We start from the raw sequence: 86,967 nt of genomic DNA, 5'->3' as shown, positions 1-86,967 counted from the left end.
TCCCGGTGTCCATGGGCATGGCGGCCGGCGGACATACGACCCCCAATGGCACGTATTACGTGCTCGAGAAGTTCCCCACCATCGTCATGGACTCCTCGACGTACGGCGTGCCTGTCAACTCGGCCAACGGCTACAAGCTGAATGTGCAACTCGCCGTCCGAATCGACAACAGCGGCAATTTCGTGCACAGCGCGCCATGGTCGGTCAGCGACCAGGGCAAGCGGAACGTCAGCCACGGCTGCATCAACATCAGCCCGGACAATGCCAAGTGGTTCTACGACAACTTCGGCAGCGGAGATCCCGTCGTGATCAAGAATTCGAAGGGCATCTACAACCAGCCTGACGGTGCGTCGGACTGGCAGATGTTTTGACGGTCTAGGCGCGAACACCCGAAACCCCCCGCCGAGGCGGGGGTTTCGTGTCTCAAGGTGCCGGAGCTAGTTCCAGATCCGCACCCGCTGCTGTGGTTGCAGGTACAGCCCGTCGGACTCGCTGACATCGAACGCCTCGTAGAACGCGTCCATGTTGCGGATCACGCCGTTGCACCGGAACTCCGGCGGTGAGTGCGGATCGGTGGCAAGCCTCCGAAGTGCTTCGGCATCACGCGATTTGGTGCGCCACACCTGAGCCCAGCCGAAGAACACCCGCTGCTCACCGGTCAGCCCGTCGAGCTCCGGCGCCGGCCGTCCGCCCAGTGACAGCTGATAGGCCAACAGGGCGATCGACAGGCCGCCGAGATCACCGATGTTCTCGCCGACCGTGAACGCGCCGTTGACGTGATGGCCGTTCTCGAGGGCGCGCGGCACGTAGGTGTCGTACTGTTCGATCAATGCCTTTGTCCGGGTGCCGAATTCGGCCCGGTCCTGGTCGGTCCACCAATCGACCAGATTCCCGTCACCGTCGTACTTGGCGCCCTGATCGTCGAACCCGTGCCCGATCTCGTGGCCGATCACCGCGCCGATACCGCCGTAGTTCGCGGCGTCGTCGGCCTCGGCGTCGAAGAACGGCGGCTGCAGAATCGCTGCCGGAAAGACGATCTCGTTCATCCCGGGGTTGTAGTAGGCGTTGACGGTCTGCGGTGTCATGAACCATTCGTCCCGGTCCACTGGGCCGCCGAGCTTGGCCAGCTCGCGGTCGGAGCTAACCGCTTGGCCGCGCACGTAGTTGCCGTACAGGTCGTCGCGTTCGACCACCAGCGCCGAATAGTCCCGCCACGTCTTCGGGTACCCGATCTTCGGCGTGAACTTGTCGAGCTTGGCCAGCGCCCGGTCCCGGGTCTCCGGCGTCATCCAGTCCAGCTTGTTGATGCTGACGCGGTAGGCCTCACGCAGGTTGGCCACCAACTCGTCCATCCGCGCCTTGGCCTGCGGCGGGAAGTGCCGCTCGACGTACAGCTTGCCGACCGCGTCGCCCATCAGGCCTTCGACCAGCGAGACGGCGCGCTTCCACCGGTCGCGGATCGCCTCGGTGCCCGACAGCAGGCGGCCGTAGAAGGCGAAATCCTCGGCCACCAGATCGTCGGTGAGCATGGCCGCGCGGGCATGGATCAGCCGCCAGCGGGCCCAATCCTTCCAGGCGGCCAGGTCCTCGCCCGACCACAGAGCTGCGAATGCGGTGAGGTAGTCGGGCTGGCGCACAACGACTTCAGCGGCAGCCTCCGGCGTCGTGCCCAACGCCGTCACCCAGCCCGCCCACGCGAAGCCCGGGGCCTCGGTGGGCAACTCGGCGAACGTGCGCAGGTTGTAGGTCAGGTCGGCGTCGCGACGCTTGACCACATCCCAATGCGCGCCGGCCAGCTTGGTCTCCAGCGCGACGATGCGCGCGGCGGTGCCGGCGTGATCGTCAGCCGTTCCGCCGTACACCAGCGCGAACATCGCCGCGATGTGCTTGGGGTAGGCCGCCAGGATCTCCGCGTGCTGTTCCTCGCGGTAGTAGGACTCGTCGGGCAGGCCGATCCCCGACTGGCTCAGGTGCACCAGGTAGCGGGTGGAGTTCTTGGAGTCGGTGTCGACATAGATGCCGGTTCCGCCGCCCATGCCGGTGCGCTGTAGTGCGCCGATGACCGCGGCCAGCGCGTCCGGCCTGTCCGCGGAGTCGATGGTGGCCAGCTCGTCCAGCAGCGGTGCCACGCCGCGCGCGGCCACCGTCTGCTCATCCATGAAGCTGGCGTACAGGTCGCCGATCCGCTGCTGGTCGGTGCCCTTGGCCGCGTCGGATGCCGCCGCCTCGGTGATCAGGTCACGAACCTGCTCCTCGGCCCGGTCGTACAGCGACCGGAACGCGCCGTCGGTGGCGCGGTCGGCAGGCATCTCGTAGTCGGTCAACCAGCGGCCGTTCACGTGGCCGAACAGGTCGTCCTGGGGGCGGGCGTCGGAGTCGACGTAGGAGAGGTCGATGCCTGATCTGCTTCCCGCTGCGTCGCGAATCGCTTCTACCGTCACCCCCACATCCTTCCAGAAGTGTCCAGGTAGCCTCTCGGCCATGCCCGACGACGAGCCGACGCCCGACCACGAGGTCGACGGGGGCCGCGTCTTCACCGGCTTCGGCATCGGCTCTGCGGCCCTGGGCGCCGTCGCCGTCGTGGCCATCGCGCTGGCCGCGCTGATCGTCGCCCAGCATCGCAGTGAGGCCGACGAATTGCGCTACCGCACCAGGGTCATGCAGGCCGCTGCGGACTGGACCAGCGTGTTGATCAACATGAACAAGGACACCGTCGAGGCCGATATGACCAAGCTGCACGACGGCACGGTCGGCCAGTTGAACGCCGAGTTCGATTCGTCCGTCCAGCCGTACCGCCAGCTGGTTCAGACGCTGCAGGCGCGCACCACCGGCCAGATCGATTCGGTGGCGGTCGAGTCCATTCACCACGACCAGCCACGCCCGAACGGCGCCCCGCCACCGAAGCCGCAACCCGAGCTGTCGGCCTTCGCGAAACGGACCGACACGGTGATGGTGGTGGCGACCTCGGTCAGCGAGAACGCCGGCGGCGACGAACCGAAGACGGTGCGCTGGACGCTGCGGCTGGACGTCTCGGATGTGGACGGCAAGCTGATGGTCTCGCGGCTCGAGCCGATCCGATGAGAAACCTTTGGCGCATATTGGCTTTCGACCTCCTGGCACCCGTCGCCACGGTGGCCGCGCTGGTGTACATCGGCATCGCGCTGGCATGGCCGCTGTGGTGGGTGTCGGTCTGCTCGGTGCTGTGTCTGCTGATCCTGCAGGGCGTGGTCGTCGACTTCGCGCTGGCACGCCGCGATTCGGTGACGGTCGGCACCGACGACGACGGTCCCGGCCTGCGCCTGGCGGTCGCCGCGGTGGCGACGGCGGCCCTGGCGGCCGCGGTGGTCATCGGCTACACCCAGTGGACGGTGCCCGACCGCACCCTGAGCGACGACAGCGCCGAGGTGGTGGGCATCGCGAGCAGCATCTCGGAGGCCTCCGCGACGTTCACGCCGCAGAATCCGACCGCGTCGGTCGACCGCGCTGCGGCCATGATGTCACCGACCAGCGCTGACGCACTCAAGAGCCAATTCACGTCGGTCGCAAAGGAACTGACCGCGAAGAACGTGTCCGCCCAGGCCAGCACGGTCTCTGCGGGCGTCGAGGCGATCGGTCCCGTCGCCGCCAGCGTCGCGGTGATCATGCGCGCCACGCAGAATGTGCCGGGCAAGCCGCCCGACACCGCGGTGCTGGCGCTACGCATCCAGCTGTCCAAGGAGGGCGGACGCTGGCTGGTGGACGACGTGTCACCGATCCAATCGCGCTAGGCGAACAGCCGGGCGTGGTCCACCTTCAGGCAGCGGTCCATCACCACCTCCAGCCCGGCGGCCCGGCCGCGGGTGGCCACCTGCTCGTCGGCCAGGCCGAGCTGGAGCCAGAGGACCTTGGCGCCGACCGCGATGGTGTCGGCGAGCACCGACGGCAGCTGGTCGCGGCGCCGGAACACGTCGACGAGATCGGGGACCACCGGCAGATCCGCCAGACTCGGGTACACCGGTGTGCCGTCGACCTCGTCGATCGTCGGGTTCACCAGATACAGCGCGTAGCCGCTGGCCGCCGCCAGATAGCTCCACACTTGGTGGCTGGCGCGCGCCGGACTCGCCGACGCACCGACGATCGCGACGGTGCGTGTCTCGCGCAGGATCCGTTCCAGGTCTGGATTTGTCTCGGCACTCATGGAGCAAGAATGGCATCGGTGAGCGCTTCGGGGTGGCTCAGCGCGACCAGGTGCCCGCCGGGGATCACCTCCACCTCCACGCCCAGCCGCTCCCGCACCACCCGGCGCTGGAATTCCAGTGGGAACGCGCGGTCGTCGCTACCGACCACCACCCGGGTGGCCACGTCGGGCCAGCCCGCCATCGGCCACGGCTGTTCGAAGGGGGTGTCAGACTGCTGCGGTTCCGGTAGGCTGAGCGCCTCGTCGCGCACCTCTTGCGGCACATCGTGAAAGAAGTCCTCGACCATGTCGAAGTCGGTGCGGTTCAAGCCGATTCGCTCGAAGTAGGCGATCCTGGCCGACCTTTGGCCGGTGGCATCCCACCATTGGCCCGGCGTCTCGTCCGCGGTGGGCACCATCGGGTTGACCAACACGATCTGCGCGGCATCCACCCGCGTCGCGACCATCGGCGCGGTGAACGCGCCCATCGATTGGCCGACCACGATCACGGGTCCGGTCACGCCCGCCACCGCATCACAGACCGTATCGGCGTAGGTGGTCAGATCGGCGGAATCGTCGGCAGCGGGTAGATCGACCGCGACGGCCCCGACGCCCCGCGCGAGCAGCAGAGGCGTGACCCGGTGCCAGTACCAGGCGCTGCCGCCGGCCCCGGGGATCAACACATAAGTCGTCGGCAAGGAAATCGGCTTCGCTTCGCAGGCGTCAGTGGCCAGGCCGTTGCGCCCGCATCTTGGCGAAGCGATCGGATAGTCGGCGCATGCGAATCATCAGCGAGGCCGACGGACTCGCCGCGCCGTCGAGATAGGCCGCGAAGTCCTCGGCGGGAACCCCGATGCGCGATGCGAACTCCTGTTCGCCCAGCCCCGATCGGTCCATCAAGACCTGGATGTGGCGGGCCACTTCCGCGCACTCGTTGGCTTCCAGATGCTCGCGGGTTCGGGTCAGCACCTCCGAGAGCGCCTTGGACACGCCGTAGGGTCGCGCCGTTTCCAACACCTCCTCGACCTGGCGGGCCGTCCGGCCGTACGGGTCGCGCTTGATCGCGACCACGATGCGCTGCCAGACCGTCAGATCGTCGGTCTCCAGGGCCGCGCGGATCGCCGAGGTCGGCCAGAACTCCACCGGCCGATCGTCGGGCGACGGCCGGTGCGCCGCCGACCCGCCGTTGTGTCCGGCGACGGCGTCTCGGCGCGCGTCCCGAATCTCCGGGGCCAACGTCACCTCGCCTCCTCCAGCATTGCGACCGCGACCGAGAGACAACGCTCTCGAACCTTGGCCCAATCCGCCTCCGCCTCCGGGCCCGACATCCTGGTGTCGTGCTCGTCAGACGGTTGCGGATCGGCCAGACGACGGACCAATTGCGTGGCCACCCACTGTTTCCTCGAGTGCTGTCCACAGTAGTACCGGTCCATACCGGCCAGCACTACGGCCGCGGTTTGAGTTTCCATCGACGCGACCAATTCGGCAAACTCCGCGTAATCCCTGGTGCTGTTTCGGCACATGATCAGGTAGCTCTTCAGCCGAAGCGTCTCGGCTCCCGTCGGAATCTGAAGCCGGTCACCGGTGGGCAGCTGGACGTTGGTGGTCTCCATCGGACTGCGCCGCTCGACCGGCACCCGGTCGGCATCCGCCTCGGTTTCCAGGGCGTCCAGCGCCACCGAGAGCCGGCCGCGCCACATGGTCACCGGATGCACCGGACGCACGATGCGGTGCGTCTTGCCGTTGGCGGCGCCGTTGCCGTTGCCGTTGCCGTTGCCGTTGCCGTTGCCGGGGGCGTTTGCGTGGCCGTTGACCCGCGTCGGACGCCGCCGCTGCAGCGCGTCATCGGCGTCGCGGCCGCCCCCGACGAGGGCGAGCGCCTTCGCGGGTGGTCCGCACCCGCTGAAGGCCAGCGGATCGGCAACCGTGATCGCCTGCGGTGCAAGCGTTTTCAGTTTCGCGGCGGATTTGACCACCATGCGGATGTCGGAGCCGGGTGCGGCGTACTCCGAGATGTCGTCGGGGATGATCACCAGGTCGCCGATATCGGCCTTGGGCAGCGGCTTCTCGAAGTCCACCGAGGGCAGGATGCGCTCCAGCCAGCGGGGCAGCCACCAGTTCCATTCGTCGAACATCGCCATCAGCGCGGGCACCAGCACCAGTCGCACCACCGTCGCGTCGACGGCGATCGCCACCGCGCACGCCACACCCAACTGGGCGACCAGCGGCATGCCCGCGAACGCGAACCCGATGAAAACGGCGATCATGATGAGCGCCGCGCTGGTGATCGTACGGGCGCTGGTGCTGACGCCGTACGCCACGGCGTCGCGGGTGTTGTTGGTCTGCAGGAAGCGTTCCCGGATGCGTGTCAGCAGGAAGATCTCGTAATCCATCGACAGCCCGAACGTCATCGCCAGCACCAGTGGCGGAATGGTGCTGTCCAGCGACGAGATGGGTTCGAAACCAAGGTCCTTCAGCCAGCCCCACTGGAAGACGACGACCAGGCTGCCGTAGGCGGCCGCCACCGAGAGCACCGTCATCAAGACGCCCTTGAGCGCCAGGAACACCGACCGGATCGAGATCAGGAGCATCACGAACGCGATCAGCGCGACGAAGCCGAACACCAGCGGCTGCGTCGCGGCGACCCGATCGTCGAAGTCCTTGATCAGCGCCGTCGGACCGCCGACGTCGATACGTGCGTCGTTCACGCCGGGTGCGCGCGGCAGTTGCTCCCGTAACCAGTCGACGGTGTCGCGGGCGCCGGCATCCTCGGGATCGACCTTCAGCACCGCCGACAGCAAGGCGCTGCGATAGTCGTCGCCGAACACCGTCGGTGACACCGTCACCACGTCGGGCGCCTGCGCCATCTTCTGGCGTACCGCGTCCAGGATCGGCTCCTTGGCGGGCGCCTGTGCGGCGCCGCCGCCTTCGGGGAAGGTCACCAAGACCCGCACCGGTCCGAGCGCCCCCGGACCGAGTGCCTCGGCGGCCGCATTCACCCCGCCGCGGATCTCGTGGGTGGGATCGAATTGGCGCAGCATGCTGTTGCCGAGCACCATCGAGAACGCCGGGGCGGCAAGCGCGAGCAGCAGTACCGAGGCGCCCAATGCCGACGCCCACGGCCTGCGCATCACCCACCCGGTCCAGCGGCTCCAGAACCGCGACTGTGTGGTCTCGGCCCGGCGCGACCAGTGCAGATACGACGATCGCTTGGCCGCCGCCTTCCCGAACGTCGCCAACACCGCCGGCGTCAGCGTCGTCGAGGTCAGCACGGCGACGGCGACCGCGAGGATCGCGCCGGTGGCCATCGACTGCAGCACCGGCGTGTTGATCAGATAGATGCCGGTCACCGATGCGATCACGGTCAGACCCGACAGGACCACCGCCAGCCCGGAAGTGGCCATCGCCGCATCGGCGGCCTGCTGCGGATCTCGGCCCGCCCGCAGTTCCTCCCGGAACCGCATGAGAATAAAAAGTGAGTAGTCGATGGCCAGCGCGATACCGAACATCGACACCGTCGATGTGACGAACACCGACATCGTGGTGTACATCGACAGCAGATAGACCAGTCCCATCGTCACCACGACGGTGCAGATGCCCAGCACCAGCGGCATGGCGGCGGCCGCGAGTGAGCCGAAGACCGCGAGCAGGACGATCAGGACGATCGGCAGGTTCCATTGTTCGGCCTGGGCGATGTCGTGCTTGGTGGCCAGCGTCGCCGCGGCGCCCAACGCGCCCTGCCCGATGACGTAGAGCCGAACCTTGCCGTTCGCCGTCTCGCCGGGCTGATCGCCGTTGATGCCGACCTTTTCCCGCAGTTGCTTGGCGATGTCGACCACACCGGTGTTGTTGAAGCCCGGTTGCAGGGTCAACACAAAGGGGCGGTCGGGTTGGGGCGGCGGCTGTTGCGGATTGGGCAGCACCTTGAGGCTGGCCACTTCGGCGGCGATGCGCTCGAGTTGCGACACCGCGGAGTTCATATCCTCGAACGAGGCATCCGCCCGCGGGGCCGCGACGAGCGCCAACGGCGACGCGCCCTGGTCGGGGAAATGCTGCTCGACCTGGCGCTGGACATACAGCGACTGGGAGCCCTCGACCTCGAAGCCACCACCGGTGAGGTGGTTGGACTGGTTCATTGCGAGGTAGATCGCGGGCACCAGAATGAGCAGCCAAGTTGCGAAAACCGCCCAGCGGTATCTGCGCAGGTTGCTGCTCAAGCGCATCATGAACTGCTGGATAGCGAACTCCCCGCTTTCTCCCCGGGCGCCTGGCGTTTCGTAGCGTGAGCATACAGTGGCTCCCGGTGGGGCGATGACGGCCGAGATAACATGCCAGCAACGCTTTAGCCGGCTCTAATCCGTCCCTCGTAATTGCCTCTCAGGGCCTCGCGAACCTGTGAGTACCTGGGTTTCACCTGGGCATTCGTTCGCTGGATTGGCACGTCTGGTGGCGGTGATGGCAATATGGCCGGTGGCCGTTTCGGCCGGCTCTGTGGTCGGGGGACCCAGTACAGCCGATCTCAGTGGTGTGTGCGCGGCAGACGGTCGTTCGCAACCGTAAGGAGTTGTCCGTGAGTTTCACCGTGACGTTCAGGGGACCGACCACCACATCGCTGCGGCGCGGTCTGTGCGCGATGCTCGTCGCCTCTGCGGTGGCTGGGGCGGGTGTCGCCGCGCTCATGGGTCCGTCGGCGACGGCCGCGATGGATCCGTGCGCCGCCAGCGAGGTCGCCAGGACCGTGGGTTCGGTGGCCAACTCGACGGGGAACTACCTCGACACGCACCCGGAGACGAACCAGGCGCTGACCACCATCTCGCAGCAGCAGGCCGGCCCGCAGTCGCTGGGTGCGCTGAAGACCTATTTCGACGCCAACCCACAGGCGGGTAAGGACCTGCAGGCGCTGCAGCAGCCGCTGGTGAACCTGTCCGGCCGGTGCAAGCTGCCGATCACCATTCCCCAGCTGCTCGGGCTGATGCAAGCCGCGCAGCAGCAGGGCGGTGGACTGCCGTCGACTTTGCCAGGAATGCAGCAGACCGCACAGACGCTCGGCACCCCGGGGGCTGCGGTGCCCGCGCCGTCGGCGCCCGCCGCGAGTGTTAGCCAGGGCATGGGCCCGCTTCCCGGCCCCGCCGGGCTGCCCGCCCGGTAGCAATCACCGGCCCGAGCAGCACCGACCTGGCGCCCCTGAGCTGCACATTCAGACTTTCTTACGATTCGTTAAGCGCAAGGCAAGAAAGTCAGTAACGATTCTGCTTAGCTTTTCAGAGTTGGTCCAAGTCGGTAACCACCACTGGTTACGGTCTCTCCACTTCGTATGAAGGAGCTTGTCCATGTTGCTCTCGGCCCGTACCGCGCGGCGTGCGGTAGCTGGTGCAGTCGGCGCCGGCGCCCTTGCCGGTGCGATGTTGTTTGGCGCACTGCCCTCGGCGATGGCCGACGACCCGGCGAACAATCCGCCGAACTGCTCCGCGGCCGACTTGGCCGGCGTGGCCTCTGGTGTCTCCGCTTCGACGTCCGCGTACCTGTTCACGCATCCCGACGTCAACTGGTTCTTCACCAGCCTGGAGGGCCTGCCCCGCGACCAGGTCCGGACCCAGGTGCAGGACTACCTGGCAGACAATCCCATGGTGAAGGCCGAGCTGACCGGAATCCGTCAGCCGCTGCTGGACCTGAAGAACCGCTGCGGTTCGGCGCCCGCTCCCTCCATTCCGTAGGTCGCGTGCCGGTTGCGCAACCGCCCGCGCAGGACACCGCGGGCCGGATGGTGCTGATGGTCGATGACGACCCGGACGTCAGAACCTCAGTTGCCCGCGGATTGCGGCATTCGGGTTTCGACGTTCGGGTCGCGGCAACCGGGAAGGAAGCGCTGCGACTGCTGTCCAACGAGACCCACGATGCGTTGGTTCTCGACGTGCAGATGCCGGAACTGGACGGTGTCGCGGTGGTGACGGCCTTGCGCGCGCTGGGCAATGACATTCCCATCTGCGTGCTGTCGGCCCGGGACACGGTCAATGACCGCATCGCCGGACTCGAGGCCGGTGCCGACGACTACCTGACGAAGCCGTTCGATCTGGGTGAGCTGGTGGCGCGGTTGCACGCGCTGCTGCGTCGGTCGAGCCATTCCGATCAGCAATCCGACACCATGACGGTCGGGCCGTTGACGATCGACACCGCGCGACGGCTGGTGTTCGTCGACGGCGAGCGAGTCGAGCTGACCAAGCGTGAATTCGATCTGCTGACCGTGCTGGCCGAGAATGCCGGCGTGGTGCTTTCGCGGCAGCGACTGCTCGAACTGGTCTGGGGTTACGACTTCGACGTCGACACCAACGTCGCCGACGTGTTCATCTCTTACTTGCGGCGCAAGCTCGAACGCGACGGCCTGCCGCGGGTCATTCACACGGTTCGCGGGATCGGGTACGTGCTGCGGGACGAGACGTAAGTGCGGGTTCCGCGGTTTCTGCGGTCCGCGTCGCTGCGTACCCGGGTGGCCGTCGCCGCGGCGGCCTCGGCGGCTGCCGTCGTCGCGGCGTTCACCATCCTCACGTCCGTGGTATTAGCCAATAACGATGCCGTGCAATTGGATCGGCGACTCGATTCCATCGTGGACGCGAGCATCAATCCCGAACAGCTTCAGGATCCGCATCGCGGCGTGCTGACCACGGGCCGGTCGCGGGCCACCGGACAGGTGGTGTTCCAGAGGGGATTCCAGCTTCCGGCGCTGCAGCCCGGCACCACGAACGTCGAAGTCAACGGTGTCGAGTACCGCGTCCGCACCACCACCGTCGACCACCAGGGCGGCCTGCTGATGTCGATCGGCATCCGGGCGGACAGTATCTTGTTGAACCGAGCCAGGATTCCGCTGTACACCGTGGTCGGGGTGGTGACCGTGTTGATCGCCGGCGGGCTGGGCTGGATGCTGGCGGGGCCCGCGATACGCCCGCTGCGCAGGCTGACCGAACACACCAAACGCCTGGGCAAGGACTCCGGACGGATGCCCGAAGTCCGCGGTGTCCGCGAGGCCGAGGACCTGTCGGAGGCGATGAAGGCAATGCTCGACCGGATCGCCGCAGCACAGCAAGCCACCACGAATTCGCTTCAAGCGGCGCAGGATTTCGCTGCCAATGCCGCCCACGAACTGCGCACACCCCTGACCGCGATGCGTGCAGATCTCGATACCCTGCGAATTCACAACCTGCCTCCCGAGGAGCTTGCCGAGGTGGTGCAGGACCTCTCGCGTGCACAACGACGTGTCGAGGCGATCATCACGGCGCTCGGTCAGCTCGCGTCGGGTCAGTTGGCCCAGGCCGAGGATCGCGAACTGATCGACGTCACCGACATGCTCGACCGGGTGGCGCGGGAGAACATGCGCGTCGGCGTGGACGTGGAGATCGTGGTGGAGGCCGACGACGACTTCGGCGCCGTCTGGGGCTGGCCCAGCGGATTGCGGCTGGCAGTGGACAACCTGGTGCGCAATGCCGTCACGCACGGGCGGGCCACCCTGATTGTGTTGGCGGCGAAACGCACTGCGCAGCTGGTGACGATCATCGTCGATGACAACGGACGCGGGCTGCCCGTCGACGAGCGTGAAACGGTGCTCGGGCGATTCTCGCGGGGCAGCACGGCGGAGCCGGGAGGATCCGGGTTGGGCCTGGCGCTGGTCGCCCAGCAGGCGGCATTGCACGGCGGAACCATCGAGTTGTCCGACGGCCCGCTGGGCGGACTGCGGGCCACGTTGACGGTGTCTGTGACGGCCGGGGCGGCCGAGTCGGCAGGGGACGGTGCGAATCCGGACTGATCGGGCGTCAGCGCCGCGCCGTGAGCGCCGCCACTGCGCCGCGCCACCCGAGTAGCAGCAGGGCGGTCACCAGGGATGCCACCACGATGAAGCTCACCGCGACACCCTGAGACGAGGCCTTGCGCAACAACATTCCGATCACCACCGTGCACAACCACACCGCGACACCGGTCGGTGCCACCGCGACGGGACGCCGCCAGCCGCGCGACAGCAGCCAGCCGACCCCGGCGCCGGCCAGGAACGGCCAGGCGGTCTCGGCGAGACCCGACAGGGTGATGCCCTCGGCGTGGCTGCGCCGTCCGATCATGCAGAACACCACGACGCAGACGACGTCGGCGGCAAGCGCGGTCAGCGCAGCCCGGGTCGGCTCAACGTTAGCGGTCGGCATAGGTCATCACATCGAGTACCAGTGGGCTGACGTCGGATTCGTCGCGGGCACCGAAGCCCGGCTGCAGCAGTGCGGGCTGACCCGCGAGCAACGGATCGAGTGCAGCCAACGACGCCACGCGGGAGTCGAGTTCGAACGAGGAGAAGACGAAGGGCAGCCCGTCGGAGCGCAGCGGGTCAGGTGTGCTCATGACATGGAAATGCAGGTGGGGCGCATCCGAGTTGCCGGTGTTACCGAGCGATGCGAAAACCTGTCCCGCCGTGAGCTTATCGCCCGGTTTGGCCTTGATCGTCCCCGTTTTGAGGTGGGCATAGAGCGCGTAGTTGCCGTCGCCGAGATCCTGCACGATGTGGTTGCCGGCGTATTGGTCGAGTGGCAGCCTGGTCGGGCTCTGTCCAGGGACCTGCTCGGGTAGGCCGTCGAGCACCGAGACCACGGGTCCGTCGGCCACCGCGTGGATGTCGGCGCCGAAGTACGGGTAGCTTTCCGGCTTGGCCCGGTCGCCGGTGAACAGCCGCCCGTCGGGTCCCAGCTGGACGTAGTCGATGGCGAATCGCTCCGCGGCCCACAGCTGCCCGTTGAGCGGGTTGAGTGCCATTCGGTGCGCGGTCATATCGCAACAGCTGTTCCCGTCAAGCCAATTCGGCCCCTCGAGTGGCGGCGAGATCACCACCGGCCTGCGGGTCTGCACGGTTACCGGCGCGACATGCTCGGTCATCCTGGCGGGGAACAGCGGTTCCATCGGTTGCGCCACCGAGATGCCGACCGCATGTGTCAGCTGCGCCGGAATGGACACATCCTTGTCGAGTGCGACATCGAGCCACACCACCGCGGATTGGGATGGCCCGATTTTCGTTGTGGGATCGGGGGTTCCGACGATGCGCGTCCAGTAACCCACCTGGTCACCGGTGAGGTGCAGCAACGACACGTCGCGATCCAGCACCGTCACGGAGGTCACGGTCACGTCCTGCGTGAGCATGTTCGTCAGCTGGAGTTCGTAGGCGAGGTGCATCTTCCCGTCGGTCGCGGACACCGGGACGGGAGCGGCGACGACGCTGGCGACCAGCGGAGTCGCCACCGTCGGCTCCGGACTCCGGAGCGGTCCGGCCGCCGGAGAAGAAGTGGACGTCGATGTGGTGGACGACGGTTGGCTCGAGTTGGTGGCCGAGGGCTGCTCCGACGTCGGTGAACAGGCGACCAACAGCACGACGGCACCGAAAGCCGCAGCTGTCGGCCGTATTCGGAACAGCATGTGGCTCCTCTCGCGCTAATGATCCGGCTTGTCCGGTTCGGGTTCGTGCGGCGCGTCGGGGTCTGGGCTGAACTGCGGCGACTGCGCTTCGACGTCGTCGTCGATGGTGGCGTCCGGGTCGATGTCCTTCTCGGTGCGGAATACGAAGAAGAACACCACCCACCCGATGGCGGCGATGAAGATCCAGCTGACGAGTCGGTAGATCAGCATCGCGGAGATCGCCGATGCCAGCGACATACCGCTGGACACCAGACCGGGCACCAGCACCGCCTCGACCACCAACAGGCCGCCGGGCATGAGCGGGATCGATCCGACCGCACGTGCCGCTGCGTAGGCGACCGTCACACCGGCGAGTGAAGGGTGGCCACCGGTGGCGTAGCAGGCGGCGAGCAGACAGCCGACGTCGGCGATCCAGTTGAGAAGCGACCAGCCGAACGCCTCGCCGAGGTCGCGGCGCCCCAACTGGACCGACTCCAGCTGCGTCAGCATTTCGCGCCACTTGGCCAGCCCGGTGTCGGCGGGTTTGCCGCGCAGCGAGTTGAACCACGACAGGACGCGCACCCCGATGCCGTCGATCAGGTCGGGCCGCGACGCCACGGCCTGAGCGAGCAGCACCAGCGCGATGAACCCGCCGAGGGAGAAGATCAGCGACAGCGGGTTCTTGCTCGCGCCGAGCATGAATGCGCCGGTCAGGCCGAGCACGGCCAGGCCGATCACCTGCAGGGCGCCCGACATCACCAGCTGCCATGACGCCACGACTGGCGATGCGCCCCAGATGCGCTGCTGCCGGTAGATGAACGTGGCCGACAGGACCGGGCCGCCGGGCAGCGTCGTCGACAGCGAGTTCCCGGCATAGAACGCGGCCTCGGACCGCCACTGCTTGACCCGTACGCCCGCCGAGCGCAGCAGCGTGCGCTGGATCTGCGCGAAGCTGTGCATGGACGCCGTCGCGGCCACCACCGCCGCCAGCACCCACCACCAATTGGCCGAGTACAGGCTCTTCCACGCCTTGGCCAATTGGTCCCAGACGAGCGCAAGCTCCAAAGTCAGCACCGTGAGTGCGACGGCGATGATCGCCCAGCGCAGCCACCAGTACTTGCCCCGGGAGGGCCGCTCCTGGCCGCGAGTACTCCTCGCAGGCGCGTCTTGGGACACGCCCTACAGGGTAAGGCGTGCAGATGAGGAATCCCGAGATCCACAGAGCAGACGCGACCGGCCGTTACGCTACCGGAATGCCAGCGGCCAGCTCTGTAGACGACCAGGCCGTAACCCCCCTCGTCCGCAACGCTGCGGCCTGGGCATGGCGACTGCTGATCATCGGGGCGGCCATCGTCGCGTTGCTGTGGGTGGTCAAGAAGATCGAGCTTCTCGTGGTGCCGGTCGCACTGGCCACGATGCTGGCCGCGTTGCTGATGCCCGTGGTCGACTTCCTCGACCGCCGCGGCGCACCGCGCGGTGGTGCGGTGGCCCTGGTTCTGCTCGGTGGTATCGCCGTGGTCGGCGGGATCCTCACGTTTGTGGTCAGCCAGTTCATCGAGGGCGCTCCGGCGCTGGTCGAGCAGGTGAGCACCAGCATGAAGGGCGTCGGCGACTGGCTGACACAAGGCCCCCTGCACATCAATCAGCAGCAGATCGACTCGGCCCGCAAGTCGGCGGTCGAGGCTTTGCAGAACAATCAGGAGAAGCTGACCACCGGGGCGCTGTCGACGGCGGGCACGGTCACCGAGATCGTCACCGGCGCGCTGCTGGTGTTGTTCACGCTGATCTTCGTGCTGCACGGCGGACGCAACATCTTCGCGTTCGTCACCCAGATCTTTCCCGAGACGAACCGGGAGCGGGTGCGCGACGCCGGACGGGCCGGGTTCCACTCGCTGATCGGCTACGTCCGCGCGACGGCTCTGGTTGCGCTCGTCGATGCCGTCGGTATCGGCACCGGCCTGGCGATCATGGGCATACCGCTGGCGTTGCCGCTGGCATCGCTGGTGTTCCTCGGTGCGTTCGTCCCGCTCGTCGGTGCGGTCGTCGCCGGCTTTCTGGCGGTGATCGTCGCGCTGATCGCCAAGGGTTTGATCTTTGCGCTGATCACACTCGGCCTCATCATCGCCGTGCAACAGCTCGAGGGCCACGTCCTGCAGCCGCTGGTGATGGGCCGCGCGGTGTCGATCCATCCGCTGGCCGTCGTCCTCGCGATCGCCGGCGGTGGCGTGCTCGCCGGGATCGTCGGGGCGCTGCTGGCCGTGCCGACGGTGGCCGTCATCAACAGCGCCATTCGGGTGTTGGTGGCCAAGGACCCCGCGGCCGAGCAGGCCGCACAGGAGTCGCAGGACGGCCCCATCGTCAGCGCCGAAGCGGACGAGATAGAAGACGCCGCGCCAGCCGACGACTAACGGCGCGTCTCGCGGGCTTCTCCGCAGCGGCGCCACACGGCGCGGGGTGCATCGACCCGGCCCGTCCGGCATCGATCATCGACACCAATCGTCGGCCGACCGGTGGCGTCAGGGCGTGGTTGGGCTCCCTCGAGGACGACGAAATCTGTGTCATCGGCCATCGATGCACTGGCCCGCGCGACCCATCTCAAGATGGCCGACGTCAACCTACTCGCCGATCGATATCGCGGGCGACGCGGACTCAGAGAGCGGTGCACAATGAATTCGCCGTTCTCATCGCCGAACTCGAGCTGAGGTGGGAGAAGCTGAAGGCGAACATCATCGCGACAGTCCCGACCAGTTCAACAATGACGTCCGGCGATACGAAGAAGTGACGGACCCCGGCTGGATCGATATCCGCGTCACAGCGCGGGACGCCGAAGGTGACATCGTCCGCCGAGTCGGAGCCGCCCGTGAACGACGAACACCGCGCCGAATGTAACCCCAGGGCGGGATATTGGGCGTTTTCGCGCCGTGGCGTTACAGTCGCCGGCGCGAACCGCTAGAGCCGGCCCTCGCGGCGCAGCAGATCCGCCGCGCTGACGCCGCTACCGCCTCGGCGTTTGGGTTCGTCGTCCTCGCGGGTGTTGAGCTTCTCGGTCGCCGCATCGGCGTCCGGCTCACGCTGCGTCGGGATGGCCGTGGTCGCGTCGGCATTCGGCTGCGGCCGCGGACGCGGCGTCGGGATCGCTGTCGTCGGCTCACTGCCGGGCTGCGCCGCCGGATTCTGTTGCCGCGCACGTTGTTCGGGCATCGCACGGGTGGGCTCGGTCGACGGCCGCGGGGGCTGTACGGCCGGACCGTTCGCCGGCGCGGAGCCGCGCAGTTCGCCCAGCCACGACTCGATCTCGCGTTCCTCCCGCGCCGGCGGGGCAGCCGGCTGAGCGGGCGCGGGGGAGCTGCGATGCACGGCGCTGGTCGCATTGTTCACCACATTGCGAACTGCGTTCTTGGCCACGGACATTCGCGTGGTCTGCGGTTCATCGGCGGGAACCACCGGAACGGCGCGAGCGTTGGTCGGCATCCGCGTGGTTCCCGCACCGGATGGTGCGTTCATCCGGGCCGGACTCGCGATCCGGGTGGTCGCACCCGGCCGCGAGGGCGCTTCGGCGGCCGGATGGGTCGGGTCGTGCGGTGGCCGCGGACGCGGTGCCGGGCCGCCGGCCCCGACGAGTGCCTCGGGGTCGTCTCGGGGATCGCGCACCGCCGGCCGCTTCCGCTCGTCGGGCAACTCGGTTTCGCCGAGGCCGAGGCGTTCCTGGAGTCGCTTCATCCAGCGCGGCGCCCACCAGCAATCGTCGCCGAGCAGCTTCATCACCGCGGGTACCAGGAACATCCGGACCACGGTGGCATCCAGCAGCAGCGCGATCAGCAGACCGAACGCCAGGTACTTCATCATCACCAGGTCGGAGAACACGAACGCACCCGCGACGACGGCTAGTACCAGAGCCGCACCGGTGATCAGCCGGCCCGTCGTCGCCGTCCCGATCCGGATGGCCTCGGCGGTGGACATGCCGCGCTCCCGCGCCTCCACCATGCGGGACACAAGGAACACCTCGTAGTCGGTCGACAGACCCCAGATCACCGCGATGATCAACCCGATCATGGGTGCCATCAGCGGCTGTGGCGTGTAGTTCATCAGCCCGGAACCGTGCCCGTCGACGAACATCCATGTGAGCACGCCCATGGTCGAGCCCAGGGTCAGCGCGCTCATCACTGCGGCCTTGATCGGCAACACGACCGAACCGAACGCCAGGAACATCAGGACCGTCGTCGTGGTGATCAACAGGACCACCATCAACGGCAGCTTGGCGAACAAGCTGTGGATACTGTCCTGTTCCAGCGCGGGGGTGCCGCCCACCGACACCGTGACGCCCCGCGGCGGGGACAGCGCCCGCAACTCGTCGATCTTCTTCGACGCGTCGTTGCGGTTGACCAGGCCGTTCTGGATCACCCGGATCGTCGGATCCTTCGACGCGCCGTCGAGGTACGGCCGTTCCTGCCACATCTTGGACGGATCGTTGTCGGGATCGATGAAGCCGGAAACGCCCATCGCCTTGTTGCGCACGTCTGCGATCTGTTGCGCGGTGATCGGCTGCCCGTTGTCACTTTCCATCACGATGGTCAGCGGTTCGGTGCGGAAGCCAGGGAAGATCTTGTCGAACTCCTCCTGCGCCAAGCGCACAGAGTTGTCCGGTGGAAGGTATTTCTCGCTGATCCCGCCGAGAGCCAACTGCCCCAGCGGAATGATCAGCAGGATCATCACGATGACGATGGGAGCGGCGAAGGCTGCGGGCCGTTTCATCACCCGGTTGACGAGCTTGCCCCAGAAGCCCTTCTCGACTTCTGCGCGGGTCTTCGTCTTCTGCGTCTTGTCGGCCAGCCACGTCAGATACACCCGCATCGGCTTCCAGTTACGGAAGAACGGCACCCGCAAGAGTGTGCGTACGCCAAGGGCGTCCACGTTGGGCCCGAGAATGGCCAGCGCCGCGGCCAGCACCGTGATCGACAGGATCGCCGCGAGCATCACCGACGCGATGATCGCGTAGGTGATGGACTTCAGGAACCCCTGCGGGAACAGCAGCAGCGGCACCGACGACGCCACCAGGATCACCGCGGAGAACATGATGGTGCGGCCCGAGGTCATCACCGTCCGGCGGACCGCCGCCTCGGTGTCGTAGCCTTCGGCGATCTCCTCCCGGAACCGGCTGACCATGAACAGCCCGTAGTCCACCGCGATGCCCAGGCCCATCAGCGTCACCACCGGCTGGGCGAAGAAGTGCACGGGCATGAATTCGGCGAGGAGTCGCATGATGCCCAGCGCGCCTGCAATGGTCAGCCCGCCGATGATCCCCGGCAGAGCGGCCGCGACCACACCGCCGAACACGAAGAACAACACCACGCACACCAGCGGGATGGCCGCTACTTCGGCGCGCTTCTGGTCGTCGCCGATGGTGCCGGTCAACTCGGCCGCCAGCGGCTGAAGGCCGGCCAGCCTGACATCGACGCCGTCGTCCTTGACCTTCAGCAGATCGTCTTTGACCTTCTTGTAGTTCGTCAGGATCGCGTCATCGTTGTCGCCCTTGAGCTGGATCGACATGAACGCGTGCTTCTTGTCCCCGTCGGACATGTTCTTCAGCACGTCGGGGCTCTTGAAGTAGCCGATCGAACGCAGGATCTCGTCGGGGTGGTCCTTCTCGACCTGGGCGAGGTTGTCGAGGATCTTCTTCTTGAACTGCGGATCGTCCACGGTCTTGCCGCTGGGGGCCGCATAGATCCCGATGATGTGGCCCGACGTGTCGCGGCCGTATGCCTTGTCGGCGGTGACCGAGGCGTGCACCGACTGGCTGCCGTCGTCGTAGAAGCCACTCTGAGTGACGTGCTGGCCGAGGGTGATGCCGAACACGCCGCCGCCAAGGCACAGTGCGACCATTACCCCGATCACTATGTATCGGTACCGGTACACCGTTCGACCCCACCAGGCGAACACGTGAGCTCCTTACTAAATCCTTGACATCCTCGACTACCTGGACTACCTGGACTACCTGGGCATGTGGAGTTATTGGATGCGCGCGGTCAGTAGCGATGACAGCGGCCGGAATGGCTGCAGCCAAGCCCCCTGCTCGGGCAGCGAATCTAGGCCGATTCGCGGTAACGGCTCCCGGAAGACACCAGGAATGTCTTCCAGGTCGACGAACTCCAAGGTATCCGACGCTAACGCCCAACTGGCATGTTCGCGAAATCCCAGCACCTGTACCGGCACGCCGTCGCGGGCGATCTCCTCCAGGGGAAGCTTGAACGCTTGCCCGTCGGCGGAGGCCACCAGCACGCTGGCCAAACCCTCGCTCCGTCGCAGCGCGATGTGATCGAGCATGTCGCTGTCGACGTCGCTGTCTTCGTCGATCTTCGGTTTGGCGAAGACCGCGAAACCCACGTTACGCAACGCTTCCACCCAGGGGCGAACGACATCGGCGCTACCTGGGGCGATATTGGTGAAGACGGTGGCTTCGGGCTCCAATACGACGTCGGGACGCTCCCCGGACAGTTCGGCGGTGCGGTTCAGCAGCCAGCGGCCCAGTGCGTCGAAGCGCGGCCGGTGAGCGGCGGTGGGCCTGCCGCCGATGATGGAGCCGAGGCCCATGTCGAGGTTGGGCGCATCCCACACCAGCAGCACCTTGGCGGTGGCGTCGGTGGGGAGTGTCGGTGGCGGCGTCACATCTAACTGGTGGATGTCTTCGGTCAGGCTCATGGTCGTTTCTCCCAGAGCAATTCGGTGACGGCGCTGCCCGCGCGATGGGCTTTTCCCTCATATTTCGTGACCGGCCGCTCGACCGACATCGGCAGACCTGCGGTGGCGTCGGCAACGCGGCGCAGCCGATCCTCGGCATCGCCGACCTCGGCGATGTGCTCGGCATAACCCGCGTGGTCGGTTGCGGCATGCAACACCCCGCCCGGTCGCAGCCGGTCGGCGATCAGGGCGACAGTGGCCGGCTGCAGGAACCTGCGCTTGTGGTGGCGCGACTTCGGCCAGGGGTCGGGGAAGAACACCCGGACGCCGGTCAGCGAGTCCGTCCCGAACATGTGCTCGAGCACGTCGACTCCGTCGCCCCGGACGAGCCGGATGTTGGTGACATTTTCACGGTCGATGGCGCTGAGGAGCTGGGCCAGGCCTCGGCGGTAGACCTCTACCGCGACCACGTCGAGGTGCGGCTCCGCCTGCGCCATCGCAAGCGTGGACGTGCCGGTTCCACAGCCGATCTCCAGCACCACCGGCGCCGACCGGCCGAACCATCTCTCGGTGTCCAGCTGGGGCGCGGGTCCATCGGCGTCGCGGGCGTACATGCCCAGCTCGGGCCAACGCCTGTCCCATGTCGCATGCTGGGCGCCGGACAGTGCCGACCGTCGAGTGCGGAAGCTGGTGACCCGGGGGTGCAGATGCGACGCGGGAGCTTCGGGCCCCGGAGCCGGACGGCTGGCGACGACGGGCCTGGGCGCGTGCATCCGTCCATGGTCGCTCATGGAGGGTCCAGTACCCGCATCGTGGTACAGATTGATACCCAACAGTTGCCTTCGGCTGGTACAGGGTCGAACAGCCTGGTCGACCGAAACAAGCGTTCGCGCCGGGTCTGTGGGGATGCCACCATTTTCAGTGGGGACGGGCCGATTCGGCCGGAGTTAGCGGAAGGCCTCCACATTTTCGTCGATGCATTGAAGCGATTCGCTGAGCAGAGCGGTAACCCGCGGCTGACGCCGATCGTCGCCGGTATCGCGCAGCCGGTGCGAATTGCTGTACGGGGTCGCGACGGCGTCGGCCGCGCGACGGTGGCCGCTGCTCTGGCGGCTGCGGGCGTGCCGGTGACGACCGACGTTTCGGCCGCCGATGTCGAGGTGGTGGTGATCGCCGAGGCCCTCAAGCCCGAGGACGTGACGTCCGCCCCCGCCGATCGGCCGGTGGTGATGGTGCTCAACAAGGCCGATCTAGTGGGGCTCGGCGCCGACGGCCCGCTCGCGCGGGCCAACCAGCGTGCCGCGGCCTGCCGTGCGCTGACCGGGCGGCCGACGGTGGCGATGATCGCTCCGCTCGCCGTGGCGGTTGTTGACGAAGACCTGATGGCCGCGCTCAAGGTGCTGGTCGCCGAACCTGCCGACCTCACGTCGACCGACGCCTTCGTGCAGACGGAACACCGGCTGCCTTCCGCGCGCCGCCGGCGGCTGCTCGAGACGCTGGACCGGTTCGGCATCGCCCACGCCGTGCTCGCGATCGGGGACGGGGCCGACGCCACCGCAATGCGGGCGCTCCTGCAGCGGCTCAGCCAGGTCGACCGCGTCGTCGCACAGGTCCATGCCGCCGGCGCCCCGGTGCGTTATCGCCGGCTTCGCGTTGCCATCGCCGAACTACATCGGCTGGCAGTGCAATCCGCGGATGAGTCTCTTATGGAGTTCTTGTCGACCGACCGAACCGTGCTCGACGTGATGTCGGCGGCGGTCGACGTGGTCGAGGCGGCCGGGCTGACGGTGGACCGTGATGACGATGCTGCCGCGCACCTGCGCCGTGCCGTGCGGTGGCAGCACTACAGTCGTGGGCCGGTCGACACGCTGCATCGCAGCTGCGGCGCCGACATCTGCAGGGGATCACTGCGACTACTCGGGCAGGCGTGGTGAGCGATCCGGTCGCGGCCGTCGACGCGACGGTCGCGGCCATCGTCTCCGATATCGTCCCGCCGGCTACCCAGAGCCGTGACGCCGTGCTGGTCACCGGACCGTGGCTGGCCGGCAGCTCCAGCCTGGTCGCCGCACTGCGCAATGAGATGCCCGAACGTGTGTTCGTGGAGGCCGGCGAGTTGGCCCCTGACGAGGCGCCCACGGCGGCGGTGTTCGTGGTCTCGGCGATCGCCCCCATAACCGAATCTGATTGTGCGCTAGTTGATTTCGCTGCGAGGTGTACCGATCACGTGGTCGGTGTGGTCTCCAAGATCGATACCCACCGGAACTGGCGAGAGGTACTGGCGGACGACCGTGCCCTGCTCGCCGCCCACGCGCCGCGCTACGAACACGTGCCGTGGGTGGGCGCCGCGGCCGCGCCCGACCTGGGCGATCCGATACTCGACGACCTCGTCGGCCTGCTGCGTCGGTGGCTCTCCGACACCGATTCGGCTCGCCGGAACCGGCTGCGGGCCTGGGAATTTCGATTACAGACAATGATCGACCGGTATGAGGGTGAGGCCGCCGGGGCGGACCGCCTGGCCCGGGTGACGGCGCTGCGTACGAATCGAGAGGGTGTCCTGCGTGAACGCCGGCTGGACAAGTTGCAGCGCACCATCGCGTTGCGCAGCCAGATCCAGCAGGCGCGGGTGCAATTGACCTATTTCGCCCGCAACCGGTGCACTTCGGTCCGCGCGGAACTGGCCGAGGACGCCTCGAACATGACGCGCAGACGGCTCGGCGAATTCGAGCCGTACGTGCGGGCCCGGATCGGCGACGTGGTCGACGAGGTCGACGAGGGCATGACCACACAGCTCGGCGACGTGGCGACGGAACTGCAGCTGACCGCGCTGCCGCCGCTTCCGCCGCCACCGCCGCCCGACGTGTCGTCACCGCCGGTGGAATCGCGACGGCTGGAAATTCAGCTGATGATGCTTCTCGGCGCCGGCTTCGGCCTTGGTGTCGCGCTCGCGGTGACACGTTTGTTCGCCGGACTGGCGCCCGGGCTGACCATTGCCGGGCTGGTGGCCGGCGGTGCGGTGGGTCTGCTCCTGACGGTGTGGGTGGTGGGTATCCGGGGACTGCTGCACGATCGCGCGGTGCTCGACCGCTGGGTCAGCGATGCCACCGCGTCTCTGCGGTCCACGGTCGAGGAGTGGGTCGCCACCCGGTTGCTCGCCACCGAGACCGCCTTCACCTCAGAGCTGGCCGAGCGAGAGGAACGCGAGAGTGCCGCCGCGACCGATCGCGTCGCCGAGATCGACGCCGAACTGCGGGAGCACGCCGCGGCGACGGCCCGGGCGGTCGCGCTGCGCGACCGCGGGCTGCCGCCGCTGCAACAGGCGCTGGACGTCGTCCGGGCCGAGTTGTCCGGACCCCCGTCAGCCGGCGGGACGGGATCGACCAATTGACAGGTGGAGCAGCGGCGACTCCTGAATCGATAAACCACGGAAAAGTCTGTTCTGAATCGTTCCTGTGAGTCATCGGACATAGTCCCGATTCCCCGTGGGTATGTCACCCACGTTAACCTCTGTACAGGGACGACCGTGGCGCAGCTTCATGTCGGCTGTCGTGATGGGGGCCTGCGTCCTGGCAGAAAACCTACGCAGGAGACACAGATGACCGCAGCGACGATTCCGGGTCTGGACACCGCACCGACCAAGCATAAGGGGCTGCTTGCCTGGGTCCAGGAGGTCGCCGAGCTGACGCAACCGGACCGGGTGGTGTTCGCCGACGGCTCCGAGGAAGAGGCTGCGCGGCTCACCGAGGAACTGGTCGCCGCAGGCACGTTCAAGACGCTGAACGACGAGAAGAAGTCGAACTCGTACCTCGCGCTGTCCGACCCGTCGGATGTGGCCCGGGTGGAGTCGCGGACCTTCATCTGTACCGAGCGGGAAATCGACGCGGGGCCCACCAACAACTGGATGGACCCGGCCGACATGCGCGGTCTCATGACCGACCTGTACCGGGGGAGCATGCGTGGCCGCACCATGTTCGTGGTGCCGTTCTGCATGGGACCGTTGGACGCCGAGGACCCCAAGCTCGGAGTGGAGATCACCGACTCCGAGTACGTCGTCATCTCGATGCGCACCATGACGCGGATGGGACAGGCCGCACTGGACAAGATGGGCACCGACGGCTTCTTCGTCAAGGCGCTGCACTCGCTGGGCGCGCCGCTGGAGCAAGGCCAGGACGACGTGCCATGGCCGTGCAACGACACCAAGTACATCAGCCACTTTCCCGAGACCCGCGAGATCTGGAGCTACGGCTCGGGTTACGGCGGCAACGCGCTGCTGGGCAAGAAGTGCTATTCCCTGCGGATCGCGTCGGCGATGGCCCACGACGAGGGCTGGCTCGCCGAGCACATGCTGATCGTCAAGCTGATCTCCCCGGAGAACAAGGCGTACTTCATCGCCGCGGCGTTCCCGTCGGCGTGCGGCAAGACCAATCTGGCGATGCTGCAACCCACGATCCCCGGCTGGCGTGCCGAGACGGTCGGTGACGACATCGCGTGGATGCGGTTCGGCAAGGACGGTCGCCTGTACGCGACGAACCCGGAGTTCGGCTTCTTCGGAGTCGCGCCCGGCACCAACTGGAGTTCGAACCCCAACGCCATGAAGACGATCGAAGAGGGCAACACCGTCTTCACCAACGTCGCGCTGACCGATGACGACGACGTGTGGTGGGAGGGCCTGGAGGGCGACCCGCAGCACCTGATCGACTGGAAGGGCCGCGACTGGACGCCCGAGTCCGACGAGAAGGCCGCCCACCCCAACTCGCGCTACTGCACCCCGATTTCGCAGTGCCCGACGCTGGCGCCCGAGTGGGACGACCCGCAGGGCGTGCCGATCTCGGCGATCTTGTTCGGCGGCCGCCGCAAGACGACGGTGCCGCTGATCACCGAGGCGCGTGACTGGCAGCACGGCGTGTTCATCGGCGCCACCCTCGGTTCGGAGCAGACGGCAGCCGCGGAGGGCAAGGTCGGCACGGTCCGTCGCGACCCGATGGCGATGCTGCCGTTCCTCGGCTACAACGTGGGCGACTACTTCCAGCACTGGATCAACATCGGTAAGAACGCCGACGAGTCCAAGATGCCGAAGGTGTTCTTCGTCAACTGGTTCCGCCGCGGCGGCGACGGTCGTTTCCTGTGGCCGGGCTTCGGCGAGAACAGCCGCGTACTCAAGTGGGCGATCGAGCGCATCGAGCACAAGGCCGACGGCAAGACCACGCCGATCGGTATCGTGCCGACCGCAGCCGACCTGGATCTCGAGGGCCTGGACGTAGATTCTGCGGACGTGGACGAGGCGCTCGCGGTCAACGCCGACGAGTGGCGCAAGGAACTGCCGCTGATCGAGGAGTGGTTCGAGTTCGTGGGTGAGAAGCTGCCGACGGGCATCAAGGACGAGTTCGACGCCCTGAAGCACCGCCTGGCCGAGGCGGACTAGCCTCAGCCGACTATCCGCGAGCGTGGGCTTTCACGCACGCTCGTGACTACATCAGCGCACGGGCCAAGTCGATCCGCTCGAGTGCGTATTTCGCCATCTCGGCGTTGGACATGGCTTCACCTGTGCGGCCGAGTGATTCGTACACCTCGTCGCCGAGTACTTCGCGCAGGTGGCTGATGGTGATGTCCATCTCGGGAATCGAGGTCCGGGTGAGAAGCGTCGTCGAATACCCGCTGATGATGGCGGCGGGTTCGTGGTGTCCGAGCCGGTCGAAGACGTTGGCGAGGATGCCAACGGGACGCGCAGGTGAAGGAAGCTGCCCGCGTCGCTGAACTGGCGGATGGCCAGGGCCAGGTAGTCGGACGCATCCGTCGGCTCGCCGTATCGGTCAGGTCGCTGTCGCTGCCGGTCGCAAGCTGCGCCAGGGTGCCTGGAAAGTGCGACGCGATCAGTCGATTCCGCTGTCTTGAGCGACCGTCATACCTTGGCGATGTGCGTCGTAGGCGGCGACACCGTCGACGTAACGGTAAGCAAGGCCCCGCGCGAGAAGTGCATACGCGAGCAGGGCGGGATTGGCAGCGGCCTCGGCAACAGTTTGCAAGCTTTCCAACATCGCGACGGCCTCTGTCGGTGGCGCCGGTGATCGCTAATCCCATGACCAGGAATGCCTGGGCAAGGCCATGATTGGCCGGTTCTCGTCCGAGGATGTTGCGGCACAACTTAACCCACTCATCGGGCTCTCCCGACGCGGCATAGGTACCGCTGAATGCGACTCCGAACTCGTATGGCACCTTGTCGAAATGTTTGCTTTCGATGGCCGGCCCGCCGGCTTTGGCATAGCCGACGGAGTCGTCGACCCTTCCGCGCGCATAGCACATCGCCGCCACCACGTAGATCTGCGGCAGACGCCGGTGGTCGACAGCCCGCGCGGCATCGATGAGTTCCTCGGCCCAACCCACGGGTTCGTACTGTTCATTCCAGATGCCGAGAAACCCTGCGTAGCAGACGATGTCGGAGGCGGTGTCGAGGTCGTCGCGGTCTGCGGCCCGCCGGAATGCACCGCGCAGATTCGCGAACTCGACAGCCAACCATTCGTAGGCTTGCCGTTGGCGGGGCCCGTCCCACAGCGCCATGACATCGGGACTCCGACCGGCGAAGTATCGGGCGTGTGCGCTGCGCGCCTGATCGCTCCCACCGGTCTGGACAAGTTGCTCCCCGGCGAACTGACGGATGGTCTCCAGCATCGAGAACCTGGTTCGTCCAGATGACGAGTCGGCCACCAGAAGCGACTTGCGTACGAGCGAATCGAGCAGATCCAAGGTGGCGAACTCGTCGTCAAGACCGGCCACCGCATGCGCACCTGGGAGGTCAAAGCCGCGCGAATACGGAACACCTTGCCAGCAAGTACTTTTCGGCATCATCAAGCAAGTCATATGACCACTGCACCGCGTGGCGCAGCGTCTGGTGACGTTCCGGTCCGCGTCGCGCGCCGACGAGCAGCCGGAACCGGCCGTGCAAACGATCCCGCACCTCGATGACGGCCATCGACAGAAGTCGTGATGCGGCCAGCTCTATGGCCTGGGGTATCCCGTCGAGCCGGCGGCAGATCTCCACCACCGCGTCGTTGTCTTCGATCAATGAGATGCCAGGCACGACAGCCTGAGCACGCTCCGATCACCGGAGATGCCATCGTAGGTCGGCCGGCGTGGCCGACCTGCGGTTTATGCGCTCTTGACGCTCGTCAAGTTGTGGTGCGGGGCGATCCGCCGGTGAACGGGGCGAGCATCATCGAGGATCAGCTCGGCCGCGCGCGCCGCCATTGCCATGGTCGGCCCATTGGGATTGCCCGACACCATCGTCGGCACGATCGAGCAGTCCATCACCCGCAGGCCGTCGATGCCGCGGACGCGCAGTCGGTCGTCGACGATGTCGTCGTCGTCCGGCCCCATAGCGCAGGTGCCCATCGCATGGAAACCCGTCGCGTGATAGCCCGTCGAGGCGTTGTCCAGCGCCGCATCGATCAGTTCGTCGTCGGTCTGGGCATCGAGTCCCGGCAGCATTTCGTGACCGATGCGTTCGGCGATCGGCGACTGGAGAAACAACCTGCGCATCGTGCGCAGGACGTCGGCACCCGTCCGTCGGTCGTATTCGCTGGTCAAAAAGTTCGGGTCCACCACGAGCGGGGCATCGGGGTCCGGCGAGGTGATCCATACGCTGCCCTCTGACGTTGCCCGCAGGACCTCGCCCATAGCGCATATTCCAGGAAGCCGCTCGACCGCGGATCCTCCGCGCTTGACCGCTTTCAACGTGATCGGAGCGACCAGCATCTGCCCGTCCACCCGGTCCAGATGGGGCTGCGTCTTGAAGATGGCGAGGACTTCGCCTCCGCCCGGCCGTGCCAGCGGACCGTCGCCGTTTGCCAGGTACTTCATCGCCGTGCGTGCTTTGGCCGTCAGCGTGGACAGGCTGCGGTTGTGCCCGAGGTCGTCCATGAGCCGGTACGTGTTGACCATGCACCGGTGCTCGCGCATCCGACGCCCAACGTTGTCGCGCTCGAGATAAATCGGAACGCCGGCGCCGGCGAGGACCTCCCGCGGTCCAATCCCCGACAGCTGCAAGAGCTTTGGTGATGCGAGAGCACCCAGCGAGACGATGACCTCACGCCGCGCACGCACCTCGTGATCGCCGACGCCGCTGCGCAGCACCACGCCGGTGGCTCGGCCGTGCTCCAGGACCAGCCGTAGGGCGACAGTCCTGGAGAGGACGTGCAGATTCGGTCGGCGCCGAATCGGATTGAGAAACGCCGTGGCGGCGCTGACTCGCCGGCCGTCGCGAATGGTGGCCATCGAGAAGCCGATCCGTTCTTCATCGGATTCGTTGATGTCCTGCATGGGGCGCAGTCCCAGTCGGGTTCCCGCGGTGATCAGTTCTGAGCACAGCACGTCGGGGTCGCTCGCGGTGGTGACGCTCAGTTCGCCGCCGTTGCCACGCGTCGGCGACGCGCCGAACTGGTTGTCTTCGATGGACTTGAAGACGGGCAGCATGTCGTCCCATCCCCAGCCGGTGTTGCCCCGCCGTTCGAGGTCGTCGTAATCGGCGCGGCCGCCGCGGTTGTACACGAGGCCGTTGATGGCGCTGGAACCGCCGATCACCTTGCCGCGTGGCCAGATTTCGGTCGTGCCGTTCGGGCCGAATGGCCGCGTCCGGTAGTGCCACGCGTAACGCTCGCTCGCCAGAAGGCGCCCGCTGATCTTGGGCACGTGCAGATACGGGTTCCGCGCCGCGCCACCCGCCTCGACGAGCAGCACCTCGTTGGCAGGGTTCGCCGACAGGCGATTCGCCAGCACACACCCCGCCGATCCGGCCCCGAGGATGATGTAGTCGAACCTCATCATCACGCCTCCAGACTTTGCTGACTATTAACCAGCAATATAACAATGGCGACAGATGATTACCATTGGTAGCTGAAAATCGCCCTCATAACGAATTATCGCAATGAGTGCCAAATTAGCCAGTGGGCTATCGATCGGGGGATGCCCGACCCAATTGACACCTGTCAAATCGCGGCGCCGTAAAGTCGGCCCATGCAGACACGTGCACACGCCGTGGCCGTTCCCGACAAGCCGGCCGTGATCATGCACCCGGCCGGGACGGTGGTGACATTCGGCGAGCTCGAGAAGCGCGCCAACCGGCTGGCTCACTTCTTCCGGAACGCAGGTCTCGTCGAGGGCGACTCGGTCGCCATCTTGATGGAGAACAACGAGCACTTCCACACCGTGATGTGGGCGGCGCGACGCAGCGGTCTGTATTACGTCCCGATCAACACGCACCTGACGTCGGCCGAAGCGGCCTACATCATCGACAACAGCAGTGCCAAGGCGGTCATCGGCTCTGCGGCGACGCGCAAGACGCTCGGGGGTCTGGCCGCAGAGTTGCGCAACGGCGTGCCCGAACTGCTCATCGTCACCGACGACACCATGGACGGATGGCATCGCTACCCCGAATGCGTTGCCGATCAACCGGATACACCCATTGCTGACGAGATCGAGGGCGACCTGCTGCAGTACTCATCAGGGACAACTGGGCGTCCGAAAGGAATCAAGAGGGAGCTTCCGCACCTGCCGCCGGCGGAGGCGCCGGGCATGATGTCGGGGCTCGTCGGGGTCTGGATGGACCCCGAGGCGGTCTACCTCAGCCCGGCTCCGCTGTATCACACAGCGCCCTCGGTGTGGTCGATGACGATTCAGGGCGCGGGCATCACGACGGTCGTGATGGACAAGTTCGACGCCGAGGGCTGCCTCGATGCGATTGCGCGCAACAAGGTGACGCACGGCCAGTTCGTGCCTGCCATGTTCACGCGGATGCTCAAGCTTCCCGAGGAGGTCCGCAATTCCTACGACCTCTCGAGCCTGAAACGGGTCATGCACGCCGCGGCGGCGTGCCCTGTCGAGATCAAACAGCAGATGATCGACTGGTGGGGTCCGATCGTCGACGAGTACTACGCCTCGTCCGAGGCCATCGGCTCGACACTGATCACCGCGGAGGACTGGCTGGCGCATCCGGGTTCGGTCGGCAAGTCGATGATGAGCGCCCTGCACATTCTCGATGAGGACGGTAACGAGTTGCCGCCGGGCCAGGCCGGTGACATCTACTTCGAGGGCGGCCACGACTTCGAGTACCTCAACGACCCGGAGAAGACGGCGAAGTCACGCGACAAGCACGGCTGGAAGACCGTGGGCGACATCGGCTATCTCGACGAGGAGGGCTATCTGTACCTCACCGACCGGCGCCACCACATGATCATTTCCGGCGGGGTGAACGTCTACCCCCAGGAAGCAGAGAACATGCTGGTCACCCATCCCAGGGTGATGGACGCCGCGGTCTTCGGAATCCCGGACGACGAGATGGGCCAAAGCGTGAAGGGAGTCGTGCAGACCGTCGATCCCGCCCACGCCACCGAGGGTTTCGCCGAGGAACTACTGGACTGGCTGCGGGGGAGACTGGCGCACTACAAATGCCCGCGGTCGATCTCGTTCGAGGCGCAACTGCCGCGGACGGAAACCGGCAAGCTGTACAAACAGGAGCTGATGAAGAAGTACTCGTGATCGTGCTCGCGGGCGGTGTGGTCATCGCCGTCGGATCGCCGTCCGACGAGGCCACTGTGACCCTGCCGACCAGGATTGCGAGGATCGCCGCGTCGTCACCGTGGATTCGGTACCCGAAGCCGTCGCCGATCTCACCGATCGATGCGCACGCCATCCGCTGGCCGCCGCGGTCTGCGACGACGTGCTGCGCGCATTCGATCCCGCGGCTGCGGCGTTCGCCGGGGTGATCACCGAGTCTCTCGCGTATTTCCACCTGCAGTCCGGACCGGAATTCGCGCGCTGGCTCGCGGAGCGGGGACCGGCCAGTGTGCCCGAAGTCTGCGACCCGGTGCAGGCCGACCGCGACGGCGACCGTCTGAACGTCCGATTCAACCGGCCGCAGCGCCACAACGCTTTCTCCACAGACGCCCGCGCCGCACTGCTCGAGGCGCTGGAGGTGGCGCCTCGACTCTTCTGTCACCGAGGTCGTGCTGTCGGGCAACGGCCCGTCGTTCTGCAGTGGCGGGGACCTCGCCGAGTGCGGCACGTTCACCGATCCGGCCGCCGCGCATCTGGCCCGCACCAGACACCGCCCCGCCCTGGTGCTCGACGAACTGACCGGCCGGCTGGGCCGGGCCTGTCGGGCCGAGGTGCACGGCCGCGTGCTGGGCAGTGGGCTGGAGATGGCCGCCTACTGCGGATGGCTGCGCGCACGGCCCGACGCCGTGCTGGGTCTGCCCGAACTGAGCCTCGGCTTGATCCCCGGCGCCGGCGGCACCGTGAGCGTGACGCGGCGCATCGGTCGCTGGCGGACGGCGTATCTGGTGCTGTCCGGCCGGACCATCGACCCCGCGACGGCACTGTGGTGGGGCCTGATCGACGAGGTCGCCCCCGCCTGAGGCCCATCAGTGGCACGCTTGACCGCATGGGGTTGCCGAGCATGCGACCCACCGGCTGGTTTCAGGTGGCCTGGAGCGCCGACCTCGATGTCGGCGACGTCAAGGCGCTGCGCTACTTCGGCGCGGACCTGGTGATGTTCCGCGATCTCGACGGTGTGGTGCGCATCCTCGATGCGCACTGCCAGCACTTCGGCGCGGACATGTCGTACGGCGGTTGCGTCGTCGAAGGCGGGATCCAGTGCCCGTTCCACGGCTGGGTCTGGGGCGGCGACGACGGCCGCAATGTCCGCAATCCTTACGAGTCACATCCCGACGGAGACCTCAGGGTGCGGGCGTGGGCCGTCACCGAACTCAACGAATGCATCTATGTGTGGCACGACGCCGAAGACCGCCCACCCGGGTGGTTGGTCCCCGATGCCTGGCGGGAAATCAGCGGCGCCACCGATGTCTATTACTTCCGCCCCGTGGGCCCCGAGGAGAAGCAGTACTTCGCCGGGGTGACGGTGCATCCGCAGGTGGTCGTCGAAAGCTCGGTCGATCCCCAGCATTACCGCTTCGTCCATCGCGTCCCCGTCAGCCCAACGGTGCTGGCCGCCGTTGCCGGTAACTCCAGCTGGCACGCCACCATGCGCTTCGGCGCAGGCGAGCCCGTTGAAGTCTGTTGGTACGGAATCGGTTTGAGTCTTACCTGCGAGGACAACGGCGACGGAATGCAGATCGTGTCGGTCTGCCCCACACCGGTCGACGAGACCACAACCGATATCTTCGCCACCTATTGGGTCTCGGAAGACCTGGACTACGAGGACCGACTCGCCGCGGCGAAACAGAGTCTGCCCGCCGATATCGCCATCTGGTCGCACCAGCGGTACCTGGATCAGCCGGGTCTCGCGCCGTCGGAGTCCGACGATTTCGTCCGGTTGCGCGACTGGGCCAGGCGCTTCTACCCGCAGGTCGATCGTCACAGGGTCACCCTTTAGCCGGTTGTGCTTTCATGGCCGTGTGACCCAGGGCGCCGGACCGTCGACCGATCTCGAACACGCCACGGCCGAGTTCGTCGCGGTGCGGGGCCGGCTGTTCGGAATCGCCTACCGCATGCTCGGCAGTCGCTCAGAGGCCGAAGACATCGTCCAGGACACCTGGGTCCGATGGCAGACGTGTGATCGAAGCGCCGTGGTTGACCCACCCGCCTTCCTGGCGACCACGACCACGAGGTTGTGCATCAACGAATTGCAGTCCGCACGGGCGCGCCGCGAAACCTACATCGGCCCCTGGCTTCCCGAGCCCGTGGACACCGGCGCTGACCCGCTTTTGGGCGCCGAACGTGGCGAAGCGATGGAATTCGCCACCCTGATGCTGCTCGAGAAGCTCTCGCCGACCGAACGGGCCGCCTACGTCCTGCGTGAGGCGTTCGATTATCCGTACTGGCAGATCGCCGAGATTCTTCAGATGAAAGAGGACAATGCGCGGCAACTGGTCAGCCGCGCCCGGAAACACATCGGGGCGACACGCCGCCGAGCCGTCGACCCGGCCGAGCAGAAACGGTTGTTGGAGGCATTCGTTTCGGCGGCGCAGGCGGGTGACCTGTCCACCCTCGAGAAACTGTTGGCACAAGACGTGGTCAGCTACACCGATGGCAACGGGATGCGGGGCGCCTCCCGCATCCCCGTGCACGGCCGCTCGGTCGTGGCGAAGTTCGTCAAGGCATTCGCCCCCCATTTCTGGGTGGGTGCCACACTCACCTGGATTCAGGCCAACGGGCAACCTGCCGTGCTCATCTCGCGCGATGCCGAGGTGTATGCCTTCCTCACCGCCACCGTGGCCGATCACGAGATCGATCAGGTGATGTGGACCTTGAGTCCGGACAAGTTGCGTGCCATGTCGACGCCCTGAGTGGCGAACACCACGTCACAAAGACGCGTCCGGCGGTGTCTTGACTGATGAACGATCGTGAAAGGTTCATCATGGAAATCGAAATCAACGGCCACCCCGTGCATGCTTCGAGCCTGCGTCGAACGATGCGGTTGCTCGTGTTGGTTCTCGTTACGGGTGCGATCGCGGTGGCGATCGCCATCGACGCTCTGCTGGCGACAGCGCAGGCCGCCCCGGCGCGGCAAGCCGAGAGAGCAGCGCCGGCGGGTCCAGGATCGCTGGGTCTCTGCTTCATCTCGCCGGACCGGTCAGGCCTGGCGATCAAGGAGCTCACGGCCGCGGTGCGCGGTGCTGTCGATTGCGTCTAGTGTCTTGTCGTTGATTCGGTTGCGGTGGTTGGCGATGCGAGCAATTCAACGCCGATGTCCGAGCCTGGATCGACATCCGGGACGACGACAACTTATGACCCTATATCTCTGGACCAGGACCGCCGACCGAATTCCTCGCTCGCGACAACCTTGCCATCGTCTACCGCGGATGGCCCCGCGGCTGGTGATGACCGGCTTCGGTGATTGAAGCTAGACGGTATGGGTGACCCTCGGCGTTGAGTTGGGGATTGCGGGCCGGGGCCCCACTCACCCATGTTCGTGGGCTACCGAGTAGGGAGCGCCTGCTCGGTCTATCCGACAGTGGTGGGAGGCCCCGGTGTTCAGTGAGCGTAGGAGACCGGTGGGTGGGTTTCCTGGCGCGGCGCAAGCGGTCCACCGTGGCCAACGTTGCGATCGCTCGTGAACTGGCCGGCTGGTGCTGGTCGCTGGCGGTCATGGAGGACTGACCGTCACCTGATCTGCTTCCTCCCCCAGTTCGGTGGTCGCAACGCGTGGATCGACCCGCGACACAACTATGAGCAGACCCGCTCGGGTCGACGCTCGACACTAGACACGCGGATGCGATCCAGCCGAAACCCGTCCTGCCGTAGGCAAACACGCGTATATCAGTCTGACCGCGCGTTGCCAACGACACGCTCACCACACAGGCTCGCCGAGGAAGCAACGAGGCGCCGTCGGGATAGCTCCCCGACGGCGCCTCCCCATGCCCCCTTGACATGGTTCTCTACATATCAGTTGGGTGTGGGTGGTGGTTGGGGTTGGAAGGGTTGATACCACCACCAGTGGGCGCGTTCGCCGGTGGGTCCCGGATACGGTGGGACCGCGGGTGGGGGCTGGGTCGGGGGGCGGGCCAGCGACCCCGGGCTCAGGGTGCGGCCGGTGTTGTCGGTGACGCACAACTGGGCTGGGGGTCCGGTGATGGTGATATCGCCGCGGTGGTGCAGCCGGTGATGGTAGGGGCACAGCAGCGGCACCAGGTTGTCCAGCTCGGTGGGTCCGCCGTCTTCCCAATGCCACAGGTGATGCGCATGCAAACCCCGGGTGGCCGCACACCCGGGCACCGCGCAGCTGCGGTCGCGGTACTCCAGGGCGCGGCGCAGCCGGCGGCTGATCACCCGAGACGCCCGCCCGGCCCCGATCGGCGCCCCGGCGCGTTGGAACCACACCTCGCAGGTGGCATCACAGGTCAGGTAACGCCGGTCAGCAGCCGACAGCAGCGGACCCAGATGCAGCTGCGCCACCCGGTCGTGCACATCCACATGCACCACCACGGTGGTGTGCTGCCCGTGGGGGCGGGCCGCCGCCTCGGCGTCCCAGCCGGCATCGACCAGCCGCAGAAACGCCGCGCCGGTGGACGGGAGCGGCGGCCGCCGCCCGGACGCGTCGCCGCCGGCGGCGTGATCGCGTTTGCATTCGGCGACCAGCGCCTCACGATGAGACCCCAGGGCCGCGTCGAACTTCGCCGCCTCCAGATGCGGCAACGTGATCCGGTAATAGCAGAACTGCTCATCGGAGGTGGAGCTGATCGAAACCCGCGGCTCCGACTCCGGCTCCGGCTCGGGCTCGGGCTGCGGCTCGGGCTGCGGGTCGGGGTCGGGTTCGGGTGGGGGTTCGAGCTTGACCGCGGTGCGCAACTGCGACACCGAGGCGACACGGGCGAACTCCGCATAATGCTCATCAGAGCCATCGGCGGCGCCGCCGGCGATCACCCCGACCTGATCCAGCGACAGCCGACCCTCCCGCATCCCCTGCGCGCAGCGCGGAAACACCGGCAACCGGTGCGCGATGGCGGCGATCGTGGCGGCGTTGCCCGACGAGGCGCCCAGCTTCCAGGCCACCAACGCCGCGATCGACCGCGCCCCGGTCGACCCGCACAACCCGTCGTGGTCCAACTCCGCGACGATCTGCACAATGCGCCCATCAATGGCATTGCGCTGCCCCGCCAACTCCGACAACTCCCCGAACAACACCTCAACACGCTCGCCAGCCCGCACCACCGGCACCTCAAGCGAAGCGGTCGAAGACATAACCCCATCATCGCACCCAGGTCCGACAAATTCGGGCCACCCGAACCCGGCCGGGATCAGATGCCAACAGGCCCAACCTGATCGGCTATTAACCGCTGCGCCACAGCGTGATCAGTGCCATCAGCCAACTCTGCCATGGCCGGCCCGTGCGTCATCGGTCAACGCAATATTGGCGGCGCACAACACCCCGGCGAGCCTGGAACCCACCTGAAACGACAACCCACGACCCTACATCTGGACCAGGACCGCCGACCAAATACTCGAATCAATCGGCAACTACTGCACCCGACGACTCAGGACACTAGCCAGAACGACGCAACGTGACACGGTAGGTGTACTGCTCGGGCAGGAAGTGGCTGACCGCCAACTCCACCGGCCGACCGCTCGTGTCGGAATACAGCCGGTCCACGCGCAGCATCGGATGGCCGGGCGCGCATCCCACGGCGGCGGCGACCGCCGTGTCCGCCGCCGCGACCGTGATCGATTGCGCGGCTTCGGCAATCGGGTCGATGAGGCGTGGTTCGAGCAGCCCGATGACCGTGTGGGTGCCCTTGGCGCCATCGGCCAGTTCGGCCATCGGCAGCGCCGCCTGGGCGACCGCTGGAGGAAGGTGCACTGTCGTCATCACGAAGGGCACCCCGTCGTGGCAGCGCCGGAACACCACCGAATACACGATGTCGTCGGCGAGCCGTAGCCGGCTCGCGACGTCGACGTCCACCCGTCGACGCAGACCCGACGACACCTCCATGGTGGTGTCGTCGGACAGGCTCATCAGATCCTCGATGGATCCGAGCTGCCGCAGGTATCTCGGTTCGCTGGCGTAGGTGCCGCGACCAGGCACGCGGTAGACCACACCCTCGGCAACCAGATCCTGAAAGGCCCGCCGCACCGTCTGTCGCGACAGGCCATGTCGCGCAACGAGTTCCGACTCTGTGGGCAGCCGGCTGCCGTCTCTGTATCGGCCCGCCGTGATCTCTTCGCGCAACCGTTCTCGAAGTGTCCGGTACGCCGGCTCCGTCTTCATGTCAGATTCCGCCCCGCGCGACGAGTTGTCCAGCGATCACGTTGCGCTGGATCTCGTTGGTGCCCTCGCCGACGATCATCAGAGGCGCGTCCCGGAAGTAGCGTTCCACGTCGAATTCGGTGGAATACCCGTAGCCACCGTGTATCCGGACGGCATTGAGTGCTATCTCCATGGCCACCTCCGACGCGAACAGCTTGGCCATGCCGGCCTCCATATCGCAGCGCTCGCCGCTGTCGTACCGCTCGGCGGCGTACAGGGTGAGCTGGCGGGCCGCGGTCAGCTTCGTGGCCATGTCGGCGAGATAGTGGCCGACGGCCTGATGCTTCCAGATCGGCTGACCGAAGCTCTCCCTGTCCTGGGCGTAACGCAGCGAATCCTCGAGCGCCGCGGCACCGACCCCCAGGGCCCGGGAGGCAACCTGAATCCGGCCCGTCTCAAGCCCTTTCATCATCTGGGCGAAACCCTTGCCGGGCTCACCGCCCAAGATCGCCGAGGAGGGCACCCGACAGTCGTCGAACGTCAGCTCGCAAGACTCGACGCCCTTGTAACCCAGCTTGGCCAGGTCCTGGGACACGGTCAGTCCTTTCGTGTGTTCGACGAGGAGCACCGAGATTCCTTTGTGTGCAGGCTGAGCCGACGGATCGGTTTTGCAGAGCAGCGCGATCAGCCCGGACCGGCGGGCATTGCTGATCCACGTCTTGGACCCGTTGATCACCAGATCGTCACCGGACGGCAGCGCGGTCGTCTTCATGTTCTGAAGGTCCGAACCACCACCCGGTTCGGTCAGCGCCATGGTGGCGCGCACCTCGCCGGTCGCCAGTGCGGGCAGATACCGGCGCTTCTGTTCCTCGGTGCCGAAGAGGGTCAGCAGCTTGGCCACCACGGTGTGGCCGCCCATCGCACCGGCCAGGCTCATCCAACCGCGGGAGAGTTCCTGCGTGACGAAGACGTAGCACGGCATCGACACCGGCGAGCCACCGTAAGACTCGGGGATCGCCAGGCCATAGACGCCGATCCGCTTCATCTGCTCGATCCAGTCCTCCGGATAGGAGTTGGCGTGCTCGACCTCGCACACGGTGGGCTTGACGTCGCGCTCGACGAACGCCCGAACCGTCTCGACCAGCAGGGCTTCTTCTTCGCTCAACTTCATCGCGTGGGGTACCTCGATCGCCAGAAATGTACGGCCATATCGACAACATTGACACGCCGTTGGTCACACTGCCAACATAGGCAGCTGTGACTTTGTCCGGCCATATTCTCGGTGGACCCTATTTCGACGACCTGGAGGTGGGCCAGGTGTTCGACTGGGCCCCCGCGATGACGCTGACGGCCGGCGCGGCCGCCGCGCACCAATCCATCATCGGCGACCGACTGCGACTCGCCCTGGACACCGAGTTGGCCGTGGCCGTGACGGGCGCGCCGGGTCCGCTCGCACACCCCGCGCTGGTGTGCGATGTCGCCATCGGGCAGTCGACGCTGGCCACCCAGCGGGTAAAGGCCAACCTGTTCTACCGGGGCCTGACCTTCCACCGCTTCCCGGTCATCGGCGACACGATCTTCACCCGCACCGAGGTGGTGGGGCTCAAGCAGAATTCGGTCAAACCCGGCCGCGCCCCGACCGGGTTGGCGGCGCTTCGGATGACCACCGTCGACGACCTCGGCCGGCTGGTGCTCGACTTCTATCGGTGCGCGATGCTGCCCCTGCGCCACGACACCGGGGAGACCGGTCGCCGCGACGATCTGTCCGCGGTGGGCGCCGAAGCCCCGCACGCGCCCGATCCGACCGCCGAATGGAGCGCCGAGGCGTACCGGGCCAAAGTACCCGGTGCGCACTTCGACTCGGGGGTTGCGGGCACCGTCCTGCACAGCACCGCCGACGTCGTGAGCAGCGCGCCAGAGCTGGCCCGGCTCACGCTGAACATCGCTGCTACCCACCATGATTCACGAGTCGGAGGCCAACGCCTGGTCTACGGGGGGCATACCATCGGGCTGGCACTGGCCCAGGCCACCAGGCTGCTGCCCAACCTCGTCACCGTGCTGGGCTGGCAGTCGTGCAACCACACCGGACCGGTGCACGAGGGCGACACCCTCTACAGCGAACTGCATGTCGACGGCGCGGTGCCGCTGCCCGAGGACCGCGGCGGAGTGCTCAAACTGCGGTCTCTGGTTCATGCGGTTTCAGACGGTGGCGAGCCGGATCGGCAGGTGCTCGATTGGCGGTTCACCGCCCTGCAGTTCTGAGCACAATGATGGGGTGACGTCGCTGGCCATTCCCGCTGCGGTGCGCTCCAGCGCCCAGCGGGCGTCAGGGTGGCCGCCGACCAGATCCTGACCGGCCGCGCAACGATGCTCGGGCTGTCGCCGCGCGGCCGGGTCTCCGCCGGCCAGGCGAGCCGGCTGATGCGCTGCTGCGCGCCGGCGTTTCGGTCGCGCTGTCCACCGACATGCCCTTCGGTGAGAGCGATCCATGGGCGGCGATGCGTGCGGCGGTCAGCCGGACCACCACCGGCGGCGTCGTGCTGAACGCCGGCGAATGTGTCTCGGCGCGCGACGCTTTGACGATGTTCTTCGGCGCACCGGATCGGCCCGTGCGAATCAGGAGCGTCGCGCCCGGCCAGCCGGGTGAGCTGTGCGTACTGTCGGCACCGCCGGAACAGGTGCTGGCGGAGCTGGACTCGGACATGGTCGCGGCCACAGTCGTCGCCGGCGAGGTGGTCTTCCGGCGGGAGTGATTCTTTCTGTGTGAGCCCGTTGACGGAAACAACCCGCACCACCTAGAGTCTGATTTGCAGACACTATTTCTACATTACGGAAGATGGTCATTCACCAGCAGAACAGGGAGAAAGCAGTGCGTATCCGACACCTTGGAATCGTGGTCCAGGACCTCGAGCGGACCGCCGAGTTCTACGAGAACGTGCTGGGCTTCAAGCGTCTGGGAGACGCCCGAACGCCTGGCCACTACCCCGGCAAGGCACTCGACCTCAGCGATGGCGAGGTGAATTACTCGCTCCTGCAGCCCAATCCGGACATCCAGCGGTCAGACTGGACGTACGGAGCGATGGGCCCCAACCACATCGGTGTGACGATCGAGGACACTGGATCCGTCGTCACGGCGCTGAAGGACCGGGGAATCGAGGTATACGGTGCGGAAGCCGCCGACCCACCACGGTTCTTCAAGTTCCGCGATCCGGACGGTGTCGAGGTCGATGTCGCCACGCCAGAGCGTGGCTGGAAGTTCTGACAGAAGCGAGCCCCGGCCCAGATCCATCTGGGCCGGCGCTCGACTGACCCAGTGACCCGCCTAGCGGAGCGTTCACTCCCGCCGCTGTGGCTCGTCGGCACCGTCACCAGCATCTTCCTGTTGCAGGTGGCGGTCACGCTGGCGCGCCCGGTGTCCACCTACCGGCTGCTGGCCCTCGGCGCCGACGGCACCACCCTCGGTCTGACAGCCGCGTGCTTCGCCGTGCCGCCGATGCTGCTGGCAGTCGGCTTCGGCCGCTGGACCGAGCGGCACCACCCCGCCATCCTGATGGTGCTCGGCTTCATCATCGCCGCCGTCGGTGCCTTCGCGCTCGTGTTCGTCGAGGCGATCCCGGTCTTCGCCCTCGCCACCACGGCGCTCGGCATCGGGCACATGTCGGCGACCATCGGAGGCCAGAGCATCATGGCCCAGGCGCAGAGTTCACTCGCGCGCATCAGCAGGTTCGGCACGCTCACCACGATTTCGGCACTGGGCCAGATCGTCGGGCCCGTCCTCGGCGGCTTGATCATCGGCCACACCGACAGCCCCAGCCTCGGCTCGACGTCGTCTGGTCTTCTCGTCGCGGCCTGGGTGTTCGTCGGTGGTCTGCCCGCCGCCGTGCTGGCGATGCGCACGACGATCCAGAAGTCGACGGTGCGGACCGGTCGTGCGGAGCGGGTGTGGAGTCTGTTGCGCCTGCGCGGGATGCCCGCCGCCCTGATGACGAGCTTCTCCGCGAAGGGCGGCAACGACCTTCTCCTCGTCTATGTGCCGCTGCTCGGCGCCTCCGTCGGGCTGACGTCCTCCCAGGTGGGCATCCTGCTGGGTATCAGCTCCGGCGGAGCGCTGCTGGCCCGCGCGGCAACCCCGTTGTTCGTCCGCCGGATCCCGAGCGTGAACCTGACCGTGGTCGCCACGGTCGTCGCGGCGATGTGCCTTCTGATCGTGGCGCTGAGCCACAACCTGACGCCGATGATGCTGGCGATGTCGGTGCTCGGCTTCGCCCTCGGCCTGACGCAGACGACGACCATGGACTGGGTCGTCGATCTGGTGGGCGACACCAGCCGCGGCTCCGCGCTCGGGTTGCGGGTGGCGACCAACCGCGTCGGGCAGACCTTCATCCTCGCCGCGGCCGGCGCCGCATCGCAGTGGTTCGGGGTCGAGACGGCCTTCGCACTGCTGGCGGCCGTCATGCTCACGACGGCGGGCGCCGGCGCACTCAGCGCCAGGCGCAAACCTCAATCGGACGGCGCTTGAGCGGTCACCTGTGATTCGGGGGTCTTGGCGACGGTCTGGATCATCAAGTCCGCGATGTGGGGGATCCGTTGCGAGCTGAGGCGACTCGTCGGTGCCGCAACCGCGATCGCCGCCGGGCGTCCGACGAAATCCCGGAATGCGACAGCGACGGAGCCGACGTCGTCCTCCGTCTCGCCTGCGTTGAGGGCGTATCCGCGCGCCCGCGCCTTCGACACCTCTTTGAGCAGCTTGGCCTGGGTGGTGATGGAGCGCTCCGTACGGGCGGCGAACGGCTCGGCGGATGCCGGGTAGAGTTCGGCCACCTGCTGGTCGGTCATCAGCGACAGCAGCGCCTTGCCCAGCGACGTGCAGTGCGCGGGCACCAATGTGCCCGTGCGGGCGACCACCCGCAGCGCGCGTTCGGATTCCACGGCGTCGACATACCGCACCTGGTTGCCCTCGAGGACACCGAGGTGAACGGTCTCACCGAGCTCGGCGGACAACTCCTCCATCATCGGCCGGGCCTGCTCCCGGACGTTCAGCGAACCGACGACGGCCAGCCCCACCTCGACCAGTGCCGGGCCGGCGATGTACGCGCGGGTGACCGGTTCCTGCTGGACGAAGCCGTGGTGGGCCAGCATCGCGAGTAGTCGGTGGGCCGTCGAGTGCGCGACACCGAGGTACTTGCAGGCGTCGGTGAGCCGGACCCGCGGCTGCTCCCGAAACAGCAGCAGCAACAACAACGCGTTGTTGACCGACGCAATCGGATAGGCCGGGCCAGTTTCGCTCTCCGGTCGCATCTTCTGCATAGAAGAATGGTACCGGCCCTTTTTCGCCTAGGCTTTGCTACTGCGAGACCGGTATCGAGGCGGTGAAAGTGACGCTTGACACATCGGGACTGTCCTCATAGGTTTTCTCACAGCAGAAGAACTTTCCATCTTGAAGACATCGCCCTGAAAGGGACCGCATGGATCAAGACACGGACCGGCGCCTCGTCGCGGACGTCGCCGCTGAACCCCCGGCTCCGCGCAGCCCCGCGGTGGCCGATCAGGAACCCGCCCAGGAGCCCGTCGTGGCCGAAGACGACACACTCGGCCAGGATCCCGACACAGCCGTCGACGAGAAGGCCGCCGTTGAGAAGGACGCCGTTGAGAAGGACGATGCCCACGACGTGCGGGTGACCCGTCGCGTCCACGTCGTGCTCGGCATCGTGATCGCCGCGGTCAGCGCATGGCTGCTCTATATGAGCAGAACCGACCTGGCATTCCGCGGCGCCAACAACGAGCCGGGGCCCGGTTACCTACCAGTGCTGCTGACCATCTGCCTGATCGGGCTCGGTCTGGCGCTGTCGGCCGTGTGGTTGTGGGGACCGCGCGCCCGCCGGGGAGATGCGCCCACCCTCTCGCTGTCGCCCAGTGGCATGGGCCGCGCACTGCTGGTGTGGTTCGCGCTCGTGGTCTGTGCATTCTTGATCGAGCCGCTCGGCTTCCTGGTGGCGGGCGAGGTCCTGGTCCTGCTCGTGATCATCGTGGTCGAGCGGATCCGATCCATTCCCCTGATCATCACGCTGCTGTTGCTTCCGCCTGCCATGTACTTCCTGTTCGACACCCTGCTCGAGGTTCAACTTCCAGGAGGAACCCTGTGGTACTGAACGACTTTCGTGAATCCGGCGGTGCGGGAGCCCGCCGGTGAACGCGGTTGACGGCCTGCTGCACGGGTTGCAAGCCGCGATCACGCCGACGAACCTGCTCTGGCTCCTGGTCGGCTGCCTGCTCGGCACGCTCGTCGGCATCCTTCCCGGCCTCGGGCCGCCGGCGACGATCGCGATCCTGCTACCGCTGGCCACCGGGTTCGAGCCGGCGACCGGCCTGATCATGATGGCCGGTATCTATTACGGCGCCAAGTACGGCGGTTCGACCACCTCGATCCTGTTGAACATTCCCGGCGAGTCCTCGTCGGTCGTCACGTGTATCGACGGTTATGAGATGGCCAAGCAGGGCCGCGCCGGCAAGGCCCTCGGGATCGCCGCGATCGGTTCATTCGTGGCGGGCACGATCGGCGTGATCGGCCTGACCTTCCTCGCCCCGGTCGCGGCCGATGTCGCGGTCAACTTCGGTCCGCCGGAGTACTCGGCGTTGATGGTGTTCGCACTGCTGCTGGTGATCATGCTGGCGGGCGACTCGATGCTCAAGGGCTTCATCTCGATGTTCATCGGGCTGTTCCTGTCGACGATCGGGACGGATCTGTTCTCCGGTGAACAGCGTTTCACCGGCGGTCAGATCGAGCTGGCGGGCGGCATCGAGTTCATTGCCTTGAGCGTCGGCATCTTCGCCGTCGGCGAGGTACTGGTGAACATCGAGGACAAGACCGAGAAGAAGCTCTTCAAGGTCCCCAGCAAGATGCGGGAACTGCTGCCGTCCCGGCAAGACATCAGGAAGTCGACCCCGGCCATGTTGCAGGGGGGCATCGTCGGTTTCCTGATCGGGATCCTGCCCGGGGCGGGCTCCACGGTCGCCTCGTTCGTCTCGTACATCATCGCCAAGAAGACGTCCAAGACACCCGAGGAGTTCGGCCACGGCTCGATCGAAGGCGTCGCGGCCCCGGAGGCGGCGAACAACTCGGAGACCGGTGGCGCGATGGTGCCGCTGCTGACCATGGGTATTCCCGGATCAGGCACGGGCGCAGTGCTTCTCGGCGCGTTGGTGCTCTACGGGCTCAACCCGGGCCCGTTGCTCTTCCACGAACACGCCGACGTGGTGTGGCCGATTATCGCCAGCATGTACCTGGGCAACATCGCCCTGCTGGTGATGAACCTGCCCATGGTGCCGTTCTTCGCCAAGCTGCTGAACACGCCCTACAAGGTGCTGTACCCGGCGATCCTGCTGATCTCGGTGGTCGGCGTCTACAGCGTGAACTTCTCGATCTTCGACGTCGGTCTGCTGGTCGTGTTCGGGCTTCTCGGGTACGTCATGCGCAAGCTCGACATCCCGCCGGCCCCGCTGGTGCTGGCCTTCGTGCTCGGCCCGATCGCGGAGAACTCGATCCGGCAATCGCTGCTGCTCTCCGACAACAGCCCGATCATCTATCTCCAGCGGCCCATCTCGGCGGCGCTCATCGGGGTCGCGGTCCTGCTCCTGCTGCTGCTGACGTTCGGGCGGCGGACGCGCAAGGTGCGCGAGCAGGTAATCGAGATCGACGTATGACACCCGTGACTTCAACGATTTTCGGCAGGAAGGAAGCGGAGATGATCCGTATCAGGAAACTCGTCACCATCGTGGTCTCGGCGGTGGCACTCGTCGCGCTCGCGGCATGCGGGAGTGGAGGAGGGGGCGGCGGCAGCAAGAACGGCCCCGTCGAGGTTGTCACGCACAACGCCGTCGGCGGCGGAAGTGACGTGTTCACCCGCCAGATGATCAAGGTGATGTACGAGAACAAGATCATCGACACCAACTGGCCGGTCCGTAACGTGCCCGCCGGTGATTCGATCGGTGCGATGTCGTACATGATCGACAAGAAGGGCAACGCGGGCTTGATCGCTCAGGTGACACCCACCTGGCTGGCGACCCCGATGACCGTTTCCAATGCCAAGGTCAGCCTCGCGGACCTGACACCGATCACACTGGTCGCGACCGAGCCCCAGGTGATCGTCACGAACGCGAAGTCTCCGTTCAACTCGTTCGCCGACTTCGTCAACGCCGCCAAGGCCGCGCCCGACACCCTGGTCCAGGCCGGTGGCTCCAGCACCGCCAACGACGCGCTGACCCGGTTGGTATTGCAGGACACCCTGGGCGCCAAGTGGAAGTTCCTGTCGTTCGAGGACACCGGCTCCCGCATCACCGCGCTGCTGCGCAACGACGCGAACATCATGCTGGGCAGCGCGTCCGACGTCGCCGAACAGGTCAAGGCGGGCCAGCTCAAGGTCATCGCGGTGGTCGGCGACCAGAAGCTGGACACCTTCCCCGACGTCACCACCACCACAGCACAGGGCATCGATTCGTCGAAGGTGCCCGTCCAGTTCCGCGCCGTGATGGGTGCCCCGGACATGCCCGCGGACGCCGTGCAGCGCTACCAGGACGACCTGTCGAAGATGATCGAGACCGAAGACTGGAAGACCCTCGCCAAGGAAAACGGCCTGGTCACCCAGAACCTTCAGGATGACAAGCTGACGGCGTATCTGAAGGAACAGACCGACATCGTGGGCGGCCTGCTGGCAGGACTAGGCCTGAGGAAGGATCAGTGATCGGAACCGAAGCGACATCGGTCCTGGCGACGTTCGTCACTGAGCAGGAGTGCGAGCAGATCCCCGAACCCGTCATGCACGCGGCGCGCCGTGCGCTCGTCGACCACATCGGGGTCACGGTGGCCGGCTCGGCCGATGACGCCACCCGCCGGGCCCGCGCCGCGATCGCTGCCAGCGGAAGCGGCGGCAGTGCAACGGTTGTCGGGTCGCGAATGCGGGTCGCCGCACCGTTCGCCGCGTTTCTCAACGCGTTCGCATCACACGTGCTCGACCTCGATGACGTGTACAACCCGCCCGGCACCACGGTGCACGGCAGCTGCTCGGTGTGGCCCGCCATCCTGGCCGTCGCCGACAACCGGCCCGTCAGCGGCCGCGATGCGCTGGCCAGCTTCGCGCTGGGATTCGAGGTGGAGACCCGGGTGGCGCACGCCGCCGGCCAGACGCACTACGACGCCGGCTGGCACGTCACCGGTACCTCGGGGCATGTCGGGGCGGCCGCCGCGGCCGCCCGCACGATGGGCCTGGACCGCGAGCAGGTCGAACACGCGATGGCCGCAGGCGCCACCCAGGCGGCCGGGCTGCGAATCATGGCGGGCAGTGACCTCAAGAGCATGCATCCCGGCAAGGCCGCGATGGACGGCGTGCTGGCGGCCACCCTCGTCGAGCACCGGTTGACCGCCAGCCCGCGCGTGCTCGAAGGCGACTTCGGCTACCTCGCGGTGATGAGCACCGACCCCGCACCGGACCGGATCAGTACGGGCCTCGGCGAGACGTGGAATCTCACGTCCAACGGACACAAGCTCTATCCCAGTGGCTCGTTGACTCATCCGATGGTCGACGGCGTCATCGCCCTGGTCGCCGGCGAGGACGTCGCCGCCGGCGAGGTCACCGTGATCGACGTCCGGGTGTCGCCGCCCGCGGCGCGCTTCACCGACCTGCCCCGGCCCGGCACGCCTATGCAGGCCAAATTCAGCCTGCGGCACTGTGCGGCCGCGGCCGTGGTGTTCCGGCGGCTGGGCACCGAGGAGCTGTCCCGGGAGGTGCTGGGCCGGCCCGACGTCGTCGACCTGCGCGACCGGGTCAAAGTCGTCACCGACCCGGCGCTCGGAAAGCAGGACGCCGACGTCGAGATCACCTTGGCATCGGGGCGGACACTGTCCACCCAGGTGCGGGGAAACCGCGGTACGCCTGCCGCTCCCCTCGACGACGACGAGCTCGGCGCGAAGTTCCGTGAGCTGGTCGGTCCGGTGCTCGGCGCGGAGCGCACTGAGCGGCTGTTGGCAGCCTGCTGGCAGGTCGACGAGCTCGCCGACGTCTCGGTGCTACTCGGCCAGACCGTCCCGGACTGATGCCCGACGTCGCGCTGGTCACCGGGGCTGGAAGCGGCCTCGGGGCGATCGTCGCCCAACATCTTGCAGCCCAGGGTCTTACGATCGCTGTCAACACTCGCGCTCACACCGAGAAGGCGGACGCGGTGGCGGCGGCGATCCGGCTGGCCGGAGGCAAGGCCTTCGCCGTCACGGCCGACGTCACCGATCCGTCGGCCGTGCGGCGCATGTTCGACAGCGTCGCCGTGAAGGGCACGCTGCGTGTCCTGATCAACAACGCCTCCTACCGTCCCCGGCAACCATTCCAGACCATCACCGAGCAGGACTGGCACCAGGTTCATGCGGTCACGCTCGACGGCGCGTTCCGCTGCATTCGCTGCGCGCTGCCCACGCTCATCCCGGGTGGACGCATCGTCAACATCCTCGGTCGCAATGCGCTGGCGGGGGACCCTGAGCGCGTTCACCTTTCGGCGGCCAAGCACGGTCTGGTCGGCCTGACCCTGGCACTCGCGGCGGCCCTGCGCGCCGACGGAGTGGCCGTCAACGCGGTATCGCCCGGTGTCGACACTGAGGGCGAAGACCTGGACCGGTGCCGAAGCGCGATCGCCGCAGAGGTCTCGCGCCTGGCATTCGCCGACGCCGCCGAGTGCACCGGTACGGTGGTGCGAATCGACTGCGACGGCGCCGTCGTCAGCACTGCGCCTACGGCGTGGTGAGCGCCAGCATCGCGTCGACGTCGCCGGTATCCCGTAGCGCGAAAACGGTTTCGGCCAGCCTGGCGGCGCGGGCACTCCCCAGCACCGGATCGGCGAGCCCGTGGAACTTCTCGGTGAGCTCGTCATCGGTCAGCCTGTTGCCGGGCGTGCCGCGCGCATGATCAACCCAGGTTTGCACCGTCTCGCCGGAATCGGTGACCGCCTCGGCGCCGGCCTGCGTGTGCGAAACGGCGGCGTCGGCGACCACCTCGATGCGCGCCATCAGGTCCCGGACGTCGGTGCGCGCGACGGCGGAGTCGGAGAACTCGGCCTCGCCCGCCCTGCCGTCGACCAGCGCGATGGAACATGCGAACGTCACCGAGAATTTTCCTTCCAAACCTGTTCGGGGGTCAGTCTTTCCGGTCAGCTCGCGCACCAGCGGGTGCACGCGCAGCGTGATCTTCTCGATCCGTTCCGGCGTCAGCCCCCGGCGGACGGCCAGGTCGCGGACGGCGTCGATGGCGGGGTGGATCACCACGCCGCACGCGTAGGGTTTGACGCCGTTGTCGAAGATCTGCCACCGCTCGCCGAGGCCGTCGACGAGGTCGGCGGGGGTGCTGGCCGACGACATCACCGCGAACATGCCGCGCCGGCCCTGCAGCGGATCGGGCGCTCCGGTGAATCCGCCTGCGGCGAGCAGGCCCGCCCAGACACCGGCCGCCGCCGCGTGTCCGGCATGGAAGGGCTTGGTCATGGTGCCGAACTGCTCGCGGTGGCCGGCCGCCTGGGTCGCGGCGATGCTCAGACAGTGGGTGGCCGCGATCCCGCTCAGGCCGAGCAGCCGGACGGCAACAGTCGCCGACGCGAGCGCCCCGGTGGTGCCGGTCATGTGCCAGCCCGCGTCGTAGTGCTCTGGGTACAGCGCATTGCTCACCCGCGCCGACAACTCGTAACCCAGCGCGTGCGCCGCGAGCAGGTCGACACCCCCGGCGTCGCGCCACTCCGCCAGCGCTGTGCCCGCCGCGTAAAGGGGCGTGGTCGGATGGAGGATCGTCGGTACGTGGGTGTCGTCGAAATCCAGTGCATGGCAGGAGATCCCGTTGACCAACGCGGCGTCGGTGACCCGCAGCCGATCCGCGGTGCCGAGCGCCCTGGCCTGCGGATCGCCGCCGAGCAGAAGACACTGCTCCCTGGCGATCCGCGACGCGGGCTCCCCGGCACCCGCGACGGCGAGACCGAGATGGTCGAGCAGGCATCGGGTGCTCTCGTGCATGACCTCGTCGGGGATTTTGCCGGGCGCGGTCTGACACACGAAATCGAGCAGCGTGCGCGTCTCGGCGGAGGTCCGGTCGTCGTAGCTTTCCGCGGCGTCTCCCATGTAGTCTGTATAACAGAATTTCTTTCCGTATCACAGACTGGAGTCTGGCGGTGAGTGATCGATCATCGGTGAGCTCCGGTCTGGCCACCTTCGCCTCCGGCCTGACGGCCGATGATCTCCCTGACGACGTGGTCCATCAGGCGGTCCGTTGCCTCGTGGACTGGCTCGGCTGCGCCATCGCGGGATCCGCCACACCCGAGTGCGCAGCGGTCCGCGCGGGCATCGACGCGCTCGACCCGGGTGGTTCCCGCGCGGCGACGATCGTGGGCAGTCCGCAGCGCTGCTCGGTGGGTTACGCCGCGCTGGCGAACGGAATCGCCGCGCATGTGCTGGACTTCGACGACACGTTCAATCCGGACCGGACGACCATCCATGGCAGCGCACCCCTGTGGCCCGCCATCGTCGCCACCGGCGAGTTGATTCCGGTGTCGGGACTCCAGGCCGTGGCCGCCTTCGTCGCGGGTTTCGAAGTGCAGACGCGGGTGGCGATCGCCGCCGGGGCGGGACACTACGACGCCGGCTGGCATGTGACCGGCACGGTGGGACACATCGGCGCGGCGGCGGCCACCGCACGGTTGCTGGGCCTGTCGCCGGCGCAAACACTGGCGGCGCTCGGTACCGGTGCCACTCAGGCCGCGGGCATGAAGGTGGTCTACGGGTCGATGGGCAAGTCCCTGCACCCTGGGAAGGCGGCAATGGATGGGGTGCTCTCGGGTTTCCTTGCGCGCCACGGGTTCACTTCGAGCAGCCAGGCTATCGAGGGCCACCGCGGATTCCTGCACCTGTTCTCGCCGGATCCTGCCCCGGAGCGGGCACTCGAGGGCATCGGTGAGCTCTGGTGCCTGCCGCGCAATGGATTCAAGCCCTACGCGTGCGGCTCCCTGACGCATCCGCCGGCGCAGGCTCTCATCGAGATGCGCACCGAGCACAACCTCACCGCAGCCGACGTCGTTGCGGTCGACGCCTACGTCCACGATTACGTGAAGACGACGACGGGTCTGCGGGAACCCCGCACCGGACTGGAGGGCAAGTTCAGCATTTATCATGTGCTCTCGGTCGCACTGGCCGACGGCGCCGCCTTACTCGACCAGTTCACCGACGAGCGAGTGGCCGACCCGGAGCTGGGCCGGCTCCGACAGAAGGTGCATGTCCACGTCGACCCCGAGCAGACCAAGGACTCCGCCCGGGTGGTGCTGTCGCTGAGCGACGGCCGGACGCTCGAGCGCTACGTCGCCCACAACCTCGGCACCCCCGACAACCCGATGAGCGACGGGCAGCTCGAAGACAAGTTCTTCGCGTTGGCCGCGCCCGTGCTGGGCGAGGCCGTTGCGCAACGGCTCGTCGGGACGTGCTGGCGAATGCTCGACCTCGACGACATCAGCAGCCTGGCGGCGATGGCCGCGACGCCCAGCTAAGTACTGCGGAATATACTCAGCTTCGGTAGGTTGTGGTGATGGAGCACTTCACGTTCGGCAGCAACAACGGCCTGCGCGTCTCGGCGCTCGCACTCGGGACAGGAAGCCTCGGTTCCCGTTGGGGTTATGGCGCCGAGCCCGACGACATACCGCGGATCTTCGAGACGTTCGCCGAGGCGGGCGGCACGTTCATCGACACCGCGGCGAGCTATCAGGTCGGCGAGGCCGAGGAGAACCTCGGCGGCCTACTCGACGGCCGGCGCGATCAATTCACCGTGGCGACCAAGTTCGCGATCGGCGGACCCGAAGGAACCGGGGTGCTGCAGACCGGCAACGGCCGCCGCGCGATGTTCCGTTCGGTGGAGGCCAGCCTGCGCCGACTCGGCACCGACTACATCGACCTGCTGTGGGTGCACTTCCCCGACTTCGTCACCCCGTTGGACGAGATCGTCCGCGGACTCGACGATCTCGCCAGGTCCGGCAAGATCCTCTACGCGGGACTGTCCAACTTCCCGGCGTGGATGTCGGCGCGGGCGGCGACCCTGGCCGAGGTGCGCGGGCTGATCCCGATCTCGGGTGTACAGCTCGAGTACAGCCTCGTCGAACGCAGCGCCGACCGGGAGAACCTCCCGATGGCCGAGGCGATGGGTCTCGGCGCAGCGCTGTGGTCGCCGCTCGGCGGCGGGCTGTTGTCCGGAAAGTACCGGTCGGGCACCGCCGGCAGGCTGACCGACTGGAACCGGTTGGTGCACATCGAGGACGAGCAGGCCAAGACCGCAACGGTCGACGCGGTGATCGAGACCGCCGACGCACTCGGGGTACCTGCCGCGCAGGTCGCGGTGGCGTGGCTGCTCGAGCGGGGCAGGCGGTCATCCACCGGTGTGGTGCCGATCGTCGGCCCCCGGACCGCGGCGCAGACAGAGTCCTATCTCGCGGCGCTCGATGTCCGCCTCGATGACCGGCAGTACCGCCACCTCGACGAGGTCAGCCGCATCGACTTCGGGCAGCCGCACGCCGCGTTGGCTGCCCAGCCAACCGCCACTCTGGGCGGCGACGCGTCCGGATTCAGTCCGCCGCGGATTCCGGTGGCATAGCTCAGGCCGCCGCGGGTGCCAGTGCCTGCCGCAGCATCGCGCACTGGCTCTCGAAGAACTGTTGCGACACTTTGGCTTTCGGGACGATCCCGTCGAAACCGTGGAAGGCGCCCTCGACGACCTCGACCTCACACGTAACGCCGGCCGCGGTGAGCCGCTTCGCATAAGCCAGGTTCTCGTCGTGGAACAGGTCCAGCGTGCCCACTCCCATCCACGCGGGCGGCAACCCGGCGAGGTCAGCCCGTCGCGCCGGCACCGCCACGTCGCGGTCGGCGTCGCCCAGATAGGCCGACCAGCCGAACTTGTTGCTCGACTGGTTCCACAGTCGATGGCCCGGATTGTCCAGATCTTTCCGCTGGACCGTGCGGTCGTCGAGCATCGGGTAAACCAGTAACTGTGCGGCCGGTTCGATTTCGCCGCGGTCGCGGGTCCACAGCGCCAGGGCCGCCGCCAGGCAACCACCGGCGCTGGCACCGCCGATCGCCAGCCGGGTTGCGTCGACCGAGGGCAGTCGGGCCAGCCACTGCAGCACCTCGTAGCAGTCCTCGATCTGCGCGGGATAGTGATTTTCGGGCGCCATGCGGTACTCCACCGAGGCCACGGTGGCGCCGAGTGCCCGGGCGTAGCGGCGGCACAGCACGTCGTCCTGTGCAGCCTTCCCGATCACGAATCCGCCACCGTGGATCCAGACCATTCCGGGGGACCGATCCGAGGTACCGGTAGGACGGAACAGCCGAACCCCGACTCCCGATGCCAGCGTGAGCACCTCGACGTCCCTGGGCGTTCGCCGCCACAGCAGGCGCTCGGAGGCGCGAATGATCGGCACCGTCACCGGCGTGATGATCTGCTTGGGAATGCGCCCGGCGGCGCGCCGCAGATCGGGATGAAAATCCGGGGTTCTGGGCACCTGCCCAGTATTACGTCAGGTGCGTCTCGAAGGCCACCCGGTCCCCGCGGTAGAGGGCCCGGACCATCTCGATGGGCCGGCCGGCCGTGTCGACCGACGTCCGCCTCAGCAGCAGCATCGGCATCGCGGTCGTCGACTCCAACAGCGAGGCCTCGCGCGGCGACGGAAGCACGGTCTCGATACGTTCGACGGCCGAGCCGAACTCCACGCCCGTCGCGCGGACCGCTGCGTACAGCGAGGTCGCCGGGTCGAAGCTTTCGGTGAACGTGCCGAATCTGCTCTTGGGCAGGTGGGTGCTCTCCAGCCCGATCCGCTGACCATCGGCGAGGAGCACCCGCTCCAGGTGGATGACGGTGTCGCCGGTCGGAATCGACAGCGCCTCGGCCATCTCTGGCGTCGCCGGGATTTCCCCCCACGTCACCGGTATGCGTCCGGGCACGCGGCCGCGCTCGGCGGCGCCCTCGGTGTAGGACCGTAGCGACAGCGGCTGAACCAGTTTGGGCCGGGACACCACGGTGCCGCGTCCGCGCCGCTCGATGCGGCCCTCGACCAGCAGTTCGTGCAGCGCCTGCCGGACCGTCTCCCGGGACACGCCGAACCGGACGGCGAGTTCACGCTCGGGCGGCACCGGGTCGCCCTCGTCGAGGTCGGCGAGAATGTCGTCGACGGCCGTGCGAACCAGGTACGGCTTCGGTAGCCGCTCCTGCGCGCTCAACGCGAAATCCGTTGCGTGAGTACGTGTTCCGCAATACCCAAAACCTCGGAGATCGATGCGGCCGCACCGCCCGGTATCTTCGCGGCGTCGTCGTACCGGCGCAGCCGGATCGCGTCCGGCCACCAGGGATGGTCGACGAACTCCGAGTCGATCGCGGCGCCGCCCTGACGGTCGAGAGAGTGCACCGAGACCTCCGACAGCGTGCCGGCGTAGGCGGGATCGGTCGCCACCAGATAGCGCTTGGCCGCCACGTGCGCGCCCGCCAGCCAGCCGACCCGGTCGCCGAACCGTGGGACGAGCCAGTCCCGGGCGACGCGCTCATGCTCCGGTATCGAGACCGCGCCCAGCAACGGGCTGTGCGCGGCGTCGTGCAACGCGGCCGCCAGCACCAGTTCGTCGTCGGCCCCGTCGGTCAGCGCCTGGGCGGCAGCTTGGAGCGCATGGTCGAGTTCGTCGACGGCGTCTTCGTCCCAGACGCCGCGCAGCGAGTACAGCAGATTCTTCACGTCGTCGATCGCGAACACGCTGCGTACGATACCGCAATTGGTCTATACCAATTCTTAACCTGTTGTTCCGCAGCGCAACACCCGCTGGCAGCAGGGTTGTTGCGGGAAGTGGGAAAGGTCTACGAGATGCGTGTGACGATCGTCGGGGGCGGGGTTCTCGGCACCATGCACGCCCTGGAGGCGGTCCGCCGGGGTCATGACGTCGTACAGCTCGAACGCGAGGTCGAGGCGCGGGGGGCTACCGTCCGCAATTTCGGCCTGGTCTGGGTGTCGGGGCGCGCCCGCGGCGAACTGGCCGCCTCGCTGCGCTCCAGGGAGCTGTGGGAGGCACTCGGCACCGACATCCCGGCGGTGGGCTTTCGGGCCACCGGATCACTGACCCTTCTGCGCACCCCCCGCGAGGTGGCGGTGGCCGAAGAGGTGGTGGCGCGCGCCGACGCGCAGGGTCGTGGTTTCGCCCTGCTGGAAGCCGACCGCGCGCGGGCGCTGAACCCGGCACTGCGCGGCAAGTACCTGGGCGCGTTGCACTGTTCGTGGGACGCCGCCGTCGAATCACGGCAGGCGCTGCCGGCGATCCGTGAGCACCTGGCGCTGACCGGCAGGTACACGTTCCTGCCGGGTGTCGAGGCGAGGTCCGTCGCCGGCCTGCGGGTGACGGACGACCGGGGCGACGTTCATGACAGTGACCTGGTCGTGGTCTGTGTAGGCGCCGCACACAGCGGACTCGTTCGAGAGCTCGCGGCAGATCTGCCCGTGCGGCGAGTGCGACTGCAGATGATGCAGACCGCCCCGCTGGGTGAGGCATTGACGACGGCGATCGCCGACGGCGACAGCTTCCGCTACTACCCGGGATTCGCCGGACACGCCTTGAATGACCTGCGGCGCCACGAGCCACAGGATCCGGTGGCCGATGAGCACCGCATGCAGCTGCTCTGCGTACAGCGACTGCACGGGGGGCTGACGATCGGGGACACCCACGAATACCGCGAGCCGTTCCCGTTCGACGTCACCGAAGAGCCGTACGTTTACCTCGCCGAAACGGTCGAGCAGTTCCTCGGCCGCGCTCTGCCCCCGATCGTGCGGCGCTGGGCGGGCGTCTACAGCCAGTGCATCGACCCGGATGCGCTTGTGTGCCGAACATCGCCGGACGACGGCGTGTGGGTGGTCACCGGGCCGGGCGGGCGCGGCATGACCCTGGGACCCGTGATCGCCGAACAGTCGGCCGATCTGATGGGCCTGTAACCGACGGCGAGAGGAAATCTATGCAAAGTCGCACAATTCAGCTGGCGGTCATCGACATGGCCGGCACCACCGTGTCCGACGACGGACTCGTCGTCACCGCATTCGAGGCGGCCGCGACTGCCGCGGGCGTGCCGGAATCGGGTGAACAGCGCGACCGCGCCAGGCGGTATGTGCTCGAGACCATGGGACAGTCGAAGATCAGTGTGTTCCGGGCGCTCTTCGATGCCGAGGAGACGGCTCAGGCGGCGAACGCGGCCTTCGAGACCGCTTACGAGGCGCTGGTCGACGAGGGCCGGGCAAAGCCGATCGACGGTGCGGCACAGGCGATCACCCGCCTACGTGAAGCGGGAATCAGGGTGGCGCTGTCCACCGGGTTCAGCGGGGCCACCCAAGAGAAGTTGCTCGCCGCGCTGGGCTGGCAGTCGCTGGCGGATCTGGTCGTCGCCCCGGGCGGTGGCGTCCGGGGCCGGCCCTACCCCGACCTCATCCTCTCCGCCCTGATGCGCCTCGACATCGACGGCGTCGGCAATGTCGCCGTGCTCGGTGACACCAGCAGCGACGTGGAGAGCGCGCTGCGGGCCGGTGCGGCGGTGGCCGCCGGCGTGCTCACCGGCGCTCACGACGAGCAGCAGCTGCGCGCCGCCGGCGCCACGCATGTGGTCGCCACCGTAACGGAGTTCGCCGAGCTCATCCTGCACATCGCCAACTAGAGAAGGAAACATGCAGTTACGCAACACTCTCCGCGTCGCCGGCATCACTGTGATCGCTGCGGCCGCCGCCATGACGGCCGCCTGCGGCGGCACCGGGTCGTCCGGATCGGGTGGTGAGACGGTCACCGTCTACAGCGCCGACGGGCTCGCCAACTGGTACAAGAACCAGTTCGACAGGTTCACCAAGGACACCGGCATCGCTGTCAACGTCGTCGAGGCAGGCTCGGGTGAAGTGGTCTCGCGACTGGAAAAGGAGCAGTCCAACCCGCAGGCGGACCTCCTCGTGACGCTGCCCCCGTTCATCCAAAAGTCCGACACGTCGGGCCTTTTGGTGGCCAGTGGCGTCGACACCACCGGAATCGCCGCCGATCAGGTCTCGGCCAACTACGTGCCGATCGTCAACAATGCACTCAGCTTCATCGCCAGCCCGGGTGCCAAACCGCACCCCAAGACGTGGGACGACTTGCTGGCACCGCAGTACAAGGGCAAGGTGCAGTACTCCACGCCCGGTCAGGCCGGCGACGGCACCGCCGTGCTGGTTCTGCTGCAGCACCTGCGCGGCAAGCAGGGCGCGCTGGACTACCTCAGCAAGCTGCAGGCCAACAACGTTGGCCCGTCGTCGTCCACCGGAAAGCTGCAGCCCAAGGTCAACAACGGCGAACTGCTGGTCGCCAACGGGGACGTGCAGATGAACCTGGACTCGCTCAAGTCCGACGGCTCGAAGTTCGACATCTTCATCCCGGCTGAGCCGGACGGCAAGCGGACCACGATTTCCCTGCCGTATGTCGCGGGGGTGGCCAAGGGCGCGCCACACGAGGAATCCGCCAAGAAGCTGCTCACATTCCTGTTGTCGGACGACGTGCAGAAGACCGTCGAGCCCGATGCGCTCGGCATCCCGGTGCGTGACCAGATCCGCACCGCCGCTGCGGAATCCCCGGCGGCGAACACTCCGGCCGCCGTGCTCGACGGCGTCGAGGTGTGGGCGCCGGACTGGAACACCGTGCTCTCGGAGTTGGATGCCGACGTGGCGGCATACCAGAAGGCCACCGGGGGCTGACGACGTGACCGAAATCCGGCTGGGCCAGAAGCAGTCCGGCGCAAGGAAAGTCGCGCAGCAGGCGCAAAGCCCCACCCCGGCCATCACCTTTGACCGCGTCGGCGTGTCCTACGGGCGCGGTCAACGGGCGACCAGGGCGCTGGTCGACTTCAGTCTTCGGGTGGCGACGGGTGAGACGGTGGCGCTGCTCGGGCCGAGCGGATCGGGCAAATCGACCGCGCTCAACGCGCTCGCGGGGTTTGTCAGACCGACGACGGGCCGGGTCCGGCTGGCGGGCCGTGACGTCACGGAACTGCCGCCGGCCAAGCGGGGCATCGGGGTGGTGTTGCAGTCCTATGCGTTGTTCCCGCACATGCGGGTGGCCGACAACGTGGCGTTCGGCCTCAAGTCACATCGCGTCTCTCGGCGTGAGATCGGGTCACGGGTGGCCGAGGCGCTGGACATGGTGGGCATGGTCTCCCATGGAAAGCGTTTGCCCCGTGAGCTTTCGGGCGGTCAGCAGCAGCGGGTGGCGATCGCGCGCGCTCTGGCGATCCGGCCGAAGGTGTTGCTGCTCGACGAACCGTTGGCCGCGTTGGACGCGCAGCTGCGCCAGTCGACGCTCGCCGAGTTGCAGCGGCTGAAGGAGTCGCTGCCCGATACGGCGATGCTCTACGTCACCCACGATCAGGCGGAGGCGCTCGCGCTGGCCGACCGGATCGTCGTGATGAAGGACGCGCGACTGATGGACGTCGACACCGCCGACAACCTCTGGAAGCGCCCGCCGACCAGCTTCACCGCCGCCTTCCTCGGCGGGGCGAACCTGATCCCGTGCACGGTGGGCCGGGTGATCGGCACCTCGGCACTGGTGACGATCGCACACAAGACCGTCAGTGCGGAAGCCCCGCAGCCGTCGGTCGGCAAGATCGACTGGGCCCCGGAACCCAAAGCGCTGCTGTGCATTCGGCCGCATGCCATGCGCATCGTCTCGCTGGGCGAGCGGGATGCGCTGCGGGCCACCGTCAAGTCGGCGGTCTGGCGAGGTGCCACCACACGTCTGGTGGTATCGGTGACCGGGCTGCCCGATCAGCTCATCGACATCGATGTCCCCGGCAATACGCAGATCGCCATCGGCACCGAGGTCGGGATCCGGCTTCCCGAACCGGCCGGAGTGCTCGTCCAGGCATCGGCGTGACCGCGCTACTCGACGCGCCGGTCCCAGCGGCTGACGTGCCGCAGCGGACATCGCCGATACGGTCGCGTGCCGCGCTCTGGACCATCCCGCCGCTGCTCGTCGTGCTCGTGGCTGTCGTGTATCCGCTCGTCCGAGTTTTCTTGGAATCGGCGAAAGGCAATGGCACTCAGCAGGGTTGGGCTACCTGGGTCGGCGTCCTGGCGTCGGGGATGTTCCGCGATGCGTTGTGGCGCACCGTGGCGATCGCGGCGACCTCGACGGCCGGCTGCCTGGTGCTCGGCACGTTCCTGGCGATCGTGCTGGCCTTCGTACCGTTTCCTGCCTCGCGGCTGGTCGGACGTCTGATCGACACCATCCTGGCGCTGCCGTCGTTCCTGATCACGTTGGCGTTCACGTTCCTGTACGGCACCGCCGGCGCGGTGAACGCCGCGATCGCCGGACTGACCGGCGGTGCCTCGGCCGCCCTGAACTTCCTCTACACCCCGGCCGGGGTCATCCTCGCGGAGATCACCTTCTTCACGCCGTTTGTGGTGCGGCAGCTGCTGGCCTCGTTCGCCGTCCTCCCGCGCGCTCAGCTCGACGTGGCCGCCAGCCTCGGCGCGTCACCCGTGCGGGTGCTGCGGTCGGTGATCATGCCCGAGGCCTGGCCGGCGCTGATGGCCGGCGGCAGCCTGGTACTTCTGTTGACCCTCAACGAATTCGGGATCGTGTTGTTCACCGGCGCAAAGGGCGTGATCACCCTACCGGTGCTGATCTACACCCGCGGCATCGTGACGTTCGACCTGCCCGGCGCCGCGGTGATCGCCACCGTCCAGGTCGCGCTGTCGCTGGTGCTCTACGGGCTGTACCGCGTGATCTTCGCGCGGATGATGAGCGGTCGCGAAAGGGGGCAGGCCGATGTTGTTGTGGAGCCGGCGAAGTAGGGTCGCCGTTCTTGCCATGTTCGCCCTCGTGGTGCTGGTGGTGTTCGCGGCGCCGCTGGCGACGGTGGCCCTCGCGGGTTTCGCGGGGTCTTGGAACGACGCGTTGCCATCCGGCCTGGGCTTCGCCCGATTCGGTGGCGCGCTCTCCGGGGAGAACCTGGCCAGCCTGTCCGTCAGCCTGCAGACGGCGTTCATCGCCGGTGCCCTCGCGTTGGTGCTGGGCACCTGGGCGGCGCTGTCCGCCAGCGAGGCGCCGCGATGGTTGAGTCGGGTCACCGACGCGGTGTTCCATCTGCCGATCGCGGTGCCCTCGGTGGCGATCGGGCTCGGGTTGCTGATCGCGTTCGACTCACGGCCGTTGCTTCTGGGCGGGACGCGGTGGATCGTCATCCTCGCGCATACGGTGCTGGTGCTGGCCTTTGCGTTCAGCGCGGTCTCGGCGGCGCTGGACCGGCTCGATCCCGCCTACCGCCAGGCCGCCGAGTCCCTGGGCGCCGGTCCGGTGCGGGTGCTGTTCCGGGTCACGCTTCCGCTGCTGCTTCCCGCGTTGGGTGCCGCCGCGGGACTGGCCGTCGCACTGTCCATGGGTGAATTGGGCGCAACGGTGATGGTCTACCCGGCGACATGGAAGACGATGCCGGTGACGATCTTTGCCCTGACCGATCGCGGCCAGGCGTTCCAGGCCGCCGCGTGCACCACGGTGCTGCTGCTGGTGACGCTGCTGGCCCTGGTGTTGCTCGGCCGGATCCGCGGTCGCGCAACCCTGCGCTGACCGCTGACCACCCGTGGGCCGAGCGTGCGTGTCTGCGGGGCGACACGCGGCGAAAAGGCGCACACTCGCGGGAGAAGGCGGCGCTACTTGAGCAGCGGATCCCGTGGCAGCCCGAGGATCCGCTCGGCGATCGTGTTGCGGGTGATCTCCGATGTGCCACCCGCGATGGTCATCGCCCGGTTGCCCAGATATGCCTGCGTCAGAGTCGGCGTCTGTCCCACGACGGCGCCGCGGCGGTGGCCGCAACGCACGCCATCTGCACGCAGATCTTCAACGTGCAGAGCAATATTCAGCTCCACGGCGGCATCGGCTTCACCTGGGAACACGACTCGCCCCTGTACCTGACTTACTCACAATGGAAGTCCTCTTTCCGTTTGACGGCTGTCGAGCAACGCTAGATGCCGAATCGATGAGTAGACACCTGGCGAATGTTGTCGTTTACGAATGCAACAGCGGGGTACGCTCGCGCCATGACGGTACGACCGGACACCCGGTACCCCGGACCCACGATGTGGACACGCGCCCGGTGGTTGCTGAGAGCCGGTCCATCCGACTACATGCTGGCCATGAGCGTGGCATCGGCATCGCTCCCCGTCATCGGGAAACACCTTGAGCCCCTTGGTGCGATGACCGCCATGGGCGTCTGGGGTTACCGTCACCTGCCCGAATTCCTCGGTGCAACGGCGCGCTCGTGGGGTAGCCCGGGCAATGCCGAGCTACGGCAACAGGAGCGCGACAGCACGCACGCCGTGACCGAAGCCGCACTGCGCGAAGTGGTGCCGGCGAAGGATCTGGCGATCGAGTGGCCCGCCCCCGAGCGCACGCCGCCGCTGTGGCGGATGCGCGAGTATCGGCGCAGTGTGTACAAGACGTCGGTGCGATACGGGCCCCGCCCCTCGCAGCTGCTCGTCGTGTGGCGCCGCGAGGACCTGGCGCCCGACGCACCGGTGCTGATCTTCGTCCCCGGCGGCGCATGGGTGCACGGCAGTCGCCTGCTACAGGGCTACGCCCTGATGTCGCATTTGGCCGAGAAGGGCTGGGTGTGCCTGTCCATCGACTATCGGGTGGCGCCGCATCACCGCTGGCCGTCGCACCTGACCGACGTCAAGACCGCGATCGCGTGGGCGCGCGCCAACGTCGACAAGTTCGGCGGCGACCGCAATTTCGTTGCGATTGCGGGTTGTTCGGCCGGTGGTCATCTGTCGGCGCTGGCCGGACTGACCGCCGATGACCCCGAGATGCAGGCCGAACTGCCCGAGGGGTCGGACACCTCGGTGGACGCCGTGATCGGCATCTACGGCCGGTATGACTGGGAGGACCGCTCCACTGCCGAGCGGGCCAGGTTTCTCGACTTCCTCGAACGCGTCGTCGTCGGCCGCAAGATCGCGAAGCATCCTGACATCTTCCGCAAGGCGTCGCCGATCGCGCGGGTGCACGCCGGCGCGCCACCGTTCCTGGTCATCCACGGCACCGGCGACAGCGTCATCCCCGTCGAACAGGCCCGCAGCTTCGTCGGACGGCTAAGGGCCGCGTCGCGTTCGGTGGTGAGCTACGTCGAGCTGCCGGGTGCGGGCCACGCATTCGACATGATCGACGGGGCCCGTACCGGACCCCCACCGTGCACATGCACACCCTCAAGCTGGCGGTGATCGATCTCTCTGAAATGAAGGGGCGCGAGTTCGGCATCGCCGACTTCCGCAAGGTCATCCATGGCCGGCTTTACAAGCTCGATCCCTTCCGCTACGAACTCGTCGACATACCGTTTAAGTTCCACCGCCCGATGTGGCGGGAGAACTGCGAGGTCGATCTCGACTATCACGTCCGACCCTACCGGGTCGACAGTCCGGGCGGCCGCCGCCAACTCGACGAGGCGGTCGGCCGCATCGCCGGAACTCCGCTGGACCGCAGCAGGCCGCTGTGGGAGATGTACTTCATCGAGGGCCTTGCGGGCGGTCGGATCGCCGTGCTGGGCAAGATCCACCACGCGCTTGCCGACGGTGTCGCGTCGGCGAACCTGCTGGCCCGCGGGATGGACCTGCAGGAGAGCCCGCTGGCCGACCGGGACTCGTACGCAACGGATCCCGCGCCCAGCCGCGCTGAACTTGTGCGCGCGGCATTCGCCGATCACATGCGGCAGATCGGCCGGCTGCCCAGCGTGCTGCGCTACACAGCGCAGGGGGTCAACCGCATCCGAAAGAGTTCACGCAAGCTGTCGGCGGACCTGACGATGCCATTCACCCCACCGCCGTCGTTCATGAATCACCGCGTCGACGCGCAGCGCAAGTTCGCCACCGCCACCCTGGCGCTGGCCGACGTCAAGGAGACTGCCAAACATCTGGGCGTCACGATCAACGACATGGTGCTGGCCGTCTCGGCCGGGGTGCTGCGGACCCTCTCGCTGAAGTACGACGGTCAGGCGGACCATCCGCTGTTGGCCTCTGTCCCAGTGAGTTTCGACTTCTCCAGGGAGCGTATCTCCGGTAACTACTTCACCGGCGTGATGATGGTGGTGCCCATCGAACTCGACGATCCATTGGCGCGGGTGCAGGCGGTGCACGAGGGGGCGGTAGAGGCAAAGGAGACCCATCACCTGATGGGGCCCGAACTGATCAGCCGGTGGTCGGCATACTTCCCGCCCGCGCCGGCCGAGCGGCTGTTCCGTTGGCTGGCCGAGAAAGACGGTCAGAACAAGGTGCTCAACCTGCCGGTCTCCAACGTGCCCGGCCCGCGCGAACCCGGCCGGGTCGGCGGCGCGCTGGTCACCGAAATCTATTCGGTCGGCCCGCTCACCACGGGCAGTGGCCTGAACATCACCGTGTGGAGCTACGTGGATCAGCTCAACATCTCGGTGCTCTCCGATGGCGCCACCCTGGCGGATCCGCACGAACTGACGGGCGAGATGATCAAGTCATTCGTCGAAATCCGCTGCGCCGCGGGTCTTTCCGAGGAGCTGTCCGTCGTCGAGTCGGCCATGGCCTAATTGTCGGCTCTGCCGACGTCGGCCCAATTGTCGCCTCTGCCGACGTCGGCCTGATTGTGGCTTCTGCCGACGTCGGCGCAGTAACGCTTGTCGGTCGCCGGGCGGCGTGCACCCAGGACAGGAACTCCTCGACCGCCTGCGCGGTGTGGTGTGCCCGCGGTGACCCGTAGTAGAAGTCGAAGGCATGCTGGGCGTGTGGGATCTCCGCGTATGCCACCGTCGACGTCGACACCGCACGCAGCGCCTCGACGAATTCGCGGCCCTCAGGCACGGGGATGATCGAGTCGTCCTGACCGTGCAGGACGAAAAACGGTGGCGCGTCTGAGCGTAACCTACTGATCGGAGACGCGTTGACGTAGATCTGCCTGTGTTCGGCGAATCGCTTCTTGACCACGAACTTCTGCAGGAAGGCGATGAACTCCTTGCGGCCGGAGCCTCGGCTGGACACCCAGTCGTAGCGGCCGTAGATCGGAACGGCGGCCACCACCGACGTGTCGGCGTCCTCGAATCCGGGCTGGTACTGCGGATCGTCGGACGTCAACGCGGCCAGTGAGCAGAGGTGCCCGCCCGCGGATCCTCCGGTGATCGCCACGAAATCCGGATCCCCGCCGAAATCGGCGATGTTCTCCTTGATCCACGCCAGTGCGCGTTTGACGTCGACGATGTGATCGGGCCAGGTGTGCTTCGGACTGACCCGGTAGTCGATCGACACACACACCCCAGCCGCGGTCGGCCATGTGACTCAACAACCCATAAGCTTGCGGTCGCCGCATACCGATCGTCCACGCCCCGCCGGGCACCTGTAGCAGGACCGGGGCCTTGCCGTCCCGGGGCAGGTCGGCGCTGCGCCAGATGTCGGCGAGGTTGATCTTGGGATCGGGGCCGTACTGCACGGTGCCGGCCTTCTCCACGTAGCGGCGACGGATCAGGTCGTTGGGCGGAATGCCGATCCGACGGCGCCGTCGGGCCGGCTGGGACTGCGCTGCGACCGTTTCGTAGTCGTCGCCGAGGGCCTCGCGAAGGGGCTCCTCGAAACTGGGTTGCGAGGCCGCATTGCGGTGGTGAATCAGCCACAGCAGGCCCCATGGATCGTGGTGAGCTGGAACGCAATTCGTCCCCGCATCCCGCGAAAGTCGCCGCGCAGCCCGCGACGCACGGCGTCGAGTACGGAGCCGGCGAGGTACAGCAGCGACAATTCCGAGGTGGGCCAGCCGAACGCGAAGACCGGGATGGTGATGTAGCCCTCGCGGGCGATGGGCGATAGACCGTTGGCGGCGTTGACGAGCTCAGCGACCGCATGCAGTAGCGGATGACGATGTCTGCTCATGGAGGAGGCTGATAGCCGACGGACGGCGATTCGAAACCGCCGCTCAGCCCAGCACCGGGAGTCGGCGGTCCTTGGCGAGTTCGTCGAGCGCCCGCTGCATGACGTGACGCACGTGGGCGTCGACTTCATCGATGTCCGGCTCCGCGCCGAACTGCTCGATGATGTTGATGGGCGGCAGCACGCGCATGACGATCTTGGCCGGCAACGGGACATTGGGCGGGACCACCACACTCAGGCCGAAGGGGAATCCGAACGAGATCGGCACGATCTTGGCCCGGGCGAGGCGGGCGATCGGTCCGAGACGCTTGGCCAGCCAGGTGCCGCGGGACAGGTAGAGCTGGGTTTCCTGGCCTCCGATGCCGACCGTGGGCACGATCGGGACGCCGGCGTTGAGCGCGGCCTTCACGTAGCCGGTACGGCCGCCGAAGTCGATGACGTTCTCCGACAGTGTCGGGCGGTACACGTCGTAGTCGCCGCCGGGGAACACGACCACCAGACCGCCCGACCGCAGGGCCGCGTCCGCGTTCTCGTGGTTGGCGCTGATGTAGCCGATCTTCTTGAAGAAGTCCCCGGCCGGTCCGACCATGAGCATGTCGTGGCTCAGCGTGTACAGCGGCCGTCCGTAACCGTGTTCCCGGTAGTAGTCGGCCGCCAGGATCGGCACATCCATCGGCATCATGCCGCCGGAGTGGTTCGACACCAGCAGCGCGCCGCCGGGCGGGATGTTCTCCAGCCCGCGCACCTCCGACCGGAAATAGCGCTTCAGGAAGGGCCGGGTCATCCCCATCACGCGCTCGGTCAGGCCCGGATCCCACTTCATGAGTTCCGAGGGCTCGATATCGGTCGTGGCCATGGGGCTCCCTGTCGAATTAGAACGTGTTCTAGTTTTATCGTACTCAGTCGCCGCGGCAACGTTGCCACAGGTCGATAGCATCGCGTGCGTGACCGATGAAGCCAATACCGAAGAACCTGTCCTGGTCGAACAGCGTGACCGCATCCTGATCATCATCATCAACCGGCCGCAGGCCAAGAACGCGGTGAATGCCGCGGTCAGCCGCGGGCTGGCGGACGCGGTGGACCGCCTCGACGGCGACGCGGGGCTGTCGGTCGGCATCGTTACGGGCGCAGGGGGATCGTTCTGCGCAGGCATGGACCTCAAGGCGTTCGCCCGGGGCGAGAACGTGGTGGTCGAGGGCCGCGGGATGGGCTTCACCGAGCGCCCGCCCGTGAAGCCACTGATCGCGGCGGTCGAAGGCTACGGGCTCGCGGGCGGTATGGAGCTGGCGCTGGCGACTGATCTGATCGTGGCGGCGAAGGACTCCGAGTTCGGCATCCCCGAGGTGAAGCGTGGCCTGGTCGCAGGTGGCGGAGGCCTGCTGCGGCTGCCGCAGCGCATTCCGCCGGCGATCGCGATGGAGCTCGCGCTCACCGGGGACAGCCTGTCCGCCGAGCGGGCGCTCGCCCTCGGACTGGTCAACGTTCTCGCGGAGCCCGGCCACGTGCTGGAGGCGGCGATCGAGCTGGCCGAGCGGATCACCGCCAACGGGCCGCTCGCCGTCGCGGCGACCAAGCGGATCATCACCGAGTCGCGCGGCTGGAGCCCCGACACGATGTTCGCCGAACAGGTGAAGATCCTGATGCCCGTGTTCAGCAGCAACGACGCGAAGGAGGGCGCGATCGCGTTCGCCGAGAAGCGCGCACCGAAGTGGACCGGCACCTGAGTCGCTGGGTCTTCGACGGCCATATCGCCGGGTTCGGCTCGGCCGCCGGTGTGCGGTTCGTCATCGGCGTATGGGCGCAGTCGCCGCTGGGGTCGTTCTCCGACGTGATGGTGCAGCGTGCCGATGGCGAGCGGGTGCTGCTGGCCCCCGACCGCGAGATCGCCGAATTCGTTGCCGCGACATACCATTTCGATCTGGTTCGGACGGGCGCGGTGACCTCCGAACTATCCGACGGCGGATTGGTGGTGTCGGCGCCGGGGTTGGACATAGCGGTGACGATCGGCGGACCTGCCCCGATCGACCGGCTGCTCAGATGGGTTCCGGCCCGCATCGCCACGTCGCCGGTGTGGTTGCGCGCGATCGACCCTGTCGCGGCGAGGGTGATGCCGGGCGTGCGCACCGCCGGTGCCGCGGCGGCAGGGCGGCGCGAGTATTACGGCGTCCGGCGGTCGCACCGGATCGTGGGTGTCGATGGCACGTTCGACGGGTGGGACCTGGGCGGGCTTGCACCGCTGCGGCCGCCGGTCACCTTTGGTTTCTCGTCCGCGCCGGCGTCCCCGCAGGTGGTACGGGTGACGACCACGATCGACGAGGCCGCAGCGTGATGCCCGGTGATGACGAGGTTATGGCTGCGCGGCCGTGGGCAACCCACATGCATGGCACACGGTGAACAACTGCCACTGGCGGACTACGACCAGCTATCGCTCAACGATCTGCGGCACCGCATCCGGTCGCTCGAGGAGGCGCAGCTGCGGACATTGTTCGATCATGAGACCGAGCACGGCAACCGGATTCCCGTGCTCGAGGTCCTTCACGCCCGGTTGCGGGAGCTGACCCACGGCGCCGAGCCGTCGGCGGGCGACCAGTCGAACGCCCCGGGCGCCACCTCGACGCCGGCCGGCTCACGGGTTCGGGAGTCGACGGCAGCCGAGCCGGGCGCCCCCACCTCTACATCCTGATCCGGGTGGAGTCTTCGCCCTGCTGTCCCATCAACGTCGTGTAGGCCTCCACGACGAGCTCCCCGTCGTCATCGGTGTAGGTGTTGCGGATGACCACGATGTCGGCGCCGAACCGTTCGTCGACGGACTCGATATCCACGCGGCCCCGCAGCCTGTCGCCCGCGAGAACCGGCTTGTGATAGACGAACCTCTGCTCGACCTGGACTATCTGCATGGCCGCCAGCCCCACGTCGACGTTCCGGAAGAACTCGTCCTGCAGCAGAAGCGCGAATATGGATGTGAACGTCAACGGCGCGACGATCGATCGGTGCCCGAGCTCCGCGGCGGCCTTTTCGTCGAAGCTGGCGGGATCGGTTGCCGCGATGGCGCTCGCATAGCCGCGGATTCGCTCCCGCTCCGCGATCCAGTGGTCCGGGTACGTGCGGCTCATGCCACGGATGTCGGTTTTGAGCGCCATCAGCGGACCACGTCGTTCCTCTGTTCACCGGCCGGCCCAGTGCTCGGCCGATGTGAGAAGTACCCGCTAAAGGTCAACACAACGCGACGCTCGATTTTTCGCCCTTGACCTAAACTCAAATCGAGGTCGCAGGATGGGTTCTATCGACGTGCAGCTGCTTCGACCGGTTCGGCTATCGTAGCCGCGCTGGACCGATGCTGGAGTCATGACGTCGGCGGTCGATGCGGCGGTGCACGAACGGGCAGCGATCCGGGCGTATCTGCTCGGCGCTGATGGGGAAAGCACCGTTCAGTGGGAGGCTGCGCAGCGAGCTGCATTGGCCGCGGGTGATCCAGGTGAGTCGGCGCGTTACGCGTTCTGGCTCGGATTTCTGCTCCTATTACGCGGCCAGATGGCCCTCGCAAGTGGCTGGCTGGCGCGGGCCGAGGGCCTCGTCGCGGAATCCGGCACCGGGTGCCGCGCATCGGGGTACGTCTTGATCCCTGCGGCACTTACGGCGCTCGAGTCCGGCGATCCGCATCGCAGCCACCAATACGGTGTTCAAGCCAGCGAAATCGGAGACCGATTCGGCGATGCGGATCTGTGCGCGTTCGGTGGGCTTTGCCAGGGGCAGGCTCTGATCGCGCTCGGCGACCCGGATAAGGGTGTGGCTCGGCTCGACGAGGTCATGGTGGCGGTCACGACCGGAGAGCTCGGTTCGATAACCGCGGGCATCGTGTATTGCGCAGTGGTCCTCGAGTGCATGGCATTGTTCGACCTGCGCCGGGCCGCCGAGTGGACCGACGCCCTCGAAGCGTGGTGCCATGCCCAGCCCGACCGGGTGCCTTTCCGGGGCCAGTGCCTTGTGCACCGATCGCAGGTTCAGCAGGCGGAGGGTGATTGGCATGGCGCGATCGCCAGTGCCGAAAGTGCCTGCCGACACCTCGCTCATCCGTTGCACCCGGCGCTCGGCCTTGCCAGTTACCAGGAGGGCGAGCTGCATCGGCTGGTGGGAAAGTTCGACCGAGCCGAACATGCTTACCGGCGGGCCGCCCGGAATGGATATGACCCGATGCCCGGCCTGGCACTGCTGCAACTGGGCCGTGGAGACGGCGTGGCGGCCGCCGCGACGATCCAGCGTTGCTTGCACGAACGAGGCTCTAGCCCGCGAGCCACGTTGCTGGCGGCCGCGGTCGAAATCTTCCGCACCACAGGAGATTTCGCGCTGGCCAGGATGACTGCAGATGAGTTGTCGGCGATCGCCGCCCGATCGACGTCGGAAGTCCTTCAGGCGATGGCCGCGCAGGCGACGGCATCCGTGCTAATGGCGACCGGCGACCCAGCGGCGGCCCTGATAAAGCTGCGTTCCGCAGCAGCGACGTGGCGGACCCACCACATGCCGTACGAAGCCGCATGCACCGCGGTCCTACTGGGACTGGCATGCGCCGCGCTGGGCGATCAGAGCGGTGCCGAGATGGAGTTCGAGAGCGCGCGAGATGTCTTCGCGACACTGGGCGCTGCGCCGGATCTGGCACGTGTGACCGAATTGTCGGCCGGACTGGCTCACCACATCGGCCCACCCGGGGAATCAATTGCCTTGTCCGCGCGCGAACGGGAGGTGCTGGCCCATCTGGCCGCCGGTCGGACCAACCGGGAAATCGCCGAAATGCTGGTGGTCAGCCCACATACCGTCGCCCGTCATATCGAGCACATCTACGCCAAACTCGGGGTCCCGAACCGGGCGGCGGCCACCGCGTACGCTTACGCGCACCACCTAGTTTGAATCATCAGTCATTTGACCCATCCGCGTAGATGGGATGTTCGACCGATGCCCGATCAACGGCGGCCCGCCTAATGTGCTGATCATGTCCTCTGTTTCATATCGACACTTCACCGGCACCGCGGCGGAGAACTACCAGCGCGACTTCGTACCCGCGATCGCCGAGCCCGTATCCCGAGATCTGCTGCACGCAGCCAATTTACAGAGGGGAGAACGCGTCCTCGACGTTGCCTGCGGTACGGGCCTGATCTCAAGACTGGCGTCTGAGTGCGTCGGTGCGGACGGATCGGTGACCGGCATCGACATCGCTCCGGACATGATCGAGGTCGCGAAATCCGTCGCCGCGCCGGACGGCGCCAAGATCGACTGGCGGATCGCCGATGCGGCGACGCTGCCAATTCCCGATGACTCAGTCGACGTCGTCCTGTGTCAGATGGCACTGATGTTCATGGATAACAGGGCGGCGGCGGTAGCCGAGATGCACCGAGTCCTGAAGCACTCCGGTCGAGTGGCGATCAATACGCCCGGCCGTATCCAACCTGTTTTCGAGTTGATGGAGCGCGCGATTGTCGAGCACATCAGCACGGACTTAGGGGGCTTCGTCGGCGCCGTGTTCTCGATCAACAACCCAGACGAACTCGCCGCATTTTTGCGCGACCACGGATTTCGCGACGTGTCGGCATCTGTCTCGACGACGACATTCCGACTGCCCACGCCCGCGGAGTTCCTGTGGCAGTACATCAACCTCACCCCGATGGCGGCGCTCATTGAGCAATCCCCGGAGCCGTCGAAGGCGGCGATGGAACGGCAGTTCGTCGAGGGCACACGCGCCCATGTCTTCGACGGTGTCACCGTGGTCGAACAGCCGATGGTGATTGCGACCGGGCGGGCCTAGGCGGTGCGTGTTCGATTCAATTGCGCCAACCGCTTGACGTCAACCTGTGTTGAGGTCGCAGGATGGCGACATGATCGACGTGCAGAGTTACTTCGACCGGGTCGCCTACCAGGGCGGTACGGAACCGACCCTCGAAACACTGGGCGCGTTGGTCGCCGCGCACAACAGGGCCATCCCGTTCGAGAACCTCGACCCGCTGCTGGGTGTCCCGGTGTTCGACCTGAGCTCGACCGCGCTGGCCGACAAACTGGTCCGGCGCCGTCGCGGCGGGTACTGCTACGAGCAGAACGGCTTGATGGGATCCGTGCTAGAGGCGTTGGGCTACGGAGCGGAACGGCTCGCCGCCCGGGTCGTCTGGATGAAGACCGGTGACGACCTGCCGGCCCGTACCCACCAGGTCCTCTCGGTCGACATCCCCGACGTCGACGGCAGGATGCTGGTGGACGTCGGGTTCGGTGGCCAGACACTCACGTCACCGATCCGGCTCGAAGTGGGCCCCGCCCAGAGCACTCGGCACGAGCCGTACCGGCTTCGCGAGCGCGGTGACGGGTACGTGCTCGAGGCCGAGGTCGGCGGCCAATGGCAGCCCCTCTACACGTTCACCACGGCGCCACAGCCCTTGATCGACCTTCAGGTCGGAAGTTGGTACGCCTCAACGCATCCCAACTCGCACTTCGTCACCGGCCTGACCGCGGCGCTGGTCACCGACGAGGCACGGTGGAATCTGCGGGGCAGGCACCTCGCGATTCACCGCGACGGTGAGACGGCGAAGACCACGTTCGACACCGCCGCGCAGGTGCTCGACTTCCTGACCAGCCGCTTCGGCATCGACATCACCGGTCTCGGCCGTCGATCCGATGTCGAGGCCCGCGTCAGCGAAGTCCTGGACAGCTGACCACCGGGCAGCTGACCACGACGGACCACGGATCGTCGGCGGCCAGTGTCATCCGGCCCATTCGCCGGGCGTGATGCCCGGTGCTGCCGAACTCGTCGACCCAGCTCCGCGCCCGCATCGTGGCCAGCCACAGCCGATGCTCGACCGTCACCCCGATCGCGCCGTGCAACTGGTGCGCGATCGTGGTCACCGGTTCGACCGCGCGCCCGATGGCGACCTTCGCGACCGTCACCGCGTATTCGCTTTCCAAACTGGCGAATCCGTGCTCCGTTACGGCGGCGACCGCCAGCATGGCGGCGGCGCGACCCCGCTCGATCTCGCCGGCCATCGCGGCCAGTGAATGCTGTACGGCCTGAAACTTGCTGAGCGGACGGCCGAACTGGACGCGCTCGCCGGTGTGGGTGACGGTGAGCGCGCGCGCCGCATCGAGCGCACCGATGATCTGCTGGCAGCGGGCCCACGCGCCCCGGCGGGCCAGTTCGTCGGCGACCGCACCATCGACCCGCCGGCAGTCCTCGGCGGACACGTCGAACGTCACCGAGCCGCGCGGCTCGCCGGCCAGATTGTGGCCGTCCACGATCTGCGGGTCGTCGAGCACCGAGACGTACAGGCCGCCGGTCGTGCGCGCTGCCAGTACGACGGTCGCATGCGGCCACGGCACATCGTGCGCCGTGCCGGTGATCCGTCCGTCGCGGTCCTCGGCGTCCGCCGGCGCGACCGTCAACGGACCGGTGTCGGGAACCGCCACGCCGGCCTCACCCGCCAGCCAGGCGGCCAGCAGGTCGGTCTCGGCGATCGGTACGGCCCCCGCGTGGCGGGCCAGTCCGGCCAGCACGGTGGCCAGTTCCGCGGGGCCGGCGTCCTGACCGCTGGTCAGCCGGGACAGGCCGGTGTCCTCGAGATTGCGCCACAACTCCTCGTCAAAGGAGTCGGGGAAGCCACGCCGGCCCAGCCGGGCGTCGAACGACCGCTGTCCGATGTCGTCGACGAGCTGCTCGAGTTCGTTCATTTCACCTGTGCCTTCGGCTCTTCGCGCAAGCGCTCATCGCACTCCCAAACCACGCGCGACCACCCCGCGCAGCACCTCATTCGTCCCGCCCCGCAGCGTGAACAGCGGCGCGTGCAGGCGAGCGATGGCCAGCAGTGTCCGCAGTCGCCCGGCCTCCGGCGATCGTGGGTCCACCCGGTCGAGCAGATCGGCGGCCAGTTCGACCGAGTCCTGTTCGAAGCGGGTGCCGAGGTCTTTCACCAGCGCCGCCCGCGTCGCCGCGTCCTGGCCGTCGGCCAGGGCCCGGGCCACCGAGATCGACAGCTGCCGAAGCGAGATGACGCGGGCCATCAGGTCACCCACGTCCGCGGCGGTGCCGTCGTCGGCGTCCGTGCCCAGTGCGCGGATCACGCTGAAGATCAGGGTCGCGGTCGACAGGATGCGCTCGGGACCGCTGCGCTCGAAGCCGAGTTCGGAGGTGACCTGCCGCCAGCCCGAGCCGATCTCGCCGAGCACGTCGGCGTCGGGCACGAAGACATCGTCGAACGTGACTTCGTTGAAGTGGTGTTCGCCGCCCATCTGCACGATCGGATCGATGGTGATACCCGGTGAATCCAGCGGCACGATGAACTGACTGAAACCGGCGTGCCGGTGGTCCGGATCCAGCGGGGTGGTTCGGGCCAGGACGACGATGCGATGCGCCAGGTGCGCGCCGCTCGTCCACACCTTGGTCCCGTGCAGCCTCCAGCCGCCGTCGGCCCGGTCGGCGCGCGACCGCACCGCCGCCAGATCGGAACCCGCGCCGTGCTCGCTCATCCCGATCGCCGCATACATCCGGCCCTCGGCGATGACGGGCAGCAGCTCTCGCCGCTGCGCCTCCGTGCCGTAGGACAGCAGGGACGGCGCGAACTGGCGGTCGGAGAACCAGTGTGCCGCGACCGGGGCCCCCTGGGCCAGTAATTCCTCGGTCACGACGTAGCGGTGCAGATGTCCCAGCCCGTGGCCGCCGTACTCGGTCGGGATCGTCAAACCGACGAAACCCGCGGAGCCGAGGCGCGCGCTGAAATCCGCATCCCAGTCGGCCAGCCAGGAGTCGACGGCCGGTTGCCAGCCGAACTCCGCCCGATCCGCGACCAGGAAGTCTCGGATCGAGCCTCGCATGGTGGCCAGGTCGGCGTCGTTGGCGCACAGCGCTTCAAAATCGCTCATCCGCTCTGACACTAGTGACCTCGGGCCGCAGCAGGAATCGTCATGTCCTTTCGGCGGGCGGACGACCATACTCGGACAACGTGGGTGAGGGACAACGCCGCGACCGGCTCCGGGAACTGCTCGACGCGGTGGTCGACGCCGACAACACCCATGTCGGCGGCATGGCGCGCAGCAGCTACGCCTCGGAATTCCACTTCTCCCGCGAGGTTCGCCGGCTGACGGGGGAAGCGCCGGCCGCACTGCGCCGCCGCATCATGCTGGAGCGCGCCGCCTGGCGACTGCATCGCGGCGAGACAGTCTCCGCGGTAGCGGCCGCCGAAGGCTGGTCCTCCGCCGAAGTGTTCTCTCGCGCGTTCAGCCGCACCTTCGGGGTGCCGCCGTCCCGGGCGGCCGACGTCCGGTTTCGGCTTCCCGCACCGAACGGCCTGCATTTTCATCCGCCGCAGTCGCTCTGGCTGGACAGCGACGGGGACACGAAGGAGCCCGACATCTCAGCGCTGATGGTGGCGCACGACATCGCAGACACCGCATACCTGATCGGCCGGGCCGCGGAGCTGTCGGGACACCAATGGACAGAGGAGATTTCGCCCGGCCAGGTGATCCTGGAGTGGGACGGCCCCGAACCCAGCATCGGCGCCGTGCTCGGGACCGTCGTCTGGTCCAAGGAAGTCTGGCTGGCCACCATCGACGGCCGCGACTTCCCGGACCGGCAGGCCACCCGGGCGTCCAGCGCCACCCCGGAGTCGTTGGCGCTTCACCACGCGGGCATCGGAAATCGTTGGCGCGCAATGGTATCGGAATACACATCGGAAGGGCGCCTTGGTGACACGGTCATCGACGCCTTGTGTGACCCGCCGGAGTCGTTCCAGCTGTACGGCATCGTCGCGCACGTGTTGCACTACTCCGCTCACCGGCGCGAGCTGGCCCGCGCGATGCTGGCCCGCCACGGCGTCGACGCCGGCCGGGGTGATCCGCTGGACTGGATGAGAGGCAATTGACATGGGTGACACGGGCACCGTGTACTTCACCGCGTCCAGCCTGGACGGCTACATCGTCGACGAGGCCGACAGCCTCGACTGGCTCATGTCGCGGGCCGTGGATGCGAACGGTCCGTTCGGGTATGAGGCGTTCGTGAAAGACGTCGGCGCACTGGTGATGGGCTCGTCCACCTACGAGTGGCTGGTCAAGAATCAACCCGGTGACTGGATGTATGAACAGCCGTCGTGGGTGCTGACGCACCGCCCGCACATCATCGACGAAGGCCATCCGGTGCAGACGTTCCACGGCGATGTCGCCGATCTGCACCCGGAACTGGTGTCCGCGGCGGCAGGCAAGGACGTCTGGGTGGTCGGCGGCGGGAATGTCGCGGCGCAGTTCGTGTCGGCCGGTTTGATCGATCAGATGATCGTCAGCTACGCGCCGTGCTCGCTGGGCGGCGGTTCGCGCGTGCTCCCGATCCGCTCGGATTGGACGCTGGCCGAAACTGCCGTCAATGGAGATTTCGTCTGCGCCCGGTGGCGCAGAGCTCAGTGATCCGTCGTGGGCAGACCGTAACGCCGGACGAATTCTCTTGACTTGATGAGGAATTCGATCTGCTCGGCGACTTCGCGGAGTGCGTCGACGCTGCGGGTGGACCTGCACAGCACCACCGCGCCCTCGAGGGACGCGATGCACATGATGGCCAACGACGCGGCGCAGGGTTCGTCGAAGCCGTCGCTGACGAATGCGCGGGTCAGACCGTCGCGCCAGAGGCCGAAGATATCGCCGGCCACGGAGGTCAATTGCGGTTCATCGGTGGCCGAGCCGATGGCCGCAGCCACCACGGCGCAACCCGCGGTGAACTCGCTCTCCACGAGGAGGCGCTCCCAGAACTCGACGAATTGTCGAATCAGGAACATCCCGCCCTTCTCGGCGGCTTCGTCGATCACCTGGTTGATCGCTTCCCCGGCGAAAAGCAGCGCCTCGGTCAGCATCTGATTCCTGCCCTCGGGGAAGTGGTAGTACACCGAACCCCTGGGCGCCCCACTGCGCGCCAGCACCTCGTCGATGGTCACGCCTGCGGCGCCGCGCTCACGCATCACCGCCGCCGCGCTGACGAGCATCTTCGTCCGGCTGGAAACACGCTTCGTGGGCTTGGTCGCTGTCGCGGACAGAGCGAAACCTCCTGCGGTGTGGTGCGGGGAGTCAGGCTGCGCGCGGGTCGGGTGCCGCCGACGGACGCCATCCGATGCTGCGCTGGCCGAACCGCAAAAGCGGCCGACGCCGGGGCACTACGTAGGTGAACCGACGGCCGACGAAGTTGACCTCAACGATCCACATCGGGCGCCTCCCTCTTTATGACATCCACCATAAATCTGTTAACGCACGCGGCCAATTTATGTATTCCCCGTCACACCTCCGACTGAGTGAATGGCAGGTGAACGCCAGCGACAGCACATGTGCGACGGCCAGCCTGTATCACCGATTATGGTGGGGACCATAACTCTGTGGTGAGATAGTTCGCTGCTCAGGGGGTGTTTATGCGCGTAGGGTGACGGACGACGTAGGAAGAACGGGGTCGAGGATGACCGTGATGCGGGGCCTGGGCGGGTCGCTACTGGTGGGCTGCTGTACTGCGGCAATCGTGGCGGGCCCGGTCGCCAGCGCAGAAACCACCGACAACGGATACAACGGCGCTTCGACACCGGTGTCCGGCGGTCCCGTCCCGACGATGAATGGCGTGCCCTGCGTCGGCGGGCACTTCGGCACCTGTGTCGGCTTCGCCCAGAACCAACCGCCACGCATGCAGCCACGATCGTCGGTTGGTCACAGTCCCACGGTGAGTCCATAACCAGTCAGGACGGCGAAAGGCGCTACGGATGGGCCATTACAAAAGCAATGTGCGCGATCTGGAGTTCAACCTCTTCGAGGTGCTCGAACTGGAGAAGGCGCTGGCCACCGGCGAGTTCGGCGACCTCGATGCTGCGTCCCTGCGGGAGATGTTGCAGGAGGCCGCGCGCCTCGCCGAGGGGCCGCTGGCCGAATCCTTCGCCGAGGCCGACCGCCATCCGCCGACGTTCGACCCCGGCACGCACGTCGTGACCCTGCCCGAGCCGTTCAAGAAGTCGCTCCGGGCCTGGCAGCAGGGGGAGTGGTACCGGGTCGGCCTCGACGAGGCGATCGGCGGGGTCGCGGCCCCGGCGATGGTCGCCTGGGCGATCAACGAGTTCCCGCTCGGCGCCCAGCCCGCGGCGTTCATGTACCTGGCGGGCCCGATCATGGCGAACATCGTCTATCACATCGGCAACGAGCAGCAGCGCCACTGGGCGGAGCTGGCCTTCGAGCGCCAGTGGGGTGCCACGATGGTCCTGACCGAGCCCGACGCCGGCTCGGATGTCGGAGCCGGACGGACGAAGGCGGTGCAGCAGCCCGACGGCACCTGGCACATCGACGGGGTGAAGCGCTTCATCACCAACGGCGACGCGGACGATCTGTTCGAGAACACTCTGCACCTCGTCCTGGCCCGGCCGGAGGGCGCCGGCCCGGGCACCAAAGGGTTGAGCCTGTTCATCGTGCCCAAGTACATGTTCGACTCAGAAAGTGGCGAAATCGGCTTTCGTAACGGGGTTTTCGTGACGGGGCTGGAGCACAAGATGGGGCTGAAGGCGTCAGCGACGTGCGAGCTCACCTTCGGCCAGCACGGCACTCCCGCCGTGGGCTATCTGGTCAATGACTCGCACAGCGGAATCGCCCAGATGTTCAGGGTCATCGAGTACGCCCGAATGATGGTCGGCACCAAGGCGATCGCCACGCTGTCGACCGGCTATCTGAACGCGTTGGACTACGCCAAAACGCGCGTACAGGGCGCCGACATGACGCAGATGACCGACAAGGCGGCGCCGCGCGTCACGATCGTCCATCATCCGGATGTCCGTCGCGCCCTGCTCACCCAGAAGGCCTACGCCGAGGGGCTTCGTGCGCTGTACCTCTACACCGCCGCGCACCAAGACGCCGCCGTCGCCGAGATCGTCTCGGGCGCAGACTCGTCGATGGCGGAGCGGGTCAACGACCTGCTGCTGCCGATCGTCAAGGGGGTGGGCTCGGAGCGGGCATACCAGTGCCTGACGGAATCACTGCAGACGCTCGGAGGCTCGGGCTTTCTGCAGGACTATCCGATCGAGCAGTACATCCGCGACGCCAAGATCGACTCGCTCTACGAGGGCACCACCGCGATCCAGGCCCAGGACTTCTTCTTCCGCAAGATCGCCCGTGACCAGGGCGCCGCACTACAACATGTGGTCAACCAGCTCACGGCGTTCCTGGGCAGTGAATCGGCAAGGCCCGAACTGGCCGACGGACGCGCGCTGGTGGCCACCGCGCTCGCCGATCTGCAGGCCATGGTGGTCGCGATGACCGGTTTTCTCATGGGCGCCCAGGAGAACCCCCGCGAGTTGTACCGCCTCGGGCTCGAGTCGGTGGCCTTCCTCCTGTCTGTCGGCGACGTGTTGATCGGATGGTTTCTGCTGCACCAGGCCGAGATCGCGCTGAACGCGCTCGACGGGGACATAACGGCGAAGGACCGCGCTTACTACGAGGGAAAAATCGTCACGGCCACATTCTTCGCGAAGAACGTGCTGCCCCGGTTGACTGCTGAACGCAAGATCGTCGAATCCGTCGACCTCACGGCCATGGACCTGCCTGAAAACGCCTTCTGAATCTCAGCTCTCGGGTGTGTAGCCGAACGGCAGCAGGATGCTCTTGGCCTCGGTGTACTGCTCGATGCCTTCGGGACCGTTCTCGCGCCCGATGCCGGAGTTCTTGTAGCCGCCGAACGGCGCACCGGGATCGAAGGCGTACATGTTGACCGCGTATGTGCCGGTGCGGATCTTCGACGCAATCTTCATGGCCTTCGGGTAGTCGGTCGTCCACACGCTGCCCGCCAGGCCGTAGACAGAGTCGTTGGCGATGCGCACCGCGTCGTCCTCGGTGTCGTAGGGAATGACCGCCAGTACCGGGCCGAAGATCTCCTCCTGGGCAATGGTCATCGAATTGTCCACGTCGGCGAACACCGTCGGCTGGACGAACCAGCCGCTGTCCAGGCCCTCGGGACGACCACCACCGGTGACGATTCGCGCACCCTCCTCGATGCCCTTCTTGATGTAGCCCTCCACGCGGTCGCGCTGCCGCTCGGAGATCAGCGGGCCGATCATGGCGCCCGCGTCGTCGGGCAACCCGATGGGCATTGCGGCGACCGCACCGGACAGCTTCTCCACGACCTCGTCGTAGCGCGACCGGGGGGCGAGCACACGGGTCTGCCCGACGCAGGCCTGGCCGCAGTTCATCAGGCCGGAGAACACCAGCATCGGCAGCGTGGAGTCGAGATCGGCGTCCTCGAGGATGATCGCCGCGGACTTGCCGCCGAGTTCCAGCGTGCACGCCTTGAGCTTCTCGGCGGCGATCTTGGCGACCTCCTTGCCGACCGCCGAGCTGCCGGTGAACGTGAACTTGTCCACCTCGGAGTTGGCGGTCAGCGCGCGGCCGGTCTCGGGGCCGCCGGGCACGATCGATAGCACGCCCTCGGGCAGGCCGGCCTCGGCGAACATCTCCGCCATCGCGAACACGGACAGCGGGGTCTCGCTCGCGGGCTTGAGCACGACCGTGCAGCCGGCGATCAGAGCGGGGCCGAGTTTGTTGGCGGCCAGGAAGAACGGAACATTCCACGCGGTGACGGCGCCGACGACACCGATCGGCTCGCGTAGCACGAGGGTCTGGCCGTAGACACCGTCCCGGATGTCCCTCCAGGTGAACTTGTCGGCCGCGCCGGCGTAGTACTGGAATGCCGACATTGCGGCGCCGTACTGCAGCATGTCGACGATCGTCGGCGGCTGACCAGTTTCGGCGGCCAGCAGGAACTTCAGCTCGTCGGCGCGCTCCTCCATCAGCTTGACCGCGGCGCCGAGCACCGCGGCGCGCTCCTCGGGAGACATTTGCGGCCACGGGCCCTCGTCGAAGGCCTTGCGGGCGGCCGCGCAGGCGGCATCGACATCGCCCTGGCCGGCCAGCGGCACCTTACCGACGAGTTCGCCGGTGGCGGGGGAGTGCACCTCGATGACTTCTGACGCGGGACCTGCTGCCGGCTCGACCCACTTGCCGCCGATGAACAGCTTGTCCCACTCGGTCTTGAAAGCAGTGCTCTGCGTCAACTCAGTGCTCCTCACGTCCGCGCCCTATTGGCGCCACCCTACCTATCTATAAGCAAAACAAGAACCTGTTTCAGTCATCGGGATAGGGCGGTTGCATCACCAGCACCAGATTGCTGACGACGAACTCCCGCAGCAGGGGAACGCTTGTCACCCACCAGGCCCATCGTGGGTGGTAGCGGGGCAAGGCGGCGAGTAGCGCGTCGGTGCTGTGTGCCCATTCGAGCCCGTCGGCCGCCGATACCTCGAACAACGACGATCCGTAGTCGTTCTTCGGTCGGTGGCCGTGTTTGCGCGTGTAGCGCTCAGCCGCGCGGGCCCCGCCGAGATAATGCGTCAACCCCATCTCGTGGCCGCCGAACGGTCCGAACCACACGGTGTAGGACAGCACCACCAGCCCGCCCGGTCTGGTGACCCGTAGCATTTCGCGGCCCAGCCGCCACGGTTGCGGGACGTGTTCGGCGACGTTGGACGACAAGCAGACGTCGACGCTGCCGTCGCCGAACGGCAGCGCCATGCCCGACGCGCGGACATAGGGCGCGTCGCTGCCGACAACGGCAGGGCCCGCGTGCATCTCGGCTGAGTCGGGTTCGACCCCGAGATAGTGCATGCCGGCGCGGGTGAATGCCGCCGCGAAGTACCCTGGGCCGCCGCCGACGTCGAGAATTGTGCGACCGTGCGGATCGGTGCCTGTTGCCGAACGCCACAGATCGGTGACCATCGCTGCGGTGTCGTCGGCCAGCGCGCCGTAGAAGCGGGCGGGGTCGCGCTGTTCGAAGCGGAACTGCGCGAGCAGTCGCAGCGACCGGGACAGGGTAGCCCGCCGGGCGAACAGGTCGGTGACAGCCATCGGTCGAACAGTAACCAGCCGCTATCGTGGTGGCGATGTCTGACCGCCGCGTGGGTTCCGTGCTGCTTCTGTGCTGGCGCGACACCGGGCACCCGCAGGGCGGCGGCAGTGAAACCTATCTGCAGCGCATCGGGTCCCAGCTGGCCCGGTCGGGCGTCAGGGTGACGTTGCGCACCGCGCGCTATCCTGGTTCGGCGCGCCGTGAGGTGGTCGACGGGGTGCACATCAGCCGCGGTGGCGGCCACTACTCCCTATATATATGGGCGGGGCTGGCGATGGTGGCGGCGCGGATCGGTTTCGGTCCGCTGCGGCGGGTGCGGCCGGACGTGGTGGTCGACACCCAGAACGGGTTGCCGTTCATGGCCCGTCTGGCCTTTGGTCGCAAGGTGGCGGTGCTCGTGCACCACTGCCACCGTGAGCAGTGGCCGGTGGCGGGTCCGGTGATGGGCAGAGTGGGATGGTTCGTGGAGTCGAAGCTCTCGCCGCGGGTCCACCGCCGCAACCAGTACGTCACGGTGTCGCTGCCCTCGGCGCGGGATCTGACGCGTCTCGGCGTGAATCCGGAACACATCGCGGTGGTGCGCAACGGCCTGGATGAGGCGCCCGCGCCGACGCTGGACGTGCCGCGGTCGGTGACACCGCGGGTAGTCGTGCTGTCGCGGCTGGTTCCGCACAAGCAGATCGAGGATGCGCTGGACGCCGTCGCCGAACTACGGCGGCGGATCCCCGATGTGCACCTCGACATTCTGGGCAGCGGCTGGTGGGAGCAGCGGCTGGTCGATCACGCCGCGCTGCTGAACATATCGGGCGCGGTGACGTTTCACGGACACGTCGACGACAACACCAAACACGAGGTCTTGCAACGTTGTTGGGTTCACGTGCTGCCATCCCGCAAGGAGGGCTGGGGTGTGGCGGTCACCGAGGCCGCGCAGCACGCGGTGCCCACCATCGGCTATCGGTCGTCGGGCGGCCTCACGGACTCCATCGTCGACGGGGTGACCGGACTGCTGGTCGACGATCACGAGGAACTGGTCGGTGACCTGGAGCGGCTGCTGACCGATGACGTCCTGCGCGATCAGCTGGGCGCCAAGGCGCAGGCGCGCAGCGGCGAATTCTCATGGGGCCAAACCGCCGACGCGATGCGCACCGTCCTCGAGGCGGTACATGCCAGGCGGATCGTCAGCGGTGTCGTATAGCCGGCCCTTTCGGCACGGGTCGACGGCAGCCGTCTCCAGCGCAACGCCTTTCGGCAAGTTTGTCGCCGCCATCCAGCGGGTACTGCCCACAACGAGCAATCGGCATTCAGCCGGACCGTTGGAGTGTGTGGTGGATCAGATGATTTCCGAAGCGGCCATTTTCCAGGCCGTTCGGCCAGAGCTGATCTCCGCGTTGACAGACGACCTGCGCACCGTCGACACTGCGCCCGGCCATGTCTTCTTCACCGAAGGTGACGTCGGCGGCTGGATGTACATCGTCGTGTCGGGCAAGGTGAAAATCGGCTGTCGCGCGCCGGATGGACGCCAAAAGCTTTTCGCGGTCCTTGGACCGTCGGAAACGTTCGGCGAAGTGTCGACGTTGGACCCGGGTTTGCGTAACTGCACGGCGACCGCACTGACCCAGGTCCGCGCCGCGGTGGTGCCGCGCGACGTTCTGTTGGCGTGGGTGGCCCAGCGTCCGGAGATCGCAGAGCAGATGATGCTCGTCCTCGCCCGCCGGCTACGGCGCGCCGATGACGATCAGTCCGATCTGATGTTCACCGACGTGGCCGGGCGATTGGCCAAACAGTTGCTGCGGCTGGCTCAGCAGTTCGGTGTGCCGCACAGGGGTGTTCTGCGCGTCACCCATGACCTCACTCAAGGAGAGCTGTCCCAGCTCGTCGGTGCGAGCCGCGAAACGGTGAACAAGGCGCTGAGCGACTTCAGCAATTACGGTTGGATCAGGTTACAAAGTAAGACGGTACTGATCGTCGACTACGAACGTCTGGCGTGGCGCGCACGTGAAACCGCGTCCGACCCCGCGGGGACGACCAACGCAGCCGGGGTAGATGAAGCCAAACGAATGATCATGGAGCGATTCGGCGTAACCGCCACCGAGGCAAATACACTGCTGACCAAGCTTTCCCAGGACTCCAACACTCCGGTCACCGATATCGCCGCCAACATCGTCACCAGCGGCTCGGTGTTGAGCATCGTTGGTTGACGCTCGCATTTTCTGAACAGGCTCGTTCACTCGCTGGGCTTGAATCGGTAGGTCTCCCCGTGTGCGAGGTAGACGAACTCAGTCCGGCCGGTCGAGTTCTCCGCGGCCTTCTTGAAATCGTCGAGTCCCGATAGGAATACCGAGAAGTCGTTGTAGTGGATCGGGATGGCAGTGCGAGGTTTGGTGATCTCGACAGCCTTCACAGCCTGCTCGCCCGTCATCGTGACGACCGTGACGAGGAAGGTCGTGCCACCCGTGTGAATCAGACCGAGGTCTATATCGGGGTAGCGGCGCGGAATGTCCTCGAGGCTGTCGAAGAGCATCGTGTCCCCGGTGATGTAAAGCCGGTAGAGGTGATCGGAGTGCCGGCTGAATTCGAGCATGTGCCCGTTGACAGGCATCAAAAGCTCGTTGACGGCCTCATCCGTGGCGTGCTTGCCCGGCATGGCGGTGATCTTCAGCGTCGCGTCGCCCTTGTGAACTATGAGGGAGTCCCAGGTGCCGAGGGGATAGCCTTGTTCGAAGCCGAGTGCGCTGAGCTTGTCCACCGCGTCAGCCGTCGAGACGATGGGAAGTGTCTTGTCGAGTTCCTGCGCGGCGACGTCGTCGAAATGATCGCCGTGATAGTGCGACAAGACGACCAGATCGATCGGTGGTAGATCGGCGATCTGGCAAGCCGGCTCGACCTCGCGCCGCGCCCAGATGCCATGACCCAGAAAGACGTGCTCGCCCTTGTGGAGGAAGGCGGGATCGGTCAGGATCGTCAGTCCGCAGAACCGGATCAGTGTGGTGGCGTTACCGATGAAATAAAGATCACCCTCATTGAAGTCCGGCGTCCCGCTGCTTGTCAGTTCCAAGGAAGTCATCGTGTGCTCTCCTTCGGGCCTTCTCCGATTCGGTTGTATGTCGTAGTTTCAAGCGACTTCAGTCTGAGCCGGAACGCATGGACTGGCTAGACCCTTTCGCAGACCTCCTTGTTCAGAACGCCGGCGGCCCTTCTGGTATTCCCTCGAATCTCGGCATTTTGGGGGCGGTCCGGTCACGTGCCCTCCGTCGGGCGACGGTTTGCGGGGCCGGCAAGGTCAACGCGGTCGTCACGGTGCCGTTGATCCGCTCGCTTAGCTTCCACGCCATCCGAGCCGGCTGCGCGAAGGCGTTGGACAGTCACGTAAGCGACACTGGCACTTCATGTTTGGCGGCGGGGTCGCTGTTGGACCGGCGTTCGGATGTTGTTTGGAGTACCAGATGGTTTTCGAAGGTCGCGTGACGCCGAAATTTGACCCGCTTCCCGGAGCTGGCCTCTATTCCAAGCTGGGTCGAGGCGATGACTACGCTCGGTCGACTGATCCGTCATCCGCCCAGCTCGCGCGCTTTCGGGGCCGCGAGGTCGGCACGTCGGGCGACGGCTTCCTCGCGATGTTCGACGCCCTCAGCGACCGATCTGCTGCGCGATGGCGATCCGCGACGCGGTGCATACGCTCGGCATCCAGGTCGCGCAGGGTTGCACGCCGGCGAGTGCGAGGTCCGCGGCGACGACACCGGCGGAATCGCGGCGCACATCGGCGCGCGCGTCAGCACCCTGGCGGGGCCGAACGACGTACTCGTCTCCAGCACGCTGCGCGACCTGGTGATCGGGTCAGGACTCCAGTTCGACGACCGCGGCGCCCACCACCTCAAAGGCGTACCCGGCGAATGGCACCTCTTCGCCGTCCCACATTTCACCGGTGTGGGCGCCGCCTGTGAATGAATTCGCAACGGTGGATCACCACCGCGAAACGATCAGCCGAAAAGATAATCGGCATCACCATATCGGCATGCTGGCGGTCGCTCGTCGAATCATGAGTTACGAAATGACCATCGCCGAGTGGGTCGGCCCGCGCTGATAGTACTGACCCCGTACCTCGTCATCGGCGTGTCTGGGCCGCCACGCACACGGCGCATCTGAGCCAGACACACGGGCTCGACCGGATCCTGTCGACCCTCGGCACGATCGCGGTGTGGCCGGTGCTGCTCCTCGCCGACGTGTGCATGACATGACCGAACTCACCATAGACGTGTCGCATCATGTGTCCCGACGCGCGGCGCGATGGACGACGGAACCGGTCAGCGCCGCCGAGGCGATGGAGTTCTGAGCCTTCGCCGCAGGGGTGGCCAACGTGATGATGCAGCTGTCGCGCCAAGGCGTCGGCTACGGCGTCGTCGAGAGCAAGGTCGACTCGGGTAACCTCCTCAAGCACCCCTGGAAGCGGGCCCGCACCACGTTCCAGTACCTGGCCGTCGCCATCTCGGAAATACTGAGGACCGCAACGCCTTTCGTGAAGCCGTCAACGAGTCACACCGGCACGTCCACTCGACCGCCGAGAGTCCGGTGTGCTATGACGCGTTCGACCGCGAACTGCAGATGTGTTTGGCCGCATGCCTGTTCGTCGGTTTGGAGGATACCTGTCCGCTGTTGCGGGGTGAGATCACCGCCGAGCAGGGTGACCAGTTCTACCGCTCGGCCTGGCCTCTCGGAACAACACTGCAGGTCGTCGACGCGCAATGGCCACCGACCCGAAAAGAATTCGACGAATACCGGACCGACGCATGCCGACAAGTGGTCATCGACGACGTGGTGCGCCGCTACCTGCTCGACCTGATCAACCTGAGGATGATCAATCCTGTCCTAAGGCTGCCGTTTCGGCCCCTGATGAAGTTCCTCACCGCCGGATATCTCGCTCCGGTGTTCCGGGACGCATTGGGCATCGGTTCGGGCGGCGCGAGACAATTCTGTTTGGAACGGCTGTTCCTGTTCGTGGCCTTCGTCAACCGTTTTCTGCCCGGATTCATCCGCCAGGGCGGCAGTAATCTGCTGCTGGCCGATGTGCGAATGCGCGTCCGGGACAACCGTCGGCTGGTCTGATGCGGGCGCTTCGGGAATCGGCGCGTCGGGCGCTGAGCCACCGGGTGAGAGTCGAGGCGATGCTGGAAATTGTGATGTGGCTTGCCATCCCTACGTCGTCATCGGACTGGTGTGGGCGTTCTTCCACGCGGAGCAGGTGCAGCACATCGAGACCCTGCTGCAGACCCGGCTGCCGGCCGGTTCCGAGATAGCGGCGTTCGGACAGGTCGCGGTGATGTGGCCGGTGCTACTGCTCGCTCCGAGCGTGTGCATGCAGTGACGGACGCCTGCGGCGGCTCACGATCATTCCCGCCAACCCGGCGATCAGCGATGCGAGCCAGACGAAGTGTGCCATCAGCACGATCCCGCGGTGCGGAGTCACCGGATGCTGGCCGCCGACCCGGTACAGCGTGATGTCATCGTCGTGATAGACCGTCGGCAGTGGTAACGCGGGTTCGGAATCGCTTGTCTCGCCCTCGGATTCGACAACCACCCATCCCACGCCGGCGTCGGACAGGGCGGCCTGGTCGGCGCCGGAAATCAGCAACTGCTGTACCGCCCGGGCGCGATCACCCTCGCCGGGCACCGTCCGGTCCCCGATCGTCAGGTCGCCCGTTGTGAGCACCTCGGCCCGCACGAACCGCGGCAGCGGGTCGAGTACCGGCGCCGGTCCCGCCCACGCGAAGTGCCGCATGCTGTCCAGGGGCAGCACAGCGACAGGACGCGGGTCGGCGTTGATGAGCGCGGCGGTGGCGGACCACCCCGACGGGTAGTGAACCGCCGACACCTTGCCGCCGACACCCCACGCCAGATCGGGCAGCGTTGTCATCAATGCGGCGCAACACATCAGTGCGGTCGCCGGGGCAGGAATCCGGCCCCGCAGGGTGACGACCGCGGCCGCACCGGCCAGGCTGTATGCAGGCACCGCCAATGCCACCCACTTCTGGGCGTCGCGCACCACTCCCAGGCCGGGGAACGTCCGAATCGTCGCCTCGACGAATGCCAGGCCTGGTCCCGTCGCCATGGCGGCGGGCACCACGACTGCGACCGCCGCCAGCACGAGCAACGGCACCGCGACCGGTCGCCGTAGCAGCACGGGCAGTCCGAGCGCGACGACACCCAGCAACACCACCGCGGCCACGACTGCGAAAAGTGTTGCTCGAGAGGCAGGTACGGCCTCAGCGTTCCAGATACCGCCGAGGCTCGCCAGGCTGGCAAGGGTGCCGAGGCCCGGTTCGGCCCGCGCTGCGAACGCTGTCACACCGGTAGCCTGGGTCGACGACAGCGAGCCGGCCACAGCCGCCGCCGTCAGCCACGGCAATGCCACCAGAACCGCCACGCCGAGGCCGACCGCAGCGCACAACCACCGCGGCCGACCGGCACCTGGCGCGAAGACGCACGCCACCGCGACCGTCGCGGCGAGCATCAACCCGGTCGGTGTCAGCCCGGCCGATGCGGTCCAGAACAACAGCGCGTACGCGCCGGCACACAGTGCGTCGGTCGACGTGCGCAGGCGCAGCACGGCGATCGCGACCCAGGGCAGGCAACCGTACCCGACCATCAGACTCCAGTGCCCCTGTAAAAGGCGTTCGGCGACATAGGGATTCCAGATTGCGACCGTCACGGCCACGCACTGACCGGCCACCCGCGCTTCCGGGATCACCGCGGCTGCGAGTCGGGCCGCACCCCACCCGGCCGACCACAAACCGAGCACGAGCAGAACCTTGACCACCACGCCGCCGTCGATCATCTGAGACGCCAGCCCGACCAGGAAGTCCTGTGGTAGTGCCCGCGGCGCGGCCTCGGTCAGTCCGAGTGCCGTATCGGACAGGTGCGAGCGCGGTGTCGAGACCGCGTCGCGCAGAAGCAGGTAGCCCGGCGCCAGCGCGGGCGCCGCCACGAGCAAGGTCAGCACCAGCGCATAGGCCGGCGCCACCACCGAACGCGCCCACCGGGGCGTGGGGGAGACGGAGATCAGACCGGTCTGTCCGGGGGTAGATCGGACGGCCGGGACGCCGGCAGTTTCTCGGTCTTGGCCTCGGCGCCCGGCACCGGTTCACCCTCGGGTCCGCGTGACCC

General features: G+C 66.9%; 82 protein-coding genes and 9 pseudogenes (1 of these 91 running past the window's edge). 54 read left to right on the top strand and 37 right to left on the bottom strand.

All coding sequences use genetic code 11. From position 1 onward, the window contains the following. A partial coding sequence (locus ACVWWN_RS40805; RefSeq protein ID WP_457148967.1) for a L,D-transpeptidase occupies nucleotides 1–371 on the top strand: 371 nt, incomplete at its 5' end. Between the two features lie 66 nt (nucleotides 372–437). On the opposite strand, the gene ACVWWN_RS40800 is transcribed toward ACVWWN_RS40805, so the two are convergent. Beyond that, entirely contained in the window at nucleotides 438–2,441 is a 2,004-nt protein-coding gene (locus ACVWWN_RS40800; protein ID WP_457148966.1) for a M13 family metallopeptidase, read from the bottom strand. A gap of 40 nt (nucleotides 2,442–2,481) precedes the next feature. Between ACVWWN_RS40800 and ACVWWN_RS40795 the strand changes: the two genes are divergently transcribed. Further along, a complete protein-coding gene (locus ACVWWN_RS40795; protein ID WP_457148965.1) occupies nucleotides 2,482–3,081 on the top strand; it encodes a hypothetical protein in 600 nt (199 codons plus the stop codon). Beyond that, a complete protein-coding gene (locus ACVWWN_RS40790; RefSeq protein WP_457148964.1) occupies nucleotides 3,078–3,767 on the top strand; it encodes a hypothetical protein in 690 nt (229 codons plus the stop codon). The genes ACVWWN_RS40795 and ACVWWN_RS40790 overlap by 4 nt, the downstream gene beginning before the upstream one ends. Here ACVWWN_RS40790 and ACVWWN_RS40785 read toward each other — a convergent pair. Genes ACVWWN_RS40785 through ACVWWN_RS40770 form a run of 4 tightly spaced genes read right to left on the bottom strand, consistent with a single transcriptional unit; the run spans nucleotide 3,764 to nucleotide 8,382 of the window. Beyond that, nucleotides 3,764–4,177 carry a CoA-binding protein gene (locus ACVWWN_RS40785; protein WP_457148963.1) on the bottom strand — a complete coding sequence of 138 codons (414 nt, stop codon included), beginning with the start codon at nucleotides 4,175–4,177 and terminating at the stop codon, nucleotides 3,764–3,766. The genes ACVWWN_RS40790 and ACVWWN_RS40785 overlap by 4 nt on opposite strands. Then, nucleotides 4,174–4,854 (bottom strand): alpha/beta fold hydrolase, encoded by a 681-nt coding sequence (locus ACVWWN_RS40780; RefSeq protein ID WP_457148962.1) that lies wholly within the window; start codon nucleotides 4,852–4,854, stop codon nucleotides 4,174–4,176. Before ACVWWN_RS40780 ends, ACVWWN_RS40785 begins: the two co-directional genes overlap by 4 nt. A gap of 25 nt (nucleotides 4,855–4,879) precedes the next feature. Continuing rightward, the gene (locus ACVWWN_RS40775; protein WP_457148961.1) at nucleotides 4,880–5,398 is read right to left on the bottom strand and encodes an XRE family transcriptional regulator; all 519 of its coding nucleotides are present in this window, start codon (nucleotides 5,396–5,398) and stop codon (nucleotides 4,880–4,882) included. Beyond that, entirely contained in the window at nucleotides 5,395–8,382 is a 2,988-nt protein-coding gene (locus ACVWWN_RS40770; protein WP_457148960.1) for an MMPL family transporter, read from the bottom strand. Before ACVWWN_RS40770 ends, ACVWWN_RS40775 begins: the two co-directional genes overlap by 4 nt. 407 nt (nucleotides 8,383–8,789) lie before the next feature. Here ACVWWN_RS40770 and ACVWWN_RS40765 point away from each other — a divergent pair, with 407 nt between their 5' ends. The 4 genes from ACVWWN_RS40765 to ACVWWN_RS40750 all read left to right on the top strand — a co-directional run bounded on the left by ACVWWN_RS40765 (nucleotide 8,790) and on the right by ACVWWN_RS40750 (nucleotide 11,951). Continuing rightward, entirely contained in the window at nucleotides 8,790–9,305 is a 516-nt protein-coding gene (locus tag ACVWWN_RS40765) for a hemophore (RefSeq protein WP_457149466.1), read from the top strand. A gap of 181 nt (nucleotides 9,306–9,486) precedes the next feature. Further along, nucleotides 9,487–9,870: a heme-binding protein gene (locus ACVWWN_RS40760; RefSeq protein ID WP_457148959.1), complete on the top strand. Its 384-nt coding sequence runs from the start codon at nucleotides 9,487–9,489 to the stop codon at nucleotides 9,868–9,870. 47 nt (nucleotides 9,871–9,917) lie between these two features. After that, on the top strand, nucleotides 9,918–10,595 hold the full coding sequence (locus ACVWWN_RS40755; RefSeq protein ID WP_457149465.1) for a response regulator transcription factor: 678 nt from the start codon (nucleotides 9,918–9,920) through the stop codon (nucleotides 10,593–10,595). Next, entirely contained in the window at nucleotides 10,596–11,951 is a 1,356-nt protein-coding gene (locus ACVWWN_RS40750; RefSeq protein ID WP_457148958.1) for a HAMP domain-containing sensor histidine kinase, read from the top strand. It abuts the gene before it with no gap. 7 nt (nucleotides 11,952–11,958) lie between these two features. Here the strand turns inward: ACVWWN_RS40750 and ACVWWN_RS40745 are convergent, their stop codons facing one another. The 3 genes from ACVWWN_RS40745 to ACVWWN_RS40735 all read right to left on the bottom strand — a co-directional run bounded on the left by ACVWWN_RS40745 (nucleotide 11,959) and on the right by ACVWWN_RS40735 (nucleotide 14,746). Beyond that, nucleotides 11,959–12,339, bottom strand: a complete 381-nt coding sequence (locus ACVWWN_RS40745; RefSeq protein ID WP_457148957.1) for a DUF3054 domain-containing protein — start codon at nucleotides 12,337–12,339, stop codon at nucleotides 11,959–11,961. Further along, entirely contained in the window at nucleotides 12,326–13,417 is a 1,092-nt protein-coding gene (locus tag ACVWWN_RS40740) for a M23 family metallopeptidase (protein ID WP_457148956.1), read from the bottom strand. The genes ACVWWN_RS40745 and ACVWWN_RS40740 overlap by 14 nt, the downstream gene beginning before the upstream one ends. 189 nt (nucleotides 13,418–13,606) lie before the next feature. Beyond that, a complete protein-coding gene (locus ACVWWN_RS40735; protein ID WP_457148955.1) occupies nucleotides 13,607–14,746 on the bottom strand; it encodes a lysylphosphatidylglycerol synthase transmembrane domain-containing protein in 1,140 nt (379 codons plus the stop codon). Nucleotides 14,747–14,823: 77 nt separating this feature from the next. Between ACVWWN_RS40735 and ACVWWN_RS40730 the strand changes: the two genes are divergently transcribed. Then, nucleotides 14,824–15,978 (top strand): AI-2E family transporter, encoded by a 1,155-nt coding sequence (locus tag ACVWWN_RS40730; RefSeq protein ID WP_457148954.1) that lies wholly within the window; start codon nucleotides 14,824–14,826, stop codon nucleotides 15,976–15,978. A 541-nt stretch (nucleotides 15,979–16,519) separates the two neighbouring features. On the opposite strand, the gene ACVWWN_RS40725 is transcribed toward ACVWWN_RS40730, so the two are convergent. From ACVWWN_RS40725 to trmB, 3 genes are all read right to left on the bottom strand, one after another. Then, entirely contained in the window at nucleotides 16,520–19,507 is a 2,988-nt protein-coding gene (locus ACVWWN_RS40725; protein ID WP_457148953.1) for an MMPL family transporter, read from the bottom strand. Nucleotides 19,508–19,576: 69 nt separating this feature from the next. After that, on the bottom strand, nucleotides 19,577–20,266 hold the full coding sequence (locus ACVWWN_RS40720) for an NYN domain-containing protein (protein ID WP_457148952.1): 690 nt from the start codon (nucleotides 20,264–20,266) through the stop codon (nucleotides 19,577–19,579). Further along, nucleotides 20,263–21,036: a tRNA (guanosine(46)-N7)-methyltransferase TrmB gene (trmB, locus tag ACVWWN_RS40715; RefSeq protein ID WP_457148951.1), complete on the bottom strand. Its 774-nt coding sequence runs from the start codon at nucleotides 21,034–21,036 to the stop codon at nucleotides 20,263–20,265. Before trmB ends, ACVWWN_RS40720 begins: the two co-directional genes overlap by 4 nt. Before the next feature lie 189 nt (nucleotides 21,037–21,225). Between trmB and ACVWWN_RS40710 the strand changes: the two genes are divergently transcribed. The 3 genes from ACVWWN_RS40710 (at nucleotide 21,226) to ACVWWN_RS40700 (ending at nucleotide 25,664) form a co-directional block, all read left to right on the top strand. Beyond that, nucleotides 21,226–22,179, top strand: a complete 954-nt coding sequence (locus ACVWWN_RS40710; RefSeq protein WP_457148950.1) for a hypothetical protein — start codon at nucleotides 21,226–21,228, stop codon at nucleotides 22,177–22,179. Next, on the top strand, nucleotides 22,176–23,630 hold the full coding sequence (locus ACVWWN_RS40705; RefSeq protein ID WP_457148949.1) for a hypothetical protein: 1,455 nt from the start codon (nucleotides 22,176–22,178) through the stop codon (nucleotides 23,628–23,630). The genes ACVWWN_RS40710 and ACVWWN_RS40705 overlap by 4 nt, the downstream gene beginning before the upstream one ends. 207 nt (nucleotides 23,631–23,837) lie before the next feature. After that, the gene (locus ACVWWN_RS40700) at nucleotides 23,838–25,664 is read left to right on the top strand and encodes a phosphoenolpyruvate carboxykinase (GTP) (RefSeq protein WP_457148948.1); all 1,827 of its coding nucleotides are present in this window, start codon (nucleotides 23,838–23,840) and stop codon (nucleotides 25,662–25,664) included. 46 nt (nucleotides 25,665–25,710) lie between these two features. Here ACVWWN_RS40700 and ACVWWN_RS40695 read toward each other — a convergent pair whose 3' ends face one another. Both ACVWWN_RS40695 and ACVWWN_RS40690 read right to left on the bottom strand, forming a co-directional pair. Further along, nucleotides 25,711–25,854 carry a hypothetical protein gene (locus ACVWWN_RS40695; RefSeq protein WP_457148947.1) on the bottom strand — a complete coding sequence of 48 codons (144 nt, stop codon included), beginning with the start codon at nucleotides 25,852–25,854 and terminating at the stop codon, nucleotides 25,711–25,713. 258 nt (nucleotides 25,855–26,112) lie between these two features. Beyond that, nucleotides 26,113–26,277: a hypothetical protein gene (locus ACVWWN_RS40690; RefSeq protein WP_457148946.1), complete on the bottom strand. Its 165-nt coding sequence runs from the start codon at nucleotides 26,275–26,277 to the stop codon at nucleotides 26,113–26,115. A gap of 187 nt (nucleotides 26,278–26,464) precedes the next feature. On the opposite strand from ACVWWN_RS40690, the gene ACVWWN_RS40685 reads away from it, so the two are divergent. Beyond that, on the top strand, nucleotides 26,465–26,932 hold the full coding sequence (locus tag ACVWWN_RS40685; protein WP_457148945.1) for a hypothetical protein: 468 nt from the start codon (nucleotides 26,465–26,467) through the stop codon (nucleotides 26,930–26,932). 100 nt (nucleotides 26,933–27,032) lie between these two features. Here ACVWWN_RS40685 and ACVWWN_RS40680 read toward each other — a convergent pair whose 3' ends face one another. Both ACVWWN_RS40680 and ACVWWN_RS40675 read right to left on the bottom strand, forming a co-directional pair. Continuing rightward, complete coding sequence (locus tag ACVWWN_RS40680) at nucleotides 27,033–27,317, bottom strand: hypothetical protein (RefSeq protein WP_457148944.1); 285 nt, start codon at nucleotides 27,315–27,317, stop codon at nucleotides 27,033–27,035. Nucleotides 27,318–27,385: 68 nt separating this feature from the next. Beyond that, on the bottom strand, nucleotides 27,386–29,059 hold the full coding sequence (locus tag ACVWWN_RS40675; protein WP_457148943.1) for a GMC family oxidoreductase: 1,674 nt from the start codon (nucleotides 29,057–29,059) through the stop codon (nucleotides 27,386–27,388). Between the two features lie 189 nt (nucleotides 29,060–29,248). On the opposite strand from ACVWWN_RS40675, the gene fadD4 reads away from it, so the two are divergent. The 6 genes and pseudogenes from fadD4 to ACVWWN_RS40645 all read left to right on the top strand — a co-directional run bounded on the left by fadD4 (nucleotide 29,249) and on the right by ACVWWN_RS40645 (nucleotide 34,351). Beyond that, complete coding sequence (fadD4, locus tag ACVWWN_RS40670) at nucleotides 29,249–30,769, top strand: fatty-acid--CoA ligase FadD4 (protein WP_457148942.1); 1,521 nt, start codon at nucleotides 29,249–29,251, stop codon at nucleotides 30,767–30,769. Beyond that, nucleotides 30,766–31,647: pseudogene (locus tag ACVWWN_RS40665) on the top strand (enoyl-CoA hydratase/isomerase family protein). Before fadD4 ends, ACVWWN_RS40665 begins: the two are co-directional and overlap by 4 nt. A 26-nt stretch (nucleotides 31,648–31,673) precedes the next feature. Beyond that, nucleotides 31,674–32,624: an aromatic ring-hydroxylating oxygenase subunit alpha gene (locus ACVWWN_RS40660; protein WP_457148941.1), complete on the top strand. Its 951-nt coding sequence runs from the start codon at nucleotides 31,674–31,676 to the stop codon at nucleotides 32,622–32,624. A gap of 22 nt (nucleotides 32,625–32,646) precedes the next feature. Further along, nucleotides 32,647–33,537, top strand: a complete 891-nt coding sequence (locus tag ACVWWN_RS40655) for an RNA polymerase sigma-70 factor (RefSeq protein WP_457148940.1) — start codon at nucleotides 32,647–32,649, stop codon at nucleotides 33,535–33,537. 71 nt (nucleotides 33,538–33,608) lie between these two features. Further along, nucleotides 33,609–33,884 carry a hypothetical protein gene (locus ACVWWN_RS40650; protein WP_457148939.1) on the top strand — a complete coding sequence of 92 codons (276 nt, stop codon included), beginning with the start codon at nucleotides 33,609–33,611 and terminating at the stop codon, nucleotides 33,882–33,884. Between the two features lie 344 nt (nucleotides 33,885–34,228). Beyond that, entirely contained in the window at nucleotides 34,229–34,351 is a 123-nt protein-coding gene (locus ACVWWN_RS40645; protein ID WP_457149502.1) for a hypothetical protein, read from the top strand. Between the two features lie 285 nt (nucleotides 34,352–34,636). Here the strand turns inward: ACVWWN_RS40645 and ACVWWN_RS40640 are convergent, their stop codons facing one another. The 3 genes from ACVWWN_RS40640 to ACVWWN_RS40630 form a co-directional block, all read right to left on the bottom strand. Then, nucleotides 34,637–35,932, bottom strand: a complete 1,296-nt coding sequence (locus ACVWWN_RS40640; protein WP_457148938.1) for a DUF222 domain-containing protein — start codon at nucleotides 35,930–35,932, stop codon at nucleotides 34,637–34,639. Between the two features lie 301 nt (nucleotides 35,933–36,233). Then, on the bottom strand, nucleotides 36,234–36,956 hold the full coding sequence (locus ACVWWN_RS40635) for a GntR family transcriptional regulator (RefSeq protein ID WP_457148937.1): 723 nt from the start codon (nucleotides 36,954–36,956) through the stop codon (nucleotides 36,234–36,236). Between the two features lies 1 nt (nucleotide 36,957). After that, nucleotides 36,958–38,106, bottom strand: coding sequence for an acyl-CoA dehydrogenase family protein (locus ACVWWN_RS40630; RefSeq protein ID WP_457148936.1), 1,149 nt, complete (start codon nucleotides 38,104–38,106; stop codon nucleotides 36,958–36,960). A 167-nt stretch (nucleotides 38,107–38,273) separates the two neighbouring features. On the opposite strand from ACVWWN_RS40630, the gene ACVWWN_RS40625 reads away from it, so the two are divergent. The 4 genes and pseudogenes from ACVWWN_RS40625 to ACVWWN_RS40610 all read left to right on the top strand — a co-directional run bounded on the left by ACVWWN_RS40625 (nucleotide 38,274) and on the right by ACVWWN_RS40610 (nucleotide 41,454). Beyond that, on the top strand, nucleotides 38,274–39,197 hold the full coding sequence (locus ACVWWN_RS40625) for an acyl dehydratase (RefSeq protein ID WP_457149464.1): 924 nt from the start codon (nucleotides 38,274–38,276) through the stop codon (nucleotides 39,195–39,197). Nucleotides 39,198–39,358: 161 nt separating this feature from the next. Continuing rightward, nucleotides 39,359–39,688 (top strand): annotated as a pseudogene (locus tag ACVWWN_RS40620) (amidohydrolase family protein); the annotation flags it as partial. A gap of 83 nt (nucleotides 39,689–39,771) precedes the next feature. Continuing rightward, nucleotides 39,772–40,197 carry a VOC family protein gene (locus ACVWWN_RS40615; protein WP_457148935.1) on the top strand — a complete coding sequence of 142 codons (426 nt, stop codon included), beginning with the start codon at nucleotides 39,772–39,774 and terminating at the stop codon, nucleotides 40,195–40,197. A 51-nt stretch (nucleotides 40,198–40,248) separates the two neighbouring features. Then, on the top strand, nucleotides 40,249–41,454 hold the full coding sequence (locus ACVWWN_RS40610) for an MFS transporter (RefSeq protein WP_457148934.1): 1,206 nt from the start codon (nucleotides 40,249–40,251) through the stop codon (nucleotides 41,452–41,454). On the opposite strand, the gene ACVWWN_RS40605 is transcribed toward ACVWWN_RS40610, so the two are convergent. Further along, entirely contained in the window at nucleotides 41,436–42,242 is an 807-nt protein-coding gene (locus tag ACVWWN_RS40605) for an IclR family transcriptional regulator (protein WP_457148933.1), read from the bottom strand. The two genes, ACVWWN_RS40610 and ACVWWN_RS40605, sit on opposite strands and share 19 nt — an antisense overlap. A gap of 158 nt (nucleotides 42,243–42,400) precedes the next feature. Between ACVWWN_RS40605 and ACVWWN_RS40600 the strand changes: the two genes are divergently transcribed. The 5 genes from ACVWWN_RS40600 to ACVWWN_RS40580 are packed head-to-tail and all read left to right on the top strand — an operon-like array spanning nucleotide 42,401 to nucleotide 47,717. Further along, entirely contained in the window at nucleotides 42,401–43,084 is a 684-nt protein-coding gene (locus ACVWWN_RS40600; RefSeq protein WP_457148932.1) for a tripartite tricarboxylate transporter TctB family protein, read from the top strand. A gap of 37 nt (nucleotides 43,085–43,121) precedes the next feature. Next, entirely contained in the window at nucleotides 43,122–44,636 is a 1,515-nt protein-coding gene (locus ACVWWN_RS40595; protein WP_457148931.1) for a tripartite tricarboxylate transporter permease, read from the top strand. Between the two features lie 41 nt (nucleotides 44,637–44,677). Further along, on the top strand, nucleotides 44,678–45,673 hold the full coding sequence (locus ACVWWN_RS40590; protein WP_457148930.1) for a tripartite tricarboxylate transporter substrate binding protein: 996 nt from the start codon (nucleotides 44,678–44,680) through the stop codon (nucleotides 45,671–45,673). Then, nucleotides 45,670–47,022, top strand: a complete 1,353-nt coding sequence (locus tag ACVWWN_RS40585; protein ID WP_457148929.1) for an MmgE/PrpD family protein — start codon at nucleotides 45,670–45,672, stop codon at nucleotides 47,020–47,022. The genes ACVWWN_RS40590 and ACVWWN_RS40585 overlap by 4 nt, the downstream gene beginning before the upstream one ends. Then, the gene (locus tag ACVWWN_RS40580; RefSeq protein ID WP_457148928.1) at nucleotides 47,022–47,717 is read left to right on the top strand and encodes an SDR family NAD(P)-dependent oxidoreductase; all 696 of its coding nucleotides are present in this window, start codon (nucleotides 47,022–47,024) and stop codon (nucleotides 47,715–47,717) included. The genes ACVWWN_RS40585 and ACVWWN_RS40580 overlap by 1 nt, the downstream gene beginning before the upstream one ends. Here the strand turns inward: ACVWWN_RS40580 and ACVWWN_RS40575 are convergent. Next, entirely contained in the window at nucleotides 47,704–49,074 is a 1,371-nt protein-coding gene (locus tag ACVWWN_RS40575) for an MmgE/PrpD family protein (protein ID WP_457148927.1), read from the bottom strand. The two genes, ACVWWN_RS40580 and ACVWWN_RS40575, sit on opposite strands and share 14 nt — an antisense overlap. Nucleotides 49,075–49,124: 50 nt before the next feature. Here ACVWWN_RS40575 and ACVWWN_RS40570 point away from each other — a divergent pair, with 50 nt between their 5' ends. Continuing rightward, entirely contained in the window at nucleotides 49,125–50,489 is a 1,365-nt protein-coding gene (locus ACVWWN_RS40570; protein ID WP_457148926.1) for an MmgE/PrpD family protein, read from the top strand. A 38-nt stretch (nucleotides 50,490–50,527) separates the two neighbouring features. Further along, complete coding sequence (locus ACVWWN_RS40565; protein WP_457148925.1) at nucleotides 50,528–51,583, top strand: aldo/keto reductase; 1,056 nt, start codon at nucleotides 50,528–50,530, stop codon at nucleotides 51,581–51,583. A gap of 1 nt (nucleotide 51,584) precedes the next feature. On the opposite strand, the gene ACVWWN_RS40560 is transcribed toward ACVWWN_RS40565, so the two are convergent. The 3 genes from ACVWWN_RS40560 to ACVWWN_RS40550 are packed head-to-tail and all read right to left on the bottom strand — an operon-like array spanning nucleotide 51,585 to nucleotide 53,729. Continuing rightward, a complete protein-coding gene (locus tag ACVWWN_RS40560; protein WP_457148924.1) occupies nucleotides 51,585–52,490 on the bottom strand; it encodes an alpha/beta hydrolase in 906 nt (301 codons plus the stop codon). 10 nt (nucleotides 52,491–52,500) lie between these two features. After that, nucleotides 52,501–53,205, bottom strand: coding sequence for a GntR family transcriptional regulator (locus ACVWWN_RS40555; RefSeq protein WP_457148923.1), 705 nt, complete (start codon nucleotides 53,203–53,205; stop codon nucleotides 52,501–52,503). Further along, nucleotides 53,202–53,729, bottom strand: coding sequence for an HD family phosphohydrolase (locus ACVWWN_RS40550; RefSeq protein ID WP_457148922.1), 528 nt, complete (start codon nucleotides 53,727–53,729; stop codon nucleotides 53,202–53,204). The genes ACVWWN_RS40555 and ACVWWN_RS40550 overlap by 4 nt, the downstream gene beginning before the upstream one ends. Before the next feature lie 108 nt (nucleotides 53,730–53,837). On the opposite strand from ACVWWN_RS40550, the gene ACVWWN_RS40545 reads away from it, so the two are divergent. From ACVWWN_RS40545 to ACVWWN_RS40520, 6 genes are read left to right on the top strand one after another with little or no spacing between them, the layout of a single operon-like run. Further along, entirely contained in the window at nucleotides 53,838–54,953 is a 1,116-nt protein-coding gene (locus ACVWWN_RS40545) for a TIGR03364 family FAD-dependent oxidoreductase (protein ID WP_457148921.1), read from the top strand. 20 nt (nucleotides 54,954–54,973) lie between these two features. Further along, nucleotides 54,974–55,663 (top strand): phosphonatase-like hydrolase, encoded by a 690-nt coding sequence (locus tag ACVWWN_RS40540; RefSeq protein WP_457148920.1) that lies wholly within the window; start codon nucleotides 54,974–54,976, stop codon nucleotides 55,661–55,663. A 10-nt stretch (nucleotides 55,664–55,673) separates the two neighbouring features. Further along, nucleotides 55,674–56,720, top strand: a complete 1,047-nt coding sequence (locus ACVWWN_RS40535; protein WP_457148919.1) for a 2-aminoethylphosphonate ABC transporter substrate-binding protein — start codon at nucleotides 55,674–55,676, stop codon at nucleotides 56,718–56,720. Nucleotides 56,721–56,724: 4 nt separating this feature from the next. Then, nucleotides 56,725–57,894: an ABC transporter ATP-binding protein gene (locus tag ACVWWN_RS40530; RefSeq protein WP_457148918.1), complete on the top strand. Its 1,170-nt coding sequence runs from the start codon at nucleotides 56,725–56,727 to the stop codon at nucleotides 57,892–57,894. Beyond that, a complete protein-coding gene (locus ACVWWN_RS40525; protein ID WP_457148917.1) occupies nucleotides 57,891–58,817 on the top strand; it encodes a 2-aminoethylphosphonate ABC transporter permease subunit in 927 nt (308 codons plus the stop codon). The genes ACVWWN_RS40530 and ACVWWN_RS40525 overlap by 4 nt, the downstream gene beginning before the upstream one ends. Next, nucleotides 58,792–59,589, top strand: a complete 798-nt coding sequence (locus ACVWWN_RS40520; protein WP_457148916.1) for an ABC transporter permease — start codon at nucleotides 58,792–58,794, stop codon at nucleotides 59,587–59,589. Before ACVWWN_RS40525 ends, ACVWWN_RS40520 begins: the two co-directional genes overlap by 26 nt. 83 nt (nucleotides 59,590–59,672) lie before the next feature. On the opposite strand, the pseudogene ACVWWN_RS40515 reads toward ACVWWN_RS40520, so the two are convergent. After that, nucleotides 59,673–59,786: pseudogene (locus tag ACVWWN_RS40515) on the bottom strand (acyl-CoA dehydrogenase family protein); the annotation flags it as partial. A 30-nt stretch (nucleotides 59,787–59,816) separates the two neighbouring features. On the opposite strand from ACVWWN_RS40515, the pseudogene ACVWWN_RS40510 reads away from it, so the two are divergent. From ACVWWN_RS40510 to ACVWWN_RS40500, 3 genes and pseudogenes are all read left to right on the top strand, one after another. Further along, nucleotides 59,817–59,933: pseudogene (locus ACVWWN_RS40510) on the top strand (hypothetical protein); the annotation flags it as partial. Between the two features lie 126 nt (nucleotides 59,934–60,059). Beyond that, nucleotides 60,060–61,238 carry an alpha/beta hydrolase fold domain-containing protein gene (locus ACVWWN_RS40505; RefSeq protein WP_457148915.1) on the top strand — a complete coding sequence of 393 codons (1,179 nt, stop codon included), beginning with the start codon at nucleotides 60,060–60,062 and terminating at the stop codon, nucleotides 61,236–61,238. Continuing rightward, nucleotides 61,214–62,569: a WS/DGAT/MGAT family O-acyltransferase gene (locus ACVWWN_RS40500; RefSeq protein ID WP_457148914.1), complete on the top strand. Its 1,356-nt coding sequence runs from the start codon at nucleotides 61,214–61,216 to the stop codon at nucleotides 62,567–62,569. Before ACVWWN_RS40505 ends, ACVWWN_RS40500 begins: the two co-directional genes overlap by 25 nt. Before the next feature lie 91 nt (nucleotides 62,570–62,660). On the opposite strand, the pseudogene ACVWWN_RS40495 reads toward ACVWWN_RS40500, so the two are convergent. Together ACVWWN_RS40495 and ACVWWN_RS40490 are read right to left on the bottom strand one after the other, a co-directional pair. Further along, nucleotides 62,661–63,896 (bottom strand): annotated as a pseudogene (locus ACVWWN_RS40495) (alpha/beta hydrolase); the annotation flags it as partial. Between the two features lie 43 nt (nucleotides 63,897–63,939). After that, the gene (locus tag ACVWWN_RS40490; RefSeq protein WP_457148913.1) at nucleotides 63,940–64,749 is read right to left on the bottom strand and encodes a lysophospholipid acyltransferase family protein; all 810 of its coding nucleotides are present in this window, start codon (nucleotides 64,747–64,749) and stop codon (nucleotides 63,940–63,942) included. A gap of 88 nt (nucleotides 64,750–64,837) precedes the next feature. Between ACVWWN_RS40490 and ACVWWN_RS40485 the strand changes: the two genes are divergently transcribed. The 3 genes from ACVWWN_RS40485 to ACVWWN_RS40475 are packed head-to-tail and all read left to right on the top strand — an operon-like array spanning nucleotide 64,838 to nucleotide 66,576. Beyond that, entirely contained in the window at nucleotides 64,838–65,617 is a 780-nt protein-coding gene (locus ACVWWN_RS40485; RefSeq protein WP_457148912.1) for a crotonase/enoyl-CoA hydratase family protein, read from the top strand. After that, the gene (locus ACVWWN_RS40480) at nucleotides 65,602–66,222 is read left to right on the top strand and encodes a hypothetical protein (protein WP_457148911.1); all 621 of its coding nucleotides are present in this window, start codon (nucleotides 65,602–65,604) and stop codon (nucleotides 66,220–66,222) included. Before ACVWWN_RS40485 ends, ACVWWN_RS40480 begins: the two co-directional genes overlap by 16 nt. Nucleotides 66,223–66,273: 51 nt before the next feature. Continuing rightward, nucleotides 66,274–66,576, top strand: a complete 303-nt coding sequence (locus tag ACVWWN_RS40475) for a hypothetical protein (protein ID WP_457148910.1) — start codon at nucleotides 66,274–66,276, stop codon at nucleotides 66,574–66,576. Here ACVWWN_RS40475 and hadC read toward each other — a convergent pair. Beyond that, the gene (gene hadC / locus ACVWWN_RS40470) at nucleotides 66,566–67,033 is read right to left on the bottom strand and encodes a (3R)-hydroxyacyl-ACP dehydratase subunit HadC (RefSeq protein ID WP_457148909.1); all 468 of its coding nucleotides are present in this window, start codon (nucleotides 67,031–67,033) and stop codon (nucleotides 66,566–66,568) included. The genes ACVWWN_RS40475 and hadC overlap by 11 nt on opposite strands. Before the next feature lie 205 nt (nucleotides 67,034–67,238). Here hadC and ACVWWN_RS40465 point away from each other — a divergent pair, with 205 nt between their 5' ends. From ACVWWN_RS40465 to ACVWWN_RS40455, 3 genes are all read left to right on the top strand, one after another. Beyond that, on the top strand, nucleotides 67,239–68,795 hold the full coding sequence (locus ACVWWN_RS40465; RefSeq protein WP_457148908.1) for a LuxR C-terminal-related transcriptional regulator: 1,557 nt from the start codon (nucleotides 67,239–67,241) through the stop codon (nucleotides 68,793–68,795). 82 nt (nucleotides 68,796–68,877) lie between these two features. Continuing rightward, nucleotides 68,878–69,687 carry a class I SAM-dependent methyltransferase gene (locus ACVWWN_RS40460; RefSeq protein ID WP_457148907.1) on the top strand — a complete coding sequence of 270 codons (810 nt, stop codon included), beginning with the start codon at nucleotides 68,878–68,880 and terminating at the stop codon, nucleotides 69,685–69,687. Between the two features lie 70 nt (nucleotides 69,688–69,757). Then, nucleotides 69,758–70,582 carry an arylamine N-acetyltransferase family protein gene (locus ACVWWN_RS40455; RefSeq protein ID WP_457148906.1) on the top strand — a complete coding sequence of 275 codons (825 nt, stop codon included), beginning with the start codon at nucleotides 69,758–69,760 and terminating at the stop codon, nucleotides 70,580–70,582. Here ACVWWN_RS40455 and ACVWWN_RS40450 read toward each other — a convergent pair. Both ACVWWN_RS40450 and ACVWWN_RS40445 read right to left on the bottom strand, forming a co-directional pair. Continuing rightward, nucleotides 70,560–71,591 (bottom strand): acyl-CoA dehydrogenase family protein, encoded by a 1,032-nt coding sequence (locus ACVWWN_RS40450; protein WP_457148905.1) that lies wholly within the window; start codon nucleotides 71,589–71,591, stop codon nucleotides 70,560–70,562. The genes ACVWWN_RS40455 and ACVWWN_RS40450 overlap by 23 nt on opposite strands. Before the next feature lie 33 nt (nucleotides 71,592–71,624). Further along, complete coding sequence (locus tag ACVWWN_RS40445) at nucleotides 71,625–72,779, bottom strand: acyl-CoA dehydrogenase family protein (RefSeq protein ID WP_457148904.1); 1,155 nt, start codon at nucleotides 72,777–72,779, stop codon at nucleotides 71,625–71,627. An 80-nt stretch (nucleotides 72,780–72,859) separates the two neighbouring features. Here ACVWWN_RS40445 and ACVWWN_RS40440 point away from each other — a divergent pair, with 80 nt between their 5' ends. Both ACVWWN_RS40440 and ACVWWN_RS40435 read left to right on the top strand, forming a co-directional pair. Then, entirely contained in the window at nucleotides 72,860–73,777 is a 918-nt protein-coding gene (locus tag ACVWWN_RS40440; RefSeq protein ID WP_457148903.1) for a helix-turn-helix domain-containing protein, read from the top strand. A 1-nt stretch (nucleotide 73,778) separates the two neighbouring features. Further along, a complete protein-coding gene (locus ACVWWN_RS40435) occupies nucleotides 73,779–74,312 on the top strand; it encodes a dihydrofolate reductase family protein (RefSeq protein WP_457148902.1) in 534 nt (177 codons plus the stop codon). On the opposite strand, the gene ACVWWN_RS40430 is transcribed toward ACVWWN_RS40435, so the two are convergent. The 3 genes from ACVWWN_RS40430 to ACVWWN_RS40420 all read right to left on the bottom strand — a co-directional run bounded on the left by ACVWWN_RS40430 (nucleotide 74,306) and on the right by ACVWWN_RS40420 (nucleotide 75,563). Further along, a complete protein-coding gene (locus tag ACVWWN_RS40430; RefSeq protein ID WP_457148901.1) occupies nucleotides 74,306–74,881 on the bottom strand; it encodes a TetR/AcrR family transcriptional regulator in 576 nt (191 codons plus the stop codon). The genes ACVWWN_RS40435 and ACVWWN_RS40430 overlap by 7 nt on opposite strands. Nucleotides 74,882–74,963: 82 nt before the next feature. Continuing rightward, nucleotides 74,964–75,098, bottom strand: coding sequence for a hypothetical protein (locus tag ACVWWN_RS40425; protein WP_457148900.1), 135 nt, complete (start codon nucleotides 75,096–75,098; stop codon nucleotides 74,964–74,966). Between the two features lie 198 nt (nucleotides 75,099–75,296). Then, a complete protein-coding gene (locus ACVWWN_RS40420; protein WP_457148899.1) occupies nucleotides 75,297–75,563 on the bottom strand; it encodes a hypothetical protein in 267 nt (88 codons plus the stop codon). A 74-nt stretch (nucleotides 75,564–75,637) separates the two neighbouring features. Here ACVWWN_RS40420 and ACVWWN_RS40415 point away from each other — a divergent pair, with 74 nt between their 5' ends. After that, entirely contained in the window at nucleotides 75,638–77,473 is a 1,836-nt protein-coding gene (locus tag ACVWWN_RS40415; protein ID WP_457148898.1) for an acyl-CoA dehydrogenase, read from the top strand. A gap of 3 nt (nucleotides 77,474–77,476) precedes the next feature. Here the strand turns inward: ACVWWN_RS40415 and ACVWWN_RS40410 are convergent, their stop codons facing one another. Both ACVWWN_RS40410 and ACVWWN_RS40405 read right to left on the bottom strand, forming a co-directional pair. Then, nucleotides 77,477–78,961: an aldehyde dehydrogenase gene (locus tag ACVWWN_RS40410; RefSeq protein WP_457148897.1), complete on the bottom strand. Its 1,485-nt coding sequence runs from the start codon at nucleotides 78,959–78,961 to the stop codon at nucleotides 77,477–77,479. 70 nt (nucleotides 78,962–79,031) lie between these two features. Continuing rightward, complete coding sequence (locus ACVWWN_RS40405; RefSeq protein ID WP_457148896.1) at nucleotides 79,032–79,808, bottom strand: class I SAM-dependent methyltransferase; 777 nt, start codon at nucleotides 79,806–79,808, stop codon at nucleotides 79,032–79,034. A 35-nt stretch (nucleotides 79,809–79,843) separates the two neighbouring features. Here ACVWWN_RS40405 and ACVWWN_RS40400 point away from each other — a divergent pair, with 35 nt between their 5' ends. From ACVWWN_RS40400 to ACVWWN_RS40390, 3 genes and pseudogenes are all read left to right on the top strand, one after another. Next, complete coding sequence (locus tag ACVWWN_RS40400; RefSeq protein ID WP_457148895.1) at nucleotides 79,844–81,004, top strand: glycosyltransferase family 4 protein; 1,161 nt, start codon at nucleotides 79,844–79,846, stop codon at nucleotides 81,002–81,004. Nucleotides 81,005–81,134: 130 nt separating this feature from the next. Further along, nucleotides 81,135–81,806 (top strand): annotated as a pseudogene (locus ACVWWN_RS40395) (Crp/Fnr family transcriptional regulator); the annotation flags it as partial. Further along, entirely contained in the window at nucleotides 81,789–82,007 is a 219-nt protein-coding gene (locus tag ACVWWN_RS40390; protein ID WP_457149463.1) for an ANTAR domain-containing protein, read from the top strand. The pseudogene ACVWWN_RS40395 and the gene ACVWWN_RS40390, both read left to right, overlap by 18 nt. A 26-nt stretch (nucleotides 82,008–82,033) precedes the next feature. Here the strand turns inward: ACVWWN_RS40390 and ACVWWN_RS40385 are convergent, their stop codons facing one another. Then, nucleotides 82,034–82,873 (bottom strand): MBL fold metallo-hydrolase, encoded by an 840-nt coding sequence (locus ACVWWN_RS40385; RefSeq protein ID WP_457148894.1) that lies wholly within the window; start codon nucleotides 82,871–82,873, stop codon nucleotides 82,034–82,036. A gap of 490 nt (nucleotides 82,874–83,363) precedes the next feature. Between ACVWWN_RS40385 and ACVWWN_RS40380 the strand changes: the two are divergent. The 4 genes and pseudogenes from ACVWWN_RS40380 to ACVWWN_RS40365 form a co-directional block, all read left to right on the top strand. Continuing rightward, nucleotides 83,364–83,754 (top strand): annotated as a pseudogene (locus ACVWWN_RS40380) (adenylate/guanylate cyclase domain-containing protein); the annotation flags it as partial. A gap of 67 nt (nucleotides 83,755–83,821) precedes the next feature. Continuing rightward, a pseudogene (locus tag ACVWWN_RS40375) lies at nucleotides 83,822–84,044 on the top strand (hypothetical protein). Then, nucleotides 84,041–84,909, top strand: a pseudogene (locus ACVWWN_RS40370) (oxygenase MpaB family protein). Before ACVWWN_RS40375 ends, ACVWWN_RS40370 begins: the two co-directional pseudogenes overlap by 4 nt. Nucleotides 84,910–84,985: 76 nt before the next feature. After that, entirely contained in the window at nucleotides 84,986–85,168 is a 183-nt protein-coding gene (locus ACVWWN_RS40365) for a hypothetical protein (RefSeq protein ID WP_457148893.1), read from the top strand. Here the strand turns inward: ACVWWN_RS40365 and ACVWWN_RS40360 are convergent. Further along, nucleotides 85,136–86,824 carry a hypothetical protein gene (locus ACVWWN_RS40360; protein ID WP_457149462.1) on the bottom strand — a complete coding sequence of 563 codons (1,689 nt, stop codon included), beginning with the start codon at nucleotides 86,822–86,824 and terminating at the stop codon, nucleotides 85,136–85,138. The genes ACVWWN_RS40365 and ACVWWN_RS40360 overlap by 33 nt on opposite strands. Nucleotides 86,825–86,862: 38 nt before the next feature. Beyond that, nucleotides 86,863–86,967: the final stretch of a DUF3068 domain-containing protein gene (locus ACVWWN_RS40355; RefSeq protein WP_457148892.1), read on the bottom strand. The gene runs 1,101 nt beyond the window's last position; only the last 105 of its 1,206 coding nucleotides appear in the window; its start codon lies beyond the right edge, outside the window; it ends in the stop codon at nucleotides 86,863–86,865.

It is taken from the genome of Mycobacterium sp. URHB0021, assembly GCF_054057895.1.
Note: the sequence above shows the minus strand (reverse complement) of the source record. Positions and strands in the feature narration are given on the sequence as shown.

Coding starts and splice junctions, on each gene's coding strand:
- ACVWWN_RS40795 (WP_457148965.1), top strand. CDS start 2,482: ATGCCCGACGACGAGCCGACGCCCGACCACGAGGTCGACGGGGGCCGC.
- ACVWWN_RS40790 (WP_457148964.1), top strand. CDS start 3,078: ATGAGAAACCTTTGGCGCATATTGGCTTTCGACCTCCTGGCACCCGTC.
- ACVWWN_RS40785 (WP_457148963.1), bottom strand. CDS start 4,177: ATGAGTGCCGAGACAAATCCAGACCTGGAACGGATCCTGCGCGAGACA.
- ACVWWN_RS40770 (WP_457148960.1), bottom strand. CDS start 8,382: ATGATGCGCTTGAGCAGCAACCTGCGCAGATACCGCTGGGCGGTTTTC.
- ACVWWN_RS40765 (WP_457149466.1), top strand. CDS start 8,790: ATGCTCGTCGCCTCTGCGGTGGCTGGGGCGGGTGTCGCCGCGCTCATG.
- ACVWWN_RS40760 (WP_457148959.1), top strand. CDS start 9,487: ATGTTGCTCTCGGCCCGTACCGCGCGGCGTGCGGTAGCTGGTGCAGTC.
- ACVWWN_RS40755 (WP_457149465.1), top strand. CDS start 9,918: ATGGTGCTGATGGTCGATGACGACCCGGACGTCAGAACCTCAGTTGCC.
- ACVWWN_RS40745 (WP_457148957.1), bottom strand. CDS start 12,339: ATGCCGACCGCTAACGTTGAGCCGACCCGGGCTGCGCTGACCGCGCTT.
- ACVWWN_RS40730 (WP_457148954.1), top strand. CDS start 14,824: ATGCCAGCGGCCAGCTCTGTAGACGACCAGGCCGTAACCCCCCTCGTC.
- ACVWWN_RS40720 (WP_457148952.1), bottom strand. CDS start 20,266: ATGAGCCTGACCGAAGACATCCACCAGTTAGATGTGACGCCGCCACCG.
- trmB (WP_457148951.1), bottom strand. CDS start 21,036: ATGAGCGACCATGGACGGATGCACGCGCCCAGGCCCGTCGTCGCCAGC.
- ACVWWN_RS40700 (WP_457148948.1), top strand. CDS start 23,838: ATGACCGCAGCGACGATTCCGGGTCTGGACACCGCACCGACCAAGCAT.
- ACVWWN_RS40695 (WP_457148947.1), bottom strand. CDS start 25,854: ATGGACATCACCATCAGCCACCTGCGCGAAGTACTCGGCGACGAGGTG.
- ACVWWN_RS40690 (WP_457148946.1), bottom strand. CDS start 26,277: ATGTTGGAAAGCTTGCAAACTGTTGCCGAGGCCGCTGCCAATCCCGCC.
- ACVWWN_RS40685 (WP_457148945.1), top strand. CDS start 26,465: ATGTTTGCTTTCGATGGCCGGCCCGCCGGCTTTGGCATAGCCGACGGA.
- ACVWWN_RS40675 (WP_457148943.1), bottom strand. CDS start 29,059: ATGATGAGGTTCGACTACATCATCCTCGGGGCCGGATCGGCGGGGTGT.
- fadD4 (WP_457148942.1), top strand. CDS start 29,249: ATGCAGACACGTGCACACGCCGTGGCCGTTCCCGACAAGCCGGCCGTG.
- ACVWWN_RS40660 (WP_457148941.1), top strand. CDS start 31,674: ATGGGGTTGCCGAGCATGCGACCCACCGGCTGGTTTCAGGTGGCCTGG.
- ACVWWN_RS40650 (WP_457148939.1), top strand. CDS start 33,609: ATGGAAATCGAAATCAACGGCCACCCCGTGCATGCTTCGAGCCTGCGT.
- ACVWWN_RS40640 (WP_457148938.1), bottom strand. CDS start 35,932: ATGTCTTCGACCGCTTCGCTTGAGGTGCCGGTGGTGCGGGCTGGCGAG.
- ACVWWN_RS40635 (WP_457148937.1), bottom strand. CDS start 36,956: ATGAAGACGGAGCCGGCGTACCGGACACTTCGAGAACGGTTGCGCGAA.
- ACVWWN_RS40630 (WP_457148936.1), bottom strand. CDS start 38,106: ATGAAGTTGAGCGAAGAAGAAGCCCTGCTGGTCGAGACGGTTCGGGCG.
- ACVWWN_RS40625 (WP_457149464.1), top strand. CDS start 38,274: ATGACGCTGACGGCCGGCGCGGCCGCCGCGCACCAATCCATCATCGGC.
- ACVWWN_RS40615 (WP_457148935.1), top strand. CDS start 39,772: ATGGTCATTCACCAGCAGAACAGGGAGAAAGCAGTGCGTATCCGACAC.
- ACVWWN_RS40605 (WP_457148933.1), bottom strand. CDS start 42,242: ATGCAGAAGATGCGACCGGAGAGCGAAACTGGCCCGGCCTATCCGATT.
- ACVWWN_RS40600 (WP_457148932.1), top strand. CDS start 42,401: ATGGATCAAGACACGGACCGGCGCCTCGTCGCGGACGTCGCCGCTGAA.
- ACVWWN_RS40590 (WP_457148930.1), top strand. CDS start 44,678: ATGATCCGTATCAGGAAACTCGTCACCATCGTGGTCTCGGCGGTGGCA.
- ACVWWN_RS40580 (WP_457148928.1), top strand. CDS start 47,022: ATGCCCGACGTCGCGCTGGTCACCGGGGCTGGAAGCGGCCTCGGGGCG.
- ACVWWN_RS40575 (WP_457148927.1), bottom strand. CDS start 49,074: ATGGGAGACGCCGCGGAAAGCTACGACGACCGGACCTCCGCCGAGACG.
- ACVWWN_RS40565 (WP_457148925.1), top strand. CDS start 50,528: ATGGAGCACTTCACGTTCGGCAGCAACAACGGCCTGCGCGTCTCGGCG.
- ACVWWN_RS40545 (WP_457148921.1), top strand. CDS start 53,838: ATGCGTGTGACGATCGTCGGGGGCGGGGTTCTCGGCACCATGCACGCC.
- ACVWWN_RS40540 (WP_457148920.1), top strand. CDS start 54,974: ATGCAAAGTCGCACAATTCAGCTGGCGGTCATCGACATGGCCGGCACC.
- ACVWWN_RS40535 (WP_457148919.1), top strand. CDS start 55,674: ATGCAGTTACGCAACACTCTCCGCGTCGCCGGCATCACTGTGATCGCT.
- ACVWWN_RS40520 (WP_457148916.1), top strand. CDS start 58,792: ATGTTGTTGTGGAGCCGGCGAAGTAGGGTCGCCGTTCTTGCCATGTTC.
- ACVWWN_RS40505 (WP_457148915.1), top strand. CDS start 60,060: ATGACGGTACGACCGGACACCCGGTACCCCGGACCCACGATGTGGACA.
- ACVWWN_RS40500 (WP_457148914.1), top strand. CDS start 61,214: ATGCACACCCTCAAGCTGGCGGTGATCGATCTCTCTGAAATGAAGGGG.
- ACVWWN_RS40490 (WP_457148913.1), bottom strand. CDS start 64,749: ATGGCCACGACCGATATCGAGCCCTCGGAACTCATGAAGTGGGATCCG.
- ACVWWN_RS40475 (WP_457148910.1), top strand. CDS start 66,274: ATGGCACACGGTGAACAACTGCCACTGGCGGACTACGACCAGCTATCG.
- hadC (WP_457148909.1), bottom strand. CDS start 67,033: ATGGCGCTCAAAACCGACATCCGTGGCATGAGCCGCACGTACCCGGAC.
- ACVWWN_RS40465 (WP_457148908.1), top strand. CDS start 67,239: ATGACGTCGGCGGTCGATGCGGCGGTGCACGAACGGGCAGCGATCCGG.
- ACVWWN_RS40460 (WP_457148907.1), top strand. CDS start 68,878: ATGTCCTCTGTTTCATATCGACACTTCACCGGCACCGCGGCGGAGAAC.
- ACVWWN_RS40455 (WP_457148906.1), top strand. CDS start 69,758: ATGATCGACGTGCAGAGTTACTTCGACCGGGTCGCCTACCAGGGCGGT.
- ACVWWN_RS40450 (WP_457148905.1), bottom strand. CDS start 71,591: ATGAACGAACTCGAGCAGCTCGTCGACGACATCGGACAGCGGTCGTTC.
- ACVWWN_RS40445 (WP_457148904.1), bottom strand. CDS start 72,779: ATGAGCGATTTTGAAGCGCTGTGCGCCAACGACGCCGACCTGGCCACC.
- ACVWWN_RS40435 (WP_457148902.1), top strand. CDS start 73,779: ATGGGTGACACGGGCACCGTGTACTTCACCGCGTCCAGCCTGGACGGC.
- ACVWWN_RS40430 (WP_457148901.1), bottom strand. CDS start 74,881: ATGCTCGTCAGCGCGGCGGCGGTGATGCGTGAGCGCGGCGCCGCAGGC.
- ACVWWN_RS40425 (WP_457148900.1), bottom strand. CDS start 75,098: ATGTGGATCGTTGAGGTCAACTTCGTCGGCCGTCGGTTCACCTACGTA.
- ACVWWN_RS40420 (WP_457148899.1), bottom strand. CDS start 75,563: ATGCGTGGCGGTTGGTTCTGGGCGAAGCCGACACAGGTGCCGAAGTGC.
- ACVWWN_RS40415 (WP_457148898.1), top strand. CDS start 75,638: ATGGGCCATTACAAAAGCAATGTGCGCGATCTGGAGTTCAACCTCTTC.
- ACVWWN_RS40405 (WP_457148896.1), bottom strand. CDS start 79,808: ATGGCTGTCACCGACCTGTTCGCCCGGCGGGCTACCCTGTCCCGGTCG.
- ACVWWN_RS40400 (WP_457148895.1), top strand. CDS start 79,844: ATGTCTGACCGCCGCGTGGGTTCCGTGCTGCTTCTGTGCTGGCGCGAC.
- ACVWWN_RS40385 (WP_457148894.1), bottom strand. CDS start 82,873: ATGACTTCCTTGGAACTGACAAGCAGCGGGACGCCGGACTTCAATGAG.